The 113,659-nt window shown below is 62.6% G+C and carries 102 protein-coding genes, 1 tRNA gene, 1 pseudogene and 2 riboswitches (1 of these 106 cut by a window edge); of the genes and pseudogenes, 57 read left to right on the top strand and 47 right to left on the bottom strand.

The genetic code is table 11. The features are described 5' to 3' along the window. From ACFX4T_RS19015 to arsB, 5 genes are all read right to left on the bottom strand, one after another. Positions 1 to 331 carry the 5' portion of a low molecular weight phosphatase family protein gene (locus ACFX4T_RS19015; protein WP_377653322.1) on the bottom strand. Its footprint begins 92 nt before the window's first position, so 331 of the gene's 423 nt are visible here — the first part of the coding sequence; it begins with the start codon at positions 329 to 331; its stop codon lies beyond the left edge, outside the window. A gap of 99 nt (positions 332 to 430) precedes the next feature. Further along, the gene (locus ACFX4T_RS19010) at positions 431 to 1,822 is read right to left on the bottom strand and encodes an FAD-dependent oxidoreductase (protein ID WP_377653320.1); all 1,392 of its coding nucleotides are present in this window, start codon (positions 1,820 to 1,822) and stop codon (positions 431 to 433) included. 11 nt (positions 1,823 to 1,833) lie between these two features. Then, entirely contained in the window at positions 1,834 to 2,811 is a 978-nt protein-coding gene (trxB, locus tag ACFX4T_RS19005; protein ID WP_216926804.1) for a thioredoxin-disulfide reductase, read from the bottom strand. A 40-nt stretch (positions 2,812 to 2,851) separates the two neighbouring features. Continuing rightward, entirely contained in the window at positions 2,852 to 3,274 is a 423-nt protein-coding gene (locus tag ACFX4T_RS19000) for an arsenate reductase ArsC (RefSeq protein ID WP_377653318.1), read from the bottom strand. After that, positions 3,271 to 4,392, bottom strand: a complete 1,122-nt coding sequence (arsB, locus tag ACFX4T_RS18995; protein WP_377653316.1) for an ACR3 family arsenite efflux transporter — start codon at positions 4,390 to 4,392, stop codon at positions 3,271 to 3,273. Before arsB ends, ACFX4T_RS19000 begins: the two co-directional genes overlap by 4 nt. Before the next feature lie 109 nt (positions 4,393 to 4,501). Here arsB and ACFX4T_RS18990 point away from each other — a divergent pair, with 109 nt between their 5' ends. From ACFX4T_RS18990 to ACFX4T_RS18980, 3 genes are all read left to right on the top strand, one after another. Next, positions 4,502 to 4,894, top strand: a complete 393-nt coding sequence (locus tag ACFX4T_RS18990; protein WP_377653314.1) for an ArsR/SmtB family transcription factor — start codon at positions 4,502 to 4,504, stop codon at positions 4,892 to 4,894. A gap of 95 nt (positions 4,895 to 4,989) precedes the next feature. Further along, positions 4,990 to 5,472: a GNAT family N-acetyltransferase gene (locus ACFX4T_RS18985; RefSeq protein ID WP_377653336.1), complete on the top strand. Its 483-nt coding sequence runs from the start codon at positions 4,990 to 4,992 to the stop codon at positions 5,470 to 5,472. A 36-nt stretch (positions 5,473 to 5,508) separates the two neighbouring features. Next, complete coding sequence (locus tag ACFX4T_RS18980) at positions 5,509 to 7,776, top strand: PEP/pyruvate-binding domain-containing protein (protein WP_377653312.1); 2,268 nt, start codon at positions 5,509 to 5,511, stop codon at positions 7,774 to 7,776. A 4-nt stretch (positions 7,777 to 7,780) separates the two neighbouring features. On the opposite strand, the gene ACFX4T_RS18975 is transcribed toward ACFX4T_RS18980, so the two are convergent. Beyond that, positions 7,781 to 9,952 (bottom strand): MMPL family transporter, encoded by a 2,172-nt coding sequence (locus ACFX4T_RS18975; RefSeq protein ID WP_377653310.1) that lies wholly within the window; start codon positions 9,950 to 9,952, stop codon positions 7,781 to 7,783. 162 nt (positions 9,953 to 10,114) lie between these two features. Between ACFX4T_RS18975 and ACFX4T_RS18970 the strand changes: the two genes are divergently transcribed. The 5 genes from ACFX4T_RS18970 (at position 10,115) to ACFX4T_RS18950 (ending at position 14,260) form a co-directional block, all read left to right on the top strand. Continuing rightward, positions 10,115 to 10,624: a MarR family winged helix-turn-helix transcriptional regulator gene (locus ACFX4T_RS18970; protein WP_377653308.1), complete on the top strand. Its 510-nt coding sequence runs from the start codon at positions 10,115 to 10,117 to the stop codon at positions 10,622 to 10,624. A 29-nt stretch (positions 10,625 to 10,653) separates the two neighbouring features. Continuing rightward, positions 10,654 to 11,469: a class I SAM-dependent methyltransferase gene (locus ACFX4T_RS18965; RefSeq protein ID WP_377653306.1), complete on the top strand. Its 816-nt coding sequence runs from the start codon at positions 10,654 to 10,656 to the stop codon at positions 11,467 to 11,469. Between the two features lie 207 nt (positions 11,470 to 11,676). Further along, a complete protein-coding gene (locus tag ACFX4T_RS18960) occupies positions 11,677 to 12,036 on the top strand; it encodes a YciI family protein (protein ID WP_216926769.1) in 360 nt (119 codons plus the stop codon). Position 12,037: 1 nt separating this feature from the next. Beyond that, on the top strand, positions 12,038 to 13,258 hold the full coding sequence (locus ACFX4T_RS18955) for an RNA polymerase sigma factor (protein WP_377653304.1): 1,221 nt from the start codon (positions 12,038 to 12,040) through the stop codon (positions 13,256 to 13,258). An 18-nt stretch (positions 13,259 to 13,276) separates the two neighbouring features. Next, positions 13,277 to 14,260, top strand: a complete 984-nt coding sequence (locus tag ACFX4T_RS18950) for an aldo/keto reductase (protein ID WP_377653302.1) — start codon at positions 13,277 to 13,279, stop codon at positions 14,258 to 14,260. Between the two features lie 22 nt (positions 14,261 to 14,282). Here ACFX4T_RS18950 and ACFX4T_RS18945 read toward each other — a convergent pair whose 3' ends face one another. Next, positions 14,283 to 15,356 carry a DNA polymerase IV gene (locus ACFX4T_RS18945; protein WP_377653300.1) on the bottom strand — a complete coding sequence of 358 codons (1,074 nt, stop codon included), beginning with the start codon at positions 15,354 to 15,356 and terminating at the stop codon, positions 14,283 to 14,285. A gap of 167 nt (positions 15,357 to 15,523) precedes the next feature. Here ACFX4T_RS18945 and ACFX4T_RS18940 point away from each other — a divergent pair, with 167 nt between their 5' ends. After that, positions 15,524 to 16,150 carry a LysE family transporter gene (locus ACFX4T_RS18940; protein WP_377653298.1) on the top strand — a complete coding sequence of 209 codons (627 nt, stop codon included), beginning with the start codon at positions 15,524 to 15,526 and terminating at the stop codon, positions 16,148 to 16,150. Between the two features lie 17 nt (positions 16,151 to 16,167). Here the strand turns inward: ACFX4T_RS18940 and ACFX4T_RS18935 are convergent, their stop codons facing one another. Next, positions 16,168 to 17,202 (bottom strand): LacI family DNA-binding transcriptional regulator, encoded by a 1,035-nt coding sequence (locus tag ACFX4T_RS18935; protein ID WP_377653296.1) that lies wholly within the window; start codon positions 17,200 to 17,202, stop codon positions 16,168 to 16,170. Between the two features lie 190 nt (positions 17,203 to 17,392). Here ACFX4T_RS18935 and ACFX4T_RS18930 point away from each other — a divergent pair, with 190 nt between their 5' ends. From ACFX4T_RS18930 to ACFX4T_RS18920, 3 genes are read left to right on the top strand one after another with little or no spacing between them, the layout of a single operon-like run. Further along, positions 17,393 to 18,409 carry a nucleoside hydrolase gene (locus ACFX4T_RS18930; RefSeq protein ID WP_377653294.1) on the top strand — a complete coding sequence of 339 codons (1,017 nt, stop codon included), beginning with the start codon at positions 17,393 to 17,395 and terminating at the stop codon, positions 18,407 to 18,409. Next, positions 18,409 to 19,863: an MFS transporter gene (locus tag ACFX4T_RS18925; protein ID WP_377653292.1), complete on the top strand. Its 1,455-nt coding sequence runs from the start codon at positions 18,409 to 18,411 to the stop codon at positions 19,861 to 19,863. The genes ACFX4T_RS18930 and ACFX4T_RS18925 overlap by 1 nt, the downstream gene beginning before the upstream one ends. Continuing rightward, entirely contained in the window at positions 19,860 to 20,831 is a 972-nt protein-coding gene (locus ACFX4T_RS18920) for a ribokinase (RefSeq protein WP_377653290.1), read from the top strand. The genes ACFX4T_RS18925 and ACFX4T_RS18920 overlap by 4 nt, the downstream gene beginning before the upstream one ends. Before the next feature lie 82 nt (positions 20,832 to 20,913). On the opposite strand, the gene ACFX4T_RS18915 is transcribed toward ACFX4T_RS18920, so the two are convergent. Continuing rightward, entirely contained in the window at positions 20,914 to 21,267 is a 354-nt protein-coding gene (locus ACFX4T_RS18915; protein WP_254186749.1) for a hypothetical protein, read from the bottom strand. A gap of 99 nt (positions 21,268 to 21,366) precedes the next feature. On the opposite strand from ACFX4T_RS18915, the gene ACFX4T_RS18910 reads away from it, so the two are divergent. The 3 genes from ACFX4T_RS18910 to pabB all read left to right on the top strand — a co-directional run bounded on the left by ACFX4T_RS18910 (position 21,367) and on the right by pabB (position 24,727). Then, positions 21,367 to 22,005: a TetR/AcrR family transcriptional regulator gene (locus ACFX4T_RS18910; protein ID WP_377653288.1), complete on the top strand. Its 639-nt coding sequence runs from the start codon at positions 21,367 to 21,369 to the stop codon at positions 22,003 to 22,005. A gap of 110 nt (positions 22,006 to 22,115) precedes the next feature. Next, positions 22,116 to 22,697: a low molecular weight protein-tyrosine-phosphatase gene (locus ACFX4T_RS18905; protein WP_377653286.1), complete on the top strand. Its 582-nt coding sequence runs from the start codon at positions 22,116 to 22,118 to the stop codon at positions 22,695 to 22,697. Beyond that, positions 22,694 to 24,727: an aminodeoxychorismate synthase component I gene (gene pabB, locus ACFX4T_RS18900; protein ID WP_377653284.1), complete on the top strand. Its 2,034-nt coding sequence runs from the start codon at positions 22,694 to 22,696 to the stop codon at positions 24,725 to 24,727. The genes ACFX4T_RS18905 and pabB overlap by 4 nt, the downstream gene beginning before the upstream one ends. Positions 24,728 to 24,779: 52 nt before the next feature. On the opposite strand, the gene cls is transcribed toward pabB, so the two are convergent. Beyond that, positions 24,780 to 26,252, bottom strand: coding sequence for a cardiolipin synthase (gene cls, locus ACFX4T_RS18895; protein ID WP_377653282.1), 1,473 nt, complete (start codon positions 26,250 to 26,252; stop codon positions 24,780 to 24,782). 83 nt (positions 26,253 to 26,335) lie between these two features. On the opposite strand from cls, the gene ACFX4T_RS18890 reads away from it, so the two are divergent. Both ACFX4T_RS18890 and ACFX4T_RS18885 read left to right on the top strand, forming a co-directional pair. After that, on the top strand, positions 26,336 to 27,277 hold the full coding sequence (locus tag ACFX4T_RS18890; protein ID WP_377653280.1) for an aminodeoxychorismate lyase: 942 nt from the start codon (positions 26,336 to 26,338) through the stop codon (positions 27,275 to 27,277). A gap of 251 nt (positions 27,278 to 27,528) precedes the next feature. Next, the gene (locus ACFX4T_RS18885) at positions 27,529 to 28,977 is read left to right on the top strand and encodes an amino acid permease (RefSeq protein WP_377653278.1); all 1,449 of its coding nucleotides are present in this window, start codon (positions 27,529 to 27,531) and stop codon (positions 28,975 to 28,977) included. Positions 28,978 to 29,227: 250 nt separating this feature from the next. On the opposite strand, the gene ACFX4T_RS18880 is transcribed toward ACFX4T_RS18885, so the two are convergent. The 4 genes from ACFX4T_RS18880 to ACFX4T_RS18865 all read right to left on the bottom strand — a co-directional run bounded on the left by ACFX4T_RS18880 (position 29,228) and on the right by ACFX4T_RS18865 (position 33,894). Beyond that, positions 29,228 to 29,716 (bottom strand): carboxymuconolactone decarboxylase family protein, encoded by a 489-nt coding sequence (locus tag ACFX4T_RS18880; RefSeq protein ID WP_377653276.1) that lies wholly within the window; start codon positions 29,714 to 29,716, stop codon positions 29,228 to 29,230. 184 nt (positions 29,717 to 29,900) lie between these two features. Continuing rightward, the gene (locus tag ACFX4T_RS18875) at positions 29,901 to 30,953 is read right to left on the bottom strand and encodes a PLP-dependent cysteine synthase family protein (protein ID WP_216926785.1); all 1,053 of its coding nucleotides are present in this window, start codon (positions 30,951 to 30,953) and stop codon (positions 29,901 to 29,903) included. Next, on the bottom strand, positions 30,950 to 32,563 hold the full coding sequence (locus ACFX4T_RS18870; protein WP_377653274.1) for an aromatic amino acid ammonia-lyase: 1,614 nt from the start codon (positions 32,561 to 32,563) through the stop codon (positions 30,950 to 30,952). Before ACFX4T_RS18870 ends, ACFX4T_RS18875 begins: the two co-directional genes overlap by 4 nt. A 2-nt stretch (positions 32,564 to 32,565) precedes the next feature. Continuing rightward, positions 32,566 to 33,894, bottom strand: coding sequence for an NtaA/DmoA family FMN-dependent monooxygenase (locus ACFX4T_RS18865; protein WP_377653272.1), 1,329 nt, complete (start codon positions 33,892 to 33,894; stop codon positions 32,566 to 32,568). 166 nt (positions 33,895 to 34,060) lie between these two features. Next, positions 34,061 to 34,172, top strand: a riboswitch (SAM riboswitch). Between the two features lie 14 nt (positions 34,173 to 34,186). On the opposite strand from ACFX4T_RS18865, the gene ACFX4T_RS18860 reads away from it, so the two are divergent. Genes ACFX4T_RS18860 through ACFX4T_RS18845 form a run of 4 tightly spaced genes read left to right on the top strand, consistent with a single transcriptional unit; the run spans position 34,187 to position 36,676 of the window. After that, on the top strand, positions 34,187 to 34,453 hold the full coding sequence (locus ACFX4T_RS18860) for a DUF1737 domain-containing protein (RefSeq protein ID WP_377653270.1): 267 nt from the start codon (positions 34,187 to 34,189) through the stop codon (positions 34,451 to 34,453). Continuing rightward, positions 34,450 to 34,860, top strand: a complete 411-nt coding sequence (locus tag ACFX4T_RS18855; protein ID WP_216926789.1) for a rhodanese-like domain-containing protein — start codon at positions 34,450 to 34,452, stop codon at positions 34,858 to 34,860. The genes ACFX4T_RS18860 and ACFX4T_RS18855 overlap by 4 nt, the downstream gene beginning before the upstream one ends. Beyond that, the gene (locus ACFX4T_RS18850; RefSeq protein WP_377653268.1) at positions 34,861 to 36,069 is read left to right on the top strand and encodes an O-succinylhomoserine sulfhydrylase; all 1,209 of its coding nucleotides are present in this window, start codon (positions 34,861 to 34,863) and stop codon (positions 36,067 to 36,069) included. Positions 36,070 to 36,079: 10 nt separating this feature from the next. Further along, entirely contained in the window at positions 36,080 to 36,676 is a 597-nt protein-coding gene (locus ACFX4T_RS18845) for a hypothetical protein (protein ID WP_377653266.1), read from the top strand. Here ACFX4T_RS18845 and ACFX4T_RS18840 read toward each other — a convergent pair. The 5 genes from ACFX4T_RS18840 to ACFX4T_RS18820 all read right to left on the bottom strand — a co-directional run bounded on the left by ACFX4T_RS18840 (position 36,673) and on the right by ACFX4T_RS18820 (position 42,623). Continuing rightward, on the bottom strand, positions 36,673 to 37,887 hold the full coding sequence (locus ACFX4T_RS18840; RefSeq protein WP_377653334.1) for a glutamate--cysteine ligase: 1,215 nt from the start codon (positions 37,885 to 37,887) through the stop codon (positions 36,673 to 36,675). The two genes, ACFX4T_RS18845 and ACFX4T_RS18840, sit on opposite strands and share 4 nt — an antisense overlap. A gap of 108 nt (positions 37,888 to 37,995) precedes the next feature. Continuing rightward, positions 37,996 to 39,519 (bottom strand): UDP-N-acetylglucosamine 1-carboxyvinyltransferase, encoded by a 1,524-nt coding sequence (locus ACFX4T_RS18835; RefSeq protein ID WP_216926792.1) that lies wholly within the window; start codon positions 39,517 to 39,519, stop codon positions 37,996 to 37,998. Positions 39,520 to 39,613: 94 nt separating this feature from the next. Beyond that, the gene (locus ACFX4T_RS18830; RefSeq protein ID WP_216926793.1) at positions 39,614 to 40,408 is read right to left on the bottom strand and encodes an energy-coupling factor transporter transmembrane protein EcfT; all 795 of its coding nucleotides are present in this window, start codon (positions 40,406 to 40,408) and stop codon (positions 39,614 to 39,616) included. After that, a complete protein-coding gene (locus ACFX4T_RS18825; RefSeq protein WP_377653264.1) occupies positions 40,405 to 42,003 on the bottom strand; it encodes an ABC transporter ATP-binding protein in 1,599 nt (532 codons plus the stop codon). Before ACFX4T_RS18825 ends, ACFX4T_RS18830 begins: the two co-directional genes overlap by 4 nt. Beyond that, entirely contained in the window at positions 42,003 to 42,623 is a 621-nt protein-coding gene (locus tag ACFX4T_RS18820; protein ID WP_216926795.1) for an ECF transporter S component, read from the bottom strand. The genes ACFX4T_RS18825 and ACFX4T_RS18820 overlap by 1 nt, the downstream gene beginning before the upstream one ends. A 78-nt stretch (positions 42,624 to 42,701) precedes the next feature. Further along, positions 42,702 to 42,838, bottom strand: a riboswitch (TPP riboswitch). A 202-nt stretch (positions 42,839 to 43,040) separates the two neighbouring features. Between ACFX4T_RS18820 and ACFX4T_RS18815 the strand changes: the two genes are divergently transcribed. Next, positions 43,041 to 43,718: an NUDIX domain-containing protein gene (locus ACFX4T_RS18815; RefSeq protein WP_377653262.1), complete on the top strand. Its 678-nt coding sequence runs from the start codon at positions 43,041 to 43,043 to the stop codon at positions 43,716 to 43,718. 36 nt (positions 43,719 to 43,754) lie between these two features. Continuing rightward, complete coding sequence (locus ACFX4T_RS18810; protein WP_216926797.1) at positions 43,755 to 44,015, top strand: DUF4235 domain-containing protein; 261 nt, start codon at positions 43,755 to 43,757, stop codon at positions 44,013 to 44,015. An 82-nt stretch (positions 44,016 to 44,097) separates the two neighbouring features. On the opposite strand, the gene mnhG is transcribed toward ACFX4T_RS18810, so the two are convergent. From mnhG to ACFX4T_RS18780, 6 genes are read right to left on the bottom strand one after another with little or no spacing between them, the layout of a single operon-like run. Further along, a complete protein-coding gene (gene mnhG, locus ACFX4T_RS18805; RefSeq protein ID WP_216927171.1) occupies positions 44,098 to 44,487 on the bottom strand; it encodes a monovalent cation/H(+) antiporter subunit G in 390 nt (129 codons plus the stop codon). Continuing rightward, a complete protein-coding gene (locus ACFX4T_RS18800; RefSeq protein ID WP_377653259.1) occupies positions 44,477 to 44,755 on the bottom strand; it encodes a monovalent cation/H+ antiporter complex subunit F in 279 nt (92 codons plus the stop codon). Before ACFX4T_RS18800 ends, mnhG begins: the two co-directional genes overlap by 11 nt. Next, positions 44,752 to 45,318, bottom strand: coding sequence for a Na+/H+ antiporter subunit E (locus ACFX4T_RS18795; protein ID WP_377653258.1), 567 nt, complete (start codon positions 45,316 to 45,318; stop codon positions 44,752 to 44,754). The genes ACFX4T_RS18800 and ACFX4T_RS18795 overlap by 4 nt, the downstream gene beginning before the upstream one ends. Next, on the bottom strand, positions 45,315 to 46,883 hold the full coding sequence (locus tag ACFX4T_RS18790; RefSeq protein ID WP_223947079.1) for a Na+/H+ antiporter subunit D: 1,569 nt from the start codon (positions 46,881 to 46,883) through the stop codon (positions 45,315 to 45,317). The genes ACFX4T_RS18795 and ACFX4T_RS18790 overlap by 4 nt, the downstream gene beginning before the upstream one ends. Then, a complete protein-coding gene (locus ACFX4T_RS18785; protein ID WP_216927158.1) occupies positions 46,880 to 47,380 on the bottom strand; it encodes a Na(+)/H(+) antiporter subunit C in 501 nt (166 codons plus the stop codon). Before ACFX4T_RS18785 ends, ACFX4T_RS18790 begins: the two co-directional genes overlap by 4 nt. Then, positions 47,377 to 50,379, bottom strand: a complete 3,003-nt coding sequence (locus tag ACFX4T_RS18780) for a Na+/H+ antiporter subunit A (protein WP_377653256.1) — start codon at positions 50,377 to 50,379, stop codon at positions 47,377 to 47,379. Before ACFX4T_RS18780 ends, ACFX4T_RS18785 begins: the two co-directional genes overlap by 4 nt. Before the next feature lie 203 nt (positions 50,380 to 50,582). Here ACFX4T_RS18780 and ACFX4T_RS18775 point away from each other — a divergent pair, with 203 nt between their 5' ends. From ACFX4T_RS18775 to ACFX4T_RS18765, 3 genes are all read left to right on the top strand, one after another. Next, positions 50,583 to 51,986 (top strand): MFS transporter, encoded by a 1,404-nt coding sequence (locus ACFX4T_RS18775; RefSeq protein WP_377653254.1) that lies wholly within the window; start codon positions 50,583 to 50,585, stop codon positions 51,984 to 51,986. Positions 51,987 to 52,052: 66 nt separating this feature from the next. Further along, entirely contained in the window at positions 52,053 to 52,535 is a 483-nt protein-coding gene (locus ACFX4T_RS18770; RefSeq protein WP_223947081.1) for a cation:proton antiporter regulatory subunit, read from the top strand. A gap of 6 nt (positions 52,536 to 52,541) precedes the next feature. Further along, positions 52,542 to 53,741: a cation:proton antiporter gene (locus ACFX4T_RS18765; protein ID WP_216927150.1), complete on the top strand. Its 1,200-nt coding sequence runs from the start codon at positions 52,542 to 52,544 to the stop codon at positions 53,739 to 53,741. A gap of 46 nt (positions 53,742 to 53,787) precedes the next feature. On the opposite strand, the gene dcd is transcribed toward ACFX4T_RS18765, so the two are convergent. Beyond that, positions 53,788 to 54,363 (bottom strand): dCTP deaminase, encoded by a 576-nt coding sequence (gene dcd, locus ACFX4T_RS18760; protein ID WP_216927188.1) that lies wholly within the window; start codon positions 54,361 to 54,363, stop codon positions 53,788 to 53,790. A 444-nt stretch (positions 54,364 to 54,807) separates the two neighbouring features. On the opposite strand from dcd, the gene ACFX4T_RS18755 reads away from it, so the two are divergent. Together ACFX4T_RS18755 and ACFX4T_RS18750 are read left to right on the top strand one after the other, a co-directional pair. Then, positions 54,808 to 55,329 (top strand): hypothetical protein, encoded by a 522-nt coding sequence (locus ACFX4T_RS18755; protein WP_377653252.1) that lies wholly within the window; start codon positions 54,808 to 54,810, stop codon positions 55,327 to 55,329. Further along, positions 55,217 to 56,443: a CAP domain-containing protein gene (locus tag ACFX4T_RS18750; protein WP_377653332.1), complete on the top strand. Its 1,227-nt coding sequence runs from the start codon at positions 55,217 to 55,219 to the stop codon at positions 56,441 to 56,443. The genes ACFX4T_RS18755 and ACFX4T_RS18750 overlap by 113 nt, the downstream gene beginning before the upstream one ends. 30 nt (positions 56,444 to 56,473) lie before the next feature. Here the strand turns inward: ACFX4T_RS18750 and ACFX4T_RS18745 are convergent, their stop codons facing one another. Beyond that, positions 56,474 to 56,917, bottom strand: coding sequence for an SRPBCC family protein (locus ACFX4T_RS18745; protein ID WP_377653250.1), 444 nt, complete (start codon positions 56,915 to 56,917; stop codon positions 56,474 to 56,476). A gap of 215 nt (positions 56,918 to 57,132) precedes the next feature. Between ACFX4T_RS18745 and ACFX4T_RS18740 the strand changes: the two genes are divergently transcribed. The 3 genes from ACFX4T_RS18740 to ACFX4T_RS18730 all read left to right on the top strand — a co-directional run bounded on the left by ACFX4T_RS18740 (position 57,133) and on the right by ACFX4T_RS18730 (position 59,525). After that, positions 57,133 to 58,653, top strand: coding sequence for a D-alanyl-D-alanine carboxypeptidase family protein (locus ACFX4T_RS18740; protein WP_377653248.1), 1,521 nt, complete (start codon positions 57,133 to 57,135; stop codon positions 58,651 to 58,653). A 78-nt stretch (positions 58,654 to 58,731) separates the two neighbouring features. Then, a tRNA-Gly gene (locus ACFX4T_RS18735) sits at positions 58,732 to 58,805 on the top strand. A gap of 258 nt (positions 58,806 to 59,063) precedes the next feature. Then, on the top strand, positions 59,064 to 59,525 hold the full coding sequence (locus ACFX4T_RS18730; protein ID WP_216927136.1) for a nuclear transport factor 2 family protein: 462 nt from the start codon (positions 59,064 to 59,066) through the stop codon (positions 59,523 to 59,525). A gap of 78 nt (positions 59,526 to 59,603) precedes the next feature. Here the strand turns inward: ACFX4T_RS18730 and ACFX4T_RS18725 are convergent, their stop codons facing one another. Beyond that, positions 59,604 to 60,989 (bottom strand): MFS transporter, encoded by a 1,386-nt coding sequence (locus tag ACFX4T_RS18725; RefSeq protein WP_377653246.1) that lies wholly within the window; start codon positions 60,987 to 60,989, stop codon positions 59,604 to 59,606. 156 nt (positions 60,990 to 61,145) lie between these two features. Here ACFX4T_RS18725 and ACFX4T_RS18720 point away from each other — a divergent pair, with 156 nt between their 5' ends. Continuing rightward, positions 61,146 to 62,000, top strand: a complete 855-nt coding sequence (locus ACFX4T_RS18720; protein ID WP_216927132.1) for a LysR substrate-binding domain-containing protein — start codon at positions 61,146 to 61,148, stop codon at positions 61,998 to 62,000. 453 nt (positions 62,001 to 62,453) lie between these two features. After that, positions 62,454 to 63,227, top strand: a complete 774-nt coding sequence (locus tag ACFX4T_RS18715; protein WP_377653244.1) for a sugar phosphate isomerase/epimerase family protein — start codon at positions 62,454 to 62,456, stop codon at positions 63,225 to 63,227. Positions 63,228 to 63,268: 41 nt separating this feature from the next. Here the strand turns inward: ACFX4T_RS18715 and ACFX4T_RS18710 are convergent, their stop codons facing one another. Next, positions 63,269 to 64,309 carry a LacI family DNA-binding transcriptional regulator gene (locus ACFX4T_RS18710; protein ID WP_377653242.1) on the bottom strand — a complete coding sequence of 347 codons (1,041 nt, stop codon included), beginning with the start codon at positions 64,307 to 64,309 and terminating at the stop codon, positions 63,269 to 63,271. Between the two features lie 196 nt (positions 64,310 to 64,505). Here ACFX4T_RS18710 and ACFX4T_RS18705 point away from each other — a divergent pair, with 196 nt between their 5' ends. From ACFX4T_RS18705 to ACFX4T_RS18690, 4 genes are all read left to right on the top strand, one after another. Then, the gene (locus ACFX4T_RS18705) at positions 64,506 to 65,675 is read left to right on the top strand and encodes a Gfo/Idh/MocA family protein (protein ID WP_223947089.1); all 1,170 of its coding nucleotides are present in this window, start codon (positions 64,506 to 64,508) and stop codon (positions 65,673 to 65,675) included. After that, the gene (locus ACFX4T_RS18700; RefSeq protein WP_223947090.1) at positions 65,675 to 66,889 is read left to right on the top strand and encodes a dihydrodipicolinate synthase family protein; all 1,215 of its coding nucleotides are present in this window, start codon (positions 65,675 to 65,677) and stop codon (positions 66,887 to 66,889) included. The genes ACFX4T_RS18705 and ACFX4T_RS18700 overlap by 1 nt, the downstream gene beginning before the upstream one ends. After that, positions 66,886 to 67,728, top strand: a complete 843-nt coding sequence (locus ACFX4T_RS18695) for a sugar phosphate isomerase/epimerase (RefSeq protein WP_223947091.1) — start codon at positions 66,886 to 66,888, stop codon at positions 67,726 to 67,728. The genes ACFX4T_RS18700 and ACFX4T_RS18695 overlap by 4 nt, the downstream gene beginning before the upstream one ends. 267 nt (positions 67,729 to 67,995) lie before the next feature. Continuing rightward, complete coding sequence (locus ACFX4T_RS18690; RefSeq protein ID WP_216927104.1) at positions 67,996 to 68,175, top strand: hypothetical protein; 180 nt, start codon at positions 67,996 to 67,998, stop codon at positions 68,173 to 68,175. 22 nt (positions 68,176 to 68,197) lie between these two features. Here the strand turns inward: ACFX4T_RS18690 and ACFX4T_RS18685 are convergent, their stop codons facing one another. The 3 genes from ACFX4T_RS18685 to ACFX4T_RS18675 all read right to left on the bottom strand — a co-directional run bounded on the left by ACFX4T_RS18685 (position 68,198) and on the right by ACFX4T_RS18675 (position 70,922). Then, complete coding sequence (locus ACFX4T_RS18685) at positions 68,198 to 68,437, bottom strand: hypothetical protein (RefSeq protein ID WP_223947092.1); 240 nt, start codon at positions 68,435 to 68,437, stop codon at positions 68,198 to 68,200. Next, entirely contained in the window at positions 68,418 to 69,533 is a 1,116-nt protein-coding gene (locus ACFX4T_RS18680; protein WP_216927100.1) for a YihY/virulence factor BrkB family protein, read from the bottom strand. The genes ACFX4T_RS18685 and ACFX4T_RS18680 overlap by 20 nt, the downstream gene beginning before the upstream one ends. Positions 69,534 to 69,659: 126 nt before the next feature. Further along, positions 69,660 to 70,922 (bottom strand): ROK family protein, encoded by a 1,263-nt coding sequence (locus tag ACFX4T_RS18675; protein ID WP_377653330.1) that lies wholly within the window; start codon positions 70,920 to 70,922, stop codon positions 69,660 to 69,662. 82 nt (positions 70,923 to 71,004) lie between these two features. Between ACFX4T_RS18675 and xylA the strand changes: the two genes are divergently transcribed. The 7 genes from xylA (at position 71,005) to ACFX4T_RS18640 (ending at position 79,785) form a co-directional block, all read left to right on the top strand. Next, the gene (gene xylA, locus ACFX4T_RS18670; protein WP_216927097.1) at positions 71,005 to 72,192 is read left to right on the top strand and encodes a xylose isomerase; all 1,188 of its coding nucleotides are present in this window, start codon (positions 71,005 to 71,007) and stop codon (positions 72,190 to 72,192) included. A gap of 123 nt (positions 72,193 to 72,315) precedes the next feature. Continuing rightward, entirely contained in the window at positions 72,316 to 73,746 is a 1,431-nt protein-coding gene (xylB, locus tag ACFX4T_RS18665) for a xylulokinase (protein WP_377653239.1), read from the top strand. 68 nt (positions 73,747 to 73,814) lie between these two features. After that, positions 73,815 to 74,798, top strand: coding sequence for a LacI family DNA-binding transcriptional regulator (locus ACFX4T_RS18660; RefSeq protein ID WP_377653328.1), 984 nt, complete (start codon positions 73,815 to 73,817; stop codon positions 74,796 to 74,798). Positions 74,799 to 74,928: 130 nt separating this feature from the next. Further along, positions 74,929 to 76,632: a ribulokinase gene (gene araB, locus ACFX4T_RS18655; RefSeq protein ID WP_377653237.1), complete on the top strand. Its 1,704-nt coding sequence runs from the start codon at positions 74,929 to 74,931 to the stop codon at positions 76,630 to 76,632. Beyond that, on the top strand, positions 76,629 to 77,336 hold the full coding sequence (locus tag ACFX4T_RS18650; protein ID WP_216927092.1) for an L-ribulose-5-phosphate 4-epimerase: 708 nt from the start codon (positions 76,629 to 76,631) through the stop codon (positions 77,334 to 77,336). The genes araB and ACFX4T_RS18650 overlap by 4 nt, the downstream gene beginning before the upstream one ends. Before the next feature lie 35 nt (positions 77,337 to 77,371). Beyond that, positions 77,372 to 78,892, top strand: a complete 1,521-nt coding sequence (gene araA / locus ACFX4T_RS18645) for an L-arabinose isomerase (RefSeq protein WP_216927090.1) — start codon at positions 77,372 to 77,374, stop codon at positions 78,890 to 78,892. Beyond that, entirely contained in the window at positions 78,889 to 79,785 is an 897-nt protein-coding gene (locus ACFX4T_RS18640) for an aldose 1-epimerase family protein (protein ID WP_377653234.1), read from the top strand. The genes araA and ACFX4T_RS18640 overlap by 4 nt, the downstream gene beginning before the upstream one ends. A 69-nt stretch (positions 79,786 to 79,854) precedes the next feature. Here ACFX4T_RS18640 and ACFX4T_RS18635 read toward each other — a convergent pair whose 3' ends face one another. Next, complete coding sequence (locus ACFX4T_RS18635; protein ID WP_216927086.1) at positions 79,855 to 80,871, bottom strand: LacI family DNA-binding transcriptional regulator; 1,017 nt, start codon at positions 80,869 to 80,871, stop codon at positions 79,855 to 79,857. Positions 80,872 to 80,996: 125 nt separating this feature from the next. Here ACFX4T_RS18635 and ACFX4T_RS18630 point away from each other — a divergent pair, with 125 nt between their 5' ends. Genes ACFX4T_RS18630 through ACFX4T_RS18615 form a run of 4 tightly spaced genes read left to right on the top strand, consistent with a single transcriptional unit; the run spans position 80,997 to position 86,094 of the window. Continuing rightward, positions 80,997 to 81,398 carry an L-rhamnose mutarotase gene (locus ACFX4T_RS18630; protein ID WP_223947099.1) on the top strand — a complete coding sequence of 134 codons (402 nt, stop codon included), beginning with the start codon at positions 80,997 to 80,999 and terminating at the stop codon, positions 81,396 to 81,398. After that, positions 81,395 to 82,576 carry an L-rhamnose isomerase gene (gene rhaI / locus ACFX4T_RS18625; protein WP_223947100.1) on the top strand — a complete coding sequence of 394 codons (1,182 nt, stop codon included), beginning with the start codon at positions 81,395 to 81,397 and terminating at the stop codon, positions 82,574 to 82,576. Before ACFX4T_RS18630 ends, rhaI begins: the two co-directional genes overlap by 4 nt. Positions 82,577 to 82,578: 2 nt before the next feature. Next, positions 82,579 to 84,627 carry a bifunctional aldolase/short-chain dehydrogenase gene (locus tag ACFX4T_RS18620; RefSeq protein ID WP_377653232.1) on the top strand — a complete coding sequence of 683 codons (2,049 nt, stop codon included), beginning with the start codon at positions 82,579 to 82,581 and terminating at the stop codon, positions 84,625 to 84,627. A 9-nt stretch (positions 84,628 to 84,636) separates the two neighbouring features. Next, positions 84,637 to 86,094, top strand: coding sequence for a rhamnulokinase family protein (locus tag ACFX4T_RS18615; protein WP_223947102.1), 1,458 nt, complete (start codon positions 84,637 to 84,639; stop codon positions 86,092 to 86,094). 7 nt (positions 86,095 to 86,101) lie between these two features. Here the strand turns inward: ACFX4T_RS18615 and ACFX4T_RS18610 are convergent, their stop codons facing one another. Beyond that, positions 86,102 to 88,063: an FG-GAP-like repeat-containing protein gene (locus tag ACFX4T_RS18610; RefSeq protein ID WP_223947103.1), complete on the bottom strand. Its 1,962-nt coding sequence runs from the start codon at positions 88,061 to 88,063 to the stop codon at positions 86,102 to 86,104. A gap of 140 nt (positions 88,064 to 88,203) precedes the next feature. Here ACFX4T_RS18610 and panD point away from each other — a divergent pair, with 140 nt between their 5' ends. Then, entirely contained in the window at positions 88,204 to 88,635 is a 432-nt protein-coding gene (gene panD, locus ACFX4T_RS18605; protein WP_216927071.1) for an aspartate 1-decarboxylase, read from the top strand. A gap of 70 nt (positions 88,636 to 88,705) precedes the next feature. On the opposite strand, the gene ACFX4T_RS18600 is transcribed toward panD, so the two are convergent. The 4 genes from ACFX4T_RS18600 to ACFX4T_RS18585 form a co-directional block, all read right to left on the bottom strand. Then, positions 88,706 to 90,070 (bottom strand): flavin monoamine oxidase family protein, encoded by a 1,365-nt coding sequence (locus ACFX4T_RS18600; RefSeq protein ID WP_377653229.1) that lies wholly within the window; start codon positions 90,068 to 90,070, stop codon positions 88,706 to 88,708. Further along, positions 90,048 to 90,380, bottom strand: coding sequence for a cupin domain-containing protein (locus ACFX4T_RS18595; protein ID WP_223947105.1), 333 nt, complete (start codon positions 90,378 to 90,380; stop codon positions 90,048 to 90,050). The genes ACFX4T_RS18600 and ACFX4T_RS18595 overlap by 23 nt, the downstream gene beginning before the upstream one ends. A 66-nt stretch (positions 90,381 to 90,446) precedes the next feature. Then, the gene (locus ACFX4T_RS18590; RefSeq protein WP_223947106.1) at positions 90,447 to 91,238 is read right to left on the bottom strand and encodes a MoaF C-terminal domain-containing protein; all 792 of its coding nucleotides are present in this window, start codon (positions 91,236 to 91,238) and stop codon (positions 90,447 to 90,449) included. A gap of 45 nt (positions 91,239 to 91,283) precedes the next feature. Then, complete coding sequence (locus ACFX4T_RS18585; protein ID WP_223947107.1) at positions 91,284 to 92,735, bottom strand: APC family permease; 1,452 nt, start codon at positions 92,733 to 92,735, stop codon at positions 91,284 to 91,286. A gap of 206 nt (positions 92,736 to 92,941) precedes the next feature. On the opposite strand from ACFX4T_RS18585, the gene ACFX4T_RS18580 reads away from it, so the two are divergent. Together ACFX4T_RS18580 and ACFX4T_RS18575 are read left to right on the top strand one after the other, a co-directional pair. Further along, on the top strand, positions 92,942 to 93,541 hold the full coding sequence (locus tag ACFX4T_RS18580) for a TetR/AcrR family transcriptional regulator (protein ID WP_223947108.1): 600 nt from the start codon (positions 92,942 to 92,944) through the stop codon (positions 93,539 to 93,541). A gap of 165 nt (positions 93,542 to 93,706) precedes the next feature. Next, positions 93,707 to 94,633 carry an AEC family transporter gene (locus ACFX4T_RS18575; RefSeq protein WP_216927069.1) on the top strand — a complete coding sequence of 309 codons (927 nt, stop codon included), beginning with the start codon at positions 93,707 to 93,709 and terminating at the stop codon, positions 94,631 to 94,633. 79 nt (positions 94,634 to 94,712) lie between these two features. On the opposite strand, the gene ACFX4T_RS18570 is transcribed toward ACFX4T_RS18575, so the two are convergent. The 4 genes from ACFX4T_RS18570 to ACFX4T_RS18555 all read right to left on the bottom strand — a co-directional run bounded on the left by ACFX4T_RS18570 (position 94,713) and on the right by ACFX4T_RS18555 (position 100,502). After that, positions 94,713 to 97,349, bottom strand: coding sequence for a trehalase-like domain-containing protein (locus ACFX4T_RS18570; RefSeq protein ID WP_377653225.1), 2,637 nt, complete (start codon positions 97,347 to 97,349; stop codon positions 94,713 to 94,715). Between the two features lie 111 nt (positions 97,350 to 97,460). Next, the gene (locus tag ACFX4T_RS18565; RefSeq protein ID WP_216927067.1) at positions 97,461 to 98,450 is read right to left on the bottom strand and encodes an LLM class flavin-dependent oxidoreductase; all 990 of its coding nucleotides are present in this window, start codon (positions 98,448 to 98,450) and stop codon (positions 97,461 to 97,463) included. Positions 98,451 to 98,595: 145 nt separating this feature from the next. Continuing rightward, entirely contained in the window at positions 98,596 to 99,525 is a 930-nt protein-coding gene (locus tag ACFX4T_RS18560) for a threonine/serine dehydratase (protein WP_223947110.1), read from the bottom strand. Between the two features lie 95 nt (positions 99,526 to 99,620). Next, positions 99,621 to 100,502, bottom strand: a complete 882-nt coding sequence (locus ACFX4T_RS18555) for a helix-turn-helix transcriptional regulator (protein ID WP_216927065.1) — start codon at positions 100,500 to 100,502, stop codon at positions 99,621 to 99,623. A gap of 195 nt (positions 100,503 to 100,697) precedes the next feature. On the opposite strand from ACFX4T_RS18555, the gene ACFX4T_RS18550 reads away from it, so the two are divergent. From ACFX4T_RS18550 to ACFX4T_RS18525, 6 genes and pseudogenes are all read left to right on the top strand, one after another. Then, positions 100,698 to 101,579: an aldo/keto reductase gene (locus tag ACFX4T_RS18550; RefSeq protein WP_377653223.1), complete on the top strand. Its 882-nt coding sequence runs from the start codon at positions 100,698 to 100,700 to the stop codon at positions 101,577 to 101,579. An 82-nt stretch (positions 101,580 to 101,661) separates the two neighbouring features. Beyond that, the gene (locus tag ACFX4T_RS18545) at positions 101,662 to 102,102 is read left to right on the top strand and encodes a GNAT family N-acetyltransferase (RefSeq protein ID WP_377653221.1); all 441 of its coding nucleotides are present in this window, start codon (positions 101,662 to 101,664) and stop codon (positions 102,100 to 102,102) included. A 70-nt stretch (positions 102,103 to 102,172) separates the two neighbouring features. Further along, entirely contained in the window at positions 102,173 to 103,369 is a 1,197-nt protein-coding gene (locus ACFX4T_RS18540; protein ID WP_377653219.1) for an FG-GAP repeat domain-containing protein, read from the top strand. A gap of 4 nt (positions 103,370 to 103,373) precedes the next feature. Next, positions 103,374 to 103,835 (top strand): annotated as a pseudogene (locus tag ACFX4T_RS18535) (hypothetical protein); the annotation flags it as partial. Between the two features lie 176 nt (positions 103,836 to 104,011). After that, entirely contained in the window at positions 104,012 to 105,760 is a 1,749-nt protein-coding gene (locus ACFX4T_RS18530; RefSeq protein WP_377653217.1) for a helicase HerA-like domain-containing protein, read from the top strand. A gap of 115 nt (positions 105,761 to 105,875) precedes the next feature. After that, a complete protein-coding gene (locus ACFX4T_RS18525) occupies positions 105,876 to 106,904 on the top strand; it encodes a hypothetical protein (protein ID WP_216927175.1) in 1,029 nt (342 codons plus the stop codon). An 85-nt stretch (positions 106,905 to 106,989) separates the two neighbouring features. On the opposite strand, the gene ACFX4T_RS18520 is transcribed toward ACFX4T_RS18525, so the two are convergent. The 5 genes from ACFX4T_RS18520 to ACFX4T_RS18500 all read right to left on the bottom strand — a co-directional run bounded on the left by ACFX4T_RS18520 (position 106,990) and on the right by ACFX4T_RS18500 (position 113,558). Then, on the bottom strand, positions 106,990 to 107,814 hold the full coding sequence (locus ACFX4T_RS18520; RefSeq protein ID WP_377653215.1) for a DUF559 domain-containing protein: 825 nt from the start codon (positions 107,812 to 107,814) through the stop codon (positions 106,990 to 106,992). 161 nt (positions 107,815 to 107,975) lie between these two features. After that, complete coding sequence (locus ACFX4T_RS18515) at positions 107,976 to 109,949, bottom strand: NHL domain-containing thioredoxin family protein (RefSeq protein ID WP_377653213.1); 1,974 nt, start codon at positions 109,947 to 109,949, stop codon at positions 107,976 to 107,978. Next, entirely contained in the window at positions 109,949 to 112,234 is a 2,286-nt protein-coding gene (locus tag ACFX4T_RS18510) for a cytochrome c oxidase assembly protein (protein WP_377653211.1), read from the bottom strand. The genes ACFX4T_RS18515 and ACFX4T_RS18510 overlap by 1 nt, the downstream gene beginning before the upstream one ends. 175 nt (positions 112,235 to 112,409) lie before the next feature. After that, on the bottom strand, positions 112,410 to 112,697 hold the full coding sequence (locus ACFX4T_RS18505; protein ID WP_011776355.1) for an HU family DNA-binding protein: 288 nt from the start codon (positions 112,695 to 112,697) through the stop codon (positions 112,410 to 112,412). 294 nt (positions 112,698 to 112,991) lie between these two features. Continuing rightward, positions 112,992 to 113,558, bottom strand: coding sequence for a GNAT family N-acetyltransferase (locus ACFX4T_RS18500; protein ID WP_377653209.1), 567 nt, complete (start codon positions 113,556 to 113,558; stop codon positions 112,992 to 112,994). Positions 113,559 to 113,659: the final 101 nt, after the last annotated feature.

Raw genomic sequence — 113,659 nt, 5'->3', positions numbered from 1 at the left:
TGCCACGTTCGGATGGCTCGTCGGTCTCCCAGATCTCGAACAGCTTGCCGAAAGGCGGATCAAGTTTCGCTTCGGTTCCGAGGACGATGACCGCATCCACGAGATCCAGGACTTCGTCCGTCACCGGTTTAGGGTGTTCGCCCGTAATGTCGATACCCAACTCGGTCAGGGAGTCCACTGCTTGACTGTTCAGAGATGGGCCAGGCTTGGTACCCGCTGAGTAAACAGTGATGGTGTTCCCTGCAAGATCGCGGAAAAGCCCTGCAGCAAGTTGGGATTTGCCACCGTTCTTGCTGCAGACGAAGAGGACAGCTGGTTTCTTGTGTGTCATGTAGGCACTGATTCTTTCGTGAGGGACGCCATCAAATCCTTGATCCGGTGGCGGATTTCATCGCGATCCCGCGATATCGGACTCTCTGGTGGACGGCCGTTAGATTTGCCCGGAGCGTCCGTGGGCGAGTCCAGTCGGGAATCCGATCAGGACCGGTTCGGGTGAAGCACAGCAGCCCGACTCCGCTTCTTCGTTGATGCCCGTTGCGGGAACATCGCAACTGGTCCCGGCGTCCGTGGAGCACACTCCGGTTTCCGGCAATTCCAGCTGCACCAAGTCCGCGGCCTCGTGGTCACCGGCCAGTGCAGCAGCGACGGAACGGACCTGCTCATAGCCCGTGGCCAGCAGGAAAGTGGGGGCACGGCCATAGGACTTCATCCCCACGATGTAAAAATCCTTCTCCGGGTGGGAGAGAAGCTTGGCGCCGTGCGGAGGCACCGTCCCGCAGGAGTGGAACTCCGGGTCAATCAGTGGGCCGAGCTCGGTGGGTGCCTCAACAGCAGGATCGAGGTTGAGACGGAGTTCGCGCAGGATCTCCAAGTCCGGGCGGAAGCCGGTGCACGGAACGATGACATCGACATCCAGCGTGCGGCCGTCGACAGATTCAACGCTCACTCCGGAATCGAGCGTTTTCAGGCCAGCTATGCCGAAACGTGTGTGCAGCTCGATGCTTCCGGCTTCGACCAGCCGACGAAGCCTGGCGCCGAGCTGGCCCCGGGCGGGCAATCCGTCCGCGGATCCGCCACCGTAGACCTTATCTGCAGAGCTACCTCGCACGGCCCACAGGATCCGGGTGTTGGGTTCGTCCTTGGAGAGGTCGGCCAAATTGATCAGGGTGTTCGCAGCCGAGTGTCCAGCGCCCACGACGAGGACGCGACGGCCGGCAAAGCTGGTCCGATCCCGCCCCGTGACGTCAGGAAGGGGCGAGGATATGTGGTCCGCCGCAGCCTCTTCGCCAATGGCGGGCAAGCCTGACGTGCCCAACGGGTTGCGGGTTGACCACGTTCCTGAGGCGTCGACGACGGCAGCCACAACGTGATCACGGGTTTCGCCGTTTGCGTGCTCCACCCTGACCAGGAAAGGAGTGGTGTCCCGGTCACGGACGTGGGTCTTGTCCAGTCCTAGGCGGGTAACCGCGATAACTCGAGCGCCCGTCTGCAGCCGGGACGCCATGACCGGCATGTCTGCCAGCGGGGTGAGGTAGTTGTCGATGAGTTCCCCACCGTAAGGCAGCGCCGTGGGGCGGGGAGATTCCCAGCCCGTTTGCTCCAGGAGGCGGACGGCGGCGGCATCGATGTTGAAACGCCAGGGCGAGAAGAGCCGGATGTGGCGCCATTGTTCGATGGCCGCACCTGCGGAGTGCCCACCTTCAAAAATGACTGGCTCGAGGCCACGTTCGAGCAAGTGCGCTGCTGCGGCCAAACCGACCGGGCCAGCACCGATCACCGCGACGGGAAGATTCTTAGCTGACTCCACTGTGTCCTCTTTCATCCTTAAGATCCTCAGGCGTGGGTGGGTTCTTCCACCAGCGCCGTTGCTATGCTGTCTGCGTCCTCAAGTGCCGCCAGAAATCGTTCAGCATCCAGCGCTGCAGCACACCCTGTGCCGGCGGCGGTGATCGCCTGACGGTAGCGGTGATCAACCGCATCGCCGCACGCGAAGACCCCGGAGAGATTGGTGCAGGTGGTGGGCGAATCGACTTTGATGTAACCCTCAGCGTCCAGGTCTACCTGCCCGGCGACAAGCTCGGTGCGGGGCAAATGACCAATGGCAACGAAGATCCCTGTGGCAGCCTGTTCGCGGGTTTCTCCAGTGCGGGTATCTGTGAGAGTCACTCCGGTAACTTTGGTGTCGCCGTGGATCTTGGTGACGGCAGAGTTCCAGGCGAAGCTGATCTTGGGATTGTCCTTGGCGCGCTGGGCCATGATGCGCGAGGCACGGAGTTCACCCTTGCGGACCACAACAGTCACGGACTTGCCGAACCGTGTTAGGAACGTTGCTTCTTCCATGGCAGAGTCTCCACCACCAACCACGATGATGTCCTGTTCCCGGAAGAAGAAGCCGTCGCACGTGGCGCACCAGGACACGCCGTGTCCGCTAAGCTTTTTCTCTTCCGGCAGTCCGAGTTCCTTATAGGCCGAGCCAGTAGCCAGGATAACGGCGGGCGCTTCGTGCGTCTCCCCCGCGCCTGTGACCACCCGTTTGAGGTGAGCTTTCAGATCGACTTCCGTGACGTCGTCGAACACGATGCGGGCGCCGAACTTCTCGGCCTGCTCCTGGAGTCCGTCCATCAACTCAGGGCCCTGGATACCACCCGGGAAGCCCGGGAAGTTTTCGACCTCGGTGGTATTCATCAAAGCGCCACCTGCAGTAACCGACCCCGCCAGGACGAGCGGTTTGAGCCCTGCCCGGGCGGCGTAGATTGCCGCGGTGTAGCCGGCCGGGCCCGAGCCGATGATAATCAGTTGTTCGGCGCTGATGTCATTACTCACGAGAATCTCTCCTATGCGGGAAACCGGATTACTTGGACGCAGGGATGAGGGAGTCGATCAGGCCCTCGATGCGGGTCTTTATTTCATCCCGAATGGGCCGCACCGCGTCAACACCCTGGCCAGCTGGGTCTTCCAGGACCCAGTCCTCATACCGCTTGCCGGGGAAGTACGGGCATTCGTCGCCGCAACCCATGGTGATAACGACGTCGGACTCCTTGACGGCCTCTGTAGTGAGGATCTTGGGGATCTCTGCGGACATGTCGATACCAAGTTCGGCCATGGCCTCGACGGCGGCCGGGTTGACCTTGTCGGCGGGCTGGGAACCGGCGGAGCGGACCTCGATTTCCCCCTTGGCGAGGGTGGTCAGGAACGCGGCCGCCATCTGGGACCGGCCCGCATTGTGGACGCAGACAAACAGTACGGAGGGCTTCTTGGCGGTTTCGGTGGTCATGGCTTCTCCTCCATGGGTGGGGCAGCAATCATCTCGGGAGTGAAATAGCGCTTGCGTGCCCACAGGGCTACATACACAAGTGCAACAAGGACGGGTACTTCAATCAAGGGCCCAACGACTCCGGCCAGTGCCTGGCCGGACGTGACGCCGAAAGTGCCGACGGCCACGGCGATCGCCAGTTCAAAGTTGTTGCCTGCCGCAGTGAACGCCAGTGTGACGGTTTTGGCGTAGCCGAGGTTCAGCCACCGCCCAATCGCAATGCCCGCCACGAATATGACGAGGAAGTAGACCAGCAACGGCAGCGCGATCCGGAAGACATCCCAGGGTTGGGCCAGAATGGTTCCACCCTGCAAGGCGAAAAGCAGTGTGATGGTGAACAACAATCCGTAAAGCGCCCAGGGACCGACTTTTGGAAGGAAGTGGGCCTCGTACCAGTCGCGGCCCTTCGCCCGCTCGCTCAACGTTCGAGTGAGGAAACCAGCCAGCAGCGGTATGCCAAGGAAAACCAGCACTGATGCCGTGATGGCCCAGAAAGAGAAGTCTGCGCTGGTGGTGGGCAGCCCCAAGAGTGCTGGAAGCCACTGGAGGTACAGCCAGCCGAGGCCTCCGAATGCGATCACCTGGAACACCGAGTTGATGAACACCAGCACAGCGGCCGATTCGCGGTCGCCACAAGCGAGGTCGTTCCAGATCATCACCATTGCAATACAGCGGGCCAGCCCTACGATGATCAGCCCCGTCCGGTATTCAGGCAGGTCCGGCAGGAAAAGCCACGCCAACGCGAACATGAATGCCGGAGCCAATAGCCAGTTGATAACCAGGGACGTAACCATCAGCCGCCGATCCGCCATCACCCTGTGCGCGTGGTCGTATCGCACTTTCGCAAGAACGGGATACATCATGACCAAGAGGCCAACGGCGATCGGCAAGGACACCTCGCCAACTTTCAATGCTTCCAGCCCCGCGTTCAGGCCAGGAACAACACTCCCCAGAATCAGGCCGACAGCCATTGCAGCAATGATCCATACCGGGAGTAAGCGGTCCATGGCCGAAAGCCGCCCTGCGACGGCGGTGCCCCCTACGGGCCTCGAGGCTTTGGTCTGCGTGGAGGTGCTCACTGGTCTCCTGGAGTATGCCCTGCATCACCGAAGGCAATAGATTGATGAAGTTCGATATAAGTATCATCAGCTATATCGATGATTGTCAATCTATGTGCATAATGGATCCATGGATGCTCCGCAAACCCTTCAACTGCTATCCCCGGACGAGCTCCCAGCCGTGGAGAGGCCGGCAAGTGCTGGCGATGAAGCTTGCTGCGAGCCTTCAGCCCAGCCGTCCCTCGATGCCTATGAGGCTCAGGTCCGCGCCTCCGTCTTTAAGGCGCTGGCCGATCCCAACCGTCTTCGCCTGTTGTCCATCGTCAAGAGCGCAGACGGCGGCGAAGCGTGCGTCTGCGATCTCACCGAGCCCCTGGACCTCGGCCAGCCGACAGTCTCACACCACTTAAAGATCCTTGTAGATGCGGGACTTCTGCACCGCGAAAAGCGGGGAACATGGGCCTACTACTCGTTGGTCCCGGGTTCCATCGAGCGGACTTCCGGCCTGCTGGAGACCCTGTGACGAGCCAGACTAAAAGGACAGGCGAGACTACAGGGACAGCGGAGACTGCAGGGACAACACCCTCATCGACCAACATCCAGGTCCGGATCCGCAAAATGACCCGCCCCGATTGGCCGGTGGTCAGGGAGATCTTCGCTGAAGGCATCGAGTCCGGGAACGCCACCTTCGAACCCGCTGCTCCTGCGTGGGAGCAATTCGACGCTTCAAAGCTACAAGACCATCGGCTCGTTGCGGAGGCAGATGGCCGTATTTTGGGCTGGGCGGCGGTTTCGGCAATCTCCTCGCGAGCAGCGTATGCGGGTGTCGTAGAGCATTCCATTTACGTGGCCGGGGAAGCCCGCGGTTTGGGTGTAGGCAAGGCCCTTCTCCGCGCATTGATCAAGTCCACGGAAGAAGCAGGAATCTGGACAATCCAGGCCAGCGTCTTTCCCGAGAATGAAGCAAGCCTCCGGCTGCATGTTGTGGAGGGCTTCACGATTGTCGGGCGGCGGAATCGAATCGCCCGGATGCCTCTTGGCCCACTCGCGGGGCAATGGCGCGACACCATAATGATCGAAAGACGGTCCGCGACAGTCTGAAACCGGAAGTGTCTGCGAAGAGGGAGAGTCATGGCTATGAGCGAGTTTCCGCAGCTTGGCTCTGCGAGCGCGGACCAGACGGTGTTGGGCAGCAAAGCAGCCACGCTTTCCGGGCTCTCGGCAGCGGGTTTCAACGTCCCAGCGGGGTTCGTCGTCACGTCGGAGGTGGTCGGGCAACTCGGCAACGGTCTCGCCAATGCGCTGGAAGTTGCCGCCGCCAAAATCGGCCCGGGCCCGTACGCGGTCAGGTCCTCTTCCGCCGCCGAAGACCTCGCCGGGGCTTCCTACGCCGGCCTCTACGAAACCTTGCTGAATGTCGAGCGGGCTGACCTTGAGCATGCTGTCGGGCAATGCCTCGCTTCCGCGGGGGAGCACAGAGTTGCGGCGTATGAGACTGCTCTCGGAGCAGCGTCCCGGGGCGATGCGGCAAGCCCTTCCATGGCGGTACTCGTTCAACAGATGGTCCAGCCCAATGCCGCAGGCGTTGCCTTTACTGCCAACCCACTGACCGGTGACCGCGACGAAACCATTGTCACTGCGGTCGCCGGTCTTGGGGAGTCTCTGGTGTCCGGTGAAGCTGTCGGAGAGCAATGGACAGTCCGCGCCAGCGACACCACGCGCAACAGGGACGGCAACATCCTCACCTCGGACCAAGCACGGCAAGTAGCAGCACTGGCCCGTCGGATCCACGAACGAGCAGGAGTGCCGCAAGACATCGAGTGGGCGCTGGACCATGACGGCGCACTCTTCCTCCTTCAGGCCCGCCCGATGACGGCGCTTCCCCTGCCAGCAGTTTGGACAGCTCCGGGTGAAGGCTTATGGGCCAGGAACTTCCGCCTCGGTGAATGGCTTCCCGATCCTATGACGCCGCTGTTCGAGGACTGGCTTCTACGACGGATCGAGGCCGGGTATCTCGACGGCATGGAGGACGACATTCAGGTGCGGGTGCCATTTCGTTACGGCTCCGTCAACGGCTGGTACTACAACGCCCCGCCGATTCCGTCCCCACGGATTGTGGTGCCGTTGATAGTTCGAAGCCGTGGTCGCCTGCCGAGGTTCCTTTTCAACGTGCTTCTTCGGGTCTCCCACAATCCGGCTGCGGCACACCGCGCTGTTCTCCATGGGTTGGAGCTGAAATGGCGCCAGCAACTGCTGCCTGACTATCGGGAGCTCGTGCGCCGTGCAGAGCAAGAGGTGGACACAGCTCCCACGGCAAGGCTCATTGAGCTTGTAGCTGCCATCGCCCAGCACGCGGGAATCTACCTATGGTCATTGGCCGTTGTGGGCGGATCTGCCTGGAAAATGGAAGTGGCCCTGGCCAGATTCTGGCAAAGGCACCTAGCCACTCCCCTGAGCGACATCCCGGAAGGGCGGCTCGGCCATCAGGCGCTCCTCCGCGGCCTCACAGTCAGCACAGGCCTCACCGGCAGCGGTCTCACAGGCAGCACTGCGACACCACCGGAATCAGCCGTTTATTCCCTCGACTGGTACCACCAGACCCTCGGAGAGGCCGGCATCCGAAGCCCTGAAACGGATTCAACCACCGCAGGCAAGGAGGCTCTTGACGCACAGCGAAAGGCAGCCGAAGCCGCAGCGAGGGAAGTGCTGCTTGATAGTCCCAGGATCCTCACCCGCTTTGATTCCCTCCTCACGATGGCCCAGTACTACGCCGCCCTACGGGAGGAACAGTCCCTTTACCTCACTCTCGGATGGCCGGTTTTGCGCCGTTGCGCCAAACGGTTGGGAGAAAACCTAGCTGCCGCAGGAGCCATCGAGGATCCGCAGGACATCCATTTCCTCCACCTGGGTGAAGTAGTGAACCCCTCGGCGGACCACAGGGAGCTGGTAGGAAGCCGCCGGGCAACCTGGGAGATGCAACGGCGCCTGGACGCACCACTCATCATTGGGGAGCCCGGCAGGTTTGGAGCTGATCCCGTGGCAAGCGCAGTTGACGCAGCCAGGACAAGCCGCGAGGTTCCCGCGGGTGCGATTGTCGGCCACCCGGCCAGCACCGGACGCGCGACGGGCAGGGTGCGGGTTATGTCAGGCCTGGAGGAATTCGACAGCTTCCTCGAGGGCGAGATACTCGTGGCCCGATCCACCGCACCGGCATGGACACCCCTTTTCGCTCGAGCCGCCGCCGTGGTCACCGACGGCGGAACCCTCGCCGCCCACGCGTCGCTGGTGGCTCGGGAGTACGGCATACCGGCCGTCGTTGGAACCGGCAACGCAACCCGGCTACTCAAGACGGGCCAAGGAGTCACCGTGGACGGAGGTGCGGGCTACGTCGTCGTGACCGAATAACGAACTACCGCCCCACCGCCGCCTGTTCCTCCTCGCGGGGACGCGTCACCGTATCAGGCTGGCGGCCAAGCTTCCCTGGCCACCAAATCCGGTGTCCGATGTCGTAGGCGAGCGCTGGCACCAGCAGTGAGCGGACCAGAATAGTATCCAGCAGCACCCCGAAGGCCACGATGAACGCCAACTGCACCAGGAACATGATGGGAATGACTCCGAGCGCGGCAAAAGTAGCAGCCAGCACAACACCCGCGGACGTAATTACCCCACCTGTGACACCCAAGCCACGCAGGATTCCGGGTCGCGTCCCGTACTTCAACGATTCCTCGCGCACCCTGCTCATCAGGAAGATGTTGTAATCCACACCCAATGCCACCAGGAAGACGAACCCGAAGAGGGGAACCGTGGCATCGGCCCCTGGGAATCCGAAGACGCCGTTGAACACCCAAGCTGAAACACCCATGGCTGCCGCATAGGACAGGACCACGGACAACACCAGCAGCACAGGCGCCACAACGGAACGCAGCAGGAGCATCAGAATGAAAAGGATGACCACCAGGACGATGGGGATGATGACCACCAAATCGCGCTGCGCGGTGGTGTTGGTGTCCAGCGCAGTGGCCGTGACCCCGCCAACCAAGGCGCCGGCGTCGGCCTCTTTGACCGAAACCCGCAGCGACTTCACTGCCTCTTCCGCCTCAATCGAGTCAGCGGCAGAGTCGAGCGTCGCGTTGATCAGCACTTTTCCATCGCGAACGGCAGGTTCGGCAGGCGCACCGGGCGCGCCGGTGATTGGCACGTTGGACTCAGCCAGGAGGTAGGCGTCGCCCACGCCGTCCGCCGCTTTGACCTTGTCCAGCACTTCGTTCGCGGCATCTTCGGAGGCGACCACGACGGCGGGGCTGCCGCTGCCGGCGTCGAAATGCCGCGCCAGCGCGTCCTGGCCGTCCACGGCATCGGACGCCGAGAGGATGACGTCCGTTTGAGGGACTCCGTTGGCTTTCAATTGGAGAACACCGGCGGAGGCCACCAGGAGCAGAAGGACCGAAGCGACCCACACGACGCGCGGCCGGCGGGAAACCAGGGAAGCAGTTGCCCGCCACAGACCCTTTTGCCCTTCAAGTCCAGTGACCAGCTCGGGTTCGCGTTCGTCGTCGGGCAGGAGCTTGGGACGGAAAGGCCAGAAGGCAGCGCGGCCCAGCAAGGCCATGAGCGCCGGCAGGAGGGTAAGCGCGGCGAAGAGCGAGCACAGGATTCCGGCAGCTGCCACAGGACCCAGCGCCTTGTTGGAGTTCAGGTCGGAGAAGAGCAGGCAAAGCAGGGCGATGATGACGGTGGCGCCGGACGCAAGGATCGGTTCGAAGGAGGCCTTCCATGCCGTGATCACTGCGCTCGTGCGGTTGGTGGTGTGGGTTAGGGCCTCACGGAATCGCGCCACGTAGAGCAGCGCGTAGTCGGTGGCCGCACCAATCACCAGGATGGACAGGATGCCCTGACTCTGGCCATTCAGCTGGATCCAGCCCAGCTTGGCCATCGCAAATACCAGGAGAATGGCCGCGCAGAGCGCAAACACCGACGTCAGAAGGACTGCTAGAGGCAGCACGAGCGAGCGGTACACGAGCAGCAAAATGACAAACACGGCGCCAAGCGCCACGAGGAGGAGGATTCCGTCGATGCCGCCGAACGCGTTCACCAGATCAGCCGTCAGGCCGGCGGGACCCGTGACGAACGCCCGCATTCCTTCCGGGGCGCCGGGTTGAACCACGTCGCGCAGTTCCTGGATTTTGTCACGCAGCTCATCCGAGGACGCTATCGGCACGATGAACTGGACCGCTTTGCCGTCCGCCGAGGGAAGAGGCCCGACGACGGCGTCACCCAGCCTGAGTGCCTCGATGTCGGCTTTAAGCTGGGCTGCTTCGCCAAGCTGGGCCGGGGTGAAGGCGGTCCCGTTCTCAACGATGACCACTGCGGGGATCTCCTTGGAGTCCCGGAACTTCGCCTGCCAGTCGCCAGCTTCCGTCGCTTCGGCGCCTGCTGGGAGGAACGAAGCCTGATCGTTGGAGGAGACTTCGTCCAATCGCCCGAACGTTGGGCCGCCAATGCCGGCAATGCCAAGCCATGTGATGACGAGCACCACCGGTACCAGCCATCGAAGCCAGAACGGTACCTTCTGCGGGTTCATGGGTCCTTCTTCCGGAAGCTTGATAGTCTCTTTATTCCAACACAGAATATCTCTATCATGGAAGTAATCCAAGCATACGTGGATGCCGATACCGGATTTCCCGGAAGCTGCGAGTAATATCCGGAAGGCAGTTACGAAGGACAAAGCAGGCGGGAGGACGTCATGTCGGACGCTTCAAACCCGCGCCCGGAGGCTGGCGCGCCCCAGGACCTGGTGCGCCTTCTGCAGGACTTCACCCTGGAAGCCAACCACTACGTGGACGCCGCGGGCGGCAAAAACGACATGCATCGGACCGACCTCAACGCCCTGGCCGTCATCATGCGACACTCCGCTGCCGGGCGTGTTGTCACGCCGGGTGTCCTTCGCAGTGAACTGCGCCTTAGCTCCCCCGCCACCACGGCGTTGGTTGACCGGCTGCACGCTTCCGGCCACGTCACCCGTGACCGTCTCGGCACCGACCGTCGGCAGGTCCAACTGCACATGACCCCCAAGGCCTACCGGGATGGAAGCGCCATGTTTATGCCGCTGGCCATAAGGATGGGCCAAGCCATGAGTGGCTACAGCGACGCTGAATTGGATGTCGTCCGTCGCTTCATGACCGACATGATCGAGGCCACCATAGCGGCCCGCACGGAAACCGCGGAGAACGGCAACCAACCGCATTCCGCCTAAATCCACCGGCGAAGTTGTAGCGTTTCCCTATGAACGCGCAGCAGCCTGAAGATGTCTACACCCACGGGCACCACGAGTCGGTTGTCCGGGCCCACGCCTCGCGGACGGCCGAGAATTCGGCCGCGTTTGTCATTCCGCATCTCACCCCGGGGACGTCGGTCCTTGACGTCGGGTGTGGACCAGGCAGCATCACGTGTGATTTCGCGGGGCTGGTTGCACCCGCGCAGGTCATCGGTTTGGATCGCTCGGCGGACATCGTTGCCCAGGCAAGGGAGCTGGCCAAGGACCGTGGCGTAGAGAACGTAGAGTTCCGCACCGGCAACATCTACGATCTCGAGTTTGAGGACGAGTCCTTCGACCTCGTCCACGCCCACCAAGTCCTCCAGCATCTGACTGACCCCGTCGCCGCCCTGCGTGAGATGCGCCGCGTGGCCAAACCGGGCGCGATCGTGGCCGTCCGCGACGCCGATTTCCACGGCATGAGCTGGTACCCGGAAGTCCCCGAGCTCGACGACTGGATGGAGCTTTACCAGAAGATCGCCCGGCGCAACGGTGCCGAACCGGACGCCGGCCGTCGATTGGTCTCGTGGGCACAGCAGGCAGGCTTTGCCCAAGTGGCCCCCAGCAGCAGCAACTGGCTCTATGCCACAGCCCAACAACGGGCATGGCAATCCCGGGTGTGGAGCGAACGTGTCCTCCACTCCGCCTTTGCCGAGCAAGCCCTCGAATACGGATTCGCGAATGAGGCCGACCTCGCCCGGATCGCTGCGGGCTGGCACCGTTGGGGAGCCACGGACGATGGCTACTTCCTCATTCCCAACGGCGAGGTGATCGCCCGGGCCTAGGATGCGCGTGGCTTCCTGACCTTGTTTGACGTGAGTGGGACCTGAAATCAACCTCTTCAGGTCTCACAAAGGCCGCGGCGTCCCCAAAACAGGTCAGGAAGGAACTTTCCCAAAAAAACTTTGCCGAACCATGTAGAAAAGTGCCCCGCAGTTCCGACCCATGAGTGAAAGCACCCAAACAGGGCGCCACTTCATAAGGAGTTTGAGATGAAATACATGATCATGATGTTCGGGTCCGCCGAGGGCATGATGGAAACCGCCGATCCGGAGTGGGTCAAGGAAATGATCGGGTTCATGATCCAGATCGACAAGGACCTTCGCGATTCCGGTGAACTCGTCTTCAATGCTGGCCTGGCTGACGGAAGCACAGCGAAGCTCGTCAAGCAGACCCCGGACGGCGTCATCACCACGGACGGCCCATACGCCGAGTCGAAGGAATCACTGATCGGGTACTGGGTGGTGGATGTGGCCAGCGAGGAACGTGCCGTGGAAATCTGCTCGAGCATCGTCAAGTACTCGCAGGTGGTGGAACTCCGCGCTATCCCGGACGGTCCCCCGGAGGTTTAGTTTGGCCGTTCCCCCACGCGACATCGAGGACCTGCTGCGCACCCTGGCGCCGCAGGTCCTTGGCGTGCTGGCACGCAACCACGGGCAGTTCGACGCCTGCGAAGATGCCGTGCAGGAAGCCCTCATTGAGGCCGCACTCCAATGGCCATCCGGGCTGCCAACAAATCCCAAAGGATGGCTGCTGGCGGTCGCATCCCGCCGGCTGGTTGATGTGTGGCGCAGTGAAAGCGCGCGCCGAGTCCGGGAGGAACGCGTCGCCGCAATGGAAATCAGCTTCCAGGACAACACTGCGTCCGAAGCCGACGACACGCTGACCCTGATGTTCCTGTGTTGCCACCCCTCCATAAGGGCACCCTCGCAACTCGCCTTGACGCTGCGGGCCGTAGGAGGACTCACGACGGCGGAAATCGCCTCCGCTTTCCTCGTCCCCGAAGCGACGATGGGACAGCGCATCAGCCGCGCGAAACAAGGGATCCAGAAGGCAGGCGCCCGGTTCGACATGCCGCCGGAGTCCGAGCGGAAGGCGAGGCTCGGCGTCGTACTTCACGTCCTGTACCTGATCTTCAACGAAGGCTACGCAGCAAGCTCGGGCGACTCGCTGCAACGCGAAGACCTCACCACGGAAGCCATCCGCTTGGCACGCCTGCTGGTGAGTGCCGCACCGGCCGAGTTCGAGGCCACCGGTTTGCTCGCGCTGATGTTGTTGACGGACTCCCGCCGTGCCGCCCGCACCCTGGCTGACGGAATGCCCGTGCCGCTGTCCGAACAGGACCGGACTTTATGGAACCGCGGGCAGATAGAGGAAGGCATCGCGCTGCTGTCTTCCGTACTCGGCCGCGGCGCGGCAGGGCCCTACCAACTCCAGGCCGCGATCGCGGCCGTTCATGCGGAGGCGCCCTCTGATGCCGAAACGGACTGGCCCCAGATCCTCGCCCTGTACACGGTCCTTGAAGCCGTGGCGCCCAGTCCCGTGGTGACGCTGAATCGTGCTGTTGCCGTGGCCATGGTGAATGGGCCAGCCGCCGGGCTTGAGCTGCTCGCCGGGCTGGATTCCGCGATCGGGAGGTCTCACCGCCTGGCTGCCGTGCGGGGCCATCTGCATGAGATGGCAGGCTCCTATGTGGACGCGCGCGCCGCTTACCTCGTGGCGGCCAAAAAGACAGGCAGCCTGCAGGAGCGACGGTACTTGATGGGGAAAGTTGCGCGAATGGACGAGCATTGACGCCATATAGTCGAACCCATGGAACAGCGCATACTTGGTAGGACCGGCCGGTCGGTGTCCACCGTTGGACTAGGCACATGGCAACTCGGAGCCGACTGGGGCGACGTCACAGAGGAAGACGCACTTGCCGTCCTGGAGGCCTCGGTTGACGGCGGCGTCACTTTCTTCGACACAGCCGACGTCTATGGCGATGGCCGAAGTGAACAGCTCATCGGACGCTTCCTGCGTGCCAATCCCGGGCTTGACCTGACGGTCGCCACCAAGATGGGCCGGCGCGTGGACCAGGTGCCCGAAAACTACACCCTCGCCAACTTCCGCGCGTGGACTGACCGTTCACGGCGGAATCTGCAGCAGGACACCCTGGACCTGGTCCAATTGCACTGCCCTCCCACCGCCGTCTACACGCGGGACGAGGTTTACGACGCCCTGGATACCCTCGTCAGCGAAGGCGTCATCCGCAACTATGGCGTCAGTGTCGAGCGGACTGACGAAGCCCTTGAAGCCATTAACCGCGGGAATACCTCGACCGTTCAGATCATCCTGAACGCCTTCCGGCTGAAGCCCCTCGATGACGTTCTCCCAGCAGCAAAGCAAGCCGGCGTGGGCATCATCGCCAGAGTGCCGCTGGCCTCCGGGCTGCTGTCCGGAAAGTACACTCCGGAAACCGAGTTTCCGGAGAACGATCACCGCAACTACAACCGCGACGGCTCCTCATTCGACGTCGGCGAAACCTTCTCAGGCGTCGATTTCCCCACCGGTGTAAAAGCCGCCCAAGAGTTCAGCGCATTAGTGCCCGACGGCGTCAGCACCGCCCAGGCGGCCCTCGCCTGGGTCATCGCCCAGGACGGCGTCAGCACGGTCATCCCTGGTGCCCGATCTTCAGTGCAGGCTCATGCAAACGCTGAGGCGGGAGCGATGCAGTCCGTAGGTGCAGGGCTCATCGCTGGGGTCCAGGACATCTACGACCGGTATTTCCGCGCAGCGATCCACCCACGCTGGTAGCCGGCCTGCCGCCGTCGGACTGTCACCATCCGCTGCGGGTGGGGGTGTGCCCCTTTCGGGCCTCATCGGGCATCGACATTTCGGCGCGTAGTCCCAGAAGCCGGATGGGACGGTCGGGCTCGATCCGCGTCGTGACGTCCAATGCTTGCGCGAGAACTTCGTCCCGGTCGAAGGTCTCTGGAATCTTCCTTGCGTAGGTCTTGGTGAAGAACGGGGCATACCGGACTTTGAGGGTCAGCCCCACCACCGGCCGCCCCTCAGCTGCCACGTCTTCAAGGACGCGCGCTGTCAGCTCCTTGATGGCGTCGCTGATCTGGGAGGGCTCCGTGAGATCCTGCTGGAACGTGGTCTCGCGGCCGTGTGCCCGGGCAACCCACGGGGTGTCGTCCACTTCATTGGCACCTTCACCTCGACCGAGCTGCGCATACCAAGGGCCCATCTTGGGCCCGAACTCCGGCACCAAGTCCTGGGGATCGGACGCTGCAAGCTCGGCGACTGTGGTGATCCCCAGTTTGGTCAGCCGGGCAGACACCTTGGGCCCAACTCCCCACAGCTCCTTGGTGGCCCTGTTCCCCATGACCGTGAGCCAGTTTTCCGCGGTGAGCCTGAAGATCCCGGCAGGTTTGCCGAACCCTGTGGCCACCTTGGCCCTGACCAGGGTGTCGCCGATACCGATGCTGCAATGGAGGCGCGTTCGTTCCAGGACAGCAGCCTGCACCCGCCGCGCGTACGCCTCAGGGTCCTCGGTCTCTATCCCCACAAAGGCTTCATCCCAGCCCAGCACTTGCACGGTTCCACCGGGCTGCTCCCGCAGGGTGGACATCACCACGTCCGAGGCCGCCAGATAAGCTTCCTGGTCGACGGGAAGGATCACTGCATCTGGCACTTTCCGGGCAGCTATGCGCAGTGGCATTCCAGAACCCACGCCGAACGCCCTGGCTTCATACGATGCCGTGGACACCACAGCACGTTCCGTGGGGTCTCCCCGGCCGCCCACAATGATGGGTTTGCCTGCGAGCTCCGGGCGCCGGAGGACCTCGACGGCCGCAATGAATTGGTCGAGGTCAACGTGCAGTACCCAGGAGATTCCGCTCACGGCACCAGTTTGCCCCAAGCCGTGGCTTGTGCTGTAGCTTCCTGACCTTCTTTGAGCCCAGTAGCTCCGGAAATCAACCTATCTGGGGTGCATATCGACTGGTCAGCCCCCAAATAGGGTCAGGACCCCACGTGTCCCAGGCACCCGCCTCACCCGCATAAGCTGAGATGGTGCAGTTTTCTCTTTGGCTGGCCCTGGTTGGCGCCGGCACCCTGATCAGTTTCACTCCCGGCGCCGGCGCGATCTTCACCATGAGCAACTCGCTGAATTCCGGATTCCGACGCTCCATCTGGGGCATCCTCGGCCAGCAAGTTGCGCTTGTCATCCACATCCTCATCGTCGCTCTGGGAGTGGGCGTCCTCGTTTCCAATTCACCGGTCATCTTCAACGTCATCCGCTACGCCGGCGCCGCGTATCTGGTGTACCTCGGGATCAGGCAGTTCCTGCACAAGCCTGATCTGGACAAAGAGCAGATCGATGACAAGAAGAACGAGCCCGCACTGTCCATGTTCCAGAGGGGTGTTTGGGTCAATCTGCTCAACCCGAAGGCCATCGTCTTCTTCCTGGCATTCATGCCGCAGTTCATCCGCCCGGACCAGCCGTTGGTGCAACAATATGTGGTGCTGACCGCCACCGTCCTGGCGATCGACATCATGGTCATGTGGTTCTTCTTTGCCTTAGCCGCCCGTTCCTTCCAGCGCTTCACCCACGATCAGCGAGGCCAGAAGGTCCTCAACCGGATCTTCGGTTGCCTTTTCGTACTGGTTGGCATCCTGCTCGCAACCATCCACTAACCGAGCCAAAAGGCGCGCTAGCCCAGCGACGTAGAACCCCGCACCACCAGTGAGCTCTCCAGCGTCACGTGGGGCTCCACCAAATCCCGGCCTTCCATCAGCCCGCGGAGTTGCTCACCGGCCTTTCGTCCAAGCGGGGTCGCGGGCAGGTGCACGCTCGTGAGGCTGGGATTGCTGGTGGCTGAATATGGGAGGTCGTCAAAGCCTGCCACAGCCAGTTCTGCAGGAATCCGTACGCCCGCCACGCGCGCTTCCTGCAGCACGCCATACGCATGGGTGTCGGTACCGCAGACGACGGCGGTCACCCCCTCACGCTGCCACGTGGGCCAAGCGTCGGCGAACGCGGCGGCGGCAGCACCGACGTCGATCGCGGTACTGATGACGTGCCCATCGGCTACCGAAAGCCCGCACGCGGCGGCCTCCTCAAGGAAGGCTTCCCTGCGCAGGTGGAAAGTGGTGGTGCCGGTAATGCCGTCCACGTAGGCGGCGCGGGTATGTCCAGACGCTGCGAGGTGCCGTGCCAACTCACGTGCGCCTTGCGCGACGTCGAGGTTTACGGACGGGGCGTAGGACTCGAGGCCGGGGGCATCAAGGAGCACAAGTGGTCCGGCCGCGGACAGGTCCTGAAGAAACTCAGCACTCGGGGCGCCCACGAGCAGGCCAGCCGGACGAAGTGCCAACAACTTGCGGACATCCTCGGCCTGCGGCGACTCCCCGGCGTCGGTCACCGAGAGCAGCAGTTGGTATTCCGGGCCGAGAGATTCCCGCGCTCCGGCGATGACGTTGGCGAAGAAGGGGTTGGACACGTCCGGCGTCACGAGAATAACGATGGAGCTGACTCCGCGAGCCAGCGAACTTCCAATGCTGTCAACCACATAGCCAAGTTCGGCGATCGCGGAGCGGACCCGGGAGATGTTGTCCTCGGAGACCCGTCCTTGCGTCTTGCCGTTGGCCACCAAGGACACAGTGGCGGTTGAAACGCCGGCCCGTGCCGCCACCATGGCAGCGGTCACACGGGGCGCACGGGCGTTCCGTCGGTCCAAGGTATCCATGCATCGATCGTAGCGTCGTTGCAGCCCTCACAAATGCCGCATGGCATCAAGCGCTTGACGTAATCCACGTTAAGCGTTTGACGTAACTCATGATGCAGTGCCAGAATCACCCTGAATGCTTACCGCCCTGCTTCCGGCAAGAACCTGGCAGGCCCCAATGACGTGGAGAGAAAACGTGGACCCTAAACCCATGACAGCACGCAAGAAGATCATTCTTGACTGCGACCCTGGCCATGACGACGCCGTGGCATTGCTTCTGGCCCACGGCAACCCGGACATCGAGCTCCTGGCAGTGACAACCGTGGTGGGAAACCAGACCCTGGAGAAGGTCACACGCAACGCCCTCTCGGTAGCCACCATTGCCGGCATCACAGGCGTCCCGTTCGCCGCCGGCTGCGACCGTCCCCTGGTCCGCACCATCGAAACGGCACCCAGCATCCACGGCGACTCCGGCATGGATGGTCCGGAGCAACCCGAGTCCGCAATCGAGCTGGACCCGCGCCACGCCGTCGACCTCATCATCGAAACCGTCATGGCACATGAGCCCGGCACAGTCACCCTGGTCCCCACCGCAGGGCTGACCAACATCGCCATGGCTGCCCGCAAGGAACCACGCATCGTGGAGCGCGTCAAGGAAGTTGTCCTCATGGGCGGCGGCTACCACGTGGGCAATTGGAGCGCCGTGGCGGAGTTCAACATCATCATCGACCCCGAGGCCGCCCACATCGTCTTCAACGAAAAGTGGCCCGTGGTGATGGTGGGCCTGGACCTCACGCACCAGGCGTTGGCCACCGACGATGTAGTGGAAAGTATCGCGTCCATCGGGACCAAGCCTGCCAAATTCGTGCTTGAACTGATGGAGTTCTTCAAGAAGACCTACAAGGACGCCCAAGGCTTCGATTTCCCGCCGGTCCACGATCCGTGCGCGGTGGCCTACGTCATCGACCCCACCGTGATGACCACGCGCAAGGTCCCGGTGGACATCGAACTGCAGGGCAAGCTCACCCTCGGGATGACGGTGGCCGATTTCCGCGCACCTGCTCCTGAAGACTGCCACACCTCAGTTGCCGTTGACCTGGACCACAAGAAGTTCTGGGATCTTGTCACCGATGCGATCGTCAGGATAGGTGAACCAACGCTCGACGCCGACGCTGAAGCCACCACTGCTGCTGAAACCGCCGGTGTACTCGCAGGAGAGGCCAAGTAATGTCTTCGCTCGCAGAAACCAAGTCCTCCCGCGGCAACGTCACCGCGCTCATGGTCGCCCTGCTAGCAGCCTGCGTTGCGTTCCAGCTCAACGCCTCCATGCTCAGCCCTGCCTTGGTCACCATGGGCAACGAGCTCCAGACTGACCAAGCCACCATCGGCCTCTCCCAGACCTGGTTCTTCACCGCCGCAGCCCTGTTCTCCCTCTTCCTCCCCCGCCTTAGCGACATCGTGGGCCGCAAGAAGATCCTTGCGGGCATGATGCTCCTGATGGCGGTCGGTTCGGTCATCGCGGCACTCGCACCCGATGTCACGTGGCTCTTCGTAGGCCGCATCATCCAGGGCGTCAGCGGTCCCACTGTCCCGCTCTGCCTCATCATGCTCCGCTCCGCAGTGAGCAATCCGCGCAAATACGGCACCCTCATGGGCCTGATCACAGCAGTCAACGGTGGCGTTGCCGGCGTCGACTCCTTCGTGGGGGGCTACTTCGCCGAGAACTTCGGGTTCCGCAGCATTTTCTGGCTCATGGTCGCCTTGGCCCTGGTGGCAACAGTGCTGATCTTCGTCCTGGCGGGAGAGAGCAAACCTGCTGCCGGAACCACTATGGACTGGCTGGGCGTGTTCTTCATCGTGATTGCGGTAGGCGCCCTCCTGACAGCCTTGAACGAAGGCTCCAAACTAGCCACCGCCTTCGACGCGGGGACGTTAACGCTGGCTATTGGCCTGATCCTGGTTGCCGCCGTCGCGTTCTTCGCCTTCTGGACCGTCGAAAAGCGCGCCAAGCAGCCCATGGTGGAAACCGTGCACCTGCGGCAGCGTTCCACGTGGGCACCGCTTTTGACCACCACACTGACCATGACCGGCATCTTTGCGGTCATCAATGGGATCGTCCCGGCGTTTGTTCAGGCGGCCGAACCCGGCTTCGGTGTGGGCCCCACCGAGATGTCGCTCATGATTCTCACGCCGTACGCACTGCTGGGTTGGCTCTTCGGCCCGATCAGCGGCAGGCTCGCCCCGGTCCTCGGCTACACGAAGGTCCTTCGCATCGGCCTGCTGGGCAGCCTCGTGGCCCTGGCCATTATCGCGTTCTTCGGCCTGAACAACCTGCCGATGATGATCGTGGGCACGGCCTTGCTGGGCATCATGTACGCCGGTACCGTCAACATCATGCTGAACGGACTGGGCGTAGTCCTCTCGCCCCAAGGCAACCCGGGCTTCCTCCCCGGAATGAACGCGGGCGCTTTCAACCTCGGCGCCGGCCTAAGCTTCCTGGTCCTGCCCGCGGTCCTCGTTGCGACGTCCGCACTGGGTGACGCAAAGGCGTCGTACCTCACCGTTGTGGTGGTGGGTCTAGCCATCACCCTTGCCGCCTTCGCCGCCTCGCTACTGATCCCCAAACCACTCAACGCAGAGGTTACAGAGGCAGAGCCGGTCGAAGCTGAGATCGCCAAATGAGCACGGATACCAGCGCGCGCACGGCGGGGATCGTCGTCGTCGGCTCCCTGAACGCCGACCTGACCATCTACTGCGACCGCCTTCCCAAGCCCGGCGAGACGGTCCACGGCAATGGCTTCGCCGTAAACCCCGGTGGCAAGAGCGCCAATCAGGCGGTGGCGGCCAGCAAGCTCGGCGCCCAGGTCAGCCTGGTGGGCGCAGTGGGCGATGACGCCAACGGCAGCATGCTCCTGGAGTCCACCGCCGACGCCGGCGTGGACGTCACCCGCGTTCGACGCTCGGACGCCGCGACGGGCGTCGCGGTCATCTCGGTGGATGCCAGCGGCGAGAACAGCATCATCATCTCGGCCGGGGCAAACGGGACGCTAACCCCGGCAGACGTGCGCGCAGCAGCGGACACCATCAAGAATGCTGCGGTGGTCTGCCTCTGCCTTGAAGTCGCGATCGATACTGTGATCGCCGCTGCGCAAGCAGGAAACGACGCCGGCGCTACCGTCGTGTTGAACCTCTCGCCTTACGCGGAGGTACCGGAGATTCTGGCCGAGTTGAGCGACGTGCTGCTGGTCAATGCGCACGAGGCCTCACTGTTCCTTGGTGGCGAAGCCGACGTTCCTGACGCCGATGCGGAGGCCGAAGCATGGGAGCCGGTACGGAGCCAGTTTGCCGACAGGGGTTTGCAGCGAGTGCTTGTGACGCTGGGCGCCCACGGGTCTGTTGTGCTGGATTCGCTCGCCCGGGGTACCCAGGACCAGATCACCCGCATCGCCCCTACCCGGGTTTCGGCCGTAGACACCACCGGTGCCGGTGATGCTTTCACGGGAGCCGTCGCTGCACGCCTGGCTGCCGGAGAATCACTCGCGGATGCTGCCAGCTTTGCCTCAGTGGCTGCCGCGTTGGCCGCCACGAAGAAGGGCACCCAAGCCGCCTACCCGACGCTTGCCCAGGTAGAACAGTTGCGGGGCGTTTAGTCCCACCCAGCTAGGGGACAGGACCTGTTCTGCTAAGGCGTCAATGGAGCGGGTGTTGTCCCCTGGTTGGATAAGGCTTGGGTTAGCCAGCCTTGCGCGCCGCGCGCTGGGCTGAGCGCACGGCGGCCTTCCGGCTCAGCACGCCGTGGCCCGCGAACAGCCTCGGGACGACGAAGTACACCGCCGTGGGAACAACGAACGCCGTCAAGACGAGCGCGCGCAGCACAGGGTGCCATGGCTCCATGATCGGCCCGAGCAAGAGCATGCCGATGGAAACCAGGGGGAAGATCGCGATCCATGTGATCAGGGCGCGCATGTGCACGGACGGCGCCTGGGGCCGCGCCTGCGACGGCGCTTCAGGCCGCGCAGAAGCAATGGTCTCCTTGGCAGTCGCCGGCTCGGCAGCGTCGATTTCGGTAGCAGCTTGAGTGGTCATGGCATTCTCCAACCAGATAGTTGCAATTAGCTTGGTTTCACCATAACCGCACTCGACACCAAATACAACTACTTAGTTGGGAAATGGTAATCTGTATTTATGGCATGGGACACAGAACGCACCAAGTCACTGCTGCTCGAGGCGGCGACGTCCGAGTTTTGCACGCGGGGACTTGCCGGAGCCCGCATTGATCGCATCGCCGCAGAGGCGGGCGTCAACAAAGAACGCATCTACCAGTACTTCGGCAACAAGAACGGCCTTTTTGACGCCGTTATCGTCGCCGCTCTCAGCTCCCTCATGGATGAAGTTCCCATCCACGGCGAGGGACCAGAAGCCATGGCCAACTATGCGGGCCGCCTGTTCGATCATCATCAAGAGGACGCCACCGCACCGCGGCTCCTCTTCTGGGAAGGATTGGAACGCGGCACCGAAGTTGTGGGCCTGCCCAAACGGATGGCTAACTGTGCGTCCAAGGTCAACAGCACCATTGCAGCCCTTCCCGGAATATCAAGGGAAGATGCCGGTGATCTCCTCATCACCATCGTGAGTCTTTGCGATACCGCCCCCGTGCTGCCCGCACTCGATGGACTCATGGCTGGGAACGACCCCGGCCGCCTCCAGAGGCGACGCGCCGCCGTCGTACGTACCGTCTACCTGGCCGCCTCCGCGCTGGCTGCCGAAGCAGCATCTCCCGGGTCATCGGCCACAGAAATTGCGACCGCTCCAGTGGCCCATTAGCCACATTCACTGGACGTCCCATACACCCTGTGACAGCTTTGACAGGAAAAGTGACTTCGTTGTGAAGTGGCCCCTAGCCAAGAAGGGGTGCCATCAACCATGCTTGCTGCATGTACTCAACGACGAGCCCATACCGCATCATCACGGTCTGCACTGGAAACATCTGCCGCTCGCCCATGGCAGCGCTCATGCTCACCGAAGCCTTCGAAGCGGAAGGGCTCGGCAAGCTGGTAGTGGTCGACTCAGCGGGCACCACGGGGTACGAGGTGGGGCACCCCATCGATCCCCGGGCGGCCCGCAAACTGACCGCCCACCACATCGCATCCGAGGACCACGTCGCACGCAAGTGGCGGCAGGAGTGGTTCGCTGAGCGGGATCTCATCCTGGCACTGGACGTCGATCATTTCGGCTGGCTTCAGGAGGGCGCGCCGGATCGCGAATCTCTGGCCAAGGTCCGGATGCTGCGCAGCTTCGATCCCATGATGATTGGGCGCAGCTCCCTGGATTTGGGCATCGAGGATCCTTGGTACGGCGGCCACACCGACTTCGAGAACACCTGGACCCTTATCAAAGCCGCTATTCCAGGCATTGTGCGCCACGTGAGCGCTGAAATTGCGGAAGACTCCGGGAGTAGCGCCACCGACTCCCGAGACGGAGCCACCGAGCAGCAGCAGGTAACCTCTATGTCATGACCCCTGCACCCGTGATCATCGCCATCGACGGGCGGTCCGGCGCGGGCAAGACCACGCTGGCCGTTGAGCTTGCGGCCCGCCTTCGGGAGCACCACAAGGTTTCCCTTTTCCATCTGGAAGATATCTATCCCGGATGGAACGGCCTTGCCACAGGCATCGAAAGGTACGTCGCAACGGTCCTGGCACCCTTGAGCCAAGGCGAGGCAGCAGAGTGGGTCAGTTGGGATTGGGAACGGCATTACGACGGCGCGCTGCGCGTAACGTTGCCAGCCGAAATCGTGATCGTGGAAGGCGTCGGCGCTGCAGCCAACGCCGCGCGCCCCATGCTGGACGCCGTCATCTGGGTCGAAGCCGCCGGTGACGACCGCCGACGCCGGGCTTTGGCTCGTGACGGAAACACCTACGAACCGTACTGGGACACCTGGGCCGCGCAGGAAGATGTTTGGCTCGAAGCTGACCCGGTCATGGGCGCAGCAGACATCCGCGTCCAGAACCTCGCGGATGGCAACGCTCCGGATGACGTCCTGCAGGCCATGCGGTACCTGCCGTCACTGGCAGCGATCCTCTCGCCGGAACTCAGCGCGCGTCGCGGCCTGCAGCTCCGGTCCGAAAAGATCAGCGCCGCTCCTGACGCCGAGACCCTCTTTCAGGACCTCTACAGTTCCTCGACCAACGCTGTTTGGCTCGATTCCTCCAACGCATCCGTGGTTTCAGGGACGTCCCAGGCCGCTGCCCGCAGCCGCTTCAGCATCCTGGCCGACGACGGCGGCACGTTCGGACAGTCCGTCCAGCACCGTCAAGGAACCACGCAAGTAACGGCCGGAACAGCCACCGTGGAAACCGCCGGACCCTTCTTCCGCTGGCTCGATTCCGTATGGGGACGCCGGGCCGTGCGGGCACCCCGCGGCTACGATGGCCAGTTCACGCTCGGTTGGTTGGGCTACCTGGGCTACGAGCTCAAGCGGGAAACCGGCGGGAACGACGTCCACGCCGGGACTCCCGACGCCGCACTGCTCTTCGCTGGGCGAGCCGTGGTACTGGATCATCGCGAGCAAACAGTGTGGCTGCTCGCCTTGAACGCGCCCGACGCCGATGAGTGGTTGCGCGAGGCTCGAACCGCCGTCGGGGCTGCTTCAGCCGCCCCTGCTTCCGCCGTCGAGCCTGTTTCCGAAGCGGCTCCGGAATTCACTTGCCGTGACAGCGCGACGGACTACAAGCGCAAAATCGCCGACGCCCAGCATGAAATCAGCGAAGGCAACTCGTACGAAGTCTGCCTGACCACCATGCTTGAAGCCCCTGCCGGCGGGCTTGACCCGTGGCAGAGCTACCTGGCGTTGCGCCGCCGCAATCCGGCACCATTTGCCAGTTACCTTCGGTTCGGCGAGCTGATTGTCGCGAGCACTTCTCCCGAGCGCTTCCTGCGGATTCTCTCCGACGGCGGCATGCGGGCCGAGCCGATCAAGGGGACGCGTGGGCGTTCCGCTGATCCCACGGAGGACGCCGAACTGCGCCGTGACCTGGAAACATCGCTGAAGGACCGCGCGGAAAACATCATGATCGTGGACTTGCTGCGCAATGATCTGAGCCATTTCGCCATCCCGGGCTCGGTGACGGTCAGCCGGCTGTGCGCGATCGAAAGCTACGCCACGGTGCATCAAATGGTGAGCACCGTGGACGCGCACCTCCGCCCGGGCGCTCCACGTGCAGAGGCCTTGGCTGCCGCTTTTCCTGCTGGTTCAATGACCGGGGCGCCGAAGATCAGCACCATGGACATTCTTGACCAGCTTGAGGCGGGTCCCCGAGGTATCTATTCAGGAGCAATCGGCTACTTCTCGCTGAATGCTGCCACGGACCTTGCGGTCGTGATCCGCACCCTCGTGGTGAATCCCGACGGCGACGGCGGGCGAACGCTCAGTCTTGGGGTCGGAGGGGCAATCACCGCCGATTCGGTGGCCGACGACGAGTACGAAGAGATCCGGACCAAGGCCTTTGGCGTGTTGTCGACGCTCGGAGCTGGCTTCCCGGGCTGAGTCTGTGTACAACTAGAGGTCCTCGCATTACGGGCCGCACATGTTACGCAAACTACTGGAGCGTCGCGGTCAATCTCGCGACGTTATCCACATACTTGGCCAACGGGGGTCTGTCCATCCAGTCGTCCAACGTAAGCTCACGGGATACCTCGCGGTACGTGGACTCCACGGCTCGCATGAGGTTCACGGTTTCGGCGCCCAGGAGCATCACCGAGACCTCCATGTTCAGGGAGAAGGAGCGCATGTCCATATTGCTGGAACCAAGAACCGCAACCTCGTCGTCGATCGTGAAGTGCTTGGCATGGAGCACGTACGGCGCGCGGTACAGGTAGATGCGGACACCTGCCCCGAGGAGTGCTTCGTAGTAGGAGCGTTGGGCGTGGTGGACCAGGAATTGGTCACCCTTTTCGGAGACGAAGAGTTCCACATCCACTCCCCGCTGGGCAGCAGTGGTGATCGCATAGAGCAGGGAGTCATCAGGCACGAAGTACGGGCTGCAAATGGAGATCCTGTGCTGCGCCGAGTAGATCAAGGTATTGAACAAGCGCAGGTTGTTCTCCGTGGCGAACCCCGGACCGCTCGGGACCACCTGGGCCGTGACGTGTCCCGGGGAGGGCTGGGAGGGAAGACGAAGCTGGCTTTCGAGTGACTCGTCGGTTTCGCTGAGCCAGTCCGTGGCGAAAACCACGTTCAGGGTGGCCACAATGGGACCCTCGAGCCGGGCCATGAGCTCAACCCATTGACGGCCCGCACGGCGATGCTTCGGGTTGTTGTAGGACGGCTCGATCAGATTCTGCGAACCCGTGAACGCCAACGTCCCATCGATAACCAGGATCTTGCGGTGGTTCCGGAGATCCGGGCGGCGCCATTGGCCGTGGATAGGCAACAGCGGCAACATTCGCTTCCACTGGATCTGGCCTGCCTTGAGCCGGCGGACCAGCCGACGGTAGCCCTTGATGCGCAGCGTTCCAATGTGGTCGAAGAGCAACCTGACGGTGACTCCGCGCTCGGCAGCCTTCTCGAGTTCGGTGAGCAACTCGTCCGTCACGAAGTCGCTGCTCATGATGTAGAACTCCGCGTTGACGTAGTCCCTGGCGCCCCGGACCGCCTCGGCCATGGCTTTGATGGACTCCTTGTAGCCGGGAATGAGCTCCACCTTGTTGCCGTCGACCATGGGCAGCGAGCCAAGGCGGTGGTTCAGCTCGCCCGCTGACTTCACCCACTCCGGGCCGGGATAAGTGCTCACGGGATCGGCCAGGTCAGAGGTGACGGCGCGAACGCGATGATTAACTTGTTCCTGCTGCTCACGCCGCCGCTTGGACAAGCGGAAATTGCCAAAAAGCAGGAAGAGCACGAATCCAACGGTCGGGACGAGGAAAACAGCCAGAAGCCACGCCATGGCCGTAGTGGGGCGACGGTTGCCAGGGATGATGCCCAGCAGCACGATGCGCATGATGACTTCCGCAATGACCCAAGCACCCAGGAGCCAGGTCCATTCCGCGCCTATCGGAAAAGGAAAAAGCACTCCACAACCCCCACGGTTCAAGAACTAACGGTCACCACAGCCTATCCGCCCGCCCGTTTGGAGGGCCGCACTAAGCTGGGAACATGACTTCTCCCGCCCCCACGGTCCTCGTTTTCCTGGATCCGGCCTTCGAAAACGGCCGCATTGCCGATTCCAGCCAGCCCCAACTCATGGCCACTGACCTCGGTGCCACCCGTGGGGATGGCGTGTTCGAGTCCCTCTTGGCGGTCCAGGGCAGGGCCCGAAAAGTACAGGCGCACCTGAACCGGCTGGGCACTTCCGCAGCGGCCTTGGATTTGGCGATCCCGGAGCAGGATGTTTGGCGAAAAGCAATCGACACCGCCATCGCGGAGTTCCGCGCAGTCCACCCGGCGCCAACGCCGGAGGAGGACGAAGTCGTGGTCAAGCTGATCGTGACCCGTGGCATTGAAGGTGCGGCGAGCCCCACATGCTGGGTACAGGCCTCGCCCTCACCCGCGGGCAGCCGCCGGCAGCGCGAGACGGGCATCGACGTCGTACTTCTGGACCGCGGCTTTGACACCGAAGCAGGCGAGCGTGCGCCGTGGCTGCTGTTGGGAGCCAAGACACTCTCTTATGCCGTCAACATGGCGGCGTTGCGCTACGCGCACAAGCAGGGTGCCGATGACGCCATCTTCACCTCAACAGATGGCCGTGTCCTTGAAGGGCCGACGTCCACTGTCTTGCTCGCCCACCTTGACACAGTCGACGACGGCGACGGTTCCGTTAGGACGGTTCGCCGGCTCATCACGCCGCAGCACGATAGCGGGATCCTTCCGGGCACGTCGCAGGGCGCACTCTTCGCCGCCGCGAAGGCAGCAGGGTGGGAGCTCGGCTATGGGCCGTTGGTCCCGCAGGACCTGTTCGACGCCGACGCCGTTTGGCTCATTTCGAGCATCCGCTTGATCGCGCCCGTGAACCACATTAACGGCCACGAGATCGGTACTCCCGCTGTCCGGAAGCAGCTCACGGAGGAACTGAATGAGCTGTTTGCCGGAATCGAGTAATTCCGGCCGGCCAGACTGAGGCCTACTCTGCTCCGCTTGGAACTTAGCAGATGACAAGTAGAGTAATTGCTCGCATGACTCATCGATAAGGAACTCTTAGCCTCAGCATCGAGCTCCCCAAGGGTTCAATCGCGTTCCTTATCCTCCTTGCACTGGGTGTTCGTCATGTGATGAATCTTGTTCTCGTGTTAGTTGGATCACGTCCATCTGATGCCACTTCAAACTTTGCTGGCTAACTTCCCGGAGGGAATATGGGACACAGCTCCCCCACAACAGCCGAGGCATCGGCACCCGAGGTACAGTCGCCGACTGGCACCTCGCAGACAGGACTTCGCCGGTCCATGGAGGCCCGGCACCTGGTGATGATTGCCATGGGCGGCGTCATCGGCTCAGGCCTGTTCGTCAGCTCGGGCTACACCATTGCCACCGCGGGCCCCTTGGGCGCCGTTCTCGCGTTCCTTATCGGAGCCGTGGTGGTCTATCTGGTGATGGCATGCCTCGGGGAACTCGCCGTTGCGTTCCCCGTTTCAGGTGCCTTCCACATCTACGCCGCCAGGACCATCGGACCTGCCACCGGCTTCGCCACGGCCTGGCTCTACTGGCTTTGCTGGGCGGTGGCGTTGGGTTCGGAATTCACTGCCGCCGGCCTGCTCATGCAACGTTGGTTCCCTGGCGTCGACGTCTGGATCTGGTGCTTCATCTTCGCCAGCGTCCTGTTCACACTGAATGCCATCTCATCGCGCGTCTTCGGTGAATCAGAGTTCTGGTTCGCGCTCATCAAGGTTGCCGCCGTCGTCGGCCTGATTATCCTGGGCGGCACCGCTTTGATGGGCTTCCACCCGCTCGCCGCAGGCGAATACCCGTCGCTCACCAGCAACTTCAGCACACCCGAAGGGCTGTTCCCCAACGGCTTCACGGGCGTCTTCGTCACCTGCCTGGCAGTCTTCTACGCCTTCTCCGGTTCCGAACTGATCGGTGTCGCCGCCGGCGAAACATCCAATCCGGGCGCCAACATCCCCAAGGCCATGAGGACCACGGTCATCCGTCTCATGATCTTCTTTGTCGGCGCGATTACCGTCATCGCGGCCACCATCCCCTATGAGAAGGTCAGCGTGGACGAGAGCCCGTTCGTCACCGTCTTCTCGATGCTCGGCATTCCGTTCGCCGCCGACATCATGAACTTCGTGATCATTACTGCGCTGTTGTCTGCTGGAAACTGCGGACTCTTCTCCTGCGCCCGCATGCTCTTCTCGCTGGCCGACGAAGGACACGCACCCAAGGCGTTCAGGAAGCTGACCAAGCGTGGGATCCCGATGATTGCCCTGTGCGTGAGCATGCTCGGCGGCCTGGCTTCGCTCATCAGCAGCATTGTTGCACCGGCAACCGTGTACCTGGTGCTCGTCTCGATCGCCGGGTTTGCAACTGTGGGCGTATGGATGTCCATTGTGGCCTCGCATTTCGTGTACAGGCGCACGTTTATCAAGAACGGCGGCGACCTCAGCACGCTCCCGTACAAAGCGCCGCTCTTCCCGCTGGTTCCGATCCTTGCGTTCGCGTTGTGCGTTGTGTCCTTGATCGGCATAGCGTTCGACCCCAACCAGGTGGCGGCCCTGCTGTTCGGCGTTCCGTTTGTGGGGGCGTGCTACGCGTTCTTCTACTTCAAGTACGGACGACGGTCCAAGATTGCCGTGGCTTCCTGACCTTCTTTGCCTGCAGATCAGCCCCTGCGCAACCATTTCGGGTTGCCCAGGGGCTGATGTCGTTTGAAAGCAGGTCAGGACCCCACACGGCCCACCCAAATTCACGACGGCGGCACTCACCCCGGCGTTCAGCGGCCGTGGCTTCCTGACCTTCTTTGCCTGCAGATCAGCCCCTGCGCAACCATTCCGGGTTGCCCAGGGGCTGATGTCGTTTGAAAGCAGGTCAGGACCCCACACGGCCCACCCAAATTCACGACTTCGGCTTGGCCGTCCGGACAGGGTGCTCGCTCAGGATGGACAGCCGGTTGAAGGCGTTGATCCCAATCGCGGCCATGCAGAGGACACTGATTTGCTCGTCGTTGTAGTGTTCCCGGGCCCGCTCGAAGAGTTCGGGGCTCGGCCGTGACGTGCTCATCCGGGTGATCTGCTCAGTAATTTCCATGGCCACCCGCTCAGCCGGCTCAAACAGCGTCACTTCCTTGTAGACAGCTACCAAGGACAGGCGCTGTTCCGTTTCGCCGTACCCCAAGGCGCGGCGATGGTGGAGGTCCAGGCAGAATGCGCAACCGTTGATCTGCGACGCAAGGTAGTTCAGAAGTTCGATGGTCCGTCGCGGTACACCTGTGCGGTCGGCTTCCCCAACCACCTGTTGGGCATAGTGGCTCAGTGTTGCGTAGAGCTCGGGCTGCTGCTTATCCAGATAACCGGCGAGACGTGCTTTTGTTTCCTGTTCAGGCATGCTTGGAGCCTAGCGCAGGACATCACGCCAAACGCCGCGGGATGTGAGAGAGGGACCCCCAAAACGCCGCAGGACGTGACAGAGGGACCCCCAAAACACGGCGGGACGTGAGAGAGGGACCCTCAAAACACCGCGGGACGTGAGAGAGGGACCACCAAAACGCCGCCGGATGTGAGAGAGGATCCTATTCGGTGGCGTCGAGCGCCAGGTGGATACCGTTCTCTGCCAGCCACACCGGGTTGAAAGCCTTGCTCAGGTAGTTCGTTCCGGCGTCGGGCGCTATGGCCACCACCACCGAACCGTGGGGTGCGGCCCGGGCTACCCGCAGGGCAGCGGCCACAGCGAGCCCGGATGATGGACCCAGCGCAAGCCCTTCTTCGTCGAGGAGCCGATGCACCGTGGAGTAGACCTCGTCGTTGGGGATGCGCAGGAAACGGTCAACAATGGAGCGGTCAAAGGCCTTGGGCCATTCAGCCTGGGGCCAGGAGTTACCCACCCCGTCCACCAGGATCTCCCCGGGGTGTCCACCGCTGTAGGCGGAGCCGTAGGGGTCGGCACCCACAACTTCAAGGTGCCCGCCCGGCCGCGATGCTGCAACTTTCTCTTTCAGGAACCGGCCATTGCCGCTGATGGTCCCGCCGGTTCCGATCCCGGCCACGAAATGCGTCACAAGGCCGTGGGTCTGCTCCCAGATCTCCGGTCCGGTGGTTTGGTAGTGCGCCGCGGGATTGGCAGGGTTGTCGAACTGCATGGGCCGCCAAGCACCCGGCGTCTCCGCGGTGATTCGCGCTGCCACAGCTCGGGCGTTCTCCGGCGATTCCGAGGGCGCGCTCCAGTCCGTCAGGACCACGCGCGCACCATAGCTGTGGAGTGCGGCGAGCTTCTCCTGGGAGATGGTGTCGCCGGTAACCACCACGACGGGATGCCCAGTCAGCCGGCCAATGAGTGCCAGCCCGATCCCGGTGTTGCCGGATGTGCTCTCCACAATGGTTGCGCCCGGCTGCAACTCCCCTGAGCGCTCGGCCGCCCGGACCATGCTCAGCGCTGTGCGGTCCTTGATGGATCCGCCGGGGTTCTCGGACTCAAGCTTGATGTGGATGGTGCTGCGCAATCCACGGCCCAGGGCCTCCAATTTCACCAGCGGAGTGTTGCCCACTTTGTCCAGGACGGAGGCATCCAGGCCGTCCGGCAGCCCTGCCGCCGAGTGTGCGCCATGTTTGCGGATTGCAGTACTCATATGGTCCCTTCCCTTTCCGCCATAGGCGGCAATTCCAGCGCCACCACATCACGCAATTCCTCTCGCGCACGCTCCACGAGGTCCGGAGCCGACGGCCGATCCGCCAGCACATCGGCCAGTCGGCCCACGACAGCGCCAGTCCCCTTCCCGAGCGGCTGCGCGGCCCCCGCTTCGAGCAGCAGATACGACGCCGTCAGCGCCTCAATAGCAAGCAATTTCTCCAAAGCCCCCAAGGACTTTTCGAGTTGCTGCAAGGCCAGCGGCGCCAAAGTGGAGTGGTCCTCGACGTCGGCCGAGAGGGTGGGTGCCCCGAGCGTCGCCGGCGCTGCCAGGAACTTCAGTTCGGACAGCAGTCCCGCTGCCGAGTACCAAAGCAGCCCGGGCAACTCCTCCTGGACAAGGGCTGCGGCCGGTCCGGATTCAGAAACGGCATTCGACGACGAAGCCTCCAGGTGCCCGGCGGCAGCCTCCAGATGCCTGGCCCGGATCACCCGCTGTGGCGGATACAGCTTGGCGATGCGCCGTTCGCTGGCAATCCCCACGTGCGCCAACGCAAGCCGCAGGCCCTCAAAGGAAAGAGCCAGTTGCATCGGTTGGAAGTTCCCGCCAGACACCATTTGCCCGGATTCAATATCAACCAAAGGGTTGTCGCCACGTCCGTTGAGCTCCACGTTCAACGCAGCGCCGAGCTGTGAAACCAGGGAACGAAAAGCGCCATGTGTCTGGGGCGCAGCACGGAATGACAAAGCATCCTGCACCGAGACCTCGGGACGAACGTCCTCCAACCAGCCGCCGCGCAAAAGGTAACGAACCGCGGCGGCCGAGTCCTTCTGCCCGTCCACCGCCTTGCCCGCTTGGATAGTCGGCGAAAACGGGCTGAGGTTCCCGCCGCCGTCGTACCTTGCGATGGCCTCAAGCGAGAGGGACAGCGCGACGTCGGCGAGTTCCGCCAGCTGCTGCAGGCGCACCAAGGCGAGGGTGCCGGCGCCTACGGAGTACGCGTTGGCGCTGACCACTGCAAGGGCCTCACCGGGAGCTAGTCGCAGCGGCTGAAGTCCGGCGTCGGCGAGCGCTTTCGCCCCGGGTACCAGGGTGCCGTCCCCATCGATCGCTTCACCTTCACCGATGGCGACGGCGGCGACGGCGGCGAGCTGGGTGAGGTCCGATGAGCCGACTGAGCCTTCGCGGGGGATGGCGGGAAGAACTCCACGGTTGAGTAGTTCGGCATAGAACTGGGCGGTCTCCGGGCGTACACCAGAGCCGCCACGGCTGAATCCGATGAGCCGGGAGAGGATCACGGCGCGGGCGGAGGGCCGGTCCAGATAGCCGCCCACACCACTGTTGTGGTATCTCACTACTTGGATTTGATAGGCAAGGACCGATTTCTCCTCCACAGCCGTATCGCGTCCGGATCCGAGGAGGGTGTTGAGGCCGTAGACTCTCTGACCTGAGGTCGCAGCGCGCTCCAGCACTTCGCGTGAGCGGCCGATCAAAGACAACGCATCGTGGTTGAGTTTCACGTGAAACGCCGGATTCAAGGCAGCCTGCGCCACGCTTGCAGGGTCCACGGGCGATGTGCCGATCACCAGGGTCCTGGGTTCGGAGGACATCGTCAGAAGTCCAGAAGATTCTGGCGGAAGCCACCGTCGCCGTAACTCTTCCTCAGCAGGCCACGGCGTCGCAGTTCGGGGGTGAGCTTGTCCAACACGCCGTGCACAGTCACGGGGTCTACGAAGCCGGAGAAGAGGAAGCCGTCGCCGCCCACGGCCTCGCCGGTTTCTTGAAGATAGTCCGCGATCTCGGTAACCGTGCCGATAATCGAATCGCCGGCACCACCGCTTCGTGCCTGCAGGATCTGGCGCAGGGTAGACCCCGGAGGCGCTGCCTTGGCGAAGTGCTCCAACGTGCCTTGGTTGCTGTTGGTGCTCAATTCAGGCAACGGCGCATCGAGGTCGAACTGCTTGAAGTCGATCACAGAGAGGTAGGAGATCGAGTTGAGCTGGCTGTCGATATCACGCTGTGTAAGCTCGCGGCGCTGCGCACGCAACTCCTCGGCCTCGGCGGATGAACCAACCACCGTGGGCTTCAGCACGAAAAGGACCTTAACGTCGTCGAGGTTCCTGCCCGCCTTCGCAGCCTCGGCACGGATGGAATCCCGGTAAGCCTTCATGCCGTCAACGCCACGCGCCAAGGCGATCGCCACATCTGCATGCCCACCCGCGAACGCTTTGCCCCGAGGAGAAGCACCGGCCTGGACCAGTACGGGCTCCTCCGGCAGAGGCGCCGTGTTTAGTGGACCCCTGACCTTGAAGAAGTCGCCTTGGTGGTTAATCGGATGCACTTTGGTGTGGTCGGCGAACACGCCCGCCTCAACGTCCTCAAGCACGGCGTCGGGTTCCCAGCTGCGCCAAAGCTGCCGGACGACGTCGACGAATTCTTCCGCCTTCTCATACCGAAGGTCGTGTTCAATCTGCTGATCCAAACCGTAATTCTGTGCTGCGAGGTCACTGCCGGAGGTGACAACGTTCCAGCCGAGCTGCCCCTCGGAGAAGTGCTGCAGCGTGGCCAAGAGCCGGGCGGCTGTGAAAGGCGGATAGAACGATGCGCTGACCGTCGGCACAATTCCAAGGTGCTTGGTGGCGGAAAGAAGGTACGGCACCAGGGCCAATGGATCATGCTTGGGCGCAAAGGAGGCGTGTGCCAGCGAGACCTCGGCGGAGCCGCCATAAGTATCAGGAACAGTGAGGGAGTCCTCGATAATGAAAAGGTCAAGGCCGGATTGCTCGAACGCGCGCACAGCGTCTTGATACAGGGCAGGTTTCTTCCAGTCGTAACCCAGGCTGTAGCCGGGAGTTCCCCATCCCTGGACACCGAAACCGTGCCCCACGAACCATCCAAAATGCAGCATGGACTTGAGTGTAGAACTGCCTTGTCCGTTCACCGCGACCTGATTTCTTGCGAAGTTACAGGGGGTCGTACTGCGTCAATTATGCTCCCGGGGCGTCATATTTGGGCTGCTACTCCAGCACCGGCCGGTTACGCAACATGACGAGCACGTAACCGCCTGCAAGTGCGGGCCGCCACCGCGGGATGCTACTTTTTTCTTGAGTAATGAGCACCAGCGCAAAGCCCTGACTTGCTGGTCGGCAACCCTCTCTCCGGCGGGGTGCCTCAGGTGACTACTCGGCGTATCGACACTTCGAACTGCAAGCGTGACTGAGGAGCACCAGCCAATGCCTGAACCCACTGAAGAAAAACTCTCCTACCGCCTGATTACAGGCCCGGATACCCGTGAATTCTGCGAGCGGATCACCACGGCCCTCGCCGACGGCTACGTGCTCCACGGCAGCCCGGCAGCCACGTTCAACGGCACGGATGTCATCGTGGCGCAGGCGGTCGTCCTGCCCGCTGCCATCGCCAACGCAGACGCCGCCGTCGCGAATGCCGTTGACCAGCTGGAGAACGACGACGACGACGAAGCATTCGAGGGACACGCATGAGTTACGCAGGTGACCTGACCCCGCAGGACGCGTGGGCCAAGCTTGAAGAAGGCGCCATCCTGGTGGACGTCCGCACCGAGGCCGAGTGGGCCCACATCGGCATTCCCGACACGAAGGCCACAGAGAATGATCCCCTGTTCATTCAGTGGAACCTTGCCGGTGGCATCCCCAACTCCCGCTTCATCGAGGACTTGCAGCAGCAGGCACCCGAGGGCGAGGGCGTGGAACTCGTTTTCATCTGCCGCTCAGGCCAGCGCTCCATCTCCGCCGCCATCGCCGCGACGCAGGCCGGGTTCACTGCCTACAACGTGCTTGAGGGCTTCGAAGGTGACCCGGACCGCTACGGCGAACGCACCATCAACGGCTGGAAAAACCGCGGCCTGCCAACGAACCTGGGGAACGACTAAGTGACTTTCAATCCCGATGCCGCCAGCTGGAGCCCTGACACACAGGCAGTACGCGGTGGCCTTGACCGTACCAACTTCCAGGAGACGTCCGAACCCGTTTTCCTGAACTCCGGCTTCGTCTACGAATCCGCTGCAGCCGCCGAACGCGCCTTCACCGGCGAGGACGAACGTTTCGTTTACTCCCGCTACGGCAACCCGTCCGTGGCCACGTTCCAGGAGCGGTTGCGGCTGCTCGAAGGAACCGAGGCATGCTTTGCGACGGCGTCCGGCATGTCTGCGGTCTTCACCGCCTTGGGTGCCCTGCTGGCAGCCGGGGACCGCGTGGTTGCAGCCCGTTCCTTGTTCGGCTCCTGCTTCGTGATCCTCAACGAGATCCTGCCGCGCTGGGGTGTCGAGACGGTATTCGTCGATGGTCCCGACCTCGACCAGTGGCGTGCTGCCCTCTCAGAACCGACCACCGCCGTGTTCTTCGAGTCGCCCTCCAACCCCATGCAGGAAATCGTGGACATCGCCGCCGTCAGCGAGCTTGCGCATGCTGCGGGAGCCACCGTCGTCGTCGACAATGTCTTTGCCACTCCGCTGCTGCAGCGTTGCGGCGAGCTGGGCGCGGACGTGATCGTGTACTCCGGTACCAAGCACATCGATGGCCAGGGGCGTGTCCTGGGCGGTGCGATCCTGGGCACCAAGGAATTCATCGATGGCCCGGTCAAGCAGCTGATGCGCCACACCGGTCCGTCGCTCTCCGCGTTCAACGCCTGGGTGTTGACCAAGGGCCTGGAAACCATTGGCTTGCGCGTGAACCACAGTTCGGCCTCCGCTTTGAAAATCGCGGAATGGCTGGAGCAGCAACCCGCCATCAGCTGGGTCAAGTACCCCTTGCTGAAATCGCACCCTCAGTACGAGCTCGCAGCCAAGCAAATGAAGGCCGGCGGTACCGTGCTGACATTCGAGTTGCTGCCCTCGTCCGGGCGGTCCGCCAAGGACGCCGCGTTCGCGCTGCTGGACGGACTGCGCGTCATCGACATTTCCAACAACCTGGGCGACTCCAAGTCCCTCATCACGCACCCGGCCACCACCACCCACCGGGCCATGGGACCGGAGGGGCGTGCGGCAATCGGCCTTTCAGATGGTGTGGTCCGGTTGTCTGTGGGGCTTGAGGACGTAGACGATCTCATCCTGGATCTGGAGAAGGCCCTCAAACAGGTCTAACCTTCATGCCATGAGCGTGAAGCATCCCTATCGCCGTGCCGGAACGGTCATCGTTGCCGGCACGGCGGTGTGGTTGGCAGGGATCTCACCGGTCTCGCGCGTCTACATCACCCCCGGTGCCGCCGAACGTCTTGGTATGCTCGAGGCCGGGCAGCGTGGCTGGGTTATAGGGCAGCACCTCGCTGCTGCTGGAACCGCCGCGGTGCCGGTGGGATTCGCAGCCTTTGCCCGTCGCCTTCCGGGCGGACGGGCAAAGCGGTGGGCTGTTGCAGCCGCGGCCGCCTTGCTCGCAGGTGCCCCGCTCTTTGTATCCAGTTTGTCGCGTCGGGCCTCGGACCTGGAACGCTTTGCCTACGGCCGCGGATCCAATGCGCCATTCCTGGCCTACTCTGGGCTCCACGTTCTTGCCTTGGCGGCGCTGGGCGGAAGCCTCCTGGCATCCCCCGCCAAACGATGGATCGGAGTCACTGCTGCAGCCAGCGCGCCCATCTACGGCGCCATCCTTGTGGCCAAGAAGGACATCCCGCCTTTCGTGTTCTACCTCGTCGAAGGCTTAGCGGGGGCGTACCTGATGACGTGGGAAGAGACTGACTCAGCAGAAGCCTAGGGCCTGCGGACCCTGGTCAGGATGGGCGCCCGCTCCTTGCGCGAGTCTGCGGTGGCGCCGCGAATCGTCGCCTTCACCGCATGCCCAACCACGGCCCCCAAGGCCTCGTTGCTGGGCGGACTCCCCGGCGGATTTTGGGCGTCGCGTTGCCGATTGTTGAAGCGTTCTGCTGCTTCGCGTTGCTCCCGGGCTCCGTTCCCGCGCTCAAGAATGTCCGAGATTCCGGCCTTCACGAGCTCCAGTTCACCTTGGTCATCCAGGACAGGGCTCAGGTAATCCACCAAAGCCCAGACAACGTCCGCTGCCGGTTGGGGACGGAAGTCGCCGAAGTCCAGAAGGTCTCCGCCAAGTCCCGAATTGCTCGCTTGCCAACTTGCCATCCGGAGCAGGGCTGTCGGCACCGAGGCGGGCTCAACGCCGTCGAGCATTTCCAGGGAAGCGGTCTCAACCAATGCCCTCACCAGCACTGCAATCACGGCTGCGTCCTCCGAACGGAGGCAGACGTCAGCCACCCTGACTTCCACGGTGGGATGGTTGCGGGAGATACGGGCGTCGAAGTAGATCATGCCCTCGTCAAGGAGAACTCCTGTGTCCAGGAGGCGCTGGACCATGCGCCGGTAGGCAGTCAACGAGCCAAAAACGGCCGAAGGCCCGGACGTCGGCCATCGGTTCCAGGCCTGGATCCGATAGCTTTCGAAACCCGTAGGCAGCCCACGCCAGTAGGGGGAATTGGCGCTGAGGGCCGTCAAAACAGCAAGTTTGTCGCGGATGTGGTCAAGGACCACCACGCCCTCTTCAGGTGACTCCACGGCGGTGTGCACGTGGAAACCGCAGGTCAGTTGCTCATGGGCCGTCAACCCAAAGCGTTCAAGCATCACCGCGAAGCGGGGATCCGGGGTGGTATGGGTGTTCTTGGCCAGGGGCGAGGTGGCAATCGCGGCCACCCGGGCGTTGTGCTTCCTGGCGGCGTCGTTGGCCATGGCACGGCCACTCCGGATCTGCTGGAGGAGCTCGGTGTGGGTATGGCACGGACGGGTCTGGGTTTCGATCTGTTCCAGCTTCAGTTCGTGGGTAAGCCCCATCCCGGTTTCAGGCGCCGCTTCCGGTCCTGCCAGCAGCGCATCCGCGAGCAGCGCATCCGCGAGAGCCAGGGGCTCGCCGGTCACAGGATCGACGATGAGTAGCTCTTCCTCCACCCCGAAAGTCCGCATGGCACCATTCTGCTTCATGCGGCATCCCGGATACAGCAACCCGGGGTCACTTACGGCCCATGTGAGGGTCGATTATGGGCTCTAAGTGACCCCGCGTTGCAGGAGGGCCTAGTCCTGGAAGTACTCCACCTTGGCGCCAATGGTGTTCAGCCGCTCGGCCAGGTCCTCATAGCCGCGTTCGATGACGTAGATGTTGCGAAGCTCCGAGGTTCCACGGGCAGCCAGCATCGCCAGGAGCAGGCACGCTGCCGGGCGCAGCGCCGGCGGGCAACCGATCTCCGCGGCCCGCCACTTGGTGGGTCCGTTGACGTAAATCCGGTGCGGGTCCAGGAGTTGGACTTGGGCGCCCAGCTTGTTGAGTTCCGTCAGGTAGATGGCGCGGTTCTCGTAGACCCAGTCGTGGATCATGGTCTGGCCCTCGGCGTTGCCCGCGATCACGGCAAAGAAGGGCAGGTTGTCGATGTTGAGCCCCGGGAACGGCATGGGGTGGATCTTGTCCTGCGGCGCGTGGAGTTCGGAAGGCTTGGTAGTGACATCCACCAAACGCGTCCGCCCATTGCGGGCCATGTATTCGCCTGAGATTTCGAGCTTCTGGCCCATCTGTTCCAGGGTGGCAAGCTCGATTTCCATGAATTCGATGGGAACCCGGCGGATGGTGACCTCGGAGTTCGTTACGATGCCTGCGGTGATCAGGCTCATGGCTTCGATGGGATCCTCGGACGGGAAGTACTCGATCTCCACGTCAATGGCTGACCGGCCAGTGATCTTCAACGTCGTGGTACCGACGCCCTCGATGGTCACACCCAAGCCCTGCAGGTAGAAGCAAAGATCCTGGACCATGTAGTTGGGGCTCGCGTTGCGGATCACCGTGGTGCCCTCGCGGTGTGCGGCAGCCATAATGGCGTTCTCGGTGACGGTGTCGCCACGTTCGGAGAGGACGAAAGATCGGTCCTGCACATCGGCAGGGGGTGCCACCACGGAGTAGAAGCCGGACTTCGCGCCCACCGTGAGCCCGAACTGGCGCAGTGCCTGCATGTGTGGTTCGACGGTGCGCGTCCCGAGGTCGCATCCACCGGCATAGGGAAGCAGGTATTCGTCGGTCTCGTCCAGGAGCGGGCCGAGCAGCATGATGACGCTGCGGGTGCGCCGAGCTGCCTCCACGTCCATTGATTCAAGGTCCAGGACTTCGGGCCTGCGGATACGGAGGTCGCTGCCGTTGAGCCAGGTGCATTCGACGCCGATGGACGTCAGCACCTCCACGATCCGGTTGACTTCCTCAATGCGTGCCAAGCGACGCAGCGTGGTGGTCCCCCGGTTGATCAGGCTTGCACATAGCAGGGCGACACCGGCATTCTTGCTGCTGTTGACGTCCACTTCGCCGGACAGCGTGTGGCCGCCCTCTACCCGGAGGTGGGTCATCTGCGGCTTGCCTACTTTGACGATGGAACGGCCGAAGATGGCCTCCAGTCGTTCGATCATTCTGAGGCTGAGATTCTGCTTGCCCTGCTCCATCCGGGCGATAGCGCTCTGGCTGGTTCCCAGCTCAGAAGCCAGCTGCCCCTGCGTCCAGCCCTTTTCGCTTCGTGCGTCGCGGAGCAGGAGGCCCACATTTTCGGCGGTAGGTTGCGTCATACTCAAGAAATATCACAAATGAGCTAGAAGCGCTGAACAAATCGCTGATTGAGCGGCAAAGATCACAGAGTACCCGCATAGTGCGATATCTTGGCTAACGCCAGACGAAACTCCACGTTCCAGCGCCGACTGCTGTCAGTACCGCAGCGGCAGCGATGACGAGGCCGCCGAGGAGTACCCAGACGTCCAGGAGGGAGTAGGTGGATTCCCGGGCCCACGTTCTCTTCCCGCCGCCGAAACCCCGTGCCTCCATGGTGATGGCCAGCCGGGAGGCCCGCCGGACCGCCTGGACCAGCAGCCCGAAGCTCTGTCCAAGCGTTGCCTTCAGCCGTTGCAGCGGGCTACCCTGCGAACCCACTCCGCGGGCACGCCTGGCCATGCCGATGGTCTGCCATTCCTCAGCCATCAACCCCACCAAGCGCATCGCGGCCAGCGAACCGAGGACAAAGCGGTGTGGCAGCCTTGCCTTCTGTGCCAGCGCATCAGCCAGATCGGTTGGATCTGTGCAGGTCATCAGCAGGATCGCGGGCAGCGCGATCGCCAAGCCGCGCAACATGAAGCCCAGCCCCAGCTGAAGGGAACCTTCGCTGATGGACCAGAGTCCGACGTCGAGCAGTACGGCGCCACTGTCAGCCGCCACGATTGCGGTGCTCCAGCCACCAATCGCTGCAGCGATGATGAGCGGCCAGGCCCGCTGCCATAGAAGCCCCAGCGTGAGGCCGGCCAGCGGGAACAGGGCCAGCTCGGCGACGAGGGCCGTTGAAGCGGATACCCAGTCGATCGACAACGCCAGCACCAGCGAAATAAGGAACACGGACACGAACTTCACCAAGGGGTTGGCCCGCGTGAGGAGAGCCTGGTTGCCGCGCAGGTTCAAGGCGTCCCTCATGCGGCACCGGCTTCCTGGCGGGCTGACTCGCTCTGTGAGTCAGGCACGCGCGGCGTCGCCGGATCCAGCCGGAGCTCCGTGCCGCCAAGGACCGCACTGAATTCTTCGTCATGCGTCACGGACACAACGGCCGTTCCGGCGTCGAGCAGTTCGGACAGGAACGATGCCAACTCTGCCCAGGTGTTGGCGTCCTGGCCGAACGTGGGCTCGTCCAGCACCAGCACCTTAGGATGGGCCGCGAGGACCGTGGCCACTGACAACCGGCGCTTCTCCCCACCGGACAAGGTGTAAGGGTTCGCGTCCACCAAATGCGTGAGCCGCAAACGCTCCACCAATTCATCCACGCGTTCTTCACCGTGCCCCAGATGCTTGGGTCCGAACATCAGCTCGTCCAGGACCTTGCCCGTTACGAACTGGTGCTCCGGTTCCTGGAACACGGTGCCAATGCGCGAAATCAGCTGATCCGCCTTCCACTTGAACGGGTCGATTCCAGCGCCCTCGGAAAGCTCGACGGCGGCACTCACCTTGCCGTCCACTGGCGCCAGAAGTCCGGCCAATGTGAGTGCAAAGGTGGACTTCCCTGCACCGTTCGGACCTGTGATGGTAAGTGCCTGGCCAGCCCGTACTTGTGCACTGATACCCGATTGCACGGGAACGGGTGGGATGGTTTTGAACCGGCGACGGCGAGGCTTCTCACGGGAAACAGCCAGGTCCTGCGCCACGAGGAGGAACTGGGCGGTGGATTCATGGCCGCCCGTTTCCTGAGTTGCGGTCCTGCGGGCGCGAGTAGCCGGAACGTACCCCGGCACCCACACTCCCGCTGCCATCAACATGGTCCGTGCCTCTGTGAGCACCTGATCTGGGGGGCCGTCCAGGAGCACGCCGCCCCCAGCCGAAGGGGGCTGGAGGACCACGATCCTGTCCACCAGGTCCTTCCACACGGACACACGGTGTTCCACGACAACCAAAGTGGCACCGGTCTTGTCCAGGCATCGCTCCACGGCGTCCCGGACCTCAAGCACACCCACTGGATCCAGGTTGGCCGTAGGTTCGTCGAGCAGGATCAGCCCGGGCCGCATCGCCAGGATGCCGGCCAACGCAAGGCGCTGCTTCTGCCCGCCGGAGAGTGCCGCCGTCGGGTGATCCAGCGCCAGACCGCCGCCTGCAGCGGTGCGCAACCCAACGTCGTCGAGCGCTTCATGGACGCGGGCCCAAATTTCATCCCGGGGAACGGCAAGGTTTTCGGCGCCAAACGCGACGTCGTCACCCACACGGGAGAGCACTACCTGGGTTTCCGGATCCTGCTGCATCAGACCTGCGCGGCCGCGCTGTTCGCGGGGAGCGACGCCGTCGATCAACAGCGAGCCGGTCTCGTCGGAATCCTCTTCCTCATCACCCAGCACACCGGCGAGGGCATGGAGAAGTGTCGATTTCCCTGCGCCCGATGGACCCAGCAACAGCACACGCTCGCCGGGCTCGATCCGGAGGTCGAGGTCCTGGATGGCAGGTGTGGACCGCCCGGCATGCCGCCATCCCCACCCTTGGGCGTGGATGGCGGCAGGCCGCACGTGGTTGCTGCTTTGCGTGGCAGGCATTAGTTGAAGACGGGCTCCGAAGCAGCCTTGCGCGACGCGAAGGAGCTCAGGACGCCGGTCTTGGCCAGCCCGCGGGTGGCAACCCAGGACAGCGCGCCGGCGATGATCGCACCGGAGAGCGTGGTGAAGGCGATGTAGGCCAGCTTGTCGATTGCTTCGTAGGCGATGTTCCAGCCCCAAGGCAGGAAGGAATCGTTGAGACCGCAGAAGAGGCCCGAGCCCGCACCCGCGAGGAGTGCAGCGGACAGGTCGAACTTCCTGTACCGGAACGCAGCGAAGACGAGTTCCGCACCCAGTCCCTGGAGGATGCCGGAGATGAGGACGGTGGTGCCGTACTGGGAACCCATGATGAGTTCGCCGGTTGCGGCGACGGCTTCGCAGAACAGGGCAGCGCCCGGCTTGCGGATGATGAGCATGCCCAGGACGGCCGGGATCATCCAGCCACCGGCGATCAAACCGGTGAGCGGAGGATACGTGGCGTTCATGGGGATGGATACGATTGCGGCGCCCTGGGACCAGGCCCAGAAGATCACGCCGCCGGCGATGGCAATCAAAGCTGCCACCACGATGTCTACAACACGCCAGTTATAACTGGTTTTCTTCACGCTTGCCGTGGTCATTTTTCTGCCTCCTGAGGTACAGGAGGGGAAAGTGCTCCCCGGAAACCCCCGGCCAGCCTTGGCCGCCCGGATCCGGACACTCTGAGAAGCTCGACTCCCTTGCGCCGGTACTAACCGGATCAGGTTCGAGGGTCTGCGGCTGTCCGCACTCTCAGCGCCCTCGCGTCTCCTGCATCTCTGCAAGGTCCGACGGCGGCGCTCCCCTGTCGTTATTAATCTGCCCTTATGGGCGTGGTTCAGTTTACACCTGTAGGTGTTCGTGCGCGCTGGGGTTGGTCACAAAGCGGTTGGCTGGCCTTTCCTTGCGTTGCGGGGCCCGCTCTGCGCCCCAATCTCACGACTTGGCACGCACACCAGGCCCCGCAACCAGACCTGAGACAATGATCCAGCAGAATCGACGCGGCAAAGGGGCATTTCATGACGAACCATCCCATTACGGACAACCCGGTTCCCGAGCCGCGGCTGGCTGCGAGCGTTATCCTGCTCCGCGACACTCCGGGCGGCCTCGAAGCCTTCGTCCAGCACAGGGTTGGCACCATGGACTTCGCCGCCGGCATGGTGGTCTTTCCGGGAGGCCGGGTTGATGCCGCCGACCAGGATGGATGGGAATATCCGGCTGAGCTGCTGGAACGGCATGCCGCAGACTGGAACCTCAGCTCGATCGCCGTCGATCCCGAACAAGCCCCGGCAAAGTCAGGCATGGTTCTCACCGCAGCCCTGCGCGAGGTTTGGGAGGAGGCCGGGCTTCGCCTTAATGCCTCAGACCTTCGTCCCTGGGCCAACTGGGTCACGCCGACGGACATGCCCAAGCGCTTCGACACGTACTTCTATGTAGCCAAGCCTGCTCCGGAAGCAGCACCCCAGCACCAAACCACGGAAGCGTGGCAATCACTCTGGATGCCGGTGGATGGGATCCTGGCGGCCGAGGCAGCCGGTCAATTGCAGCTGATGCCACCCACGTATTACCTGCTCAAGGAAATTGCCGGTCTCGGAACCGTAGATGCCGTCTGGGAAGCCGAACACGATGTTGTCCCTGTCCTTGCACCACGCGGTTCCATGGCAGCTTTCCTCAAAGAACGGGAAAACCGTCGCTAGTCCCACCCCACCGGGATGTGAGGCTAGGCTGGGGGCATGAACCTCTTTTTCAAGCTGCTGGGTGCAGGAGTAAGCCTTGCAGCCGGATTCGTCGGCACCAAGTTGGTCAACAAGGGCTGGGAAAAGGCCACGGGTAACAAGCCGCCCACAGGCCACGACGATATGGAAACGAGCCTCCGCTCTGCCTTGTCGTTCGCGCTGATTTCGGCCTTCGTCAGCACGCTCATCCAGGTTTTCGCGAGCCGTGGCACCCAGCGTGCCATCGCCCGCTTCGCCAAGACGCAAGATATCGTCTAGGCCGCGCATAGGCATTCCAACGCGGGGTCACTTAGGCTCCCTCACCGCCGTCGGGAGGGTGCGTAAGTGACCCCGCGTTGTTCTAAGCGTCCGGGGTGGAACCGTCGCCGGCCGCCCTTTGGACAACCGCTTCAAGCTCATCCTTGGTGAGCAGTTCGCGGTGCCCATGCTTGGTTCGGTAAGCAGAGCGGCCCACCATGTGTGCGGAGACCGGTGCAGTGAGTAGCTGGAAAATCCAGGCCACCACGAGAACCGGCCAGACCCACCATGTACGCATTTGCAGGCCCATGGCCGCGAGCATGAGGAAAAGACCCAGGACCTGCGGTTTGGTTGCCGCGTGCATGCGGCTCATGAGATCGGGGAACCGCAGGAGGCCAATTGCGGCCCCGAGCGACATGAGGGCACCCACCACAAGAAACACTGCCGTCACTACGTCGATCACGGCATCCACACCGGTGGCTTCAGGAGTCATTGCCCTGATCCCTCCGATCTGCTACAAATCGGGCAAAAGTTACGGAGCCTACGAAGCCGATCACCGCGAGCGCCACGAGCAACACCAGGTTGTTCAGGTGCCGGTTCATCGCCATATCGATCGCAAGCGCTGCGCCGAGAATGGCCAGCAGGACATCCGATGCCAACACGCGGTCCAACAAGGAGGGGCCTATGGCGATACGGATGATCGCTCCCACCGCCGCCAAGCTGAGGATGACAGCCGTCATCAGCAGAACGAGTTCTTTCACAGAGCTGCTCCTTCCAGGCCCGGGCTTGGTTCATCCTGGAGTGCGTCGAGTTCCTGGCGCGTTCCCATGATCCGGATCAGCGCGGCCTCGATGTTCTGGACTTCCTGACGGATCTTGGCGATTCCGGCTTCCTCATAAATATTGAGCGCGTGTAGGTAAAGCGTGGACGTCGAGCGGTCCACTTCCACCACCAACGAGCCCGGGATCAGCGAGATAACGTGCCCGGTTGCCGTCACTATGAGGTCCGAATGGCTGCGTAACGGAACAGCGACGACGGCGCTACGCACCTTTGGCCCCTTCACTACGGCCAGGTAGAGGACCAGGAAGCTCGCTGCCGCCACTTTGCCCAGGAATACCATGGCGAAGGAAATAGCGCGGAGAACATTGAACCTGCCGCTGAGCTCCACCGGCGGAAGATAGAAGAACTTGGCCACGAGCACAGCGATGAGCGCACCGAACAGCAGGTTGCCCGGGCTGAAGTCCCGCCACAGGGCGCCCCAGACGATGACCAGCCATACCAGTAGCGGCAGTTCAGTGCGGAAGGAGATCGGTTTTCGGCTCATCTGGCAGCCCCTGACTGACCTACGGACGGTACCTGCGCGGAGTCTCCCAGGACTGAATGAATGTAGGCGGTGCGGTCCAACATGATTTCCGCCGAGCCGTCGGCCAGGTGGAAGAGTGGGCCCGCAAAGACTGTGAGCGCAACACCGAAGACCACAAGGCCCGCGGTGGAGCCCACCATTGTCCGGGGAAGTACCCCCACGTTGCCTGGGGTCTGAAGCACCGGGTCCGGGTACTCGGCGTCCTCGGGCTTGCGCCAAAATGCCCTGTTCCAAACACGGGCAATTGCCAACAAGGTGAGAAGGCTGGTGACCACACCACCCACCACCAAAACGATGGCCAGCGGCGTACCTAGTTGCACGCCTGCTTGGAGAAGCCCGAGCTTGCCCAGGAAACCCGAGAACGGCGGGATGCCCGCAAGGTTCATTGCCGGGACGAAGAACAACAGGGCAAGGAGTGGCGAGAGCTTGGCTAGGCCACCCAAGCGGTCAATGGACGACGAACCGCCCCGCCGCTCAATCAAACCAGTGACCAGGAACAAGCTTGTCTGCACGGTGATGTGGTGCGCCACGTAGAACACGGCCGCGCCAAGGCCCGTGATGGAGGACATTGCCAGGCCGAACACCATGTAACCGATGTGGCTGACCAGGGTGAAGGACAGGAGACGTTTGATGTCGCTCTGCGCCAAGGCACCCAGGATGCCCACCACCATGGTCAGCAGCGCCACCACCATTAAGGGCACGTTGAGGGTGTCGCCGGGAAAAAGGAGTGTCTCGGTGCGGACCATGGCGTAAACACCCACTTTGGTCAGCAAACCGGCAAACACGGCTGTGACAGGAGCCGGAGCGGTCGGATAGGAGTCGGGAAGCCAGAACGACAGTGGGAATACTGCCGCCTTGATTCCGAACGCCACCAGCAGCATCACGTGCAGGAGATTCTGGGTTCCTTGATCCAACTCGGCCAGCTTGATGGCGAGGTCCGCCATGGTGATGGTCCCTGTAGCTCCGTAAATCATGGCGATAGCGATGAGGAACAGGACCGACGACACCACGGACACCACCACGTACGTGACGCCGGCACGAATGCGGGGCCCCGTCCCACCCAGGGTCATCAGCACGTAGCTTGCCGTCAGCAGGATTTCGAAACCCACGTACAGGTTGAATAGGTCACCTGTCAGGAAGGCATTGGAGACGCCCGCCACCAGGATCAGATAGGTGGGGTGGAAGATCGAGACGGGCGCTTCCTGGTCGCCATCAGCCATGCCTTGACCGGTGGCGTAGATCAGGACCGCGAGGCTTACCACGGTGGAAACCACCAGCATGAGCGAGGAGAACTGGTCCACCACCAACACCACGCCCCACGGCGGCAGCCAACCACCGAGCGTGACGGATGTGGTGCCTCCCTCCCACACGGACGCCAGGAGCAGGCATTCGAGCAGGAGTGTCGCGCTGAGTATTACGATGCTGACGACCCGCTGGGCAGCCGTGTGCCGGATCAGCACGAACGCGAGGGCTGCTCCGAGGATCGGAAGGAGGACAGCCAGTGGCGACAGGTTTGCGAGATTCACGCGCTGCCTCCTTCCCGGCTGGATGCCGTTTTGGGTGTTTCCGTCGCCTCTGGGTGCAGCCGTTCTTCGGGGGTGGACGCAGTCACCACGAACTCCGATGTTTCCAGCGGGACAATGGCGTCGTCTTCCGCGTCGAAGCTGGGAGTCCGGGCTACGCGGCGGTCTTCGAGGTCATCCTGGATCTCGTCTTGCCGTGCCAAGGCCCAGGTGCGGTAGATGATGCCAAGCATGAAGGCAGTGACGGCGAATGATATGACGATGGATGTGAGGATCAACGCCTGGGGCAGGGGGTCGTTGTACTGAGTGGAGGCTGTTTCCTTGTCGAACAGGGGAGCAAGGCCCGCGTACCCTCCCGTACTGAGGATCAGGAGGTTGGTGGCGTTGGCAAGCAGCATCAAGCCAAGGAGGACGCGCGTCAGACTCCGCTCCAAAATCAGGTAGATGCCGCAGGCATACAGCACACCCATGACTATCAGGAGGGTCAGGTTGATGCTCATGGGTTGCCCTTCCCGGAGGCGGCAGTTTCAGCGGACGCAGACTCGGCGACCCTGGTCCTTCCGGCCTTCGCGCCCTTCTCTTCAAAATGTTCGTCGATTTCGGCGCCCAGGCTGCGTAGAACGTCGAGCGCCAGGCCCACCACCACTATGTAGACGCCGATATCGAAGATCGTGGACGTGACGAACTTGACGTCCCCGAATACGGGCAGCCAAAACTCGATGATCGCGCTCTGGAACACCTGTCCGCCGAGGAGAAGGGGCACGAAACCGGACGCTGCGGCGGTCGCAAGTCCCGTCCCCAACAACGTTCCGGCACTCACTGTCGCCGCCTCGCTCAACTCGAAGCGTCCACCGGCAAGGTAGCGGATAGTGAGGGCGAGGCCTGCGGTCAAGCCGCCAGCGAAGCCACCCCCGGGCAGGTTGTGGCCCGCAAGGAGAAGATAGATGGAGAAGACGATCATCGAGTGGAAAATCAGCCGGGTGACCACTTCGAAGATGATGGATCTCCGCTCGGGGGCCAGCGTCCTCCCTGCAACGAGCCAGGCATCACGGGTCACGTCCGTGAACTTTCTCGCCAGGGCCAGCCGGGCGCCGTCGCGGGAGTCACGGTCGACGCCGGTGCGGCGCCCCACGCTGCCTTCCGGCACTGCCTCTGAGGTTCTGATGCGATCGCCGCGGCTACGCACGAAGATCAGGCTGGCAACGCCCGTAGCGGCAACCGCTAGGACCGAGATTTCGCCGAAGGTATCCCACGCGCGGATGTCCACGAGGGTCACGTTGACCACGTTCAAGCCGCCGCCGCCTTCGTAGGCCAGCCGTGGAAATTCAAGGGAGACAGGAGGGGCGACGCGGGCCCCCATGGCGTAGATAGCCACGAAGATCATAGTGATACCGAACGCCGCGCCGATGATCACGCGGATCACCCGGAGGCGGCCACCTGTCCGGTCCCGTAGTTCGGCGGGTAGGCTGCGCATTGCCAAAACGAAGGCCACGAGCACGATGGTCTCCACCAGCATCTGGGTAAGTGCGAGATCAGGTGCACCTTGCAGGGCAAACATGAGCGCAATGCCGTAACCAGTAACAGACACCATGAGCACCGCCAGGAACCGCTTGTTGGCGCGGACAGCAGCCAGGGCGCCCACCACGATGCCCACTCCCGCGATCAACTGCAGCGGAGAGTTCGGATCGATGAAATAGACGTCGTCGGGCAATGGTTTGTTGTTCAGGAGCAGAGCCGCGAGCGGCACTGCGAAGGCAACCGTGAGGATGACCGTCAGATAGAAATACAGTGAACCACGCTGGGTGCGGCCCGTGACCCACACTGCGACGTCGTCCAAAGCGCCAATCGTGTGTCGGTAGGCGCGGTCGCCGTCCACCCAATCGGGAACCAGGCTTTGCACCCGTGCAACAACGTTACGGCCGTAGAACATTGCGGCACCGGCCACAAAGGTGATCGCGGTCAGTCCCAGGGCGGGCGTGAGCCCATGCCACAAAGCCAGATGTCCGGCGTCGACGGCTTCCTCTCCATCCGCGAACAGCGCTGCGTAAGGCCGGATCCAACTATCGACCGGCGCGGGCCACAGCCCGTAAACAATGGTGAGGAAGCTCAGGAGCGCGGGCGCGGCCAGGAAGGCGGGCCTGATGGCTTTGAAGGGCGTGCGCTCTATACCCGGCTTCGTGGCAAAGGCACCCCACATAAAGCGGGCGCTGTAAGCGAAGGTGAGGATGGAACCGATCACGAGACCGATGAGGATCCAGATGCCCCAGGCAGCTGCATCATGACCATTTCCATAGTGCACGAAGGCTTCAAAGACGGACTCCTTGGCCACGAAACCCGCCAGCGGCGGCACCCCCGCCATGGATGCAGCCGCAATCGCGGCCACAACCCCCAGGGCTCGTGAGGAGCGGAAGACGCCGGAGAGTTTCCGGATATCGCGCGTCCCGGACTGGTGGTCGATGATGCCGACCACCAGGAACAGCGCCGCCTTGAACAAGCCGTGGGCCAGCAGAAGCCCAAGCCCGGCAAGGGCGGCGTCAGGTCTGCCCAGGCCCACCACCATGGTGAGGAAACCCAGTTGGCTCACTGTTCCGTAGGCCAGGATGAGCTTGATATCGGTCTGGCGGAGGGCCCTGTATCCGCCCACCAACATAGTGGCCAAGCCGAGGCCCAGGACCACGGGGAGCCAGAACTGCGATTCGGCGAATCCCGGCGCCAGGCGCGCGACGATGTAGATACCGGCCTTCACCATGGCTGCGGCATGCAGGTAGGCGCTCACTGGCGTCGGAGCCGCCATGGCACCCGGAAGCCAGAAGTGGAAGGGGACCAGCGCCGATTTGGTCACGGCACCCACCAGGATGAGAACGACGGCGGCCCCCACCATCCCGCTTGTGGTGCCGTTAACGAGCGTCCCGGCTTGGTCGAGGATGGTGGAGATCCGGTAGCTTCCTGCGGCTTGGCCCAGGATGATGAGACCCACCAACATCGCCAGCCCGCCCGCCGTCGTCACCATCAGCGCCTGCAGGGCAGAACGCCGTGCGGCCAGGCGGGTGCGGGCATAGCCGATGAGCAGGTAGGACAGGACAGTGGTGAGCTCCCAGAAGATGAACATCATGAGGAGGTCGTCGGACGTCACCAGGCCGAACATGGCACCGGCAAAAGCCAGGAGTTGGGCGCCGAACCCACCGAGCCCAGGGTCCTTGTTCTTGAAGTACCGGGCGCAATAGACCAGCACCAAAGAGCCAACGCCGAGGATGAGCAGTGACATGACCCAGGCGAGCGCATCCATCCTGAAGGCAAACTCGAGCTTCAGGTTCGGAATCCAGGGGAATACTTCTTCTATGCCGGCGCCGGAATATACGGGAGCGTGCTGGAGGACCAGCCAAATGAAGGCCACCGCGGGAACCGCTGCGAGGACATAGAAGGCGTTCCGACCAAGTTTGCCAAAGATCAAGGGCGCCACAGTTGCCGCTACAAAGGTGATGGCGAGAACTGTGATCACTGTTTTCTCCGCAAAGTCAGAAACGAATTGTCAAAAGTTGGAGCAGGCGGTCATACGTTGGGTTCAGTTGGACCAGTTTATCAAGGGGCCCGGACAGTTTTTGGCCGGAGCCGATGGGGCCTGCGGATGAATTCCCCGTGCGTTATTCACATAGCGGTCTGTCATCTGTCCGTCGCTGTCAGAGTCCCGATAGCATTCAGGCTATGAACGCGGCCGCAGTTCCCGAAGCCTCCCACCCAGCATCCGAGCTTGCCTCCGGACCTGCCTCCTCCAAGAAGGGCCAAATCCTTGCCTGGGCGTCTTGGGACTGGGGCTCTGCTGCGTTTAACGCCATCATGACCACGTTCGTCTTCACGGTGTACCTGACGTCGTCTGCCTTCGGCGGCGAGGACGCCGCATCTGCCGCACTAGGTGCCGCTTTGGCCGTCGCGGGCCTGGCCATCGCGTTGCTGGCACCGGTGACGGGCCAACGTTCGGATGCGGGCGGCCGACGCAAGCTCTGGCTCGGAGTCAACACTGCGGCCACAGCCGTCCTCACTGCCCTGTGCTTCTTTGTGTTCCCGCAGCCAGGATTCCTCCTGCTGGGTGTCTGCCTGATTGCGCTTGCCAATATTTTCTTTGAGTTTGCCGGCGTGAACTACAACGCCATGCTGGCCCAAATCTCCACCCCCAAAAACATCGGCAAGGTCAGCGGCTTTGGTTGGGGCATGGGATACCTCGGTGGGATCGTGGCGTTGTTGCTGGTTTTGCAACTGTTCGTCCAGCCGTCTTTCGAATGGTTCGGTGCATCCACGGAAGAATCACTGAACATCCGGCTTGTGGCCATTTTCTCGGCCCTGTGGTTCTTCATTTTCGCCCTTCCCGTGCTGTTCGCCGTTCCGGAAGTTTCCGTGAAAAAGGACTCTGCGTCCTTGGGATTCATAGCGTCGTACAGGCTGCTGCTCCGGCGCATCGCGGCCATCTATCGCACCAGTCCCCACACCATTTACTTCCTGCTGTCCAGTGCGATCTTCCGCGACGGCCTTGCTGCAGTCTTCACGTTCGGCGGGGTGATCGCGGCCGGGACCTTTGGTTTCGAACTCAAGGAAGTTATCTTCTTCGCGATTTTCGGCAACGTGGTGGCAGCGGTGGGCGCCATCATCGGGGGCTTCCTTGACGACAAGATCGGGCCCAAGGCAGTCATCGTGCTTTCCTTGGTGGGTCTGCTGATCGCGGGCACGTTCATCCTGGTGCTGGGCAACGGAAACTATGTGTTCTTTGGAACCAGCTGGCCTGCCGCCAATACGTTCTGGATCTTCGGCCTGCTGCTGTGCCTTTTTGTTGGGCCAGCCCAGTCTTCGTCAAGGGCGTTCCTGGCCAGGCTGGCCCCCGACGGCGAGTCGGGAGAACTCTTCGGGCTCTACGCCACCACGGGCCGGGCTGTCAGCTTCCTGGCTCCCACCCTCTTCACCCTGTGCATCACAATTGCCGCTCCGATTGTTGAAGAAGGTGGAGCCCAGCGATGGGGCATCCTCGGCATTATGGTTGTCCTGCTTGCCGGCCTCCTGGTGATCCTGCCAGTGAAGCCGCCCAGCAAGACCCAAATCGCCGTGGTACCGGATCACTGACTTCAACTGCAACAGCTGAGCGCGAACGCCGTACCAGTGCAGTTCCAACAGAGTTAGGGTGGAGATATGAACGTGGATGAGACTGAACTCCCGGGCCTTGGGGTCCGTAAGGATTTCGTCACGGCCTCTGGCCGTCGCATCGGTGTCGTGGAGCTTCGCGAGGGTGAGACGGAGCTCTTCGTGTCCACTTGGGATGACCCGGACACCTGCCAAGCCTCCATTCCCCTTACTGCCGATGAAGCCGCAACTCTGGGCAACCTCCTGGGCGGGCAACACATCGCCATGCGCCTGGCAGAGGCCCACCGTGAGATACCTGGCATCGTGACCCGCCAGTTCTCCATCACCCCTGACTCCCCGTTCGTGAACCAGCCCATGGGCAAAGCCCAGGTCCGCACCCGAAGTGGCGTTTCGATCGTCGCGATTATGCGCGAAGGCGAGGTCGTCCCCTCGCCCGCACCCGACGTCGTACTTCACACGGGTGATTTGCTCGTTGCGGTTGGCACCCAGGAAGGCCTCGACACGGCGGCCGATATCCTCCGCAACGGCTGACCCACCATGGATCCGCTCGCACTAGCCCTCGTTGAACTGGGGGCCGTCGTCTTCTGCCTCGGTCTCCTTGCTCGACTAGCGGGCCGGATTGGCATGTCCCCCATTCCGCTTTACCTGCTGGGTGGCTTGGCCTTCGGTGCAGGCGGCTTCGTCAAATTGGATGGCATGCATGAATTCGCCCATCTTTCGGGCGAAATCGGCGTCATCCTGCTGCTGTTGATGCTCGGATTGGAATACACCGCCTCCGAACTCGTCACCGGACTCAGACGCTCATGGCAGGCCGGTGTCCTGGACTTCGTCCTGAATTTCCTCCCCGGCGCCGGAATTGCCGTTCTTCTGGGCTGGGGTCTTGTGGGCGCCATCGTGATGGGTGGCGTTACCTATATCTCGTCCTCAGGAATCGCGGCGAAGGTCATCACGGACCTAGGGCGGATCGGTAACCGCGAAACTCCCGTGGTGCTTTCCATCCTCGTTTTCGAGGACCTGGCCATGGCCATATACCTACCCATTCTCACTGCCATCCTGGCCGGTGTTGGGTTCCTGGGTGGGTTGCAGACGGTGGGCATCGCGCTGGCTGTCGTCACGGTAGTCCTGATGATCGCGCTCAAACACGGGCACCGCGTCTCCCAAGCCGTTCACAGCGAGAACTCGGAAGTGTTTCTGCTGAACGTGCTCGGCCTGGCCCTCCTGGTTTCCGGTATCGCCTCCGCCCTGCAGGTCTCAGCCGCTGTGGGTGCATTCATGTTGGGCATCGCCATCTCCGGCGCCACGGCCCACAATGCGACCCGCATCCTTGAACCCCTGAGGGACTTGTTTGCCGCGATCTTCTTCGTTGCCTTCGGCCTCAATACGGACCCCACGTCCATCCCGCCGGTCCTGGGGTGGGCGCTGCTCCTCGCCCTGCTGACAACGGCCACCAAAATGTTCACGGGATTCTGGGCAGCCAAACGCGCAGGCATCGCAATGCCGGGCCGCTTCCGTGCGGGAGCGGCCCTGATTGCGCGTGGTGAATTCTCTATCGTCATTGCTGGCCTGGCGGTGGCCTCGGGAGCCGTACCGGACGAGGTCGCAGCCTTGGCTACGGCTTACGTCCTCATCATGGCCATCACGGGTCCGCTGGCCGCTCGCTTCGTGGAACCTGTGGTCAAGGCACTGCGCAGGAGCCCCCGCACACCGCCGCGGACTGCCGAGCGCGCCAGCGCCTGAGGGGTAGCGCTGAACGGCTAGCGCCTGACGCCCAAGCCGTTTCGGGCTAGATCGCCGTCCGGTGGAAATTCTGGTGGCTTCGGCTGGCGGTCGGTCCGCGCTGGCCCTGATAGCGGTTGCCGTACTCACCGGAACCGTAGGGGTGTTCCGCTGAGGACGTCAGGCGGAAGAAGCACAACTGGCCGATCTTCATGCCCGGCCATAGCTTAATGGGCAGCGTAGCCACGTTGGAAAGTTCCAGCGTGACGTGTCCGGAGAACCCCGGATCGATGAAGCCGGCGGTGGAGTGCGTCAACAAACCAAGCCGGCCGAGGGAAGACTTACCCTCAAGACGGGCAGCGATGTCATCAGGCAGGCTGACGGTCTCATACGTTGAGCCCAAGACGAATTCACCCGGGTGCAGGATAAAAGGCTCATTGCCTTCAACCTCCACCAGCCGGGTCAGTTCGGGCTGCTCCTCGGCGGGGTCGATGTGGGCATATTTGTGGTTGTCGAAGAGCCGGAAAAACCGGTCGATCCGCACGTCCACGGAAGACGGCTGAACCATCGCGGGATCGTACGGTTCAAGGACAATCCGTTGGGAGTCTATTTCGGCACGAATATCGCGGTCAGAGATCAGCACAGCATCAAAAATACCCCATGCATTGTCCGCGCCGCCCCATGGGACTATAGTTCCCGGACATGTAAAGCCGCGCCCGTACTTGGGGGCAACGAGCATTCGCGGGGTTATTGTGGGGAAATTGTCAGCGCCTGCGGCTATCGTGCTGGCTGGCGCGCTTGCCATATTGGTAGCCGCGTCCAGCCAAATCCTGCCAGCTACAGAGGCCCTACCGGGCGGCGGCACTACTTCTTCGGGCAGCGTCCCTTCCGGCCTCACGGCCCCTGAAACGAGTACGACGCCGGACCCCGCACCTTTGGAGGCGACCCCCGCCGCCAGCGAAGAAGCTGGTGACCCTACAACGGGCCCGGAGACAGCTCCCGGTTCCGAAAGTGGTGCGCCGAGCAGACCGGTCGCAGTAGATCCGATGGTTGAGACGCCCCCTCCGGTGCCGAACATCGGGCCCTCATGGGGCCCGGACGATCCTTCCTCGTACGGCACTCCCTCCGCGAGTCCGGAGGCCAACGAACCAGCCGTCCCGAGTTCTCCCGCCTCTGCACCGTCGTCGCTTCCTCCCACCGTTCCAACGCCGACGGCACCTGCCGCGGGACCTGGCCCGTCGGAGTCACCGACGCCAACAGCGCTACCAACTCAAACCACGTCACCGCCAACACCCTCAGCAACTCCAACATCTACGCCGTCACAAACGGCTTCCGCGCCGTCACCAACGCCAACCCCACCCTCCTCAACGACGTCCGCTCCTACACCCTCACCAACCCCCACGCCCTTCCCCGGGAAGACCCCGAACAGCGATGCGGATCCGGACAACGGTGCCCTCGCGCTTCTCCCGGACGACAACACCGCGGCGATCTTGACCGTGTTCAACGCCATCAACAGCTACCGCGCTTCTTTGGGCCTGGCCCCAGTGAAGTATCACGCAACCGTGGCGAGCATGGCGCAGGAATGGTCGAACAGCATTGCCAGCCGTGAAGTGATCCAACACAGGCCGAACTTCTGGATGGACCCGCGCGCGCTTAACCCGAACAACGGTGCGGGTGAGGTCATTGCCGTTCGATGGGATCGTGACGCTGCCCAACTGGTGGAGTGGTGGAAGGGCTCCCCCGGTCACGACGCCTTGCTGCGCGATCCGCGCTTCAATGTGATGGGCATCGGAATCACGTACACGGACGGCAATTGGCAAACAACCCCCAACCGCTACACGCTGTGGGGCGTAGTGAACTTCTTCGGCTACACCACGCTGCCCACCGGAACCACTACGCGCCCAGGCGGGACGGTCACGCCGCCCACGGATCCTGTGGGTGTGTGCGAACCCGGCGGCAAGTACCAGCCGCCTACCGTGGATCTCAGTGCTGCGGCCATCCGCAGCGCTGCAGACCTTGTATCCATCAGCCCGGACGGAACGGTTTATTCCTACCCATCCTTGGGTAACGCCAAATACGGCACGGCCCGCAAGATCGGCATCGGTTTCACCGGGTTGAAGGAGTTGTTCGTTTCCGATTGGGACCGCGACGGCGTCTTTGACCTCATCGCTCAACGCCTGGACGGGGCGCTCCTGGTGTACCCGGGCAGGCAGTCAGGCGGTTTCGGATCGCCCGGAGTCCTGGGCCAGGGGTGGGAGTCCCTGAACATAGCCGTGGGTACTTGGTGTGCAAACAACCGTCTCCCGCAAATTGTGGCCATGGATGCATCCGGCGGCCTCTGGTTCTACAAGAATTCCGGTATGACGTACATACGCACCCAGGCAGCAATCGGAACAGGCAACAAGGCCGTCCGGCTCAGCATGGTGGACTACAACGCCGATGGTTTCCAGGACCTCCTCACGGTCGAGCCCAATGGTTACCTGAGGCTGTACCGCGGCAGCGGGCTGGCCATCCCGAAGCAGGAGGCCAGGCCTGTGGTGGGTGCGGAGTGGACCGACTACACCGGTTTGCGTTCACTTCAAGGAGTGACCGGCTCAAACACCACGGGCGTCGCGGGCCTTGGCACCAATGGAGTATTGGAGTATTGGGACCTCACCTCGGGAGGCCTGACGACGCCGGTCATCGTCGGGGGCGGTTGGAGCGGCTTCAAGCTCGCCCAGTAGGGAACAACCCAGTAGTGAACAACCCAGCAATCAAACCGTCTGGCCGGACTCAATCACGGTCTTGAGCTGCTCCAACTGGGCAACTTCACTTTCCATGGTTTTCTGGATCATGCTGTTCATGAGTTTTTGCAAGCCCTTGGGGTGGTACTCCAGGGCGAACCTGAGCCGGGTGGTCCTGCCTTCGGTGCTGAGGTAATAGCCGCCGGTGGGCCGGGCGGGTCCGGCCACCACGGCGAAGCGGACTTCCGCGCCCGGCCGGGCCTCCGTGATCTCGAAGTCAGCGGCGATCGGCCGTCCTCCTGGGCCAGTAAGGGTCTGCTGATAAACCGCGCCCTTCTGGCCACGGACACCGGATCGAAGCGAGATGCTGCGCACGCCCGAACGCCAGAGCGAGTTGTTCATACCATCCATGAGGAATCCATAGACGGTCATGGCATCCCTGCTGATCACCACTTCATAAGCTGCAAATGCCACGGAAACCTCTTTCGGCGTACGGTTCGAATGTCGTAGCCCGGTTCCCCATACACTGCAGCTAACACCTTCAGAATAGTCAGCCGCGCTTGCCTGCGACACACGACAAACGAGCCTTGACCGAATGGTTACCTGGCGGTGTATCTGAGACACAGCTGACACATAGTCCCGGGCCGGGTAGAGTTCGTGCCGCTGGCAAAAACCAAATTGGGGGCGTAATGCGAGTACTGAAACATCCGTCTGTCCATGGCAAGGCACGACGACGGCTGGCCGCTTGCGCAGCATTCCTCACCATGGCTGTGGCTGGCGGAGTCATCACCGCCGCGCCGTCGTCGGCAACGCCGCTTCCAACAACGGCTCCCGTGGCAGCGGCATCCGCAATCGCGAACAAAATGGCAGCGCCCACCACCGTGAATCCCCTGCCCAGCGTGGATCCCATCGGGAACCCTGCTAGCTTCTCTGTCCTGGTCAACAAATCCCGGCCACTGAATCCCGTCAGCTACGCCCCCAGCGACCTCATCAATGCCCGCGGCTCGGGCCAGTACATGCGGGCTGAAGCCGCCGCCTGGCTCAACGGCCTCTTCCAAGGGGCAGCCGACGCTGGTACCGGCGGCCTGTCGATCGTGAGCGGCTACCGTTCGTATGCCCAGCAGCAGGAAGTGTATGCCTACTACGTCAGCATTTACGGCCAGGCCTATGCAGACACCATCTCAGCACGTCCCGGGTATAGCGAACACCAGACCGGCCTCGCCATGGACATCGGCAATGCTGCTGGTTCCTGTGGCCTGAGCACCTGCTTCGGAGATACAGCAGCCGGCAAGTGGGTGGCAGCCAACGCCCACAAGTACGGCTTCATCGTCCGTTACCCCAACGGCTACACGGGCACCACCGGGTACAGCTACGAGCCTTGGCACTTGCGCTACGTTGGCGTCGCGCTGGCCACTGATATGAACCGGCGCGGATTCCCTACGCTGGAGCACTACTTCGCTGGAAACCCAGCGGCCGCTGCGAGCATCAAGTCCGGCGCCGACCTCGTAGCTGCCGACTCGTCAGGGCGGATGCTGCGTTACCCCGCGACGGCGGCAGGCGGGTATGGGGCACCCCTCCAGATCGGTTCGGGCTGGACCGGCTTGAAGCAGGGGTTCGTGGTGGACTGGGACATTGATGGCATTTACGACATCCTTGCGCAGTGGAACAACGGCGTCCTCGGCGTTTACCGCGGCCTTCCCGGCGGCGGCTTCGCCGGTCAGGTTGTCGTGGGGAACGGCGGCTGGGATCGCATGACCATCACCGTGGGCAAGTGGACGCACGCGCACCCCCGGCCCGGCGTCGTCGGATATTTTCCGGATGGTGTGCTGCGCTACTACCCCAACACTTTCGGCGGTGCGCTGAGCGGTCCGCAGGTCATCGGCAACGGCTGGAACGGCCTGGAACTGACCATGGCCGACTGGGAGGGCGACGGAGCCAATGACATCCTGGCGAGGACAGCTTCCGGTTCCTTGATCAATTACCGAGGAGACGGCTGGGCTGGTTTCTTTGGCCCGGCCACCACCGTGGGCACGGGTTGGCAGTACATGCGCACGCTGCTGCCGAGCTTCGGGCTGACCGGCGCGGGCACTCGCGGCGTCACCGCGCAAACTGCTGAAGGCAACCTCTACAACTACGGCCTCGGCAGGGGTTCCTGGACCACCTACGCGCAGGTTGGATCCGGTTGGAATGGCCTGAAGCTCTTCAAATAGACATGGTCGCGCGCCTGTCATGAGGACCCCCGGAACTGCGCTAAGCTAGGACTCGCTCCGGCGAATACCCGGAGCGACGCGGGCGTAGCTCAATGGTAGAGCGCTAGCTTCCCAAGCTCGATACGCGGGTTCGATTCCCGTCGCCCGCTCCATCATGACCCCCTTGCCTCCGGGCAGGGGGTCATCTCGTTAAGAACCCGTATGGTCCTGACCCTCTTTGGCAGCGAACCCCGGCGAAATACTGGCAAATCAACGCATTGTGGTTGTCGCCGAATTCAAAGTCGGTCAGGAAGCCACGCAACTGGGAATCACGACGGCGGCACTCACCAGATAAGGCCCTGCGCCCGTCGACCCGGGCGGCCACCGAGCCTAAACTCGTAGATACATCCACCTATCCGGGAGGTCCTCCAATGACTCTCACCGACGATGCTGAGGCGGGTCCACTCGCCGTCATCCACCGCCTGCTGGAAGCCACGAACAAGCATGATCTTGAAGCCTTGGCCGAATGCTTCGCGCCTGGCTATGTCAATGAGACGCCTGCCCACCCCACCAGGGGCTTTACGGGCAGGGACGCTATCCGTAGCAACTGGGAACAGCTCTTCACGGGAGTGCCGGACATCAAGGTTCGGATGGTGTCCCACAGCGTGTCCGGCCACCAGGCCTGGACCGAGCTGCATATGCAGGGCGCTTGGCGGGATGGCACGCCACATGAGCTCACGGGCGTCATCATTTTCGGCGTGGAAGAGGGCGTCATCAACAGTGCCCGGTTCTACATGGAGCCTGTGGAGCACTTCGTCCGCGTTGACGACACCGCGGACCGCGTCAGCCACCGGGTAACCCATGGCCGGCCCGCCGTCGAGCCCGCCCAGTGAGTCCAGGCCACTAGATCCAAGCCAGTGAGTTCAGTTCCGGGGGGCGTCAGCCCACGCTGACGCCCGGCCCCGATCCGGTTATGCCGCTTGCGTCCGGTCAACGATCCGGAGTACGCGACGCCGGTCACGCAGGTCCACCTTGATGTGCAGGGAAGCCTTCCGGGCCAGCACGACGGCGACAACAGCCGCCGCCGCTGCCGGCACACCGCCTGCCACAAGGATTGCCCAGTGCGGCCCCAGGTGCTCGGCGAGCCAACCCATGACGGGGCCGCCAATTGCCTGGCCGCCGATGAGCACCACCAAGTACAGGCTCATGACCCGGCCTCGAATGCTCATGTTGGAACTGGTCTGCACCATCTGGTTTGCCGCCGTCAGGAACATGAGGCACCAGAATCCAGCCAGGACCATCGAGACGCTGAACCAGACCATGGACGGCATCACGGACGCTAGGCAGAGCATCAAGCCATACAGTCCGGCCGAGAGCACCACCGATCGCAACCGCAGTTGACGACGTCGAGTGGACGTCACAGCTCCCGTCAGTGCGCCGAGCGCAACCATTGCGTTCAGCAGGCCGTAGCCTCCGGCCCCGGCGTCGTACACCTGGTCCGCAAAGGCGGCCAGCAGCACCGGAAGGCTCATCGCGAAAACAGCTATGAATCCGGCCATCAGCCATGGCCAGTAGATGGTGGGTTTGCTGAGGGCGTACTGGAGGCCTTCGCGCAGCATGCCCTTCTTGCGAGGCGTCGGCCGGCTAAGGTGCAGCTGGTCTTTGCGGAGGATCAGGAGCATAGCGACGGTCGAGCAACATGCGACTGCATTGGCCGCGAACGCCCAACCAGCGCCCACAGCAGTGAGCAGCCATCCCGCGAGTGCCGGACCGATCAGGCCACCGAGCTGGAAGGTTGTTGAGTTGACGCTGATGGCGTTGCGCAGGTACTTGGGACCGACGAGTTCGTTGACGAATACCTGCCGCGCCGGCTGGTCCAGCACGGTTACAAAGCCCAGGACCAGGGCGATCGCGTAGACGTGCCAGACTTCTACGCGGTGGCTGAGGGAAAGCGCCGCCAATGTCGCAGCAAGAACGGCAGCCGCGGACTGGCAGATGATGAGGATCTTTCGCTTCGCGAAGCGGTCAGCCATCATGCCGCCCCACGGGCCAAGGAACAACGACGGCATGAACTGCAGGGCCACGGTAATTCCGACGGCGGTGACGGAGCCTGAGAGCTGCAGCACCATCCAGTCCTGGGCAATGCGTTGCATCCAGATCGCAATCACGGCAATAAAGTGGCCGATTGCGAAAATCCTGAAGTTGGGTACCTTCAGGGAGATAAAGGTGTGCCGCCAGGGCAGCTTTTCGCTTACGACGGCGAGTGGCTGGGTGACGGTGTCCGGCGTTTGCGGCGCGGACAGGGAATCGATGACGGGCTGGCTGACATTTGCCGCTGAAGGCGGTGGGGGTGCCAAAGATAGTCCTCGGATCGAGAGTTTCGGTGGGATGCCTTTAACGCTATGGTTGCCAGCAGCAATTATGGAAGCGTATTGCGCCTATAACTAGCATTGCGGATTGCAATGATGCACCCGTACTTCCGCACCAATTCGACCCAGCGCTTGAGGAGTTCCGTGTTTGAACCTGTCCAGCTCCGTTCCTTCCTGGCCGTCGCTGAGACGCTGAGTTTCACCAAGGCAGCCGAGCGATTGGGGCTGGCCCAGCCAACAGTGAGCCAGCACGTCCGCAAGCTCGAAGCCGCCGCAAAGCGGGTCCTGGTGGCCCGTGACACCCGGGAAGTCCGGCTGACGGACAACGGTGACGCCATGGCTGGTTTCGCCCGCAGCATCCTTGCAGCCCACGACTCCGCAGCACGATACTTTTCGGGTTCCGCAATGCGGGGCCGTCTTCGGTTTGGCACTGCGGACGACCTCGCAATCACAGGCCTCCCGCGGATCCTGCGCGAATTCCGGCAACTGTATCCACAGATCAACCTGGAACTGACAGTCAGTCAAAGCGACCAACTCTACAAACGCCTCAACGCCGGCCAACTGGATCTCGTCTTCGTGAAGTGGGTGGCTGGCGCCAAGGAAGGCACCGTGGTCCGGCATGACAACTTCGCGTGGGTTGGCGTCGAGCAAACACTCCTTGAGCCGGGCGCTCCGGTGCCGCTGATTGCCTACCCTGCGCCAAGCCTGAGCCGAAAGTTGGCGATCGATGCTTTGGAAGCGGCAGGGCGCACGTGGCGCATCACGTGCAGCACCAAGCAGATCAGCGGGGTATTGGCCGCAGTCCGGGCGGGCATTGGCGTTGCGGTGATGCCTGCGTCCCTGGTTCCTGAAGACCTCAAGGTGATCACCCAGCGCTTCGACCTCCCGCCCGTGGGAGACGTCGACTTCACCTTGATCCGAAATCCCCTTGCGAACGCTGAAGTCATTGATGCGCTAACCCAGGCGATCATGGGCAGGACCCTGAGTAAATCGAACTAACTGCCGGGTCGGCTCGCCTGATGGCGGTGTTGCCCGGCCCACCATCGTGCCATTCGTAGATCGCTAAGGCCGAAACGACCGTCAGGCAGCGCGGCCTGGATCCGATCGACATCGAACCTCAAAACCGGGCGAATTTCCTCCGGAAGCTCCGACGCGAATGGCGCGGCCTCGCTGACACCCTCCGCGAGCATCTGTGCTTGTGCTTTTGCAACAAGTGGGACCACCATTGTCCACTCCGTGAGCTGCGCAAGTATGCGGATAGCCCACACCGGGACCGGTACGTAGACAGGGCGCCTGCCTGCGACTTGTGCAATTCGACGAACAGTCAAACGGCCGTCCGTAAGCTTCCATTACCGAGCCGATCCGGGGTCAGGGATGTATCTGTAGCGTTCAGATGTGTTCAACCAGCGATACGCCCTTATCGGGTAAGCGCATTCCAGCTATCCTGAACCAATGATCGACCTCACTACGTTGGCGGACCTCACGCCCGGCATTTGTTCCGTCACCCTACGGGATTCGGGGATTGACGACGTCGTCCGCATTTCTGCCGACGCAGGCTTGGCAGGCATCGAGTGGGGCACTGATGTCCACATCAGTGACGCCGCATCGGCCGCCCATGCCAAGGAAGCTACGGAAGCGGCCGGCCTCATGGTCCTTTCGCTTGGCTCTTACTACCGCGCTGGCGACTTCGGCGATTTCGGCCCGACTTTGGAGCTGGCGGCGACCTTGGGCGCACCTCGAATACGCATCTGGGCTGGGGAACTTGGTTCGGCAGACGCCCGAGACAATCATTGGGAGGCTGTCGTAAAGGACACGCAACGGGTGGCAGACCAGGCGGCCGAGCGAGGAATAGCCGTCGCCTTCGAGTATCACGGCAACACCCTCACAGACTCCCCCGAAACAACACTTGAGCTCCTGCACCGCGTAAACCACGCCAACGTCGGCACTTACTGGCAACCCGCCGTCGGGCTTTCCGACCAACAGGCACTTGACTCGCTCCACCGGGTGTTGCCCCACGTCATTGGCGTCCACTGCTTTTCCTGGGGACCCAAAGCCGAACGGTTCCCGCTCCGGAACAGGAAGCTGCTGTGGCAGACGGTGTCGGACGCCCTGCGGGAAAACGGCAAGGACATGGACATCATGCTGGAGTTCGTTGAGGACGACCTGCCGGACAACGTGCTCAACGACGCAGCATTCCTGCACACCATCACGCTCGGGGAAGACTAGCGCCACTTGAACGGGGCTTCAGTTTGGGCCAACTGCCGCAACTACGCAGTTTGGCTCTCCGCCGGAAGCTCCGTGCTGCGGCGGAGCTTGACGGAACCAACCACAGAGCCTCCATCCGGGTCACCGGCCGCAAGCCGTCCAATGTCCTCCAGTGGCAAATACACCGTGGACAGGGCAGGACGGAAGTCCCGCAGGGTTTCGATGTCGTCAAAACCAGCAATGTTTGCGTCACGGGGAATCCACACGCCCTCTGCCCGCAGTGCAGCGGTCACACCGATGGCCATGACGTCGTTCACCGCGAAGATGCAGAGTCGTTCGTCGGAGGCTTTGATCCGTTCGGCCAGCGCCAGCCCGGCGTCGTATCCTCCCGCACGGTTGAAGCCTGTACGCATAACCTCAGCGCGAGGCCGGCCGGCGTCGGCGAGTCCTCGCTGGAAGCCGCGGATCCGGTCATCGGAGGTAAAGAGCCCTTCAGGGCCGCCAACCACAACGAAGGCGCCCTCATGCGAGGCAGCCAATTCGTCGGCGAGCTCCGCTGCGAGGTCCTCGTTAGGCACCTCAACTACGTGGTAGCCCTCGTTGGTAGTGGAGCCCACGATCGGGTGACCTACTACGCCGACGTGCCCGCCATTACGGCAATAGCGATCCAGCTCAGCAGCGAGTTCCAGATTGCCTTGCTCGTCCTCGGGCCGCGCCGAGCGTGAACCCGCGATCACGATTGAATCTGCGCGGCGGGCAGCGAAGGCTGCCACAGCTTCCCGCTCATCCGAAGGAGCGCCGGAGGTGCTGGCCAACAGGACCATGCGGTTCTGTTGGCGGGCCGCCTCCTGGACACCGCGGGCAATGGCAGAAAAGTAGGGGTCGGCGATGTCGTGGACAATCAGGCCGATCAGTCCTGAGCTGGACTTTGCGAGCGCCTGGGCCTGGGCATTGGGGACGTAGCCGAGCTTTTCGGCGGCCTCACGGACGCGCTCCGCAATATCCTCTGCGGGCTTACGGGTGGAACCGTTGAGGACGCGGGACGCCGTTGCAAGGGAGACCCCTGCCAAACGGGCAACTTCACTCAATGTGCTGGCAGCCACGAGGCCCTCCTTTTCTGCAAGCCTTCAAGACTGGCGCTAAAGAAATTATGGCAGTCTTCGCCCATTTTTGGGAAAGCGCTTGCCAAGCTCGCTGGGCATAGTGCATGATCAATGCAACGGGAATGCGCTTTCCCACCTTCTTGAATTGCAAACACCGGCAACCACAGCGGCCGGCACACAAGGACCTGGAGAAAACATGGACTACGAAACAAAGACGATCCGCATCGCCATGAACGGCATCACCGGCCGTATGGGTTACCGCCAGCACTTGCTGCGCTCCATCCTCCCTATCCGCGACGCCGGTGGCTTCACTCTCGAAGACGGCACCAAGGTCCAGGTGGAACCGATCCTCGTTGGCCGCAACGAAGCCAAGATCCGCGAGCTCGCCGAACTCCACAAGGTCTCCGAATGGTCCACCGACCTGGACGCCGTCATCGCCGACCCCACGGTGGACATCGTGTTTGACGCCTCAATGACCAGCCTTCGCGCCGCCACCTTGAAGAAGGCCATGCGAGCTGGCAAGCACATCTTCACCGAAAAGCCCACGGCTGAGACTCTTGAGGAAGCAATCGAGCTGGCACAAATCGGCAAGGAGTCCGGCGTCACCGCAGGCGTCGTGCACGACAAGCTGTACCTCCCGGGCCTTGTAAAGCTCCGCCGACTGGTGGACGAAGGCTTCTTCGGCCGCATCCTCTCCATCCGCGGCGAGTTCGGCTACTGGGTCTTCGAAGGCGACGTCCAGGCAGCCCAGCGCCCCTCGTGGAACTACCGCAAGGAAGACGGCGGCGGAATGACCACGGACATGTTCTGCCACTGGAACTACGTGCTTGAAGGCATCATCGGCAAGGTCAAGAGCGTCAACGCCAAGACGGCTACCCATATCCCCGCACGTTGGGATGAGGCCGGCAAGGAATACAAGGCCACTGCAGACGACGCTTCCTACGGCATCTTCGAGCTTGAAACGCCGGGCGGCGACGAGGTCATCGGCCAGATCAACTCTTCCTGGGCCGTCCGCGTGTACCGCGACGAACTGGTTGAGTTCCAGATCGACGGCACGCACGGTTCCGCCGTCGCGGGTTTGAACAAGTGCGTTGCGCAGCAGCGCGCCCACACTCCTAAGCCTGTCTGGAACCCGGACCTTCCCGTCACCGAATCCTTCCGCAGCCAGTGGCAGGAAGTTCCGGCCAACGCTGAACTGGATAACGGCTTCAAGTTGCAGTGGGAAGAATTCCTGCGCGACGTGGTTGCCGGCCGCGAGCACCGCTTCGGCCTGCTCTCCGCAGCCCGCGGCGTACAGCTTGCCGAGCTCGGCCTGCAGTCCTCGGCAGAGCGCCGCACCATCGACATCCCGGAGATCACCCTCTAATGACGTCACTCATTCTTCCTACCGACGACGGCGGCACCCGCGAGTACCGCCTCCAGCCCGCCACTGCGTGGGTCAAGCCGAACGCTCCCCTGAAGGCCCGCCGCGCGTACGCCGCAGCCCACGTCATCCCGGAGGTCGCTGCTGACAATACGCCCGGCGCCCCTGCGCAGCTTGATTGGGATGCCACGCTGGCATACCGGCATGAACTCTGGTCCTACGGACTTGGGGTCGCTGACGCCATGGATACCGCGCAGCGCGGCATGGGCCTGGACTGGGCAGCTACCCAGCAGCTCATCAAGCGCACCGGCGCCGAGGCCGCTTCCGTAGTGGCAACGGGCAGCGCCGCGACCGCAGGAAAGTCCGTCCGCGACCTTGTCTCCTGCGGCGCAGGCACGGACCAGTTGGACATCACCGCCCTACCTGAGGGCGCTGCCGGCATCCAGGCCGTCATCGAGGCCTACCGCGAGCAAATCGCAGTGGTCAGCGAAGCCGGCCCCAAGGTCATCCTCATGGCCTCCCGCGCCTTGGCAAAGGTTGCCAGCGGCGCCGATGACTACCTGCACGTCTACTCGACGCTCTTGCAGGAAGTTGACCAACCGGTCATCCTGCACTGGCTCGGCACGATGTTCGATCCCGCACTGGCTGGCTACTGGGGCTCGGACGATGTTTCCATGGCCACTGAAACATTCCTCAGCCTGATCCGTGAGCACGCGGACAAGGTGGATGGCGTGAAGGTCTCCCTTCTGGACGCTTCCCATGAAGTCGCCCTCCGGGCCAACCTCCCGGAAGGCGTCCGCCTCTACACAGGCGATGACTTCAACTATCCGGAACTTATCGATGGCGACGACACCCACCACTCGGACGCACTGCTAGGCATCTTTGCCGCCATTTACCCTGCCGCTTCGGTTGCCTTGCAGAAGTACGACGCCGGACAAGGCGCAGAAGGGCGCGCCATCCTTGACTCCACCCGTGAGCTCGGAAAGCACATCTTCAGCGCACCGACGTTCTACTACAAGACCGGCATCGCGTTCATGTCCTGGCTCAACGGCAAGCAGCCCGGATTCCAGATGGTCGGAGGACTGCACTCGGGACGATCCGTCCTGCACCTGGCCAAGACCTTCGAACTTGCCGATCAGGCCGGCTTGCTGAAGGACCCGTCGCTGGCAGCATTCCGGATGTCCGACTACCTAAGGATCAACGGGGTGGGCGCATGAGCCCGGATTTCTCCCGACTGTCCCTGAACAGCGCCACCACCAAGAAGTGGACACTCGCCGAGGCCGTGGATGGTTGTGCCCGCGCGGGCATCCCGGCAATTGGCCCATGGCGTGACCGCGTGGCGGAAGCCGGACTGGACAAGGCCGCCAAGCTCATCAAGGACGCTGGCCTCCGCGTTTCGTCCCTGTGCCGCGGAGGCTTCCTCACAGCGGCTGATGCTGAAGGTCAGGCTGCTGCCCTGGCTGACAACTTCGAGGCCGTCCGTGAAGCCGTAGTGCTGGACACCCAGGAGCTGTTCCTGGTGGTCGGCGGCCTCGCACCGGGCGAGAAGGACGTCGTCGCTGCCCGCCAGCGCGTCGCCGACCGCCTTGAGGAACTGGTGCCTTTTGCCTCCGAAAACGGTGTCCGTTTGGTATTGGAACCTTTGCACCCGATGTATGCAGCAGACCGCGCCCTTATCTCCACCCTGGGCCAAGCCCTGGACCTTGCAGCGCCCTACGACGCAAAGGCAGTCGGCGTCGCCGTCGACACCTTCCACGTGTGGTGGGATCCGGAACTGAAGGCGCAGATCGAACGGGCTGGGCGCGAAAACCGCATTGCCTCATACCAGGTATGCGATTTCAATCTGCCGATCGCTGCGGACGCGCTGCTGTCCCGCGGCATGATGGGCGACGGCGTCATTGACTTCGCCACCATCGGCACCTGGGTGCGGGACGCCGGATACACGGGCGATATCGAGGTTGAAATCTTCAACCAGGAAATCTGGGACGCCGACGGCGATTCCGTCCTGGAAACCATGAAGAAGCGCTACGCGGAACTCGTCCTGCCGTACGCGTAAGAACCCAAACAACCCTAAGAACGTGGTCCTCCCGCAGATGCCCTAAGCTCCGCGGGAGGACCACCCCCCAAGCAAGCGAGCCCCTGCCCGGTCACGGCAGGGGCTCGCTTTTTCGCCCCCTGTTTGTTTCAGCCGCGAGGCCCGGAATGCCCATGTTAGATAAGTGGTACATAGCTGAAACATTGCGTCGATGAGAAGAAACAATGCCCGCCTACGCTGGTTTCACCTGGACAAAGAGGTCCAAGAAACCACTGAAAGGACACCACCATGATGCTCTTGAAGACTCTCAACTTTTTCCTGGACGCCGGCAGCAGCCCGAGCGGATCCTCAGGCGCTTCCCCTGAAGAAAACACGCCTGCTGCCACCTTCGCTTTTGAGCGCCTATCCTCCAGCGCCTGGGAGGGTTGGTGGGACGACGCCGACCAGGGCTTTCCCGCAGGGGCGTAATCCGCACGGAACCTCAGCCCGGCTACAGGTTGGCGGGCACGTGGACCTCGGCGCGCGGAACACCGATCAAGGTGAGAGTGCCGCCGTCGTTGGCTTGTAACTCCACCCGGATATTTCGGGTTCCACCCTCCGGCTGGACGGAGCTGACGCGGAAAACCTCACCGTGGATTTCCACCCTGTCACCGTCGCGAACAGACTTGAGCTTCCTGCGGGTGGCACCCAACCCGTTGTCGCCCTGGGCTTCACTTCTTGTCTTCGGCATCTGCGCTTCGTTCCTGGGCTTCGTTGGAGCGTGTTTCGTCTCCGTAGTTCTCCCGAAGTTCCTCCCCGCGGCGGATAACCTCGTCTTCCTGCTTCTGCTGCTTATCGCTGCGCTTGGTATCCTTCGGCGGGAGTTGGATGCTCTCTTCGGCTTCAATTCCTCCCTGCAATTGCCGCCCGCGTTCCATTTCGGCGTCAAATTCCGCGCCGAAAAGCAGCGACATATTCAGGATCCACAGCCATAGCAGCATGATGATGACGCCCGCCAGCGTTCCATAGGTCTTGTTGTAATTGCTGAAGTTGCCAACGTAGAAACCAAAGCCCAGGGATGCCAGGGCAAAAATCACCAGTGCAATGAGGGACCCCGGGCTCATCCAACGGAACTTGGGCTGTTTGACGTTGGGGGTGAAGTAGTAGAGCACTGCGATGACAATGACAACCAGCACGATCAGGACTGGCCACTTAGCGATGTTCCACACGGTCAGGATCGTGTCCGACATTCCGATTGCCTTACCGATAGCCTCGGCCACCGGTCCGCTCAGGACAAGCATCGTGGCGGCCAGTGCCGCGCCCACAAGCGCGACGACGGTAACGGCGAGCATCGTGCCGCGCAGTTTGACGAAGCCGCGGCCTTCGTCCACTTCGTACACGCGGTTCATCGCCCTACTGAAGGCCGTTGTGTACCCGGAGGCCGACCACAATGCCACCAAGATGCCGAGGGCGAGTGCAAAGCCCGCCGCGTTGGAGCGCGTCAGTTCCTCGATGGGCTGCCGCATGGCGTCAACACCGGGCCCTGGAGCGAACTGCTGCACGATGTCCAGCAACGCGTTGGTGGTTTTCCCGGCGTCGCCAAAGATCCCGATGAGGGAAACCAACGCTAGAAGCGCCGGGAAAAGGGAGAGCACGGCGTAGTACGTGAGGCCGGCAGCGGCGTCAGGACATTGGTCCTTACCGAATTCCCGCAGCGTCCTCTTGGCGATATACATCCACGTGGGTTTCACCAGGTCGTTGAGACTATCCGGTTTGCGGTCGTCTTCAGGGGCGGGAGCGCTGCCTGCCTTCGCTGTGCTGGTGTGTGCTGAGTTTTGAGTAGTCATGGGGCACCTGTTCGTGGGTTGAGCATGCGCGAACAAACTGACCACTTAATAGTAAGCATGCTGATGATTCGCATGGAAGGACCAGCCGCAGAGAATCCCGGAAACCCCCTCCCCGCGAAAGATGCCCTACGCGGGTTTGCCCAGGATGAATTCGAACGGCGATTCAATGACCGCGCGGATCACTTGACCCGCTGCGCCCAGCAGCGTCCCGGAGTGCTCCAACCGGGAAACGGTCAGGCTTTCCGGCTCCAGCAGCCCCGGCGCATACCTTTCCAAACTCGACAGCACTGCCGGTTTCAGCCAATCGGCGAGGACGGCAAAATGGCCCCCGAGCACCACGGCCTCGATGTCCATCAGACGCGCAGAAGAAGCGAGCGCGATGCCCAGATACCGTCCGGCGTCACGAACTGCACGCTTGGCATGCGGCTCATCGGCGGCCAAGGCTGCGAGCAGCAGTTCGGTCCGCCTGCCAAGAGAACCCTCCGGGATGCGGGCAGCTTCAAAAATAGCTTCCTGGCCAGCGAATGTTTCCAAGCAGCCAACCCCTCCACAGGAACATGAGGGCCCTTCGGGATGCACCACGATGTGGCCCAGTTCGCCGGCGGAACCGCCAGGTCCCGTGTAGAGCTCAGAACCGATGATGACCCCACCACCAACGCCGACTTCACCGGAAACGTAGAGGAAGTCCGCGGGGCCGTCGCCGTACCAAAGCTCACCGAGCGCAGCACTGTTTGCCTCATTGGACAGCCTGACACCCAGCGGCGCGTCTTCCAGCAACGCCTGTGGATTCAATTGCTCGTGCTCCCAATGGAGGTTTGGAGCGGACAGGACGATGTTGCGTTGCTCATCAACCAGGCCCGGAACCGCAAGTCCGCCACCGAGGATGGTGATGCCGGCAGAGGTGGCTGCGGCTTTCGCCTGACTGGCCAGTTCACCCAGTTTCTCCATGACGGCACCCGGCTTGAGTCCGCGGTTGCGGGACTCCACCGTGGAACTGAAACGCAGGCTCCCACCGAGATCCACCAAGCCCACAGCCAAATAGTCGACGTTGATTTCCATACCGACGACACCTCGGCGGGAGCTAAGCTCGAGGCCTTGGCCCGGCCGTCCCCGCTCCCCATCGCGGTACAGGCCTACCTCGGAGACGAGGCCCGACTCCACGAGATCAGCCACCAAACTCGATACTGCCGCCTTGGTCAGCCCCGTTCCAGCCGCTACTTGTGCGCGGCTGGGCTTGGCATCGCCGTTGCGGGCGATCGAATCCAGGACAAGCGAAAGATTTCGACGGCGGACGTCACCTACGCGCCCCGGGGCCGCTTGCTCATTCACTCTGGCAGCCTCCTCAAGGGCTTGAAAGATTTTTGCTGGCTTCCATTGACCATGATCCATCATCCCCCATATAGTTCAGATTGAAAACTAATTGGAGCGCTTTTTATCCATGGCCTCCCCGCCGCCTTGCAAAGGAGCAACAATGACCCCGCAGCCAACTCCCCAGGACCGCTTCACGTTTGGCCTTTGGACAGTGGGATGGACAGGCGCCGATCCCTTCGGCGTTGCAACCCGGGCAGCCCTGGACCCGATTGAAGCGGTTCATAAGCTCAGTGAACTCGGCGCCTACGGCATCACTTTCCACGACAACGACCTTGTCCCCTTTGACGCCAGCGCCTCCGAGCGCGACCTTATCCTGAAGAACTTCAAGGGAGCTTTGGCCGAAACGGGCCTCAAGGTTCCGATGGTTACCACCAACCTGTTTAGCCACCCCGTTTTCAAGGACGGCGGATTTACCTCCAACGACCGCTCCGTCCGACGCTTTGCCCTGAGCAAGATCCTTCGCAACATCGACCTCGCCGCTGAACTCGGCGCCGAGACGTTCGTGATGTGGGGCGGCCGCGAAGGCAGCGAGTACGACGGCTCCAAGGATCTCTCCGCGGCGTTGGACCGTATGAAGGAAGGCGTGGACACCGCCGCCGGCTACATCAAGGAGAAGGGCTACGGTCTGCGGATTGCCCTGGAACCCAAGCCCAACGAGCCCCGCGGCGATATCTTCCTGCCGACTGTTGGCCACGGCCTTGCGTTCATCGCCCAGCTGGAACACGGTGACATTGTTGGCCTCAACCCGGAGACCGGCCACGAGCAAATGGCGGGCCTGAACTTCACCCACGGTATTGCCCAAGCCCTCTGGGCCGGCAAGCTCTTCCACATCGACCTCAACGGCCAGCGTGGGATCAAGTACGACCAAGACCTCGTCTTCGGCCATGGCGACCTCACCAGCGCCTTCTTTACGGTGGACCTCCTGGAGAATGGCTTCCCCAACGGCGGACCCAAGTACGATGGTCCCCGCCACTTCGACTACAAGCCCTCCCGCACCGACGGTTACGACGGCGTATGGGAATCGGCCAAGTCCAACATGTCCATGTACCTGCTCCTGAAGGAACGCGCCCTCGCTTTCCGTGCCGATCCGGAGGTTCAGGAAGCGCTGACCACCTCGGGCGTGTTCGAGCTCGGCGAGCCCACATTGAATGCCGGCGAAACTACTGCTGACCTTTTGGCTGACGCCAGTTCCTTCGAAACGTTCGACGCCGACAAGGCCGCCGAGCGCTCGTTCGCGTTCGTACGCCTCAACCAGCTGGCCATCGAGCACCTTCTGGGCGCGCGCTAAAGATCAGCCATTCGCAATTCCGTCGCCGGGACCACACCAGGTTCCTTGTTTTCCGGACTGCCAGTCCCGGCGACGGTCCGCAAAGAAGCGTCCACAAGGAACAGTCCGTAAAGGAACAAACGCATGCCTCTCGTAGCCGGGATCGACAGCTCCACCCAGTCCTGCAAGGTGGTCATCAGGGACTCAGACACAGGTGCCCTGGTGCGGCAGGGGCGCGCTTCACACCCTGAAGGCACCGAGGTCCATCCAGATCACTGGTGGACTGCCCTCCAGGAAGCCATCAGCCAGGCTGGTGGCTTGGACGACGTCGATGCTGTTTCGATCGGGGGCCAGCAGCATGGAATGGTGTGCCTGGACGAATCAGGAAACGTGGTCCGCCCCGCGCTGCTGTGGAATGACACCCGATCCGCTCTGGACGCCGAAGAGTTGATCCTCGAAGCGGGCCAAGGCGATGCCGCGGCCGGGGCCGCGTATTGGGCAGCCAGCACGGGAACCGTGCCCGTGGCATCCCTGACGGCCACCAAACTTCGGTGGCTGGCTCGAAACGAACCGGAAAATGCCCGGCGCACTTCGGCCGTTTGCCTTCCCCATGATTGGTTGTCGTGGCGTTTGGCCGGCCATGGGCCAGGCACAGGGCCGTCCTCGTTGGAGCTGCTCCGCACAGATCGGTCCGATGCTTCCGGGACAGGATACTTCTCGTCCAGAACGGGCGAATACTTTCCGGAAGTCCTGAAAGGCACCCTCGGCCATGTCCCGGTGCTGCCGGCCGTCGTCGGGCCTTTGGAAGCATCCGGCAAGACGCCGGGCGGCGCCTTGATCGGGCCCGGCGCAGGCGATAACGCCGCAGCGGGTCTGGGCGTCAGCGCGGCAGTGGGGGATGTTGTTATTTCGATCGGCACGTCAGGCACCGTTTTCGCTGTATCGGCCGTCCCTTCCCAGGACCCAAGTGGCTTGGTGGCAGGGTTCGCCGATGCCACAGGAAACTACCTGCCTCTTGCCTGTACCCTCAACGCCACCCGGATTTTCGATGCCACGGCAGCATTGCTCGGGGTGGATTTGCCGGAATTCGGCAAGCTTGCCCTGTCCGCTGCGGAAGGAGCCGGCGGCTTAACCTTGGTGCCGTACTTTGAAGGGGAACGGACGCCCAATCTTCCGGATGCCACAGGCTCCCTCCACGGGCTTACGGTTTCCAACTACACGCCAGCCAACCTGGCCAGGGCCGCCGTCGAAGGTGTGTTGTGCTCCTTGGCCGATGGCCTCGCCGCCCTGCAATCTCAAGGCGTGTCGGCCCGGCGCATCATCTTGGTGGGCGGCGGCGCCCAGTCCGAGGCTGTGCAGCAGGTTGCTGCGGAGGTCTTCGGATTGCAGGTGTTCGTGCCTGCTCCCGGGGAGTATGTAGCAGACGGCGCTGCACGGCAAGCAGCTGGCGTCCTCACGGGAAAGCTGCCCGATTGGCCCCTTGAAGGAATCGAGGTTGCTGCGCCGAAGACTTCCGGGACGCCCGCGTTCCTGACGAGGTACCGCCACTACGCGGCCAAGGCGGCCATGGGCTGATCACCGCGCCGGTGCTCTATCGTGACAGGGTGAGCACTGAACAATCCGCACCAAGCAGGCCTCCTGTCATGGAAGACGTCGCCCGCGTTGCAGGCGTTTCCCACCAAACCGTGTCCCGTGTTCTGAACAACCACCCCAACGTGAGCACGAAGACCCGGGAGCGCGTCGAGCAGGCCATCACTGAACTTGGATACCGCCGCAACACCGCTGCACGCAGCCTGGTGACCCGGCGCTCCCAGACCATCGGCGTCCTGGGAAGCGAGTTGGCGCAGTACGGCCCGTCCCACACCCTCCTCGGAGTGCAGCAGGCGGCCAGGGATGCGGGCTACTTTGTCAGTGTCGCGGGCTTGCGGGAAGTCACGCCGGAGACCATCAAGGACGCTATGGCGCATTTCATGGACCAAGGGGTGGACGGGATCGTTGTGACAGTGCCGCACCCCGGGACCTTTGATGTCCTCAAGGACATCACCGCTCAGGTACCGCTGGTGGCAGTGGGCTCTGTCGGCGACGAGCACCTCAGCGGCGCCACCGTGGACCAGCGCGAGGGAGCGCGGCTGGCCGTCCAGCACCTCCTTGAACTGGGGCACAAGCACATCGGGCATCTTTCCGGGCCCGCTGATTGGATTGACGCAGTTGCCCGCACCGAGGGTTGGCGGGACGCCTTGCGTAAGGCCGGTCTGGAACCAGCTGCCCTGATCGAAGGCGACTGGAGCGCTGAGTGCGGCTACCTCGAGGGCCTGAAAATCGCCGCTGAACGTTCCATGACGGCCCTGTTCGTCGCCAACGACCAAATGGCCCTCGGGGTGCTCCGGGCGTTCCATGAAGCCGGTGTGCGCGTCCCTGCCGATATCAGTGTTGTGGGCTTCGACGATCAACCCGAAGCCGCTTACTTCATCCCGCCGCTGACTACCGTGGCCCAGGACTTTGAGGAACTCGGCGAGCGTTGCATCGGTTTGCTGCTTGATCGTCTGGAGACCGGCGCTACGGGTACGCCAGTGACCGTGAAGCCCCGCCTTGTTGTCCGAGCCACGACGGCGCCCGTCTCAAGCTAACCCAAGCGTGCAGTTCTCCGGTCCGCTCTTGACATCAAAGTTGTGAGCGCTAACAATTGCATCAGACCTTCTTCGTTTCTTCCACCCCGACCCCCGGCAATGAGGCCTTGGCCAGCCGGATGGAGACCCCATGAATACCACTGAAAACCTCCCGCTCGACGAGCAGTTCGTCATCGGCGTGGACTACGGCACCCTGTCCGGTCGCGCCGTCGTCGTGCGTGTCTCGGACGGTGCCGAGCTCGGCAGCGGCGTGTTCGAATATCCGCACGCCGTTGTGTCCGACCGGCTGCCGACAACCGGTCAGCGGCTGCCCGCCGACTGGGCGCTCCAAGTGCCCAACGACTACCGCGACGTCCTGCGCAACGCGGTTCCGGCCGCCGTCGCCGATGCCGGCATCAACCCAGGCCACGTGGTGGGCATCGCTACGGACTTCACCGCTTGCACCATGGTCCCGACGACGGCGGACGGCACTCCGCTGAACGAACTGGAACGCTTCGCGGACCGCCCTCACGCCTACGTCAAGCTGTGGCGTCACCACGCCGCGCAGCCACAGGCCGACCGCATTAACAAGCTCGCCGAGGAACGCGGAGAGGCATGGCTTCCCCGGTATGGTGGCCTGATCTCCTCGGAATGGGAGTTCGCCAAGGGCTTGCAGCTGCTTGAGGAAGACCCCGAAGTTTACGGCGCCATGGATCACTGGGTTGAGGCAGCCGACTGGATCGTCTGGCAGTTGTGCGGCAGCTATGTACGCAATGCCTGCACCGCTGGCTACAAGGGCATCTACCAAGACGGTAAGTACCCTTCGGAGGATTTCCTCACCGCGCTGAACCCGGACTTCAAGGGCTTCGTTTCGGAAAAGCTGGAGCACACCATCGGCCGCTTGGGCGACGCCGCAGGCTACCTTACGGAAGAGGCTGCCGCCTGGACCGGCTTGCCTGCGGGAATTGCAGTAGCCGTGGGCAATGTGGATGCCCACGTCAGCGCCCCTGCAGCCAACGCAGTTGAGCCGGGGCAACTGGTTGCCATCATGGGCACCTCCACGTGCCACGTCATGAACGGTGACGTCCTGCGTGAAGTCCCGGGCATGTGCGGCGTTGTGGACGGCGGCATCGTGGACGGATTGTGGGGCTATGAAGCCGGGCAGTCCGGAGTTGGCGATATCTTCGGTTGGTTCACCAAGAACGGCGTCCCCCCTCACTACCACCAAGCCGCAGCCGCCAAAGGCTTGGGCATCCACGAATACCTCACCGAACTCGCAGAGAAACAGGCAATCGGCGAGCACGGCCTGATTGCCCTGGACTGGCACTCAGGCAACCGCTCAGTGCTGGTGGACCACGAACTCTCCGGCGTCGTAGTGGGCCAGACACTTGCCACGAAGCCAGAGGACACCTACCGCGCACTGCTGGAGGCCACGGCCTTCGGCACCCGGACCATCGTGGATGCATTCCGTGATTCGGGAGTACCGGTCAAGGAGTTCATCGTGGCCGGCGGGCTCTTGAAGAACAAGTTCCTGATGCAGGTCTACGCAGACATCACGGGGCTCCAGTTGTCGACCATCGGCTCGGAGCAGGGACCCGCACTCGGCTCGGCAATCCACGCCGCAGTAGCTGCCGGGAAGTACGAGGACATCCGCGAAGCCGCAGCATCCATGGCAGCTGCCCCGGGTGCGGTCTACACGCCGATCCCCGAAAATGTCAGGGCCTACGAGGCACTTTTCCAGGAATACCGCACCCTGCACGACTACTTCGGCCGCGGGACCAACAGCGTCATGCACCGCCTGAAGGCAATTCAGCGCGCTGCCCACACCGCCATCACAGAAGGGGTCAACGCATGAGCACCCTCTTGGAAACCATCGCGAAAGTCCGGCGCGAAGTCTGCGAACTGCACGCCGAGCTGACCCGCTACAAGCTGGTTGTCTGGACTGCGGGCAACGTCTCCGGCCGGATCCCTGGCTACGACCTCATGGTCATCAAGCCCTCCGGTGTCTCCTATGACGAGCTGACGCCGGAGCAAATGGTGGTCACGGACCTCTATGGGACTCCTGTCAGGGGCATCAACATCGGAAGCGGCGGAACTGTTGACTGGGGCAACCCGGACCTCTCGCCGTCCTCCGACACTGCAGCGCATGCCTACGTCTACCGGCACATGCCCGAGGTTGGCGGTGTGGTGCACACCCATTCCACCTATGCCACCGCCTGGGCTGCCCGTGGCGAGGAGATCCCCTGCGTGCTGACGATGATGGGCGACGAATTCGGCGGTCCGATCCCTGTAGGCCCGTTCGCGCTGATCGGAGACGATTCGATCGGACAGGGAATCGTGGAGACCCTCAAGAACTCCCACTCCCCCGCCGTGCTCATGCAGAACCACGGGCCCTTCACCATCGGCAAGGACGCACGGTCCGCGGTGAAGGCAGCCGTGATGTGCGAGGAAGTGGCAAAGACGGTGCACGTATCGCGACAACTCGGCGAACCCCTCCCCATTGACCAGGCGAAAATCGACTCGCTCTACAACCGCTACCAAAACGTCTACGGCCGCTAAAGCGGACGTCCACCACACTTTCAGGAGCCATCAACATGCCCAGCGCCAACAACACGTCCCTTGATCAGTACGAGGTCTGGTTCCTCACCGGCAGCCAGCACCTCTACGGCGAAGATGTCCTCAAGCAGGTCGCCTCGCAATCGCAGGAGATTGCCAACGCCCTCAACGATTCCTCGGACGTGCCGGTCAAACTCGTCTGGAAGCCGGTCCTCACGGATTCCGACGCCATCCGACGCACCGCGCTGGAAGCAAACTCCAACGACTCCGTGATCGGCGTGACCGCCTGGATGCACACGTTCAGCCCGGCCAAGATGTGGATCCAGGGCCTGGACGCCCTGCGCAAGCCGCTCCTGCACCTGCACACGCAGGCCAACCGTGACCTGCCCTGGGCCGATATCGATTTCGACTTCATGAACCTGAATCAGGCAGCCCACGGCGACCGCGAATTCGGGTATATCCAGTCGCGCCTCGGCGTGCCGCGGAAGACCGTCGTCGGGCATGTCAGCAATCCTGAGATCGCCCGCCAGGTGGGCGCTTGGCAGCGTGCATCGGCCGGTTGGGCGGCTGTGCGGACGCTGAAGCTGACCCGTTTCGGTGACAACATGCGCAACGTCGCCGTCACCGAAGGCGACAAGACCGAAGCCGAGCTCCGCTTCGGCGTCTCGGTCAACACCTGGTCCGTGAACGAGCTCGCCGATGCCGTTCACGGCGCGGCGGAGTCCGACGTGGACGCCCTGGTTGCCGAGTATGAGCGCCTTTACGAGGTGGTTCCGGAACTGCAAAAAGACGGTGCGCGCCACGAATCGCTGCGTTACAGCGCGAGGATCGAACTCGGTCTCCGCAGCTTCCTTGAGGCAAACGGCTCAGCCGCGTTTACGACGTCGTTCGAGGACCTGGGCGAACTCCGTCAGCTCCCCGGCATGGCAGTCCAACGGCTCATGGCCGACGGCTACGGCTTTGGCGCCGAGGGCGACTGGAAGACCGCCATCCTGGTTCGCGCTGCCAAGGTCATGGGCGCGGGCCTGCCCGGCGGGGCTTCGCTCATGGAGGACTACACCTACCACCTCGAGCCGGGCTCGGAGAAGATCCTTGGCGCGCACATGCTCGAGGTTTGCCCGTCCTTGACCGCCAAGAAGCCGCGTGTGGAGATCCACCCGCTGGGCATTGGTGGCAAGGAAGACCCCGTACGCATGGTGTTCGATACGGACGCCGGTCCCGGGATTGTGGTCGCTCTCTCGGACATGCGCGATCGGTTCCGCCTGGTCGCGAACGTGGTGGACGTCGTGGATCTCGACCAGCCACTGCCCAACCTCCCGGTGGCCCGCGCACTGTGGGAGCCCAAGCCCAACTTCGCCACGTCGGCCGCAGCCTGGCTCACTGCCGGCGCCGCCCACCACACGGTCCTGTCCACGCAGGTGGGCCTGGAGGTATTCGAGGACTTCGCCGAAATCGCGAAAACTGAACTCCTTACCATCGACGAGGACACCACCATCAAACAGTTCAAGAAGGAACTGAACTGGAACGCCGCCTACTACAAGCTGGCCGGCGGCCTGTGAGCACCGAATTTAGTCTGAGCGCGGGCGGTTACACGGCTGTTGTGACCGCCCGCGCGGCTGCCTTGCGAGTCTTGCAGTATCAAGGCCGCGACCTCGTGGTTCCCTTTGCGGCCGGCGAAGCAATCCCGGATTACCGGGGAATCATCGCGGCGCCGTGGCCCAACCGGATTGCCGACGGTACCTACCGCTTCGATGGCACGGTGCATCACTTGCCCGTCAACGAACAGGACCGGGGCACATCGTTGCACGGCCTCGCGTTCCCGCTCGACTGGACCCTGAAGGAGTCCGACGCCGGTTCGCTGACCTTGACGTGCACCTTGGGGCCGAGCACGGGTTATCCGTTCGCACTGGAGCTTTCGGCCCGGTACGTGCTGGACGACGCCGGGCTGCACACACGGGTAACTGCCCGCAACGCTGGTGACGCTCCAGCACCGTACGGAGTGTGCCCGCACCCGTATCTGGTGGCCGGTTCTTCGCCTCTGGATCAGTGGGTCCTCGACTTTCCTGCGGATAGCTTCCTTGAGGTAACCCCTGACAGGCTGCTGCCCGTTGGTGTTGTGGCAGTTGAGGGCCACGCTTTCGATTTCCGGACCCCGCGCTCTCTTGGGGGCACCGAGATCGACCACGCCTTCACCGGGATTACCTTCGACGACGGGCTGGCGCGGCTTTCCCTGCGGGACCCGGCGGGTACCGGCGCCGGGATGTCCTGGGACGAAAGCTGCCCGTGGCTGCAGATCCACACGGCAGACAAGCCGGCACCACTCCCGAACCGGCTGGGCCTGGCCGTGGAACCGATGACCTGCCCGCCCGACTCGTTCAACAGTGGTACGGACCTGATCCGGCTGGAACCCGGCGCATCGCATAGCGCAACCTGGACCATCTACGCGCTGTAACGTCCCGCGGCACCCAACTGAGTCGCATTAGTGCGCGTTTTGAAGGCTCATAACGCGCACTACTGCGACTCAGTTGGGTGAGCCGGCCGTGCTTTGGCGCACCACGAGCTCCGGCGTGAACACCACGGCCCGGTGTTTGGTTCCGCCGCTTTCCTGCTCCTCCGCCAGCAACTCGATCGCCGTGCGACCCAAGGCCTCCGTGGGCTGGCGGATGGATGACAAAGGCACCACGGCGGAGACGGCGAAGTCGATGTCGTCGTAACCAATAAGGGCAATGTCCTCAGGGATTTTAACTGTCCGGAGCATGGTCAACGACTGCATAACGCCGAGCGCCAGGAGGTCGTTGGAACAGAACACGGCTTCCGGCCTTTCGCCTGGCGCCCGCTCCACCAGGTCGTTGCCCACTTGGCGCCCGGCAAGGACGGTCTGACCTGCGGAGTCCAGGACCTCAATCGTCGCTCCTGCTGCTTCTGCGACTGCCCGTTGCGCGCCGCTGAGTCGGTTGGCTACCTGGCGAATTGATGGGGTGCCAACAAAAGCCAGACGACGGCGGCCCGTGTCCAGCAGGTGCCGGGCGGCAAGATATCCGCCTTCTTGGTCATCCACCGAAACTGAGCTGCACCGGTCGGTATCGGCGAGTTGGTCCACCAGGACAGTTGGCACGCCACGTTCGCGCAGCGTATCGATCCGATCCGCAACGTCCCCTACAGGCGAGATCAGCAGACCCTGGACACGCTGTTCCTGGAACAGGTCCATGTAGTGCGCTTCACGGGAAGCATCCTGGCCGCTGTCCCCCACCAACACCACGCTACCCAGAGCTGTAGCCGCATCTTCTGCGGCACGAGCAACCGAGGAGAAGAACGGGTTGCCCACGTCCAGCACGATCAATCCGATGGTCCGGCTCTGCCCTGCCCGGAGTTGACGGGCGGCGTCGTTCCGGACGAAACCGAGTTCGGCGATGGATTTGAGGACGCGTTCCTTGGTCCGTTGCGATACGCGGTCCGGATAATTCAGCACGTTGGAAACAGTTCCCACGGCTACTTGTGCGTGGGTGGCAACGTCTTTGATGCTCGCTGTCTGGGACATGCTTTCCAATCTCCGCTGGTTGTCATCGATATGCAGGAAACGCCTTGACACCCTCCTTCTTGCGAGGGTAATTTGAATCGTAACAAATGAAACGATTCAAAGACGAGTGACCTGGAGAACCGCACATGAGGGTCTGTTTCCGCTCTTCCGTCCAGCCGGAGTTGATGGACGAATACAAGCGCCGGCATGCAGCCGTTTGGCCGGAGATGCTGCACGCCCTCAAGGACGCGGGATGGAACAACTACTCCCTCTTCCTGGCTTCCGATGGCCAGCTGATCGGATACCTGGAATGCGATGACTACCAGGCGGTCCAAGCCCGCATGGCACTAACGGACGTCAACGCCCGCTGGCAGGCCGAGATGGCAACCCTGTTCTCGAACGGCGACCTTCCTCCGGACCAGGGATTCGAAATCGTCGAAGAAGTTTTCAATCTTGAGGACCAGTTGGCCGCCGCGAACGGCGTCACAAACTCCGCCGCCCCAGTACATACAAACACCACCACCGGACACCAGAAGGAACAAGCATGAACACCACAGAGTCGGCCGCCACAGAGTCGGCCCTGGGCCGCCTGGGAGAACTGGCCATTGAAGTGCCGTCCTGGGCCTACGGAAATTCGGGGACACGGTTCAAGGTCTTCGGCACACCCGGTACCCCGCGCACCGTCCAGGAAAAGATCGCCGACGCCGCCAAGGTCCACGAGCTGACAGGCCTTGCGCCCACAGTCGCCCTGCACATTCCTTGGGACAAGGTTGATGACTACTCTGCGCTGCGGTCGTTTGCAGAAGGTCTGGGCGTTGGACTGGGCACCATCAACTCCAACACGTTTCAGGACGACGAGTACAAATTCGGTTCCCTGACGTCCTCCAACGAGTCCGTGCGCCGCCGTGCGATCGACCACCACCTTGAGTGCATCCAGATCATGCATGCCACCGGATCAAGGGACCTGAAGATCTGGTTGGCCGATGGCACCAACTACCCCGGCCAGGACGATATGCGCGGCCGGCAGGACCGCCTCGCGGAATCCCTTCAGGAGATCTACGCGGCCCTCGGTGATGAACAGCGCCTGGTGTTGGAGTACAAGTTCTTCGAGCCGGCTTTCTACCACACCGATGTTCCGGACTGGGGCACCTCCTACGCGCAGACCCTTGCCCTGGGCGATAAGGCGTTCGTTTGCCTCGACACCGGCCACCACGCTCCAGGGACCAACATCGAGTTCATCGTGATGCAGCTGCTGCGCCTGGGCAAGCTGGGATCCTTCGACTTCAACTCCCGCTTCTACGCCGATGACGATCTCATTGTTGGCGCAGCCGATCCGTTCCAGCTGTTCCGCATCATGCACGAAGTGATCCGCGGCGGCGGCTTCGGCAAGGATTCAGGCGTTGCCCTGATGCTGGACCAGTGCCACAACCTGGAAGAGAAGATCCCGGGTCAGATCCGCTCGGTCCTGAACGTCCAGGAAATGACGGCCCGCGCACTGCTCGTGGATACTGCCGCACTGTCCGAGGCACAGCGAGCCGGGGATGTCCTGGCCGCAAACGGCATTTTCAACGATGCCTTCTACACCGATGTCCGCCCGGTCCTGGCCGAGTGGCGTGAATCCCGCGGCCTGCCCGCCGACCCGATCGCTGCCTACAAGGCCAGCGGCTACCAGAAGAAGATCAACGAGGACCGCGCTGGCGGCCAGCAAGCCGGATGGGGCGCATAAGCATGACCACGCATGAAACCAACAAAACTGTTGAAGACCTGATCACCCGTTCCAACCGCCTCGGCGCGGACAAGCGGAACACCAACTTCGCCGGCGGCAACACCTCCGCCAAGGGGGTCGAGAAGGACCCTGTCACCGGCCAGGACGTCCAGCTGCTGTGGGTCAAGGGCTCCGGCGGCGACCTCGGCACGCTGAAGGCGGAGAACCTCGCTGTACTCCGGCTGGACCGGTTGCAGGCACTGAAGTCCGTTTACCCCGGCGTCGAGCGTGAAGACGAAATGGTGGCCGCGTTCGATTACTGCCTGCACGGCAAGGGCGGCGCGGCTCCCTCGATCGATACCGCCATGCACGGCCTGGTGGACGCTGCGCATGTTGACCACCTGCACCCCGACTCGGGCATCGCGATTGCGACGGCGGTGGACGGCGAGGCGCTGACGTCAAAGGTATTCGGGGACAAAGTTGTGTGGGTTCCCTGGCGTCGCCCCGGTTTCCAGCTGGGCTTGGACATCGCCGCGATCAAGGAAGCAAACCCGCAGGCCATCGGCACCATTCTTGGCGGGCACGGCATCACGGCGTGGGGTGCCACCAGCGAAGAGGCTGAGGCCAACTCGCTGTGGATCATCGACCAGGCAGAGAAGTTCATCGCGGAGAACGGCAAGGCCGAGCCTTTCGGTCCCGCCCTGCCGGGTTACGGCGCCCTCCCCGAGAACGAACGCCGCGCCAAAGCGGCAGCCCTGGCCCCTGTAATCCGCGGCCTGGCCTCCACGGACAAACCGCAACTGGGGCACTTCAGTGATGACGCCGTCGTGCTTGACTTCCTTGAATCCTCCGAGCACCCGCGGCTCGGCGCGCTCGGCACCTCCTGCCCGGACCATTTCCTGCGCACCAAGGTCAAGCCCCTGATCCTGGACCTTCCCGCGGACGCGTCAATCGAAGATGCGGTGAACCGGTTGAAGGAACTCCACGCCGAATACCGTCAGGATTACCAGGCCTACTACGACCGCCACGCCGACTCAGATTCACCCGCATTGCGCGGAGCCGACCCGGCGATCGTGCTCATCCCCGGCGTCGGCATGTTCTCCTTCGGCAAGGACAAGCAGACCGCACGCGTTGCCGGCGAGTTCTACATCAACGCCATCAACGTGATGCGCGGCGCCGAGGCCATCTCCACCTACGCCCCGATCGAGGAATCCGAGAAATTCCGCATCGAGTACTGGGCACTGGAAGAAGCCAAGCTCGCCCGCATGCCCAAGCCCAAGTCCCACGCCACCCGCATCGCACTGGTGACCGGCGCGGCGTCGGGCATTGGCAAGGCGATCGCCACCCGTTTGGCGGCCGACGGCGCGTGCGTAGTGATTGCCGACCTGAACCTTGAGAACGCCCAGGCTGTAGCCGCGGAACTGGGCGGATCCGACGTCGCCATCGGCGTCCAGGCTGACGTAACCAACGAAGCCCAGATCGCAGCCGCGATCCAGGAAGCCGTGCTCGCGTTCGGGGGCTTGGACCTGGTGGTCAACAACGCTGGCCTGTCCATCTCCAAGCCGTTGCTCGAAACCACCGAGAAGGACTGGGACCTCCAGCACAACGTCATGGCCAAGGGCTCGTTCCTGGTGTCCAAGGCCGCGGCCAAGGTCATGATCGACCAGGGCATGGGCGGAGACATCATCTACATCTCCTCCAAGAACTCCGTGTTCGCCGGTCCGAACAACATCGCCTACTCCGCCACCAAAGCCGACCAAGCCCACCAGGTCCGCCTGCTCGCTGCTGAACTGGGCGAGTTCGGCGTGCGCGTCAACGGCATCAACCCCGACGGCGTGGTCCGTGGCTCCGGCATCTTCGCCGGCGGCTGGGGCGCCAAACGCGCAGCGGTTTACGGTGTGGACGAGCAGGAACTGGGCAAGTACTATGCCCAGCGCACACTGCTGAAGCGGGAGGTGCTGCCGGAACACGTTGCCAACGCCGTCTCCGTGCTCACCAGCAATGAGCTGTCCCACACCACCGGCCTGCACATCCCCGTGGACGCGGGCGTTGCTGCCGCCTTCCTGCGCTAGGGCTGCCAGATGGTCAAAGGAACCACCGCGAACAGCAAAGCAGTCTTCGCGGCAGTGGATATTGGCGCCTCTTCCGGTCGCGTCATGCTGGGCCGCGTCTCGCCCACTTCGGGTGTGGCCCTCGAGACCATCCACCGCTTCCCCAACGGAGTTGTAGAGCTCGACGGCGGCCTCCGCTGGGACTTCGACGCCCTCTTCGCGGAGGTACTCAATGGCTTGTCCGCCGCCGCTGCCGTCGCGAGTGGGAATGGTGAGCGCATCCTCAGCATTGGCATCGACACTTGGGCAGTGGACTATGGCCTGGTGAACGACGCCGGTGAACTCACCACGCAACCGTACAGCTATAGGGACGAGCGCAGCCGGGCGACGGTGGAACGCGTGCACTCTGCGATCTCCCCGGAGAAGTTATATGCCACAACGGGTTTGCAATACCTGCAGTTCAACACGCTGTACCAGCTGGCAGCGGAACCAAAGCTGGATGGTTTGCAGGCTCTCCTCATCCCGGACCTGATCGCCTTCCTGCTCACGGGAGAACGCCGGACGGAGGCTACAAACGCCTCCACCACAGGGCTCTTCAATGCTGAGACGGGAGAGTGGGCCACCGAGTTCCTCGACGCACTGGGCCTGCCGGGAGACATCTTCCCTCCGCTCATCCAACCCGGCGAAACCGTGGGCACGCTGCTGCCCTCGGTGCTTGAGCAAACAGGGCTGCCCTCGGACACGGTAGTGGTGGCAGTGGGTTCGCATGACACCGCTTCGGCTGTCGCGGCTGTCCCCGCTGAAGTGCCGGATTTCGCCTACATTTCCTCGGGAACGTGGTCCCTGGTGGGGGTGGAGCTGGACGCTCCCGTGCTCAGCGAAGCAAGCCGTAAGGCCAACTTCACCAACGAACGCGGCGTGGACAGCACCATCCGGTACCTGCGGAATGTCGGCGGGCTCTGGCTGCTCAGCGAGTGCCAACGTGCTTGGGCGGCGCAAGGGTTCAGCCAATCGCTGACCTCGCTGCTGAACGCGGCCGCCGCTCTTTCCGCCGACGGTCCACGAATCAACGCCGACGACCCGGCCTTCACAGCTCCGGACAACATGCCGGACCGCATTCGCGCAGCCGTGCGGAACACAGGTTCCGTGCTTGCGGACCGGCCTGCCGCCGTCGTGCGTTGCATCATGGACAGCCTCGCCGCCGGTTACGCCCGCACATTGGCCGACGCCGAGCGGCTCACCGGCCGCAGCACCAGCGTGGTGCACATTGTGGGCGGCGGTTCGCAGAACCGGCTCCTATGCCAACTGACAGCGGACGCCACTGGGAAGCCCGTGATCGCCGGGCCCATTGAGGCGACGGCGCAGGGCAACGTCCTGGTTCAGGCCCGCGCGGCAGGAGTGGTGACCGGTGGGCTCAAGGAACTGCGTGCCCAGGTGGCGGCGGGAACAGAGCTGGAGCGTTACGAACCGGCAGGGGCGCTGGTGTAACGAATGGTCAGGCGATGACCGTCATGACGTTCCAGCCAACCCCCACCAGCACTCGGGGCAGGTATCCGCCCGATGGCCTCCCGGGATACAGCCAGAGATTTCCGGTGCCGTCGCGGGCCAGGAGGTCTGGCTGGTCGTCGCTGTCGAAGTCCCCTGGGGTCACCATTGCGGTCATCCCGTTCCACTCGATCCCCACCAGCATCCTGCTGCGCCATTCCCCGGCTGTGGTCCGTTGGTAAAGCCAAAGGGTGCCTGCGCGATCCCGGGCGAGGATGTCATTGCCGGCTTCATTAGTATTGCCCGGACCGAGGATCGCCGTCATCTCGTTCCACCCCGTGCCGATCCTGGTACGGGGCAGCCAGCCGCCGGTGCCGTCGCCGGGATAAAGCCACAAATCACCGGCACCGTCACGGGCGACTATGTCCGTCTTGCCATCGAAGTTGAAATCTCCGGGGGTGACGACGGCGGTCATCGAGTTCCAGCCCGTACCCACCTTGGACCGGGGCAGCCAGTCCGAGGCCCCGTTTCCGGGGTACAGCCAGAGGTCGCCGACACCGTCGCGCGCCAGGATGTCCGGAAAGTGGTCGCCGTTGAAGTCCCCCGGGGTGGCGATGAGGTTCATGACGTTCCAGCCGGAGCCCACCTGCTTGCGTGGGAGCCAGCCTGTGTTGGCGTTGCCAGGGTAGAGCCACAACGCACCGTTCCCGTCCCTGGCCAGGACGTCGGTGGCGCCGTCCGAGTTGTAGTCCTTGCGGATATGTTCAATGACCGGGGCGCGGAGAACCAAGATCCTGTTTCCGTCGATGAACGTCCCGTAGCCTTTGCTTCCGCCCGGCTCGAGGATGAAATTCTCGGGATTCTCACCCATGAACTCCGTTCCCAGGAATTTCTGCGAAGGCAAGGCCCTGACCACGGCAAAGGTTCCCACTATGTAGAGCCGGGTGCCATCCACACTGACCCGCACTACGGGCTTGTCCCGCCCTACGTACCCGTTCTCGAGTGCCGTGGAGGTGTTGTTAACGAGGTCCAACGTGACCACGAAATAGGCGCCAGCTTCGAAGCGACCGTTGACGTATCTGCCGGGTTCCTGATCCACCGCGTAGCCGGTTTTGCCGTCGGGAGTCAGTGCGGGCAGGGACGGCTCACTCGTCGTTCTAATGGTCCCGACCAACGCGTCGGTAGCAACGGACATCACGGAAAGACCGCTTTCCTGGGTACTGCTGAAGGTGAAGTAGACCCGGGATCCGTCCGCCGACAAGGCTCCGCCGTAAACCCCCACGGGGACCGGGACAGTTTTGCTGACCGTGTTCGTTGCAGCGTTGATGACGGTGACGGTGTCATCAAACAAGTTCGGGACATAGACTTTCGCGCCATCGGCTACGATGACTGGCCTGCCGGGGCCCGACCCCACCGGCAACACCGTTTTGATTTTCCTGGCAGCGACGTCAATGACAACCACGGAGCCGGCCGATAGGGATTCGTCCGACACGTACACGGTGGCGCCGTCCGGCGAAACAGCCAATTTCCCGGCTTTTTCCATGGGTACCGCACCAGTGACCCGCATCGAAGCCACGTCAATGATCGTCACGTTCGGAATACCAATGCCGGCAGCTACGAAAGCGGTCGTTTCGTCCCGTGAGAGGACCATGTCACCTGCGCCGGGAACGTCCACACTCGCAACGACGGTGTCGCTGGCAACGTCGATCGCGTGGAACTTATCGCGGCCCGCCACGAAGGCACGCGACCCGTCGCCGTTGAACGCAATGGATCGGGCAGGTACGGCAATGCTGGACGGCGGCTCGAGGGTCGCCGTCGGAACGGCGCTGCCTGGGGCCAGGGCTTGTGGGAAGGCCACGGGCTCCGCGTTGGCTGCGGGTATGAATCCTGTCACCATCACAAATGCCATGACCACGGCGGCTACGCCCACACGGATGTTCGGCGCGCGGAAAAGCCCTTTACTTGAACCCATGAATCCCCCCGGCTTCCTGCGTCGCGGATCTGAGCATCCGACCCCGATCGTCAAACAGTATCGATGGGCGGCGGCAAAAACCAGAGGCGTCTGGTACGTCACAGCGCCGGATGAGGGTGCCGCGCTAAACTGATCGCATTATGATCCGCACAATGTTCAAGTCCAAGATCCACCGCGCAACGGTGACCCATGCCGATCTTCACTACGTCGGCTCGGTCACTGTCGACCTTGACCTGCTGGACGCGGCTGACATCCTTCCGGGCGAACTCGTCTCCATCGTGGACGTCACCAATGGTGCCCGGCTGGAAACCTACACCATCGCCGGCGAGCGCGGTTCCGGCGTCATCGGGATCAACGGCGCGGCTGCCCACCAGGTTCATGTAGGGGATGTCGTCATCCTCATCACCTATGCGGAGATGACCACTGAAGAGGCCCGGGCCTACGAACCCAAGGTTGTGCACGTTGGTAAGGACAACCAGATCCTTCAGCTCGGCAACGACCCCGCCGAAGGCCACACCCCCGGGCTTATGCGCCCGCCGCACGCGCTGAGCAACGCAGCGCACCTCAGTTAACCCGGCCAAAAGCCAAACCTCGACGTCGGCACTCACCAGAGTGCCGACGTCGAGCGCGTTTCGGGTTGTTTTAGACAACGACAGGAGCTTGGAAGGGTGACCTCGCGTCGTTGCCAAGGGCGGATGCTGCTTCGCGGGCTGCGTCAAAGCCGCTCTCGATGGCACCGTCGATGAACCCTCCCCAGCCGTTGGCGAAGTCAGATCCCGCGAGGCGGATTCTTCCCTCCGGCCGCTGGAGTTCCGCCAGGGACCGGGTCAGGTACCCCGTGTAGTGCATGGGCCAGGTGGAGCGGGCATATTCGTCGGCCACCCAGTCGTGTCCGGCCACATCGAGCACTTTCAACCCCGGGACAATGGCGTCAAGGTGACGTTGTGCTGCGGCGGCGTCGGTGAGGTCCACGGCCCCGGCGTCGGGCCCGAAGCAGACCAGGGTGGTGGTGTCATGGTCGATGTACTCGGCTTGGACGAAGTTCAGGGCGGCTGTCTCAGGACCGAACGCGACGAACCTCTCCTGCCGGCCTTGCACCCTGATCCACAGTTTTGCGCCCAAGCCCGCCTGTCCCCTTGCTGCCGCCTCCTTCTTCCCGCGCGACAGCGGGGGTTGGATATCAATGTGGTTGAGCACGCTGAGCGGTAGCGCGAGAATGAGCTGACGGGCCGTGTATTGCTTGCCCGCGACAGTAGTCACAAGGACTCCCTTGTCATCCTGTTTGATGGAACACACCACCTGATTCAGCCGCAGCTCGGCTGTTGAGTCCGCAAGGATCGCTTCGGCGAGGCGGCGGGTGCCGCCGTCGATCTTGAAGCTAGCGCACGCCTCGAACATCAGCTTCCAGTCCCCACTTGCCACGGCGCACCAGCGCAATGCCTGGGAGTACGCCGCTTGGTCCAGCTTGCCGTTGAAATTCAACGTCCAGAAAGACCTCAGCAGCTGGCGCTGGTCCTCGGGGAGATCCAATCGGTCGATTGCTTCCGAGAGTGTGAGCTCGTCGATATCCGCCACATCAGGGTTATCCAGAGGTGACCACGGAAGGGGAAAATAGCGCCGGGCCGCAGCAAGGAGCATTCGATTCGGACCATCCAGCAATTCCAGCAAGCTTTCTGCGGTGCCTTGATGCCTCTGTCCGTTTACGGTCCAGGAAGCCTGGGTGAATTCCGGCCCGGGCAGGGCCTTGATGCCATACCGGCCCATTGCCGCCCAGACAAAAGGCTGGGTCCAGTGCACCCAGGTGCCACCGAGTTCCAGGTCCCGGCCAAGGTGCTCCGCCAGGTGGGTCCGTCCGGCGATGCGGTCTTTCGCCTCCAGCAGTATGGTGCGGTGTCCGCTGCGGGACAGCTCCCTTGCTGCTGTGAGACCGGCGAAACCAGCCCCAATAACAATGACGTCGGAGGTTTCCACTGTGCCCCGTTCTTCAGCTGTAGACGAAGAATTCAACGGTCGGTTCCAAGACACTCCAGCGGGTCATTGCCCCCTTGGACAGCGAGGCCATGGACCCTTCCTTCAGCTCAAGGGTGGTCGCGCCCTTGACCTCGATGCGGAGATGACCGGACACGATGTAAATGGTTTCATCCTGGTCAATCGGAAGGTCGAACGGTTCCGGTGCTTCCTCAGGGGTGACTTTCCAGATGCCGCCGCTAAGCGCCTCATTGCCGTTGTCACCTGGACGCCGAAGCCATTGAACAGTACCGAGTGCAAACGGTTCAAAGGCGGCGTGGTCAAGGCGGGCATGGAAGACCTGGGACATGGTGCTGCTCCTCTGTGGTGGTGGTTGTTGCGCGGAGGTGGACCTCCACAAGCTATGTGTGGGGTATCAGTGTTTGTGGGTGTCCTGCGGGTAGCTCGTGGTGTTCAGGACCGTGAGCCTGGAGTTGAACGGCAAAGTAACTGGTTCAGCGGAGGGATTGTCCCAGCCGAACATCCGCCCGATGGAGCGCTGCTCGCGCAGATCGATCAAGAGCACCGCTTCAACAGTCATCACCTGTTCGGTCCAGAAAAAGATGTAGAGATCCTCCGCCACTGCCCAAGTCATGCAGCGGTCCGTATCAGCGAGCCCTGCTTCCCCTCCCCGGACACAGTGCCACGTGAACGTTCCCTGATTCAGGTAGATGTGCTCGTACGATTCGATGTCGCTGTAGCGATAGAAGATGCGTTTTCCTACGAGGTCCGCCGATCGTTGGTGCACTGTGGGCTGGCCGCTGGTGTTGGAATGTGTGAAGTCGGTATGACCCCGGACTTTCCCGTCCGAGCGGACAAATCCGGAGACGGCAGCGGTGATGGCTCCTGTGGATTGGTCAAAGATAACGGTGACATTTTCGGCGTCGGCGTCTTTGCCGCGAACGAAATCGATGATGAAAATTCCCGGGCGGGCTTCAATCGCCTTATAGGCAGCGGTCCCGCTGGCCGTGCCCTCGGTCCAGGTGAGGGTTGACGGGGTGAGGAAGTTGTACTCGCTGGGGGTGCCGTCAGCTGCCTGGAAGGAAACAATTGTGGCGGCCAGTGCAGGTGAAGCAGGCAGGGTCTGAGCCCCGAAGCCGTCCAGCATGGTGGAGACCGGGGGCCATTCTTCCTCGGGGACGTAGTCCTGCAGTTCAGTGGTGGTCATGGGTTTGGTCCTTTTGTTGATGTAGAGAAGCTCAAGGCATTCAGCTCAGACGATTTCTGCGGCGTAGTTGATGGTGGGTTTTTGGGTTCCCCGGATCAGCCCCGCCATGAATATGAGCGGGATGCCCAGGAGGAGCCAGCGGGCCACCCCTCCTGCGCCTCCGAGTAGGACGTCATAGTTGTCCAAGGTGAGGTACCCCACCACAACAAACGCCACGAGGGACAGTGCGGGTGCGATCACTGTGACCCAGATGTTGTCCCGGATCCCTGATCTGGCGAAGTACAGCAGGACCGCAGCGGAGGTCAGCAGCAGGATTGAGATGAAACCTGCTGTTCCCAGCGCCACAAACCAGGCGAAGACGGTGGCGATCGGGTCCGCACCGGCCAGCAGGAAGGCACTAATCACTGCCAGGACAACCAAGGAATTGACCAGGCCGGCAAAGGCGGGCGCCCCGGTCGCGGAAACGGAGGACAGCCTGGCCGGGAGTGCGCCGGACCTGCCGAGCGCAAAGAGGTACCGGGAGAACATGTTGGACAAGCCCAGGAGCATCGCGATGAAGCTCGTGACCACTAAGACCTGCATGGCGAGGCTCAGCCAGGCACCTGCGCTGGATTCGGCGAGGTCGAAGATCATCCCGGACGGATTTGCCGTGGCGATGGCCTGGATCCCGTCAATACCCACCGCTCCGCTGATGGCCCATGTGGACAACATATAGAAGACGCCGATGAAGGCAATGACGAGGTAGGCGGCCCGCGGGATGGTTCGCCGCGGATTCCTGGCTTCTTCGGCGAAGACCACCGTGGCTTCGAAGCTGGTAAAGCAGGCAAAGGCGAACAGCAATGAGATCCCCAGGCCGGGCCCGAAGATGTTCTCACCCGTAAACCCGGCGAACGTAAAGATCCCCAACCCCTTTTGCGCAATCAAAGAGGCAACAAGCGCGGCCACCACCAGCGTTTCGCCAAGGATGAGCACTCCCAGCACCTTCAAGCTGGCGTCCACGCCTTTCATGGTGAGCACAGTGGTGAGCGCCAGGACAGCGACGATCCAAAAGTAGACCGGCAGTCCCACACCCGTGAGGCTTTCCACGAGTTGCTGGGCAAACACACCGAACTGGGACCACAACCCGATCTGGAGGCTGAGATAGGTAAGGATTGCGATTCCCGCGCCACCCGTGGCCCACTTGTTGCCCAAGCCTTTCGCGATGTAGGCAACAAATCCGCCTGCGTTGGTGATGTGCTGGCTCATTCTCAGGTATCCCACCGAAAACAGCGCAACCAAAAGAGCTGCTATGACATACACAACCGGAGTTCCGGGCCCGCTCGCGGAGAAGATGACGGGACTGGCTCCCACAACAGCGGCCATGGGGGCTGCGGCCGCAATGGCGAAGAAGGCTACGGCAACGACGCCTAGCTTGTTCGCCCTGAGCCGGACGGCGCCGGCCGAGGGACCGGCATCTTTGAGACCAGCTGGGGCCGAGGTCTTACTGGATTCGTTCATGAGGCTGTTCTTTCCAAAATGCACTGGCATCATCGCCACTGCGGAGGGATGGGGAGCCCTGCGGCCCGTGGACGAATGCCGGGGCGGTGGGGCTGAAGCTGCTCTTGGCGACGGGTGATCCGGGCCACACTTCAAACTATACGTTTGTATAGTTTGAAGTGTCAACGGGTTCCGTTCCAGAATTTCTCCACGGCTAGACTCGCTATATGAGCCAGGAAGCGCGGAAGTTGCCCTACGGAGACGGTCGGGACGCCCTTTTGGCTGCCGTGCTTGACGTCGTAGCGGAGAAAGGCCTGCGTGGGGCGACCTACAGGTCCGTCGCGACCCGCGCCGGCGTCAACCACGCGCTGATCACGCACCACTTCGGCTCCATGGAAGGCCTCCTGGCCGCCACGATGGAATGGTCAGTCCAGCGGTCCATTGAGGAAACCGGGTTGTCGGGAATCGCGGACTTCGACGGCAACTTCGCCGATACACTCATCGCTACAGTCTCTGCCGAACCTGAACTCCAGTTGTTCCAGTTCGAAATGATCCTCGAATCTAGGCGTAACCCCCAGATCCGTGCGATGGTGGAGCGCCTCTACGCCAACTATGTCAACACCGTTGAAGAGGCCTTGACACGCCGCGGGCTGGATACGGGCAACGAAGCATCCCTGGCCATCTTCGCCGCCCTTGACGGCCTCATGATTCAATTCCTCACCATTGGCGACCCCGCCCGGATCAAGTCCGCCGTCAATCAGGTGGAGCGACTGATCGCCGCTCTGGAATCCGTGAACGGAACGCCGGGAAAGCCGGGAAAAAACTAATGCTCGACGTCGGCACTCACCTGAGTGCCGACGTCGAGCGCGTTTGTACAGCACGATTACTCAGCCGTCCGCATGACGGAACTTTTCCGAGAAAACGCTTACTCAGATCGTATTTATGCCTAAGCTGTTGTTCGTGACCCAACACCTCCCCGCCCGCACGCCCTCATGATCGGCGTCCTGTCCGGGTTCTTCGTGGTGTGGGCCATCATCCTGGTGGGCATGTTCGTTGGGCGTCGCGAAATCCTGGGTGAGAACGCCCGCTCGGTCCTGAGCTCGTTGACGTTCTTCGTCGCAAGCCCGGCGCTACTCTTCGAAACCCTGAGCAAGGCCAAGCTGCACGAGGTATTTGCCGCCCCACTGCTGGTCACTGCGGTGGGGGCCATCATCACTGGTCTGTTGTTCTTCCTGATAGTGAAGTTCTGGCTCAAGCGCACCATGCCCGAAGCCCTGATGTCATCGATGAGTGCTTCCCTGGCCAACTCGGCGAACCTGGGTATCCCGATCGCCGTCTTTGTCCTGGGCGACGCGAGCTATGTGGCGCCGCTGCTGATCTTCCAGCTGGCGTTCTTCACGCCGATGTACTTGATGGCGCTCGATGCCAGCACCAGCACCCACCGCACAACTCCCCTGCGGTTCCTGCTCATGATCGTGAAAAACCCGATGATCGTAGGCTCGGGGCTTGGACTTCTGGTGGCAGGAACTGGTTTCCAGGTACCTACGCTCATTCTGGAACCCATCCACCTGATTGGCGGCGCCGCGATTCCGGCCATGCTCATGGCGTTCGGCATGAGCCTGAACGGATCAAGGCCTTTGCAGAAGGACACCGGACGGCGCCTGGACACGCTGCTGGCCAGCGGGTTCAAGCTGTTCGTGCACCCTTCAATCGCTTATGTGTTTGCCCGCTTTGCCTTGGGGATGGACGGGCATGCCCTCTTCGCCGTGGTGGTGACCGCGGCGCTCCCGACGGCCCAGAACGTGTTCGTCGCCGCCACCCGCTACCGCGCCGGCGTCACCGTTGCCAAGGACACCGTGCTCATCACGACCATCGTCGCCGTGCCAGCGATGATCGCCGTGGCGCTGCTGCTCACCTGATTGCCCCGCCTCCCCCAACTAGGTCGCATTTGTGCGCGTTTTGGGCGCTCAAAACGCGCACAAATGCGACTCAGTTGGGCTACTCGACGTCTGCGCTGGCCAGATAATGGTCAAGGAGCTGTGCACACCGGATGAAGCCCAGGTGGGAGTATGCCTGCGGGTGATTACCCAGGTGCGTTTCCGAGGCAGGATCGTATTCCTCCGGTAGCAGGCCAGTAGGACCAAACAAAGCGACTAGCTGGTTGAACAGCTCCAGAGCATCGTCCAAGCGTCCTACAGCAAGGTACGCCTCGATCAGCCAGGTGGTGCAGATGTGGAAGCCGCCCTCCAAACCCGGCAGGCCGTCGTCGTACCTGTACCTAAAGACGGTGGGACCCACACGCAGTTCGCGCTCAACGGCCGTTACGGTATCCAGGAACCGCTGGTCCTGGACATCCAGCAGGCCGGACAAGCCGATATGCAGCACTGCGGCATCCAGATCAGGGCTGTCATAGGCCACGGTGTAGGACTGCGCGGACTCGTCCCAGCCCTGCCGTAGGACTTCCTTCCGGATCCTGGCAGCTGTCGGCGCCCAGTCCTCGTGCGCCACACGACCATGCAAAGCAGCGGTTCGCAAGGCCCGGTCCAGCGTTACCCAACACATGACCTTGGTGTATACGTGGTGCCGTGGTGGTCTACGAGCTTCCCAGATTCCGTGGTCTGGCTCGTGCCAGCGGGCAATGACGGCGTGGGCCATCTGCTCCATCAGGAACCAGTGGTCATCCGGCAGGTACCCGCGCCGCTCGCCAAGATCGTGAATCAGCTCGGCTATCGGGCCAAAGACGTCCAACTGCACCTGGTGGTCGGCCGCGTTCCCGATCCTCACCGGACGCGAACCGGCATAGCCTGGAAGGCTCTCGACGATCGCTTCCGTGGACAGTGGAGCACCGGTCACCGAGTACAGCGGGTGGAGCCACTCCGGCCCGGGCGCAGTTTCCAGGATGCGGCCAAGCCAGCAGAGGAACCCGTCGGCCTCGTCCGTGGACCCCAAGCTCACCAAGGAATTAACGGTCATGGACCCGTCGCGCAGCCAGCAATACCGGTAGTCCCAGTTGCGCGTCCCGCCGATTCCCTCCGGCAGGGACGTAGTTGGTGCCGCAAGGACAGCACCCGTGGGCTCATGCACCAGCGACCTCAGAACCAGCGCAGAGCGCCGCACCAGTGAGGTCTTGATGGTGGGCAGCTGCAGCGTCTTGACCCACTCCCGCGCAGACTGCCCGACGGCGGCACGCCGCGCCGGCTCTCCAACCGGGTCCGCGGGTGGCGGCTCTGTGTCACCGCAGCGCAGGTTCAGCACCACAGGACCATATTGCAGCGGCACTTCAGCGGTGGCCGTGGCGTACCTGCCGTCGCTGGTGATCTGGAAGGCAACCCCTGGCGCCGAGAGGATGATGGGATCCGAGGTGCCCATGATGTGGACTTCCTCGCCACGGATCTCCATACTGAAGGGCGCAGTGGCATAGTCCGGCCGGGGCGCGAACACTATCCGGGCCGTACCCGTGCCGGACAGAACACGGACCAGGCTGGTGATGCCTTCAGGTGCGGGCTCAAGATAGTCCGTCACGGTGACGTCGGCCCAACGGGTCTCCACGATCATGGTGTTGTCCACATAGCGCTGGGCGAGTACTTGCGAACGCTTGACTGGTTCGATGCTGAAGTGGCCCGCCGGTTCACCGCCCAGGATATGCGCAAACAGGGACCCCGAGTCCGGCAAGGGGTGGGTCATCCAGCAAACCTTGGCGTCAGGGGTGAGCAACGCCGTTGACGTGCCGTTCCCGATCATCGAATGCCGCTCCAGCCCCACGGCGTCCTCGCCGAACAGCCACGCCCGCCGCAGTTCGAACAACAAAGCCAGCACACGTGCAAAGGCTTCCGGATCCGGTATGGTGTGTGCCGCCGTCGTACTCCCGGGCCCGACGTGAAGGCCAAGGTCAGGGCCGCGCAAAGTGGCGAGCGCCTTTTCGTCGCTTTCGGCGTCGCCCGCGTATAGGGCAGCGCTCACACCCAGGCGCGAGCGAAGCTGCTCCAGGGCCTGGCCCTTGGCCGGTTCCTCAACGGTAAGGTCCAGCACGGAGCCGTCGATGATGAAATAGAGCCCGTACTCAATGGCAATCTGCTGGGACCGGAAGATGACGCGTTCCACCACTTCCGGCGTCGCGGGCCGGGTGTGGACAGCAACGCCCACCGGCTTGCGGACGATGCTGATGCCCTTCTCAAAAGCGACCGCTTCAGTCAATGCCGTGGCTACCTGCTGGAGCAGGGTTTCCGTGGCCAGGGACAGGGTATACGCATAGCCCATGTCGAACTCAACGCCGTGGGAGCCCACCAAATGAACCTCCGCAGGCAACCTGGACACCGCCGCCAGGTCGCGCAAGGACCGGCCCGAGATGATGGCCGTATGCGTATTAGGGAGTGCTGCGAGCGCACGGAGAGCCACAGCGGCGCTGTCCAGCGGCAGGGTCTCGGTGGAGGTTCCTTCAGCTGAACAAAGAGTGCCGCCATAGTTGCACGCCACCAGCAAACCCGGGACGCGGGCAATGGCCCTAAGCTCCGCCATCAACTGGGGTGTGATGCCCTGCTGCGCGTCCGTCCGGAGCAAGGTCCGGAGCAGGCCAAGCGGCAGCGAGTTCATCAGCAGCGCAGAGTCTGCGGCTGATTGATTTAAGGGCGTAGGCATAGCGGATCCTTCCACTGCGGATAGCTATAGTCTCCGCCTGTGGAGTTTCGGCGTCATGCCCAAATCATTGCAAATGCGTAAAGCTTTCGAATTTATTTTCGATGCCGGCCGCTACGCCCTCACAAGCCCCGCAACTTCGGCAACCAGTTCCACCGAGCGCAGGCGTTCCTGGGTGCCAATGCTCTGGTGGGCGACGATGAGTTCGTCCGCATCGGAGTGCTTGGCGAACTCGTCAAGGTAGTCGCGCACAACGTCCGGCGTACCGACGGCGGAGTACTTCATCATTTGGGAAATGTGCTGGCCTTGCGGGGAATCCAGCACCATATCCGCTTCGTCATCCGTGAACTGCCGGCCGCCGCCAAAGAACAGCGAGACACGGGCACGCTTCACGGCGAGATGGATCGCCTGGGCCTCGGCATTGCTGTCCGCTGCAGTGACGTTAACCCCTGCGATCACGTGCGGTTCGGACAGCTGTTCCGAGGGCTTGAAGTCCCTGCGGTAAATAGCCACGGCATCCTGCAAGGCGGCAGGCGCGAAGTGCGAAGCGAACGCGTAGGGCAGACCAAGCTGCGCAGCCAGCTGTGCCCCAAACAGCGAGGAACCCAGGATGTACAGCGGCACGTTGGTGCCCTTTCCCGGGGTCGCTTCGACACCCTGGATACGAGTAGGTCCGGTGAGGTAGCCCTGCAGTTCCAGGACATCCTGCGGGAAAGCATCCGAGGACGTATGGTCGCGGCGAAGCGCACGCATGGTGTTCTGGTCACTGCCCGGGGCGCGGCCAAGGCCTAGATCGATGCGTCCCGGGTGCAGGGTCTCCAGGGTGCCGAACTGCTCGGCGATAGTCAACGGCGAGTGGTTGGGAAGCATGACGCCGCCGGCCCCAAGCCGGATGGTGTTCGTGTGGGCGGCGACGTGCGCGATCAGCACACTCGTGGCCGAGGAAGCGATGGCTGACATGTTGTGGTGCTCGGCGTACCAGACCCGGCGATAGCCCAGCTCTTCGGCCTTCTGCGCCATGGCAACGCTGCCGGCGAGGCTTTCCGCCACGGTCTGGCCCTTTCCGATGGTTGCCAGGTCCAGGATGGAAAGAGGAACAGTCACGGGGATGCCTTTCGGTACGTTTCGCGGCACCCGCACTGTTGGTTGGCGGGCACTCTAGCGACAACGACGGCGGTCCCCGGCTTATTTCTGTGAGTTGCGTCGCGCAGGGGCTACTTTCGCCGCGTCCCTGAATCCACGCGCCCTTTTAGAAGTGCGCTGGATCCGTGTTGGCGCCGCAGAGAACGACGGCGACCGTCTCACCATCCTTGGGCACGTACGCACCGGAGAGCAGCGCGGCGTAGGCTGCAGCCGCGCCATGCTCCACCACCATTCGGTACTCCTCCCACAGCGTGCGGCGGGCCTGGACGATGTCCTCGTCGCTGACCAGCACGCTCTGCACACCCGTGCGACGCGCAACACCGAATCCGATCTCCCCGATGCGCCGGGCCCCCAGGGAATCCGCGGCGATTCCGGAAACTGCCACATCCACCGGCTCTCCCTTGGCCAAGGCGGTGTGCAGCGTGGGAACCGTCTCAGGCTCGACGCCCACCACATGTGCCCGGCCTTCAACGGCCGCGGCAATGCCACCCATCAACCCGCCCCCGCCTACAGCAACCAGGATGGTATCGACGTCGGGCAATTCGTCCAGCAGTTCCAGGCCAACGCCGCCTGCGCCGGCCACAATCTCGGGCTGGTCATAGGCGTGGCAATAGACCGCGCCTGTTTCCTCGGCGAACTTCACGGCTGCAGCGTAGGCCTCGGCATACTCAGAGCCTCCTTGGACCACGCTGGCCCCGATGGCGTACAACTTGTGGACCTTGTTGGCAGGTGCGGACTCGGGGACGAATACCGTAGCGGGAACGCCCAGCTTCGAAGCCGCGTAGGCGTTGGCCAGGCCAGCGTTCCCACCGGACGCCACCACAATGCCAACCTCTGGGTTCAGTTCGCCATTCTCCCGCGCCGTGAGCAATCGATTGAACGCGCCCCGGGCCTTGAACGTTCCGGTGTGCTGCATGTACTCGCACTTGAACCAGAGGTGATACGGCTCCTGGTTGCCGCTTTCAGCCACCGGTGTGTGCCGTACCCAGCCTGCCGTCCGTGAGTATGCTGCCTCTACTTCTTCGCGTGTGACCATCGTGTGCTGCACCTTTCGTCCGTTTCATCCTATGGTTCGGGCGGTGGTGCTGGGGCGTCGAACAATGGTCAGCACCGTGGACGGTCAGTGAAGGTTCATTTCTTCTCGTTAACTGCAGCTTCCGTAGTTTCGCGTTGCGTCGCTACCCAGCTGGCGAGGACTTTCAAGGCGTCCTCTGAGGTGGTGTTGGGGTCGGCGGTATAGACGTTGATCCTCAGCCCCGGGTCTGCGGGCAGCTCAAGGGCTTCAAAGGTGAGATCCAGGTCCCCCACCACCGGGTGGTGAAGCCGTTTGCGCCCAGTGCGGTGATACTTCACATCGTGCCGGGCCCAGCGTGTGCGGAACTCTTCGCTGCGGGTGGAGAGTTCACCGATCAGGTCCGTGAGGTCCTTGTCGTAGGGATTTTTCCCCGCGGTGGAGCGCAGAACCGCGACTATGTCATCAGCTGCCCGTTCCCAGTCGGCGAAGAACTCCCGGGCTTTGGGATTCAGGAACGTGAAGCGTGCACTGTTGGGCGGCTTGGTTTCTTCGGCCATCAAATCCATGTACAGGGCGTTGCCCAGCTCGTTGGAGGCCAGGACATCCCCGCGGTCGTTGCGTACCCAGGCCGGCGCAGCGGTGATGGCGTCAATGACGCGCTGGACACTGGGCCTCACTGTCTGCGGGCTGCGCTTGCGCCGCACCCGAGGAGCTGCGGTGGCAGCACGGGCCAAGTCGTATAAGTGGGCGGTCTCGGCCTCGTCGAGCTTCAATGCTCGGCCAAGTGCTTCAAGGACACTGTCCGAGGCGCCGGAAAGGTTTCCCCGCTCAAGGCGGATGTAGTAATCGATACTCATCCCGGCGAGCATCGCGACTTCCTCGCGGCGCAGCCCCGCAACCCGCCGGTTGCCGCCGTACGCGGGAAGCCCGGCCTCCTCAGGGGTGATCCTTGCTCGGCGGGAGGTCAGGAATTTCCGCACATCATCGCTGTGTGTCATGGCCTCCACGCTACGCTGCGGCTCCCCGGCGAGGGAGGGTCTGCCGTTACCCGGAACCTTCAGAGCCCCACTGCATGGGGGTAATGGCATGCACTCCCACGGAATCAGTGCCCGGTGTTGACTGGAAATACGCCCACCGGTGAAGCGCAGAAAGTGCCCGTCCACCGTCCACACGCAACGACAGGAACAGGAAACATGAACATCACACTCAATAACGGCGTCGTCATGCCGGCACTTGGCCTGGGTGTCTTCCAAAGCGCCCCCGAAGAAACGACGGCGGCAGTCGAGGCCGCGCTCGCCACTGGCTACCGGCACATCGACACTGCCGCAGCCTACGGTAATGAGCGCGAGGTAGGTGAAGGCATCCGCAAGTCCGGCCTGGACAGGTCGGAGGTCTTCATCGAAACAAAGGTCTGGGTCAGCGACTATGGCTACGAGCAGACCTTGCACGCATGGGACAAGGCTGTGGGAAAGCTCGGCGTCGAGTCCTTGGACCTGCTCATTCTGCACCAGCCGGCTCCAGACAGGTTCGAGAAGACCATCGCTGCGTACAAAGCCCTGGAGGCATTGCTTGCTGATGGCCGCGTCCGCGCGATCGGTGTCAGCAACTTCATGCCGCACCACCTGAAGGAGCTCCTCGCGGCCACCGACGTTGTTCCTGCGGTGAACCAGATTGAACTGCACCCGTACTTCACCCAGCCGAACGTTCAGGCTGCTGATGCCGAACACGGCATCCTGACACAGGCGTGGTCACCGATCGGCGGGATCACGTTCTACCCGGGGTGGGGCGAGGAACGAAAGAACGTCATGGACGATCCCACGCTTGCCGGCATTGCGCAGGCACACAGCAAGAGCCCGGCTCAGGTCATGCTGCGCTGGCACCTGCAACAGGGCCGCTCCGCCATTCCGAAGTCCACCAACCCGTCACGCATCGCCGAGAACTTCGACGTGTTCAACTTTGAACTCAGCGCTGAAGAACTTGCAGCCATCGACGCCCTCGACACGGGCAACCGCAACGGCCCGGACCCGGACATAGCCCGGGAAGAGCGTTTTGCCATGGTCATCCGCGAGGCCTAAGAGAAGGAACAAGTACACAACCGCACCATGACATCACCGACGACGAATACACCGGCAGCCAACGCACCATAGGCTTGTTCGCATGGCTGACTTCGTCCTCCGTCCCTGTGTAGCTTCCGACGCCGCGTGGATCGCCGAGCTCCGCGCGGTGGTGATGCGTCTGGATTTGGAACGGCTGGGGCGATTCGATCCCGTCCGTGTCCGCGAGCGCTTCCTCAACAGCTTCCAGCCGGAGCACACCTACGTGATCCATACGGGCGGTGTGGATGCCGGGGTCATTGCCGTCCGCCCGGAGCCGGATGCGCGGTGGATTGAACACTTCTACGTGGCCCCGGCACATCAGGGTAGAGGACTCGGGGGTGCCGTACTCCGACATGTCATGGCAGCGTCCGTGGACGAGAGGCCCTTCCGCCTGGACGTACTGCAAGGAAGCCCCGCCCGGCGACTTTATGAACGCCATGGCTTCGTGCTGGAGTCCGAGGATCCTGTCGACGTCTTCATGATGGCCGCAGCCACCCCCTGACTGAACCAACGCAATACGGTAGCCTCAGCACAAACCTAAGCACCATCGCTGCTGGCTTCCTGGGGGAACAATGGGGATAAATCGAGCGCGGGCTTGGACGTTTGTCAGTGCTGCTGCAGTGGCTCTGGCAGCCACGGTGGCCGGGACCGGGCCCGCTACGGCGGACTCCCAGCCAACACCCGTCATCGACGGCGTCCCGTACGTAGGTGCGGAGCTCCGCCGACAGTACGACTACAACTATTGGGGTTGCCGGAACCCGGACGGCACCTCTGATGCCATCACTTTGGAATGGCTCCGCGACGGCGAGCCACTCCCGGAGGAACGGCAAGGAGACACTCTGCGGATCTTGCCGGAAGACATGGGCAGCCGTATCTCCATGCGCGTTCATCCCCTCACGCCCGGGAACCAGGGTTGCCCAACTGGCACGCAGCTGAGCAGCGAAACGCAGCCCATCAAGGCGTCCAGCAGGGCCATGGGGTGGACCGGGCGCGGCAACTTTGAACCCCTTGCCCGCACCTATGATGGCAGGCTCATCCTTTACCCACGGACGTACACCTACTACAAGGGCGCCTGCGAGGGGCCGTGCCCATCGTACTGGGGTTCCTGGGACGAACCCCGCCAAGTAGGACAAGGGTGGAACGTCTTTGACATTGTCTTCTCCCCCGGCGACTTTGACGGCGATGGGTACAACGACCTCCTGGGCAGGGACTCTGCCGGAAAGCTCTTCCTGTACCCCGGCGACGGTGAAGGCGGCTGGCTTGCCCGGGAACAGGTGGGCCAAGGATGGGCAATCTTCGACGCCATCGTGGGCCCGGGCGACTTCAATGGCGACGGCACCAACGATGTGCTGGCACGCGATGCCGCAGGCGGACTATTCCTCTACGCCGGCGACGGCGAAGGCGGCTGGCTTCCCCGTGAACAGGTTGGGTGGGGCTGGCAGGTCATGAACAAGATCATCACCGGCGGAGATATGAACGCCGACAGTGGCGTAGATATTTTCGGGCGCGACCAATATGGCTATCTGCGCCAATACCCCGCTGACGGCGAAGGCGGCTGGGAGGAACCTGTCTGGCTCGGCACTGGTTGGGAAACGTTCTCCGAGGTGGCCGGACTTGGCAGCTCCAGCCACACGAAGTACAACGACCTCGTCGCCGTTGACCCGAATGGCGACCTCGTCACCTATGCCACCGGCGCTTCAACCACAGGCATGTACGGCCCCTATGGCCCCATCGGCACGGGGTGGGACGTGTTCAAGGAACTGCTCTAGCCTTCGGGCGGCTAGAGCGATCCACGGCTGGTGGCACTGCTTCTTCAGCTTCGTGGATTCCGGGCCACCGTCACACCGTCTTCGTGAGATGCTCGCGCTGCACGGCGCCGGATTCCTGAAGTTCCTGGGGCCGGGAATGTGGGTTCGCACCGACGAATCAACGGGCCGGTTTGTGGCCGGCTCCTTCCAGTCACCCGTGGTGGTGGATGCGTCCGCGTACATCGAGGCACGATTGCCCTCAGCGTCCGTGGAACGTTCGGCGAGTCCAGCTTTGGCAGACCTGCACGACGCCGGATGGGGCACCGAGCAGAGGTTGCTCACCTCGGAGGGTCCACACTCCACGGGCAAACTCCTGGTCTCCGGGAATCAAAGGGTCCTGTCCCCTGTTGGTACTGCACAGAGCACTTTGTTTGCGGTGGGACCGTGGACGTCCGGTTGGGGCGCGGGAGCGTTTGCCCGCCCCAACTGAGTCGCAGTTAAGCGCGTTTTGACCGCCCAAAACGCGCTCAGCTGCTACTTACTTGGGCTATATCTACGAAAGCGCGATCCCCGCGTCGGTCCCCTGCTGGAGGAACTCGCCGTCGACCCACTCTGCGCAAGCATTTGGCTTTCAGCAAGGATCTGGTCCGGCCCAGCTAAGCTATGCGCATGGCCAACGAACCCATTGCAACAACTGCTGAAAGACTTGCCACCATCCAGCAGGGGTACGCCCTGGAAGGTGCCACCATCGAGCTGGGTGCGGCGATCGTGGACGGTGAAATCCACAAGGAGGCCCAGGTCCGGCTCCCCTTGGCGATGATGAACCGCCACGGCCTCGTGGCCGGCGCCACCGGTACTGGCAAAACGGTCACGCTGCACATGATTGCCGAGCAACTCTCGACGGCGGGTGTTCCAGTTTTCCTCGCGGACATCAAGGGAGATCTTTCGGGACTGGCGACGGCGGCTACGGGCAGCGAAAAGTTGAGCGCACGCACTGAAGCCCTCGGCCAGCAGTGGCAGGGAAAGAACTTCCCCGTGGAATTCCTTAGCCTCGGTGGAGACGGCAACGGCATCCCCGTCCGCGCCACCATTACCTCGTTCGGGCCCATCCTGCTCTCACGCATCATGGACCTCAATGAGACCCAGGAATCCAGCCTCCAGCTGATCTTCCACTTCGCGGACAAGAACAACCTGGAACTGATCGACCTCAAAGACCTCCGGGCCGTGATCCAATTCCTTACCTCGGACGAAGGCAAGGAACAGTTGGAGGACCTTGGCGGGCTCTCCAAAGCCACGGCGGGCGTTATCCTCCGGGAACTTGTTGGGCTGGAAGCCCAGGGCATGGAGAAGTTCTTCGGTGAACCCGAGTTCGATACCGCCGAACTCCTCCGCACCGCCCCCGACGGCCGAGGCGTCATCAGCTGCCTTGAGCTGCCCACCCTCCAAACCAAGCCCCTGCTGTTTTCCACGTTCCTCATGTGGCTCCTCGCTGATCTCTTCGAAGACCTCCCCGAAGCCGGCGACCTCGACAAGCCCAAGCTCGTCTTCTTCCTGGACGAGGCTCACCTGTTGTTCAGCGACGCCTCCAAGGCCTTCCTTGAGGCCATCACCACCACGGTCAGGCTCATCCGGTCCAAGGGCGTGGGCATATTCTTCGTTACCCAGACACCCAAGGACGTCCCCGTCGACGTCCTGGGCCAGCTTGCCAACCGGGTGCAGCATGCCTTGCGTGCGTTCACCCCGGAGGATGCCAAGGCACTCAAGGCCACCGTGTCAACGTTCCCCGTCAGCGACTACGACCTCGAAGAGACGCTCACCTCCGCGGGCATCGGCGAGGCCGTCATTACCGTCATGAACGAAAAAGGCGCGCCTACACCTGTTGCCCTCACCCGGCTACGTGCCCCCGAATCCGTGATGGGTCCAAGCACCGATGACCTTGTCCGCAGCACCGTGGCCTCGTCCTCCCTTCTGGTCAAGTACGGGACAGCAGTAGACAACGTGTCCGCCTACGAGAAACTCACCAGCAAGGCCGCGCCCACCACAGGCGACGCCGCGCCGGGTTTGCCACCGGTTCCGGGCAGTGTTCCGGTGGGTTCTGCTTCGGGCGGTTCTGCCGGGGCGCCGTACGACATCGACGCCGAAGCGCGGCGCATCGAGGAAGAGATCCTCGGCCGCCCGAGTTCCCGTCCGGCCCCTGCGCCTTCATCGTTTCCAGAGCCGTCCTCGTTTCCTCCGGCACCTGCGCCGCAGCAGGCGTCCCGGCAGGACGGCGGCATGTTCGGCGACCTTGCCGGCGCACTCGGCGGAGCCCTGGGCGGTGGGCTGAAGAGCATGGTCCGCTCCATGGGGACACAGCTTGGCCGCGACCTCGTGCGCGGCGTTTTCGGTACCTCCTCGCGGCGCCGCCGCTAGCCCTTTTTGGCTGTCAGAAGCCCGACGGCGGGTGGCGGCAAGAGTTGCTGCCACCCGCCGTCGGGCCCTACAGGGAGCGTCTTCGCAGGTCACGCCGACGCCCTCATGCACGGCTATCGCTGCCGCGGCAGGTAACGTAAAGGGCGTGCAGTTGAGTCAAGCGATAGTCAGGACCGCAGCCGGATGGCTGCTCGGTCTGATGCTTGCTGCCGCCGGAGCCATCGTCTGCATCAACCTGGTGAGCTCCTCCGTGGCCAGTCCGCAACAGCCTGTCCGGGAGTACTTGGATGCCTTGCAAAAGGGCGAAGGCGAGCAAGCCCTGGGTCTGTTGCGAGCAAAAGTTCCCAGTGCGAATGCCGCCATGCTCGACGGCACGGCCCTTCAAACAGCCGCCTCAAAACTGTCTGACATCAAACTCGGAAACGCCGAGTCCAGGGGCAGCAACCGTGTTGCCGTGCCCATGGACTACACGTTGGACGGTAACCGGCTCCATACCGAATTCCTGATGGAGCGCACCGGGACCCAGTGGTTGTTCTTCGGCAAATGGGCTTTCGTTCCCACCACGCTGCCCACCATTGAAGTCACCGTGGTCAACTCCAGCGAAGCAGCGCTCAACGGCGTCCCCGTGAACATGCCAAATGGCCACAACACCTTTGCCGTGTTCTATCCCGGCAAATACGAAGCCACCCTCAACGGCACATATTTCGAGGCTCCTCCTACCTCGGCCCTCGTTTCAACCCGGGACGGCGGCCAGGCCCCGCTGAACCTGCAGACGCGGTCAACCAAGGCCTTGAACGAAGCCGTCGCCGGCAAAGTCCGGGAATTCCTGGACACCTGTGCCGCCCAGGCCACCGAACAACAGCGCCTCCAACCTGATTGCCCGTTCTACCACGTCAGCAATGCGCGCGTCGTGGACGGAACCATCAAGTGGGAAATTACCGAGTACCCCAAGATCACCATCGAGCCCTTCGGCGGCAAATGGGTCGTTGCCCCGCTCAACGGCAAGGCAAGGGTTTCCGCCCGCGAGATCAATTTGTTCACCGGCTTGGTCAACGACCTCAACGTGGAGCACGATTTCAGCTTCACCACCCAACTGGACACGGACAACAACACGGTGACCGTCACACCCATGCTGACTTTCTAGGCCCCGCCGCACTGGCCCACCTTTCATCACCTGAGGCGCGCAGTCTGTGCTCGCGCCGGCCCCGAGCTGCCCAAAACTGGGCTGGTTACACCAAGCGGCCCCGACGAAGGACCTCACGAACGTGCCGCAGCATCGCATCCGGCGTGTGGACAACATCGTCGTAGAAGAACCTCAGCACGAGCAAGCCCTGGCGGATCGCCTCGTTGTCCCTCCGACGATCCTTCTTGAACTGACGCGGATTCAGATGGAACGCCAGCCCGTCGATTTCGATAATGAGGAAGCCCTCAAGGAGGAAGTCCACAGTTCCTACGCCGTCGATCCAGACCTGGGTCTCGGTCCGGATCCCCACATCCCTGAACAAGACACGCGCCAAGGTCTCGATTAAGGAACCCGCCCCACGATCAACTTTTGAAAGGACTTCACGGGCCCGCCCGCCCCGGTTGCCCACCAGGTGCCGCCGCAGGTATTCCAACGTGATGTCGCCGCGGATGAAGGCACTTTCGACCATCACCAGTGATTCCAACGCGGGCAGGCAAAGCAGCGCGTGCAACAGGACATCCGGCAGTGCAACGAACGGTTCGCGCCGCGGCTGGGACAGGGGCAGGCGGTGGCTGACGCATCCGGTCGCCCGCCGGCCGTTGCTTTGCCAATAGTGGGGCTCGGTTGGTTGGTGAAGCAGCCATAGGCCATAACGGCCTGCAGCAGACGCGCACGTCAGTAGCGATCTCGCTTTAACTGCCGCAACAAACTCCGGATCCGCACCAGGAAGGCCCAGCACTCCCCGCTCTACGCGCTCAATACAGCCTGCCCGCAGCGCCGCCCGAATCGCGGACTCACTGACGCCGCGGGACTGCACCTGCCTGTTCAAGGCGACGCCACCCAGCTGTCGGAGTACCAGTTCTGCATCCATCCACACAGCCTCCCGCCAAAGCTAGGAAGGCCGGCAGTTCCAAACCGGCGTATGTGGAGAAGTGGGCGCGGCAAACTGGCCCGGTTACGGAGAAGGGTGGGGGCATGAAGAAGCCCGGGTCCTCCCCCTCAAGAGTCAAACCCGGGCCAGTTCAGGAGGCTTTAGTCCATGCCACGGAGATCGAGCACCAGCTCTGATTCACCGTCGGCCTGCAAAATAACCGGGATGCCCCAATCCTGCTGGTACAGGTGGCAGGCTGCGTGGTCCGGAATCTCTCCGTCCTCGGTTTCAGGTCCGTCACAGGCGGCCGCACGGGCAGTGATGTGAAGGATCCCCTCGGGCACGTCGGGCGACAATTCGATGGTCCGCAACAGACCCACCGATGTCCCGCCTCCGGAGACCAGCAGTTCCGGAGGAGTGGAAGAGACCTTCATCTGCGTGGGGTCGCCCCAGCGGTCATCAAGCTTCTGCCCAGTGGGGGCCTTGAAGCGAACGGCCAGCTCCAGGGTTCCAGGTGTCACGGGGCTCTTGGGACGGTGCGTCTGGGACGCACCCTCATCCACCTGCTGGGCTTCCTTGGGGATCGGCACCAAAACCAGTTGATGCTTGTTTGACTCAACCACCACCAGCAGCGGCTCACTGTTGCTGTGGTTAACCACGACGACGTCACTCGGCTCAGCCAGGCCACGCGCCAACGTTGACACTGTCTTCGTCGCGGGATCGTACCGGCGAACGGCACCGTTGTAGGTATCCGCGATCGCTACGGAACCATCCGGCAGTACCGTGACCCCCAAGGGGTGCTGCAGGCGTGCCTCACTGGCGTCGCCGTCACGGAATCCGAAGTCGAACAGACCTTGACCGACGGCTGTCTCCACCGTCACGCCTGTTTCATCAAGTACCAAACGTCGCAGAGAGGAAGTCTCCGAGTCGGCCACCCAGATGTTGTCATCGGCATCAATGGCCAGGCCGGACGACTGGGCGAACCAGGCGTCCTCCGCTACGCCGTCCAACAGTCCTTCCAGGCCCGAGCCCGCCAGGATGGAAACCTGGTTGGTTACGGGATCGAACGCAAAGATCTGGTGCGTTCCCGCCATCGCGATCACGACTCGCTGCAGCTTCGCGCTCCACACCACATCCCACGGCGAGGACAAGGAAACCCCGGTCCCGAGGCCAAGCACCCCGACGTCGATTGCGTCAGCAGCAAAGTCAGCCGGACCGCCGTCGTGGTGTTCGGACCAGGCGCCCGCGCCCGTCTCGGTGACACGGGCAGGACCGGCATCGAGCAAGCGCTGCACACCGTTGCCGGCAACAGTCCGGACATGCCCTGAACTCAACGTCACCCCGCGAAGGCGGTGGTTCACGGTGTCCGCGACCACGGCGTCATAACCGAGCGCAGAAGCAAGCTCGGAGGGAAGAACAGCTATACCTTGCGGCTCGTTGAACTCGGCGGTGTCCGCTTGGCCGTCAGCGTACCCCTTGGTCCCGGAGCCAATAACCCGCTCAACGGTTTTCAGGTCCGGGTGGAGCTCCACCAGGCGGTGGTGCCCGGAGTCGACGACGAGGTAATTGCCGTTGGCCAACTGCGTCGTCTTGCCCGGGAAGCGCAAGGTGCCCGACGTCGGCACAGGAGCAACGTACGGACCGTTACCCCGGTGGAGGGTCCCCTTTGCTTCGTGCTCAGCAACAAGTTCCTCAAGCAGCACGGCGAGGCCATCTGCGTGGCCTTCACCGGAAAGATGCGCCACGATGTAACCCTCCGGATCAACAACCACCAGCGTGGGCCAGGCACGGGCTGTGTACGCCTTCCACGTGGCCAGCTCAGGGTCGTCCAGAACCGGATGATGGATCTCGTAACGCTCCACGGCAGCAGCAAGGGCAACAGGATCGGCTTCGTGCTCAAACTTGGGCGAATGCACGCCGACTGTCACCAGGACATCAGAGTACTTTTCCTCAAGGGGCCGGAGTTCGTCGAGCACATGCAGGCAGTTGATGCAGCAGAAGGTCCAGAAGTCCAGCAGCACAATTTTGCCCCGCAGGGATTCCAGGTCAAGGGACTTTCCGCCCGTATTGAGCCAGCCGCGGCCCTCCAGTTCGGAGGCCCGGACCCGGAGTTGGGTGCGTACGGTTTCGCTCATCAGCGTCCTTCCAGCTTCGTGTTTCGTTCAGTCTTGCGGCTTGCTTCGCCAACGCTTCCCGTTGCGTGGCCTGTTGACGCGCTGTCCCCAGGAGCGGCGCCGTCGGTCGCTTCAGTCGTTTGAGTAGTCAGGGCCGTCGGGTTGGCTGAGGCCGGGCGGCCGGCCAACTTGGCATCGCGGTCAGCGAGCCGGGCAAACATATCGTTATAAGCACTGAGATCGGCGTCGTTATTCCTGTCGGCCGCACGGTCCACCCGTCGGGTCTCCCGCTCGTCCGAGCGTGACCACATGACGGCTACGCCAATTGCCACCAACAAGGTGGGAACTTCACCAATGCCCCAAGCCACGGCACCACCCATTTGCTGGTCTGCAATGGCCGAGGCACCCCAGGTCCGGCCCAGGTTGCCGAAGTAGTCAGCAGCCAGCAGGCCAGTGCCGCCCATGATGGCCACGCCAAAGAACGCGTGGAACCCCATGGTTGCGAGGAGGAGCAGCAGGCGCATGGGATACGGCGCACGTCGCGGCAGTGGATCACTGCCGATCATGCTGAGCACAAAAATGTAGCCCGTCAGCAGGAAGTGCAGATTCATCAGCTCATGGCCGACGTGCTCCCGCATTGCCAGGCCGAAAAGGTCCGAGTAGTAGAACAGCACGATGGATCCCGCGAAGTTCGCAGCGGCGAACAGCGGATGAGTCACCACCTGCGAGAACCGGGAGTGGACGAACAGGAGCAGCCACTCCCGAAGACCCCGCGAACCGTGGGCGCCTTCACCCCGGGAAGGGAGTGCACGCAGCGCGAGGGTCACCGGCGAACCCAACACCAGGAAGATCGGTGCCACCATGGTCAGGGCCATGTGATCCACCATGTGGGCAGAAAACAGTACGCGGCCATAGACAGCTGGCGGACCAGACGTGATGTAGGTGAGAATCACCAGTCCAATCATCCAGTTCACCGTCTTGAACCAGGACCAGCTGTCCCCGCGCTTGCGGACCTTGATGATCCCGAGGATGTAGGAAACGGCGCCGAATAAGGCGACTCCCACCCACAGCCAGTCAAAACGCCATTCCGTAAGCCAGCGCTCGGGGGTAAGTTCAGGCGGAAGCTCATAGCCGGACAGGATGAAGGCCGGCGAGGCGTCCGGTGCGTACGTAGTGGGCTGCGGCGGGGCTGAGCGCCCCAGCGCCACGGCGAGGCCCGACGTCGCGCCCATCACCAGCAGCTCAACCAGAACCAGCTGCCACAGCACCCGGCGGGCAGACATCGAACCGCTCTTTCCCAGCTGAGGTATGACCCACTGACGATGCATGAAGCCGATGCCACCCAGCACCAGGGTGGCAAGTGCCTTGGCAAGGATGATTTGGCCATAGGCAGAGCCAAACAGATCGCCCAGGTTCGTCACGCGGATGGCTGCATTTATCACACCGGACGCAAACACCAGAACGAAAGCAAAGCCTGCCAGGGCCGAGAACCTTCGGAGAGTCGGTTCGGTGATGTCGCTCGTCCCAGACTTCCTGGAACCAGCGAGCAATCCGGAAAGGACTGCGAGCATGATGATGCCTCCCACCCACACGGAGACTCCAACCAGGTGAAGGCCCAGCGAGTTGATGGCGCCTTCGTGATCACTGGAGCTGGAGGAGTGACCGATCAGTGCGGTCGGAATCAGCCCGATCAGGGCAAGCAGGAGCGTAAAGGCGAGGCCAGTCAGCGATCGGACGCCGAAGAGCGCGGTGGTGACAACCGCAGCAATGATGGTGATGGACAGCCAGGCCTTGCCCGTATCTATGTCCGTCATGAAGTACACCAGCGAGCGGGTGAATTCAGCGTCCCCGGAAAGTCCCTGACCCGCGACATCCGCGTAGGTCAATACCAGGACCGCTACGGCGGACAGTGTCCAAGCGGCACCTGCCGCCGCGGCAACGGCAAGGGCGCGTGCAAAAGCTGGATGCTCCGGAGCCTCCAGATCCTTTTCACGGGATCGCGATCCTCTAAGGTTCTTGGGCAGGATTCCGACCGCGAAGATGAGGCCACCAATAACTGTCGCTATGGAAGCGTTGTGGACGGCTTTCGCCACCGGCAAGCCCCATCGAACCAGCGCACCGGGGTCCGAAACCTGGCGGGCAGCAGAAGCACCGGAGAAGACGAGGGCAGCAGCCAAAGTCAGGAAGAGCACCGCCAGTCCAGCAAGCTGCCATGGGACGGAAATGCCCGTGACGGCATTGCCGCCCCGCGCTCCCGGCTTGGGAACAGGCGATGGGGCAGTTGCGGAGCTTCTTGCGGATGGCACCTATCCATTGTCCGTTACGTGCGGCTGCGCTGCGAATCGGGAACCATTTGGGGAGGAGAAGTGGGCATCGGCAAGCAGATGCCGCCTTGGTGTGCGGGACAAGTGATTGCTTAACGGCAAAAGGGACGGCAACCAGTTGGTTGCCGTCCCTTTCAGGCATTCGCCGAAGTTGGAATTACTTCTTCTTGGCGACAGCAGCCTTCAGCTTGGAGCCTGCGGTCAGCTTAACGCTGTGGCCAGCGGCGATCTGGATGGTTTCGCCCGTCTGCGGGTTGCGGCCGGTGCGTGCTGCACGGTCGGTACGCTCAACTGCGAGCCAGCCCGGGATGGTGATCTTCTCGCCAGCGGCAACAGAAGTCTCGAAAACTTCGAACAGTGCATCGAGCACGGAGTTGACGGCTGCCTGGCTCGTGCCAGCCTTGCCTGCTACCTCTGCAACGAGTTCACTACGGTTCTTAGCCATTTACGTCCTCCTGGACTAATACGTTTTTTGAGCTTTCAAGCGGAATGCGAGCAAGCCACTGCTCGAAAACTTACCAGCTTGCACCGACTTGGCCAGCAAATTCCGCGTGTTTCCGCGCTTTTTTGACCAAAATCACCGGTTTTTCAGGGTTTTTGGGGGTGTGGACCGCACATGGCGTACCCTACGGCGTTGAACGGGCCACCATCCAGCGTAAGAAACCACGACGCCGACAGCCACCGCCGGGAGTTGCACGCGGCTAGCCATCGCGGCTTCAGAGCATCCAACCGACGTGGATCAGAAGAGAATACGCTGATACAGGAAGTGGTCCTGCCATTCGCCTGCTATGTGGAGATACGACCGCGCCATTCCGATCCGCTCGAAGCCGGATCGTTTGAGGACTGCCTGCGAGGCTACGTTATGCAGCAGGGTTGCCGCTTGGATACGGTGGAGTCCCAGATCTTCGCTCGCCATGGAGAGAACTGCCTCTACCGAAGAAGTGGCAATGCCCTTGCCGGCGAACGCTTGGTCGACCCAATAACCCAGGTTGGCGTTCATGAATGGTCCACGGACTATGACCGTCAAAGTAATCATGCCAACGACATCCCCGTCATGGAGAACTACCCACGGAACCTCCGTGCCTGCGGCATACTGGCTCAGTTTGCTCCGAACAACGGCCTCTTGCCCTGCCCTGGTATAGAACGCCTCGCTGCGCAGTGGTTCCCATGGGACGAGGTACTCAGCGTTCCGGGTATAGGCGGCCGCCAAGGGCTCGACGTCGGACAGGGACAAAGTCCGAAGGTGGGCTCTTCCGTTCAGGGGGTTCCCAGACGGGACATCCAAAGTTCGGGTCAGGGTCATCATGCGACTCTAGCTCTTTGATTGCCCGTTAAAGTGGGGAAGCCCCGACCGTGGTGGTCGGGGCTTCCCGTTAATTGTTGTCCGGCGGTGTCCTACTCTCCCAC

The sequence above is a fragment of the Paenarthrobacter sp. YIM B13468 genome, from assembly GCF_042788025.1.
Taxonomy (GTDB): Bacteria; Actinomycetota; Actinomycetes; order Actinomycetales; family Micrococcaceae; genus Arthrobacter; species Arthrobacter aromaticivorans.
The sequence above is the reverse complement of the archived record's forward strand: the minus strand, read 5'-3'. Positions and strand labels throughout refer to the sequence as shown.

Excerpts from the sequence above, each read along its gene's own strand:
- ACFX4T_RS18695 (WP_223947091.1), top strand. The coding sequence starts at position 66,886 with ATGAGCCCGGATTTCTCCCGACTGTCCCTGAACAGCGCCACCACCAAG.
- ACFX4T_RS18700 (WP_223947090.1), top strand. The coding sequence starts at position 65,675 with ATGACGTCACTCATTCTTCCTACCGACGACGGCGGCACCCGCGAGTAC.
- ACFX4T_RS18965 (WP_377653306.1), top strand. The coding sequence starts at position 10,654 with ATGAACGCGCAGCAGCCTGAAGATGTCTACACCCACGGGCACCACGAG.
- ACFX4T_RS18890 (WP_377653280.1), top strand. The coding sequence starts at position 26,336 with ATGACTTCTCCCGCCCCCACGGTCCTCGTTTTCCTGGATCCGGCCTTC.
- ACFX4T_RS18940 (WP_377653298.1), top strand. The coding sequence starts at position 15,524 with ATGGTGCAGTTTTCTCTTTGGCTGGCCCTGGTTGGCGCCGGCACCCTG.
- araA (WP_216927090.1), top strand. The coding sequence starts at position 77,372 with ATGCCCAGCGCCAACAACACGTCCCTTGATCAGTACGAGGTCTGGTTC.
- ACFX4T_RS18530 (WP_377653217.1), top strand. The coding sequence starts at position 104,012 with ATGCGCATGGCCAACGAACCCATTGCAACAACTGCTGAAAGACTTGCC.
- ACFX4T_RS18905 (WP_377653286.1), top strand. The coding sequence starts at position 22,116 with ATGTACTCAACGACGAGCCCATACCGCATCATCACGGTCTGCACTGGA.
- ACFX4T_RS18770 (WP_223947081.1), top strand. The coding sequence starts at position 52,053 with ATGAACGTGGATGAGACTGAACTCCCGGGCCTTGGGGTCCGTAAGGAT.
- ACFX4T_RS18980 (WP_377653312.1), top strand. The coding sequence starts at position 5,509 with ATGAGCGAGTTTCCGCAGCTTGGCTCTGCGAGCGCGGACCAGACGGTG.
- ACFX4T_RS18675 (WP_377653330.1), bottom strand. The coding sequence starts at position 70,922 with ATGGATCATGGTCAATGGAAGCCAGCAAAAATCTTTCAAGCCCTTGAG.
- rhaI (WP_223947100.1), top strand. The coding sequence starts at position 81,395 with ATGAACACCACAGAGTCGGCCGCCACAGAGTCGGCCCTGGGCCGCCTG.
- ACFX4T_RS18500 (WP_377653209.1), bottom strand. The coding sequence starts at position 113,558 with ATGATGACCCTGACCCGAACTTTGGATGTCCCGTCTGGGAACCCCCTG.
- ACFX4T_RS18550 (WP_377653223.1), top strand. The coding sequence starts at position 100,698 with ATGAACATCACACTCAATAACGGCGTCGTCATGCCGGCACTTGGCCTG.
- ACFX4T_RS18775 (WP_377653254.1), top strand. The coding sequence starts at position 50,583 with ATGAACGCGGCCGCAGTTCCCGAAGCCTCCCACCCAGCATCCGAGCTT.
- ACFX4T_RS18680 (WP_216927100.1), bottom strand. The coding sequence starts at position 69,533 with ATGACTACTCAAAACTCAGCACACACCAGCACAGCGAAGGCAGGCAGC.
- ACFX4T_RS18935 (WP_377653296.1), bottom strand. The coding sequence starts at position 17,202 with ATGGATACCTTGGACCGACGGAACGCCCGTGCGCCCCGTGTGACCGCT.
- ACFX4T_RS18915 (WP_254186749.1), bottom strand. The coding sequence starts at position 21,267 with ATGACCACTCAAGCTGCTACCGAAATCGACGCTGCCGAGCCGGCGACT.
- ACFX4T_RS18590 (WP_223947106.1), bottom strand. The coding sequence starts at position 91,238 with ATGACCACCACTGAACTGCAGGACTACGTCCCCGAGGAAGAATGGCCC.
- ACFX4T_RS18820 (WP_216926795.1), bottom strand. The coding sequence starts at position 42,623 with ATGACCACGGCAAGCGTGAAGAAAACCAGTTATAACTGGCGTGTTGTA.
- ACFX4T_RS18555 (WP_216927065.1), bottom strand. The coding sequence starts at position 100,502 with ATGACACACAGCGATGATGTGCGGAAATTCCTGACCTCCCGCCGAGCA.
- ACFX4T_RS18630 (WP_223947099.1), top strand. The coding sequence starts at position 80,997 with ATGAGGGTCTGTTTCCGCTCTTCCGTCCAGCCGGAGTTGATGGACGAA.
- ACFX4T_RS18840 (WP_377653334.1), bottom strand. The coding sequence starts at position 37,887 with ATGCGGACTTTCGGGGTGGAGGAAGAGCTACTCATCGTCGATCCTGTG.
- ACFX4T_RS18715 (WP_377653244.1), top strand. The coding sequence starts at position 62,454 with ATGATCGACCTCACTACGTTGGCGGACCTCACGCCCGGCATTTGTTCC.
- ACFX4T_RS18585 (WP_223947107.1), bottom strand. The coding sequence starts at position 92,735 with ATGAACGAATCCAGTAAGACCTCGGCCCCAGCTGGTCTCAAAGATGCC.
- ACFX4T_RS18910 (WP_377653288.1), top strand. The coding sequence starts at position 21,367 with ATGGCATGGGACACAGAACGCACCAAGTCACTGCTGCTCGAGGCGGCG.
- ACFX4T_RS18950 (WP_377653302.1), top strand. The coding sequence starts at position 13,277 with ATGGAACAGCGCATACTTGGTAGGACCGGCCGGTCGGTGTCCACCGTT.
- ACFX4T_RS18580 (WP_223947108.1), top strand. The coding sequence starts at position 92,942 with ATGAGCCAGGAAGCGCGGAAGTTGCCCTACGGAGACGGTCGGGACGCC.
- ACFX4T_RS18520 (WP_377653215.1), bottom strand. The coding sequence starts at position 107,814 with ATGGATGCAGAACTGGTACTCCGACAGCTGGGTGGCGTCGCCTTGAAC.
- ACFX4T_RS18620 (WP_377653232.1), top strand. The coding sequence starts at position 82,579 with ATGACCACGCATGAAACCAACAAAACTGTTGAAGACCTGATCACCCGT.
- ACFX4T_RS18810 (WP_216926797.1), top strand. The coding sequence starts at position 43,755 with ATGAACCTCTTTTTCAAGCTGCTGGGTGCAGGAGTAAGCCTTGCAGCC.
- ACFX4T_RS18880 (WP_377653276.1), bottom strand. The coding sequence starts at position 29,716 with ATGCCTGAACAGGAAACAAAAGCACGTCTCGCCGGTTATCTGGATAAG.
- ACFX4T_RS18765 (WP_216927150.1), top strand. The coding sequence starts at position 52,542 with ATGGATCCGCTCGCACTAGCCCTCGTTGAACTGGGGGCCGTCGTCTTC.
- ACFX4T_RS18960 (WP_216926769.1), top strand. The coding sequence starts at position 11,677 with ATGAAATACATGATCATGATGTTCGGGTCCGCCGAGGGCATGATGGAA.
- ACFX4T_RS18920 (WP_377653290.1), top strand. The coding sequence starts at position 19,860 with ATGAGCACGGATACCAGCGCGCGCACGGCGGGGATCGTCGTCGTCGGC.
- ACFX4T_RS19010 (WP_377653320.1), bottom strand. The coding sequence starts at position 1,822 with ATGAAAGAGGACACAGTGGAGTCAGCTAAGAATCTTCCCGTCGCGGTG.
- ACFX4T_RS18545 (WP_377653221.1), top strand. The coding sequence starts at position 101,662 with ATGGCTGACTTCGTCCTCCGTCCCTGTGTAGCTTCCGACGCCGCGTGG.
- ACFX4T_RS18705 (WP_223947089.1), top strand. The coding sequence starts at position 64,506 with ATGGACTACGAAACAAAGACGATCCGCATCGCCATGAACGGCATCACC.
- araB (WP_377653237.1), top strand. The coding sequence starts at position 74,929 with ATGAATACCACTGAAAACCTCCCGCTCGACGAGCAGTTCGTCATCGGC.
- ACFX4T_RS18690 (WP_216927104.1), top strand. The coding sequence starts at position 67,996 with ATGATGCTCTTGAAGACTCTCAACTTTTTCCTGGACGCCGGCAGCAGC.
- ACFX4T_RS18685 (WP_223947092.1), bottom strand. The coding sequence starts at position 68,437 with ATGCCGAAGACAAGAAGTGAAGCCCAGGGCGACAACGGGTTGGGTGCC.
- ACFX4T_RS18835 (WP_216926792.1), bottom strand. The coding sequence starts at position 39,519 with ATGACGCAACCTACCGCCGAAAATGTGGGCCTCCTGCTCCGCGACGCA.
- ACFX4T_RS18975 (WP_377653310.1), bottom strand. The coding sequence starts at position 9,952 with ATGAACCCGCAGAAGGTACCGTTCTGGCTTCGATGGCTGGTACCGGTG.
- xylB (WP_377653239.1), top strand. The coding sequence starts at position 72,316 with ATGCCTCTCGTAGCCGGGATCGACAGCTCCACCCAGTCCTGCAAGGTG.
- ACFX4T_RS18795 (WP_377653258.1), bottom strand. The coding sequence starts at position 45,318 with ATGAGCCGAAAACCGATCTCCTTCCGCACTGAACTGCCGCTACTGGTA.
- ACFX4T_RS18815 (WP_377653262.1), top strand. The coding sequence starts at position 43,041 with ATGACGAACCATCCCATTACGGACAACCCGGTTCCCGAGCCGCGGCTG.
- ACFX4T_RS18925 (WP_377653292.1), top strand. The coding sequence starts at position 18,409 with ATGTCTTCGCTCGCAGAAACCAAGTCCTCCCGCGGCAACGTCACCGCG.
- ACFX4T_RS18855 (WP_216926789.1), top strand. The coding sequence starts at position 34,450 with ATGAGTTACGCAGGTGACCTGACCCCGCAGGACGCGTGGGCCAAGCTT.
- ACFX4T_RS18740 (WP_377653248.1), top strand. The coding sequence starts at position 57,133 with ATGCGAGTACTGAAACATCCGTCTGTCCATGGCAAGGCACGACGACGG.
- ACFX4T_RS18730 (WP_216927136.1), top strand. The coding sequence starts at position 59,064 with ATGACTCTCACCGACGATGCTGAGGCGGGTCCACTCGCCGTCATCCAC.
- ACFX4T_RS18885 (WP_377653278.1), top strand. The coding sequence starts at position 27,529 with ATGGGACACAGCTCCCCCACAACAGCCGAGGCATCGGCACCCGAGGTA.
- ACFX4T_RS18970 (WP_377653308.1), top strand. The coding sequence starts at position 10,115 with ATGTCGGACGCTTCAAACCCGCGCCCGGAGGCTGGCGCGCCCCAGGAC.
- ACFX4T_RS18650 (WP_216927092.1), top strand. The coding sequence starts at position 76,629 with ATGAGCACCCTCTTGGAAACCATCGCGAAAGTCCGGCGCGAAGTCTGC.
- ACFX4T_RS18870 (WP_377653274.1), bottom strand. The coding sequence starts at position 32,563 with ATGTCCTCCGAACCCAGGACCCTGGTGATCGGCACATCGCCCGTGGAC.
- ACFX4T_RS18615 (WP_223947102.1), top strand. The coding sequence starts at position 84,637 with ATGGTCAAAGGAACCACCGCGAACAGCAAAGCAGTCTTCGCGGCAGTG.
- ACFX4T_RS18610 (WP_223947103.1), bottom strand. The coding sequence starts at position 88,063 with ATGGGTTCAAGTAAAGGGCTTTTCCGCGCGCCGAACATCCGTGTGGGC.
- ACFX4T_RS18505 (WP_011776355.1), bottom strand. The coding sequence starts at position 112,697 with ATGGCTAAGAACCGTAGTGAACTCGTTGCAGAGGTAGCAGGCAAGGCT.
- ACFX4T_RS18515 (WP_377653213.1), bottom strand. The coding sequence starts at position 109,949 with ATGAGCGAAACCGTACGCACCCAACTCCGGGTCCGGGCCTCCGAACTG.
- ACFX4T_RS18560 (WP_223947110.1), bottom strand. The coding sequence starts at position 99,525 with ATGGTCACACGCGAAGAAGTAGAGGCAGCATACTCACGGACGGCAGGC.
- ACFX4T_RS18570 (WP_377653225.1), bottom strand. The coding sequence starts at position 97,349 with ATGCCTACGCCCTTAAATCAATCAGCCGCAGACTCTGCGCTGCTGATG.
- ACFX4T_RS18985 (WP_377653336.1), top strand. The coding sequence starts at position 4,990 with ATGACCCGCCCCGATTGGCCGGTGGTCAGGGAGATCTTCGCTGAAGGC.
- ACFX4T_RS18860 (WP_377653270.1), top strand. The coding sequence starts at position 34,187 with ATGCCTGAACCCACTGAAGAAAAACTCTCCTACCGCCTGATTACAGGC.
- xylA (WP_216927097.1), top strand. The coding sequence starts at position 71,005 with ATGACCCCGCAGCCAACTCCCCAGGACCGCTTCACGTTTGGCCTTTGG.
- ACFX4T_RS18595 (WP_223947105.1), bottom strand. The coding sequence starts at position 90,380 with ATGTCCCAGGTCTTCCATGCCCGCCTTGACCACGCCGCCTTTGAACCG.
- ACFX4T_RS18540 (WP_377653219.1), top strand. The coding sequence starts at position 102,173 with ATGGGGATAAATCGAGCGCGGGCTTGGACGTTTGTCAGTGCTGCTGCA.
- ACFX4T_RS18845 (WP_377653266.1), top strand. The coding sequence starts at position 36,080 with ATGAGCGTGAAGCATCCCTATCGCCGTGCCGGAACGGTCATCGTTGCC.
- ACFX4T_RS18755 (WP_377653252.1), top strand. The coding sequence starts at position 54,808 with ATGGGGCCCGGACGATCCTTCCTCGTACGGCACTCCCTCCGCGAGTCC.
- ACFX4T_RS18990 (WP_377653314.1), top strand. The coding sequence starts at position 4,502 with ATGGATGCTCCGCAAACCCTTCAACTGCTATCCCCGGACGAGCTCCCA.
- ACFX4T_RS18660 (WP_377653328.1), top strand. The coding sequence starts at position 73,815 with ATGGAAGACGTCGCCCGCGTTGCAGGCGTTTCCCACCAAACCGTGTCC.
- mnhG (WP_216927171.1), bottom strand. The coding sequence starts at position 44,487 with ATGACTCCTGAAGCCACCGGTGTGGATGCCGTGATCGACGTAGTGACG.
- ACFX4T_RS18930 (WP_377653294.1), top strand. The coding sequence starts at position 17,393 with ATGACAGCACGCAAGAAGATCATTCTTGACTGCGACCCTGGCCATGAC.
- ACFX4T_RS18635 (WP_216927086.1), bottom strand. The coding sequence starts at position 80,871 with ATGTCCCAGACAGCGAGCATCAAAGACGTTGCCACCCACGCACAAGTA.
- ACFX4T_RS18830 (WP_216926793.1), bottom strand. The coding sequence starts at position 40,408 with ATGAGGGACGCCTTGAACCTGCGCGGCAACCAGGCTCTCCTCACGCGG.
- ACFX4T_RS18875 (WP_216926785.1), bottom strand. The coding sequence starts at position 30,953 with ATGAGTACTGCAATCCGCAAACATGGCGCACACTCGGCGGCAGGGCTG.
- ACFX4T_RS18825 (WP_377653264.1), bottom strand. The coding sequence starts at position 42,003 with ATGCCTGCCACGCAAAGCAGCAACCACGTGCGGCCTGCCGCCATCCAC.
- ACFX4T_RS18785 (WP_216927158.1), bottom strand. The coding sequence starts at position 47,380 with ATGAGCATCAACCTGACCCTCCTGATAGTCATGGGTGTGCTGTATGCC.
- panD (WP_216927071.1), top strand. The coding sequence starts at position 88,204 with ATGATCCGCACAATGTTCAAGTCCAAGATCCACCGCGCAACGGTGACC.
- ACFX4T_RS19000 (WP_377653318.1), bottom strand. The coding sequence starts at position 3,274 with ATGACCACCGAAACCGCCAAGAAGCCCTCCGTACTGTTTGTCTGCGTC.
- ACFX4T_RS18575 (WP_216927069.1), top strand. The coding sequence starts at position 93,707 with ATGATCGGCGTCCTGTCCGGGTTCTTCGTGGTGTGGGCCATCATCCTG.
- pabB (WP_377653284.1), top strand. The coding sequence starts at position 22,694 with ATGACCCCTGCACCCGTGATCATCGCCATCGACGGGCGGTCCGGCGCG.